The organism is Natrialba sp. SSL1 (genome assembly GCF_001861355.1).
GTDB lineage: Archaea > Halobacteriota > Halobacteria > Halobacteriales > Natrialbaceae > Natrialba.
This window is the reverse complement of record NZ_MASN01000004.1, coordinates 1-115343: the sequence shown is the minus strand read 5'-3', so window position 1 is coordinate 115343 and position 115343 is coordinate 1. Positions and strand designations below refer to the sequence as shown.

Annotated in this window: 91 protein-coding genes (1 of these 91 running past the window's edge); 47 read left to right on the top strand and 44 right to left on the bottom strand. The window is 61.5% G+C overall.

The features are described from left to right. The 4 genes in view from BBD46_RS02005 to BBD46_RS01990 are tightly spaced (at most 22 nt apart) and all read right to left on the bottom strand, a layout consistent with a single transcriptional unit that may run on beyond the window. Nucleotides 1-819 carry the 5' portion of an ABC transporter permease gene (locus BBD46_RS02005; RefSeq protein WP_071400093.1) on the bottom strand. Its footprint begins 3 nt before the window's first position, so only the first 819 of its 822 coding nucleotides appear in the window; the start codon lies at nt 817-819; its stop codon lies off the left edge, out of view. Then, nucleotides 816-1796: an ABC transporter permease gene (locus tag BBD46_RS02000; protein ID WP_071400092.1), complete on the bottom strand. Its 981-nt coding sequence runs from the start codon at nt 1794-1796 to the stop codon at nt 816-818. The genes BBD46_RS02005 and BBD46_RS02000 overlap by 4 nt, the downstream gene beginning before the upstream one ends. After that, nucleotides 1780-2856 carry an ABC transporter ATP-binding protein gene (locus BBD46_RS01995; protein ID WP_071400091.1) on the bottom strand — a complete coding sequence of 359 codons (1077 nt, stop codon included), beginning with the start codon at nt 2854-2856 and terminating at the stop codon, nt 1780-1782. The genes BBD46_RS02000 and BBD46_RS01995 overlap by 17 nt, the downstream gene beginning before the upstream one ends. Before the next feature lie 22 nt (nt 2857-2878). Further along, nucleotides 2879-3940 carry an extracellular solute-binding protein gene (locus BBD46_RS01990; protein WP_071400090.1) on the bottom strand — a complete coding sequence of 354 codons (1062 nt, stop codon included), beginning with the start codon at nt 3938-3940 and terminating at the stop codon, nt 2879-2881. Nucleotides 3941-4115: 175 nt separating this feature from the next. Here BBD46_RS01990 and BBD46_RS01985 point away from each other — a divergent pair, with 175 nt between their 5' ends. Continuing rightward, the gene (locus BBD46_RS01985; RefSeq protein WP_071400089.1) at nt 4116-5477 is read left to right on the top strand and encodes a glutamine synthetase family protein; all 1362 of its coding nucleotides are present in this window, start codon (nt 4116-4118) and stop codon (nt 5475-5477) included. A 24-nt stretch (nt 5478-5501) separates the two neighbouring features. Here the strand turns inward: BBD46_RS01985 and BBD46_RS01980 are convergent, their stop codons facing one another. Continuing rightward, a complete protein-coding gene (locus BBD46_RS01980; RefSeq protein ID WP_071400088.1) occupies nt 5502-6659 on the bottom strand; it encodes an NAD(P)/FAD-dependent oxidoreductase in 1158 nt (385 codons plus the stop codon). 213 nt (nt 6660-6872) lie between these two features. Between BBD46_RS01980 and BBD46_RS01975 the strand changes: the two genes are divergently transcribed. From BBD46_RS01975 to BBD46_RS01965, 4 genes are all read left to right on the top strand, one after another. Further along, on the top strand, nt 6873-7514 hold the full coding sequence (locus BBD46_RS01975) for a type 1 glutamine amidotransferase (RefSeq protein WP_071400087.1): 642 nt from the start codon (nt 6873-6875) through the stop codon (nt 7512-7514). Between the two features lie 145 nt (nt 7515-7659). Next, nucleotides 7660-9045 carry an aspartate aminotransferase family protein gene (locus tag BBD46_RS01970; protein ID WP_071400086.1) on the top strand — a complete coding sequence of 462 codons (1386 nt, stop codon included), beginning with the start codon at nt 7660-7662 and terminating at the stop codon, nt 9043-9045. An 89-nt stretch (nt 9046-9134) separates the two neighbouring features. After that, nucleotides 9135-9275 (top strand): hypothetical protein, encoded by a 141-nt coding sequence (locus BBD46_RS23030; protein WP_253184468.1) that lies wholly within the window; start codon nt 9135-9137, stop codon nt 9273-9275. Next, nucleotides 9272-10417 carry an NAD(P)/FAD-dependent oxidoreductase gene (locus tag BBD46_RS01965; protein WP_071400085.1) on the top strand — a complete coding sequence of 382 codons (1146 nt, stop codon included), beginning with the start codon at nt 9272-9274 and terminating at the stop codon, nt 10415-10417. Before BBD46_RS23030 ends, BBD46_RS01965 begins: the two co-directional genes overlap by 4 nt. 992 nt (nt 10418-11409) lie before the next feature. On the opposite strand, the gene BBD46_RS01960 is transcribed toward BBD46_RS01965, so the two are convergent. Then, entirely contained in the window at nt 11410-12228 is an 819-nt protein-coding gene (locus BBD46_RS01960; protein WP_071400084.1) for an IclR family transcriptional regulator, read from the bottom strand. Between the two features lie 233 nt (nt 12229-12461). On the opposite strand from BBD46_RS01960, the gene BBD46_RS01955 reads away from it, so the two are divergent. The 3 genes from BBD46_RS01955 (at nt 12462) to BBD46_RS01945 (ending at nt 15762) form a co-directional block, all read left to right on the top strand. Beyond that, nucleotides 12462-13766: a glycosyltransferase gene (locus BBD46_RS01955; RefSeq protein WP_071400083.1), complete on the top strand. Its 1305-nt coding sequence runs from the start codon at nt 12462-12464 to the stop codon at nt 13764-13766. Then, complete coding sequence (locus BBD46_RS01950) at nt 13759-14142, top strand: cupin domain-containing protein (RefSeq protein WP_071400082.1); 384 nt, start codon at nt 13759-13761, stop codon at nt 14140-14142. The genes BBD46_RS01955 and BBD46_RS01950 overlap by 8 nt, the downstream gene beginning before the upstream one ends. A gap of 108 nt (nt 14143-14250) precedes the next feature. Then, nucleotides 14251-15762, top strand: coding sequence for an aldehyde dehydrogenase family protein (locus BBD46_RS01945; protein ID WP_071400081.1), 1512 nt, complete (start codon nt 14251-14253; stop codon nt 15760-15762). Nucleotides 15763-15788: 26 nt separating this feature from the next. Here the strand turns inward: BBD46_RS01945 and BBD46_RS01940 are convergent, their stop codons facing one another. Then, the gene (locus BBD46_RS01940; RefSeq protein ID WP_071400080.1) at nt 15789-16781 is read right to left on the bottom strand and encodes an ROK family protein; all 993 of its coding nucleotides are present in this window, start codon (nt 16779-16781) and stop codon (nt 15789-15791) included. A 141-nt stretch (nt 16782-16922) separates the two neighbouring features. Between BBD46_RS01940 and BBD46_RS01935 the strand changes: the two genes are divergently transcribed. Then, complete coding sequence (locus tag BBD46_RS01935; protein WP_071400079.1) at nt 16923-18329, top strand: phosphoglucomutase; 1407 nt, start codon at nt 16923-16925, stop codon at nt 18327-18329. A 148-nt stretch (nt 18330-18477) separates the two neighbouring features. Next, nucleotides 18478-19980, top strand: a complete 1503-nt coding sequence (locus BBD46_RS01930; protein ID WP_071400078.1) for an aldehyde dehydrogenase family protein — start codon at nt 18478-18480, stop codon at nt 19978-19980. A 54-nt stretch (nt 19981-20034) separates the two neighbouring features. Here the strand turns inward: BBD46_RS01930 and hutH are convergent, their stop codons facing one another. From hutH to hutU, 4 genes are read right to left on the bottom strand one after another with little or no spacing between them, the layout of a single operon-like run. Next, nucleotides 20035-21645 carry a histidine ammonia-lyase gene (gene hutH, locus BBD46_RS01925; RefSeq protein WP_071400077.1) on the bottom strand — a complete coding sequence of 537 codons (1611 nt, stop codon included), beginning with the start codon at nt 21643-21645 and terminating at the stop codon, nt 20035-20037. Then, the gene (hutI, locus tag BBD46_RS01920; RefSeq protein ID WP_071400076.1) at nt 21642-22961 is read right to left on the bottom strand and encodes an imidazolonepropionase; all 1320 of its coding nucleotides are present in this window, start codon (nt 22959-22961) and stop codon (nt 21642-21644) included. Before hutI ends, hutH begins: the two co-directional genes overlap by 4 nt. After that, nucleotides 22958-23941, bottom strand: a complete 984-nt coding sequence (gene hutG / locus BBD46_RS01915; protein WP_071400075.1) for a formimidoylglutamase — start codon at nt 23939-23941, stop codon at nt 22958-22960. The genes hutI and hutG overlap by 4 nt, the downstream gene beginning before the upstream one ends. Continuing rightward, nucleotides 23941-25743 carry a urocanate hydratase gene (hutU, locus tag BBD46_RS01910; protein ID WP_071400074.1) on the bottom strand — a complete coding sequence of 601 codons (1803 nt, stop codon included), beginning with the start codon at nt 25741-25743 and terminating at the stop codon, nt 23941-23943. The genes hutG and hutU overlap by 1 nt, the downstream gene beginning before the upstream one ends. 85 nt (nt 25744-25828) lie before the next feature. On the opposite strand from hutU, the gene BBD46_RS01905 reads away from it, so the two are divergent. Beyond that, nucleotides 25829-26476, top strand: a complete 648-nt coding sequence (locus tag BBD46_RS01905) for a helix-turn-helix domain-containing protein (protein WP_071400073.1) — start codon at nt 25829-25831, stop codon at nt 26474-26476. A gap of 214 nt (nt 26477-26690) precedes the next feature. Here the strand turns inward: BBD46_RS01905 and BBD46_RS01900 are convergent, their stop codons facing one another. Continuing rightward, a complete protein-coding gene (locus tag BBD46_RS01900) occupies nt 26691-27959 on the bottom strand; it encodes a tyrosine-type recombinase/integrase (protein WP_071400072.1) in 1269 nt (422 codons plus the stop codon). Between the two features lie 376 nt (nt 27960-28335). Between BBD46_RS01900 and BBD46_RS01895 the strand changes: the two genes are divergently transcribed. Next, complete coding sequence (locus tag BBD46_RS01895) at nt 28336-29307, top strand: quinone oxidoreductase family protein (RefSeq protein ID WP_071400071.1); 972 nt, start codon at nt 28336-28338, stop codon at nt 29305-29307. A gap of 137 nt (nt 29308-29444) precedes the next feature. On the opposite strand, the gene BBD46_RS23025 is transcribed toward BBD46_RS01895, so the two are convergent. The 9 genes from BBD46_RS23025 to BBD46_RS01840 all read right to left on the bottom strand — a co-directional run bounded on the left by BBD46_RS23025 (nt 29445) and on the right by BBD46_RS01840 (nt 46628). Next, nucleotides 29445-33785: a putative baseplate assembly protein gene (locus tag BBD46_RS23025; protein WP_253184467.1), complete on the bottom strand. Its 4341-nt coding sequence runs from the start codon at nt 33783-33785 to the stop codon at nt 29445-29447. A gap of 273 nt (nt 33786-34058) precedes the next feature. Beyond that, the gene (locus BBD46_RS01880) at nt 34059-37670 is read right to left on the bottom strand and encodes a baseplate J/gp47 family protein (protein ID WP_071400070.1); all 3612 of its coding nucleotides are present in this window, start codon (nt 37668-37670) and stop codon (nt 34059-34061) included. Nucleotides 37671-37709: 39 nt separating this feature from the next. Continuing rightward, nucleotides 37710-38108 (bottom strand): GPW/gp25 family protein, encoded by a 399-nt coding sequence (locus tag BBD46_RS01875; RefSeq protein WP_071400069.1) that lies wholly within the window; start codon nt 38106-38108, stop codon nt 37710-37712. Nucleotides 38109-38111: 3 nt separating this feature from the next. After that, nucleotides 38112-38402: a PAAR domain-containing protein gene (locus tag BBD46_RS01870; RefSeq protein WP_006653060.1), complete on the bottom strand. Its 291-nt coding sequence runs from the start codon at nt 38400-38402 to the stop codon at nt 38112-38114. Between the two features lie 116 nt (nt 38403-38518). Continuing rightward, entirely contained in the window at nt 38519-39256 is a 738-nt protein-coding gene (locus BBD46_RS01865) for a phage baseplate assembly protein V (protein ID WP_071400068.1), read from the bottom strand. Further along, nucleotides 39253-40278, bottom strand: coding sequence for a phage late control D family protein (locus BBD46_RS01860; protein ID WP_071400067.1), 1026 nt, complete (start codon nt 40276-40278; stop codon nt 39253-39255). The genes BBD46_RS01865 and BBD46_RS01860 overlap by 4 nt, the downstream gene beginning before the upstream one ends. Nucleotides 40279-40303: 25 nt before the next feature. Continuing rightward, nucleotides 40304-40975: a LysM peptidoglycan-binding domain-containing protein gene (locus BBD46_RS01855; RefSeq protein WP_071400066.1), complete on the bottom strand. Its 672-nt coding sequence runs from the start codon at nt 40973-40975 to the stop codon at nt 40304-40306. After that, nucleotides 40976-41323, bottom strand: coding sequence for a hypothetical protein (locus BBD46_RS22025; protein WP_139173461.1), 348 nt, complete (start codon nt 41321-41323; stop codon nt 40976-40978). 4123 nt (nt 41324-45446) lie between these two features. Then, a complete protein-coding gene (locus BBD46_RS01840; RefSeq protein WP_071400063.1) occupies nt 45447-46628 on the bottom strand; it encodes a hypothetical protein in 1182 nt (393 codons plus the stop codon). A gap of 526 nt (nt 46629-47154) precedes the next feature. Between BBD46_RS01840 and BBD46_RS01835 the strand changes: the two genes are divergently transcribed. Further along, complete coding sequence (locus tag BBD46_RS01835) at nt 47155-47754, top strand: NAD(P)/FAD-dependent oxidoreductase (protein WP_071400062.1); 600 nt, start codon at nt 47155-47157, stop codon at nt 47752-47754. Between the two features lie 138 nt (nt 47755-47892). Continuing rightward, nucleotides 47893-48975: a zinc-dependent alcohol dehydrogenase family protein gene (locus BBD46_RS01830; RefSeq protein ID WP_071400161.1), complete on the top strand. Its 1083-nt coding sequence runs from the start codon at nt 47893-47895 to the stop codon at nt 48973-48975. Between the two features lie 55 nt (nt 48976-49030). Here the strand turns inward: BBD46_RS01830 and BBD46_RS01825 are convergent, their stop codons facing one another. Beyond that, the gene (locus tag BBD46_RS01825; RefSeq protein WP_084777641.1) at nt 49031-49483 is read right to left on the bottom strand and encodes a GAF domain-containing protein; all 453 of its coding nucleotides are present in this window, start codon (nt 49481-49483) and stop codon (nt 49031-49033) included. A 275-nt stretch (nt 49484-49758) separates the two neighbouring features. Between BBD46_RS01825 and BBD46_RS01820 the strand changes: the two genes are divergently transcribed. Together BBD46_RS01820 and BBD46_RS01815 are read left to right on the top strand one after the other, a co-directional pair. Further along, nucleotides 49759-51141, top strand: a complete 1383-nt coding sequence (locus BBD46_RS01820) for an aspartate aminotransferase family protein (RefSeq protein WP_071400061.1) — start codon at nt 49759-49761, stop codon at nt 51139-51141. Between the two features lie 22 nt (nt 51142-51163). Further along, nucleotides 51164-51565 carry a Rid family detoxifying hydrolase gene (locus BBD46_RS01815; RefSeq protein WP_071400060.1) on the top strand — a complete coding sequence of 134 codons (402 nt, stop codon included), beginning with the start codon at nt 51164-51166 and terminating at the stop codon, nt 51563-51565. Between the two features lie 64 nt (nt 51566-51629). Here the strand turns inward: BBD46_RS01815 and BBD46_RS01810 are convergent, their stop codons facing one another. The 3 genes from BBD46_RS01810 to BBD46_RS01800 all read right to left on the bottom strand — a co-directional run bounded on the left by BBD46_RS01810 (nt 51630) and on the right by BBD46_RS01800 (nt 53985). Continuing rightward, the gene (locus BBD46_RS01810) at nt 51630-52199 is read right to left on the bottom strand and encodes a pyridoxamine 5'-phosphate oxidase family protein (protein ID WP_071400059.1); all 570 of its coding nucleotides are present in this window, start codon (nt 52197-52199) and stop codon (nt 51630-51632) included. A 119-nt stretch (nt 52200-52318) separates the two neighbouring features. Beyond that, nucleotides 52319-53638 (bottom strand): MFS transporter, encoded by a 1320-nt coding sequence (locus BBD46_RS01805; RefSeq protein WP_071400058.1) that lies wholly within the window; start codon nt 53636-53638, stop codon nt 52319-52321. 125 nt (nt 53639-53763) lie between these two features. Further along, nucleotides 53764-53985 carry a DUF7130 family rubredoxin-like protein gene (locus BBD46_RS01800; RefSeq protein WP_071400057.1) on the bottom strand — a complete coding sequence of 74 codons (222 nt, stop codon included), beginning with the start codon at nt 53983-53985 and terminating at the stop codon, nt 53764-53766. Nucleotides 53986-54174: 189 nt separating this feature from the next. Between BBD46_RS01800 and BBD46_RS01795 the strand changes: the two genes are divergently transcribed. The 10 genes from BBD46_RS01795 to BBD46_RS01750 all read left to right on the top strand — a co-directional run bounded on the left by BBD46_RS01795 (nt 54175) and on the right by BBD46_RS01750 (nt 67255). Further along, on the top strand, nt 54175-55455 hold the full coding sequence (locus BBD46_RS01795) for an amidohydrolase (protein ID WP_071400056.1): 1281 nt from the start codon (nt 54175-54177) through the stop codon (nt 55453-55455). 72 nt (nt 55456-55527) lie between these two features. Beyond that, nucleotides 55528-56175 (top strand): hypothetical protein, encoded by a 648-nt coding sequence (locus BBD46_RS01790; protein WP_071400055.1) that lies wholly within the window; start codon nt 55528-55530, stop codon nt 56173-56175. 791 nt (nt 56176-56966) lie between these two features. Next, complete coding sequence (locus BBD46_RS01785; RefSeq protein ID WP_071400054.1) at nt 56967-58595, top strand: BCCT family transporter; 1629 nt, start codon at nt 56967-56969, stop codon at nt 58593-58595. Between the two features lie 145 nt (nt 58596-58740). Continuing rightward, complete coding sequence (locus tag BBD46_RS01780; RefSeq protein WP_071400053.1) at nt 58741-60102, top strand: aminotransferase class III-fold pyridoxal phosphate-dependent enzyme; 1362 nt, start codon at nt 58741-58743, stop codon at nt 60100-60102. A 545-nt stretch (nt 60103-60647) separates the two neighbouring features. Further along, nucleotides 60648-62549: a TAT-dependent nitrous-oxide reductase gene (gene nosZ / locus BBD46_RS01775; RefSeq protein WP_071400052.1), complete on the top strand. Its 1902-nt coding sequence runs from the start codon at nt 60648-60650 to the stop codon at nt 62547-62549. 32 nt (nt 62550-62581) lie between these two features. Further along, nucleotides 62582-63355, top strand: a complete 774-nt coding sequence (locus BBD46_RS01770) for a hypothetical protein (RefSeq protein ID WP_071400051.1) — start codon at nt 62582-62584, stop codon at nt 63353-63355. Next, entirely contained in the window at nt 63348-64754 is a 1407-nt protein-coding gene (gene nosD / locus BBD46_RS01765) for a nitrous oxide reductase family maturation protein NosD (protein ID WP_071400050.1), read from the top strand. The genes BBD46_RS01770 and nosD overlap by 8 nt, the downstream gene beginning before the upstream one ends. Further along, nucleotides 64735-65769: an ABC transporter ATP-binding protein gene (locus tag BBD46_RS01760; RefSeq protein WP_071400049.1), complete on the top strand. Its 1035-nt coding sequence runs from the start codon at nt 64735-64737 to the stop codon at nt 65767-65769. The genes nosD and BBD46_RS01760 overlap by 20 nt, the downstream gene beginning before the upstream one ends. After that, nucleotides 65769-66680 (top strand): ABC transporter permease, encoded by a 912-nt coding sequence (locus tag BBD46_RS01755; protein WP_071400048.1) that lies wholly within the window; start codon nt 65769-65771, stop codon nt 66678-66680. Before BBD46_RS01760 ends, BBD46_RS01755 begins: the two co-directional genes overlap by 1 nt. Continuing rightward, the gene (locus tag BBD46_RS01750; protein WP_071400047.1) at nt 66677-67255 is read left to right on the top strand and encodes a nitrous oxide reductase accessory protein NosL; all 579 of its coding nucleotides are present in this window, start codon (nt 66677-66679) and stop codon (nt 67253-67255) included. The genes BBD46_RS01755 and BBD46_RS01750 overlap by 4 nt, the downstream gene beginning before the upstream one ends. Before the next feature lie 36 nt (nt 67256-67291). On the opposite strand, the gene BBD46_RS01745 is transcribed toward BBD46_RS01750, so the two are convergent. From BBD46_RS01745 to BBD46_RS01735, 3 genes are all read right to left on the bottom strand, one after another. Continuing rightward, nucleotides 67292-67618 (bottom strand): CGCGG family rSAM-modified RiPP protein, encoded by a 327-nt coding sequence (locus tag BBD46_RS01745; RefSeq protein WP_071400046.1) that lies wholly within the window; start codon nt 67616-67618, stop codon nt 67292-67294. Between the two features lie 174 nt (nt 67619-67792). After that, nucleotides 67793-69169 (bottom strand): hypothetical protein, encoded by a 1377-nt coding sequence (locus tag BBD46_RS01740; protein WP_071400045.1) that lies wholly within the window; start codon nt 69167-69169, stop codon nt 67793-67795. A gap of 93 nt (nt 69170-69262) precedes the next feature. Next, nucleotides 69263-69871 carry a hypothetical protein gene (locus BBD46_RS01735; RefSeq protein ID WP_071400044.1) on the bottom strand — a complete coding sequence of 203 codons (609 nt, stop codon included), beginning with the start codon at nt 69869-69871 and terminating at the stop codon, nt 69263-69265. 91 nt (nt 69872-69962) lie between these two features. Between BBD46_RS01735 and BBD46_RS01730 the strand changes: the two genes are divergently transcribed. The 3 genes from BBD46_RS01730 to BBD46_RS01720 all read left to right on the top strand — a co-directional run bounded on the left by BBD46_RS01730 (nt 69963) and on the right by BBD46_RS01720 (nt 73542). After that, entirely contained in the window at nt 69963-70268 is a 306-nt protein-coding gene (locus BBD46_RS01730) for a cupin domain-containing protein (protein WP_071400159.1), read from the top strand. Nucleotides 70269-70689: 421 nt separating this feature from the next. Next, nucleotides 70690-71751: a copper-containing nitrite reductase gene (nirK, locus tag BBD46_RS01725; RefSeq protein WP_253184466.1), complete on the top strand. Its 1062-nt coding sequence runs from the start codon at nt 70690-70692 to the stop codon at nt 71749-71751. 525 nt (nt 71752-72276) lie between these two features. Beyond that, complete coding sequence (locus BBD46_RS01720; RefSeq protein ID WP_253184465.1) at nt 72277-73542, top strand: MFS transporter; 1266 nt, start codon at nt 72277-72279, stop codon at nt 73540-73542. 224 nt (nt 73543-73766) lie between these two features. On the opposite strand, the gene BBD46_RS01715 is transcribed toward BBD46_RS01720, so the two are convergent. Beyond that, on the bottom strand, nt 73767-75059 hold the full coding sequence (locus BBD46_RS01715) for a threonine ammonia-lyase (RefSeq protein WP_071400041.1): 1293 nt from the start codon (nt 75057-75059) through the stop codon (nt 73767-73769). After that, nucleotides 75056-76378, bottom strand: a complete 1323-nt coding sequence (locus BBD46_RS01710; RefSeq protein WP_071400040.1) for an amidohydrolase — start codon at nt 76376-76378, stop codon at nt 75056-75058. The genes BBD46_RS01715 and BBD46_RS01710 overlap by 4 nt, the downstream gene beginning before the upstream one ends. A 151-nt stretch (nt 76379-76529) precedes the next feature. Here BBD46_RS01710 and BBD46_RS01705 point away from each other — a divergent pair, with 151 nt between their 5' ends. After that, on the top strand, nt 76530-77501 hold the full coding sequence (locus tag BBD46_RS01705; protein WP_071400039.1) for an NAD(P)-dependent oxidoreductase: 972 nt from the start codon (nt 76530-76532) through the stop codon (nt 77499-77501). A 6-nt stretch (nt 77502-77507) separates the two neighbouring features. Beyond that, nucleotides 77508-80738 carry an FAD-binding and (Fe-S)-binding domain-containing protein gene (locus BBD46_RS01700; protein ID WP_071400038.1) on the top strand — a complete coding sequence of 1077 codons (3231 nt, stop codon included), beginning with the start codon at nt 77508-77510 and terminating at the stop codon, nt 80736-80738. Between the two features lie 128 nt (nt 80739-80866). Here the strand turns inward: BBD46_RS01700 and BBD46_RS01695 are convergent, their stop codons facing one another. The 5 genes from BBD46_RS01695 to BBD46_RS01675 all read right to left on the bottom strand — a co-directional run bounded on the left by BBD46_RS01695 (nt 80867) and on the right by BBD46_RS01675 (nt 88105). Continuing rightward, nucleotides 80867-82258 (bottom strand): ATP-binding protein, encoded by a 1392-nt coding sequence (locus BBD46_RS01695; RefSeq protein ID WP_071400037.1) that lies wholly within the window; start codon nt 82256-82258, stop codon nt 80867-80869. Between the two features lie 205 nt (nt 82259-82463). Beyond that, nucleotides 82464-83759 carry a glutamate dehydrogenase GdhB gene (gene gdhB / locus BBD46_RS01690; protein ID WP_071400036.1) on the bottom strand — a complete coding sequence of 432 codons (1296 nt, stop codon included), beginning with the start codon at nt 83757-83759 and terminating at the stop codon, nt 82464-82466. 6 nt (nt 83760-83765) lie between these two features. Then, nucleotides 83766-84944, bottom strand: a complete 1179-nt coding sequence (locus BBD46_RS01685) for a M24 family metallopeptidase (RefSeq protein ID WP_071400035.1) — start codon at nt 84942-84944, stop codon at nt 83766-83768. 128 nt (nt 84945-85072) lie between these two features. Continuing rightward, nucleotides 85073-87649 carry a heavy metal translocating P-type ATPase gene (locus BBD46_RS01680; protein ID WP_084777640.1) on the bottom strand — a complete coding sequence of 859 codons (2577 nt, stop codon included), beginning with the start codon at nt 87647-87649 and terminating at the stop codon, nt 85073-85075. A 231-nt stretch (nt 87650-87880) separates the two neighbouring features. Further along, nucleotides 87881-88105: a cytochrome-ba3 oxidase subunit gene (locus BBD46_RS01675; RefSeq protein ID WP_071400034.1), complete on the bottom strand. Its 225-nt coding sequence runs from the start codon at nt 88103-88105 to the stop codon at nt 87881-87883. Nucleotides 88106-88206: 101 nt separating this feature from the next. On the opposite strand from BBD46_RS01675, the gene BBD46_RS01670 reads away from it, so the two are divergent. From BBD46_RS01670 to BBD46_RS01650, 5 genes are all read left to right on the top strand, one after another. After that, a complete protein-coding gene (locus BBD46_RS01670) occupies nt 88207-88434 on the top strand; it encodes a hypothetical protein (protein WP_071400033.1) in 228 nt (75 codons plus the stop codon). Further along, on the top strand, nt 88431-89345 hold the full coding sequence (locus BBD46_RS01665; RefSeq protein ID WP_071400032.1) for a cytochrome c oxidase subunit II: 915 nt from the start codon (nt 88431-88433) through the stop codon (nt 89343-89345). The genes BBD46_RS01670 and BBD46_RS01665 overlap by 4 nt, the downstream gene beginning before the upstream one ends. Continuing rightward, a complete protein-coding gene (locus BBD46_RS01660) occupies nt 89342-91117 on the top strand; it encodes a b(o/a)3-type cytochrome-c oxidase subunit 1 (protein ID WP_071400031.1) in 1776 nt (591 codons plus the stop codon). Before BBD46_RS01665 ends, BBD46_RS01660 begins: the two co-directional genes overlap by 4 nt. Next, complete coding sequence (locus tag BBD46_RS01655; protein WP_071400030.1) at nt 91117-91326, top strand: CbaC protein; 210 nt, start codon at nt 91117-91119, stop codon at nt 91324-91326. Before BBD46_RS01660 ends, BBD46_RS01655 begins: the two co-directional genes overlap by 1 nt. Before the next feature lie 393 nt (nt 91327-91719). Further along, the gene (locus BBD46_RS01650) at nt 91720-92352 is read left to right on the top strand and encodes a class I SAM-dependent methyltransferase (RefSeq protein WP_071400029.1); all 633 of its coding nucleotides are present in this window, start codon (nt 91720-91722) and stop codon (nt 92350-92352) included. Between the two features lie 461 nt (nt 92353-92813). On the opposite strand, the gene BBD46_RS01645 is transcribed toward BBD46_RS01650, so the two are convergent. From BBD46_RS01645 to BBD46_RS01630, 4 genes are all read right to left on the bottom strand, one after another. Further along, the gene (locus BBD46_RS01645) at nt 92814-93689 is read right to left on the bottom strand and encodes an ABC transporter permease subunit (RefSeq protein WP_071400028.1); all 876 of its coding nucleotides are present in this window, start codon (nt 93687-93689) and stop codon (nt 92814-92816) included. Continuing rightward, nucleotides 93686-94663, bottom strand: coding sequence for an ABC transporter ATP-binding protein (locus tag BBD46_RS01640; protein WP_071400027.1), 978 nt, complete (start codon nt 94661-94663; stop codon nt 93686-93688). Before BBD46_RS01640 ends, BBD46_RS01645 begins: the two co-directional genes overlap by 4 nt. A gap of 383 nt (nt 94664-95046) precedes the next feature. Then, nucleotides 95047-95541 carry an Lrp/AsnC family transcriptional regulator gene (locus tag BBD46_RS01635; protein WP_071400026.1) on the bottom strand — a complete coding sequence of 165 codons (495 nt, stop codon included), beginning with the start codon at nt 95539-95541 and terminating at the stop codon, nt 95047-95049. Nucleotides 95542-95638: 97 nt separating this feature from the next. After that, nucleotides 95639-96985: an aspartate aminotransferase family protein gene (locus BBD46_RS01630; protein WP_071400025.1), complete on the bottom strand. Its 1347-nt coding sequence runs from the start codon at nt 96983-96985 to the stop codon at nt 95639-95641. 176 nt (nt 96986-97161) lie between these two features. Here BBD46_RS01630 and BBD46_RS01625 point away from each other — a divergent pair, with 176 nt between their 5' ends. The 6 genes from BBD46_RS01625 to BBD46_RS01600 all read left to right on the top strand — a co-directional run bounded on the left by BBD46_RS01625 (nt 97162) and on the right by BBD46_RS01600 (nt 103942). After that, a complete protein-coding gene (locus tag BBD46_RS01625) occupies nt 97162-98643 on the top strand; it encodes a CoA-acylating methylmalonate-semialdehyde dehydrogenase (protein WP_071400024.1) in 1482 nt (493 codons plus the stop codon). A gap of 1 nt (nt 98644) precedes the next feature. After that, nucleotides 98645-99952: an aspartate aminotransferase family protein gene (locus BBD46_RS01620; RefSeq protein ID WP_071400023.1), complete on the top strand. Its 1308-nt coding sequence runs from the start codon at nt 98645-98647 to the stop codon at nt 99950-99952. A 252-nt stretch (nt 99953-100204) separates the two neighbouring features. Continuing rightward, nucleotides 100205-101242, top strand: coding sequence for an ABC transporter substrate-binding protein (locus BBD46_RS01615; RefSeq protein ID WP_253184464.1), 1038 nt, complete (start codon nt 100205-100207; stop codon nt 101240-101242). Between the two features lie 26 nt (nt 101243-101268). Then, entirely contained in the window at nt 101269-102321 is a 1053-nt protein-coding gene (locus BBD46_RS01610) for an ABC transporter ATP-binding protein (RefSeq protein WP_071400021.1), read from the top strand. Further along, entirely contained in the window at nt 102318-103160 is an 843-nt protein-coding gene (locus BBD46_RS01605; RefSeq protein ID WP_071400020.1) for an ABC transporter permease, read from the top strand. The genes BBD46_RS01610 and BBD46_RS01605 overlap by 4 nt, the downstream gene beginning before the upstream one ends. After that, complete coding sequence (locus BBD46_RS01600) at nt 103157-103942, top strand: ABC transporter permease (RefSeq protein ID WP_071400019.1); 786 nt, start codon at nt 103157-103159, stop codon at nt 103940-103942. Before BBD46_RS01605 ends, BBD46_RS01600 begins: the two co-directional genes overlap by 4 nt. Nucleotides 103943-104132: 190 nt before the next feature. Here the strand turns inward: BBD46_RS01600 and BBD46_RS01595 are convergent, their stop codons facing one another. The 4 genes from BBD46_RS01595 to BBD46_RS01580 all read right to left on the bottom strand — a co-directional run bounded on the left by BBD46_RS01595 (nt 104133) and on the right by BBD46_RS01580 (nt 106995). Next, nucleotides 104133-104759 (bottom strand): RAD55 family ATPase, encoded by a 627-nt coding sequence (locus tag BBD46_RS01595; RefSeq protein ID WP_071400018.1) that lies wholly within the window; start codon nt 104757-104759, stop codon nt 104133-104135. Nucleotides 104760-104993: 234 nt separating this feature from the next. Beyond that, complete coding sequence (locus BBD46_RS01590) at nt 104994-105323, bottom strand: hypothetical protein (RefSeq protein ID WP_071400017.1); 330 nt, start codon at nt 105321-105323, stop codon at nt 104994-104996. Between the two features lie 337 nt (nt 105324-105660). After that, nucleotides 105661-106482: a hypothetical protein gene (locus BBD46_RS01585; protein WP_071400016.1), complete on the bottom strand. Its 822-nt coding sequence runs from the start codon at nt 106480-106482 to the stop codon at nt 105661-105663. Nucleotides 106483-106497: 15 nt separating this feature from the next. Beyond that, the gene (locus BBD46_RS01580; protein WP_071400157.1) at nt 106498-106995 is read right to left on the bottom strand and encodes a DUF7344 domain-containing protein; all 498 of its coding nucleotides are present in this window, start codon (nt 106993-106995) and stop codon (nt 106498-106500) included. Between the two features lie 481 nt (nt 106996-107476). On the opposite strand from BBD46_RS01580, the gene BBD46_RS01575 reads away from it, so the two are divergent. The 4 genes from BBD46_RS01575 (at nt 107477) to BBD46_RS01560 (ending at nt 112166) form a co-directional block, all read left to right on the top strand. Then, nucleotides 107477-107998, top strand: a complete 522-nt coding sequence (locus BBD46_RS01575; protein ID WP_071400015.1) for a hypothetical protein — start codon at nt 107477-107479, stop codon at nt 107996-107998. A gap of 152 nt (nt 107999-108150) precedes the next feature. Beyond that, nucleotides 108151-109392 carry a CARDB domain-containing protein gene (locus BBD46_RS01570; RefSeq protein ID WP_071400014.1) on the top strand — a complete coding sequence of 414 codons (1242 nt, stop codon included), beginning with the start codon at nt 108151-108153 and terminating at the stop codon, nt 109390-109392. A gap of 119 nt (nt 109393-109511) precedes the next feature. After that, a complete protein-coding gene (locus BBD46_RS01565; protein ID WP_071400013.1) occupies nt 109512-110666 on the top strand; it encodes a S26 family signal peptidase in 1155 nt (384 codons plus the stop codon). A gap of 165 nt (nt 110667-110831) precedes the next feature. Further along, nucleotides 110832-112166, top strand: coding sequence for a DUF5305 domain-containing protein (locus BBD46_RS01560; RefSeq protein WP_071400012.1), 1335 nt, complete (start codon nt 110832-110834; stop codon nt 112164-112166). Nucleotides 112167-112406: 240 nt separating this feature from the next. On the opposite strand, the gene BBD46_RS01555 is transcribed toward BBD46_RS01560, so the two are convergent. Next, entirely contained in the window at nt 112407-113036 is a 630-nt protein-coding gene (locus BBD46_RS01555; protein WP_071400011.1) for a HalX domain-containing protein, read from the bottom strand. A 289-nt stretch (nt 113037-113325) separates the two neighbouring features. Here BBD46_RS01555 and BBD46_RS01550 point away from each other — a divergent pair, with 289 nt between their 5' ends. Further along, nucleotides 113326-115176 (top strand): PAS domain-containing protein, encoded by a 1851-nt coding sequence (locus tag BBD46_RS01550; protein WP_071400010.1) that lies wholly within the window; start codon nt 113326-113328, stop codon nt 115174-115176. Nucleotides 115177-115343 lie beyond the last annotated feature (167 nt).

Genomic DNA, 115343 nt, shown 5'->3' with positions numbered 1-115343 from the left:
GAACCGCCGCAGCCGCGTCGCCATCGCCGCGATGACGATGCTGATGAGCAACACGACCACGCTGATCGCGTACACTTCTGGCTCGATGTCCGCTCGAACCATACCCCAGATACGGACCGGCAGCGGCACCGCACCGCCCCCGCTGACGAAGAACGAGATGAGGAACTCGTCGAACGAGAGCGTAAAGGAAAACAGCGCCGCCGCCACGATGTTCGGCATCAGTGCCGGCAGCGTCACCTCTCGGAACGTCGTCAGCGGATCCGCGCCGAGGTCCATCGCGGCCTCCTCGAGTGACCGGTCGAGATCGATGACGCCCGCGCCGACCACGAGCGTCGCGAACGGCAACGTGTAGAGCACGTGGCCGACGACGATCGGGAAGAAGCCACGGCCGATGCCGAGCTGCGTGAAGAAGACGAACAGCCCGATCCCGTAGATGATGATCGGCAGCGTAAGCGGGACGAAGATGAGGTAGGTCGCGATCGGTCCCTTTCGCTTCGGCCAGTCGAACCGTGAGAGGCCGAACGCTGCGACGACTGCTAACACCGTCGAGATGATCATCACGACGATACCGATCTGGATGCTCAGCCACAGCGACCCGATCAGGTCGCTTCGGGTTGCGAGGCTCGCGTACCACTCGGTCGTGAAGTCCCAGCGCAGCCCGTATCGGCCGGCGTCGAACGACATGAGGACGACGACGAGAATCGGGCCGTAGAGGAACAGGTAGGTGAGCAGCGTCGCGAGTTTCAACCCGCTCCCGGCCCCGTCGTTGGGGTCGGAGTCAGAGCCGACCCGATCGCGGATGGAGTCGGCGACGCTCATAGGCCACCTCCGCCGAGGCCGCGAGAGCCTTTCACGTCGATCCCCCATCGTGCAGCGATCCAGATGGTTCCGAGGACGACGACGACCAGAATGACCGCCAGTGCAGCACCGAAGTTCCAGTTAAACGCGGTGCCGAACTGTGTTTCGATCACCTGGGCGTACATTCGACCGCTGGTGCCGCCGAGCAGCGACGGCGTCACGTACGCTGCGGCAGTCTTGATGAAGACGAAGACGCCACCGGCGAGCGCACCGGGGAGCGTCAGCGGGAAGACGACTTCCCGGAACGCTTCCCAGCGCGAAGCACCGAGGTCGCGTGCTGCTTCGATCAGCGACGAGTCGAGCCCCTCCATGCTCGCGTACAGCGGCAGGATCGTGAACGGGACGAAGACGTAGACGAGCCCGATGATACTCCCAATGTAGTTGTTCAACAGCGGTAACGACGGTAAGCCTACCGTCGTGAGCGCACTGTTGATGAACCCGTTATTCGAGAGGATCGGGATCCACGCGTACGTCCGGATCAGGTAGGATGTCCAGAACGGGATGATCACGAGCATCACGAGCGCGATCTTCCAGCGCTCGGGCGCGTGCTGTCCCAGGTAGTAGGTGATCGGGTACGAGATCACGAGCGACAACACCGTCACGATGACGGCGATCCCGATCGACCGGCCCAACAGCCGCACGTAGGACAGCTCACTGAACTGCAGCGACGTAATCGCCGAGACGTCGATGAACCGACCGAAGTGCTCGAACGTCAGCCCCGACGCGAACGGATCCTCCACGAAGATGCTGTAGATCAACAGCAACGCGACCGGGACCGCGTAGAAGACGGTCAGCAGGAGCAAAACCGGGCCGAGGCTGATCGCGCCCTTGAACACCTCGCTGTCTGCCCACTCGAGTACCCGCTCGCGAAGCGTACCGGTTTCGGGCGTCGGTTGTGGGCGGACTGCGTCCGCGGCGACGTCATCCTGTGAGGACATTGGTGTTCTCCTGGTCCCAACTGATCGTACACTCGCTGCCTGGCGTCGGGAGGTTGACCGTGTCGATCACCTGCTGTTCGAGGACGAGTTCGGTGCCGTCGATGGTGACGTGTACCTTCGCGACGTTCCCCTGGTAGATGACGTCCTCGACTTCACCGCGGAGTGTGACGGCGGTTTCGGTTCCGTTCCCCGCCCCATCACCAAGCGCAATCTTCTCCGGACGGATCGAGACGGAGAGCGACTGGCCGTCTGCAGCAGCCGAAAGCGAGTCGATCGGGACGTCGACGCTGCCGCATTCGACGGCGGCACTGTTCCCGTTCTCGACGTAGGTGCCGTCGAGCAAGTTCGTGTCGCCGATGAAGTCGGCGACGAACCTGGTCCGTGGGCTCTCGTAGATTTCCGTCGGCGTGCCGCGTTGTTCGATTTCGCCCTCGTTGAGGATGATGATCTCGTCGCTCATCGTCAGCGCTTCTTCCTGATCGTGGGTGACGTAGACGAACGTGATACCGAGTTCCTCCTGCAGATTCTTCAGTTCGACTTGCATGTTCTTTCGCAGTTTCAGGTCGAGCGCACCGAGTGGTTCGTCGAGCAACAGCACCTCGGGTTCGGTGATCAGTGCTCGCGCCAGCGCGACGCGCTGTTGTTGCCCGCCAGAGAGTTCGTCGATGCCGCGGTCTTCGATCCCCGGCAACTCGATCAACTCGAGCATCTTCGCGACCCGGTCGGAGCGCTCGTCGGCAGGAACGTCGCGCATCTTCAGCCCGAAGCCGACGTTCTCGCCGACCGTCTTGTGGGGGAACAGCGCGTAGTTCTGAAAGACCATGCTCGTCGGCCGCAGATACGGCTCTTCCGTGGTGATGTCGTGATCGCCGAGACGCACGCGCCCCTCCGTCGGCGTCTCGAAGCCGGCGATCATCCGCAGCGTCGTCGTCTTGCCGCACCCAGAGGGGCCGAGCAAGGTCACAAACTTCCCCTCATCGACGGTGAAGCTGACATCCTCGACTGCGCGAACGCTGCCGAAATCCTTCGTCACGGAATCGACGTGTAGTGTTGAAGTCATACGTAGAATACCCTCTCAGCGATTAGACGGTGACGTCCGTCCAAATCTCGTCGTACGTCTGGATCTGGTCGTCGTCGTTGTACGCCGGGAACTCGGTGTTCTCGAGTGCCATCTCGAGGTTGTACTCGTCGAGTTCCTCGTCGGTGTAGTCGACCGCGTCAGAGACGACGATGTACTCCGGCCCCTCGAACCACGCCCGGGGGACTTCGGAGACCATGTAGTCGATGAACTGCTCGGCCTCTTCTTTGTTCTCCGAGCCGCGAGCGATACAGAACGAGTCGATCCAGCCGATAGTGCCCTCCTCCCAGAAGGCCAGCGAGACCGGTTCGTCCTCCGCCGCGAGGCGGTGGTAGGCACCGTCCCACGACGTTCCGATCGAAGCTTCTCCCTGCTGGAAGATCTGGATCGATTCCGCAGAGGACGTCCAGTAGGTGTTCACGAGGTCAACGTGTTCGTTCAGCGCGTCCTCGATCGCGTCCAGATCCTCGGGCTCGTCCGGATCTTGCCCGAGGTACTTCGCTGCGGTCCAGATCTGCGTTGCCGCGTCGTCGCGGCTCGTGATCTCACCGGCGTACTCGTCATCCCAGAGCACGTCGTAGCTGATCTCGTCGCCGAGGTCGCCGACTTCTTCGTGGTTGTACACTGCACCGTCGAACCCGAACGTCATCGGGACGGCGTACAGTTCGTCGTCGAACCAGAAGTCGTCGAGCTTCATCTCCTCGAAGATGTGCTCGTCCCAGGCGGGGACGTTGTCCAGGTTGATCGGATCGAGTAGGTCGTTCTGATATGCTCGCTCGAAGTCCGCACCTGGCGCGGACGGCGTCCAGACGTCGTACGTTCCCTCCGGGGCGGTTTCGATCTGGTTGATCGCGTCGGCGTTCGACTCGTAGGTCTCGGTGTTGACCGTAATTCCCGTATCCTCCTCGAACGGCTGAATCCAGCTGTCGTCGATGTACGCCCCCCAGCTGAAGTAGTTCACGACGTCGTCGTCGCCGCCGCCGAGACACCCAGCAACTGTTCCCAGTGCCGCAGCACCACCTGTTGCGGTAATGAACCGTCTGCGTGATTGCTTACCAATTGGCATGTCAACACATGGTGGTATGAAACAGGAGTATTAATAACTATGGGCAGGACTGAATTTGAATTGGGTGTTTTGGATAGCTATTGGATATAATTCAGGCAAAGAGAACGACAGCGGAGCCGTCGTTCCCCGGACGCACCCATACGCTTAAGGTATCTACCCCGTTTCAGTATTGACAATGGCTACCACGGAAGCGCGGCTCGAGTCGATGGTGCAGGATGACGATATCAACCACGTATTCGTCGAGTTCCCCGATCTGAACGGCCTGTCCCGGTCGAAGCAACTCGATGCCGACTACTTCCTCGACTCCTGGGAGGACGGATTTACGATGAATCTCGCCCTCCTCACACAGACGCCACGCAGCGACGTTGTAGAGGGATCGAAGTACGGCGACGAGATCGACTACGCGGACGCGCTCGTCCATCCGGACCCGCGAACCTGCCGGCGCGTTCCCTGGCGCGACGACGCAGTCCGCGTCATCTGTGACTTCGAGTTTCAGGACCAACCTGTCCCCGGCGCGCCGCGAACCGTTCTCAAATCCGTCATCGAACAGGTTTCCGCGGCCGGACTCGAGGCGGCCGTCGGCAGCGAACTCGAGTGCTTCCTTCTCGAATCGGGTGGCAACGAGGGGAACAGCAACAGCGGCACAGAGGGCCGGTCAGGAACCCGAACCGGGACGCAGTACGTTCCAGCAACGAGCGACAAGCACGAGAATCTCACGCGGGCGACGGAGGAGGTGTCTCCGTTCTACGACCGCGTCTACGACTGGGCCTCGGCGCTCGGACTGGATCTCACGACCGTGCATCACGAGTTCGGTGCCGGACAGATCGAGATTCTCTTCAAGCACGGCGACCCGCTCGGCCAGGCCGATCGAACCTTTCGGTTCAAGGAACTCGTCAAACACGCGGCGACGGCCTGCGACCAGCACGCGACGTTTATGGCGAAGCCGTTTACCGACCGGGCCGGCAGCGGCTACCATCTCCACGTGAGTCTCTTCGACGACGGCGAGAACGTTCTCGACGGTGTCGGCGGCGACCTCTCGGAGCAAGGCAGGCATTTCGTCGGCGGGCTCCTCGAACACGCCGATGCGCTCGCCGCGCTCGGCACGCCGAATCTCAACGGCTTCAAGCGCTACCAGCCGGGAACGTTCGCACCCTACTCGGCCTCCTGGGGCTATGGAAACCGGATGACAGCGATCCGCGTCCCCGGCCACGGAACGACCCGCGTCGAGAATCGCATCTCGAGTGCCGACGCGAACCCCTACCTGGTCGTCGCCGCGACGCTAGCCGCGGGACTGCACGGGCTGGAGGCCGAACTCGAGCCGCCCGAACCGTCGGAGGGAGATCCGTCCGGGTCGCGACCGACGCTGCCTCAGTCGCCGCGCGAAGCAATTGCCAGGTTAGAAGCCGACGAGGTGCTCACGGCGTCCCTGGGCGAAGACATCGTTTCCGAGTACGCCGCACAAAAGCGCCACGAGATCGAGCGGTTCTACAGCCAGACGACGGCGTGGGAGCGAGACGAGTACATCGAGGTACTGTAATCGGCCGATACTCGTCGATACGTTCTAGGGACCGGTTTCGGCCGCCGTCGGCGCAATATAGGGAAACTCCCACGACGGATTTGGGTCGAATCGATCGGCGCGGTACGGTTCAAGCGGGAACGGTGCGTCTTCCTCGGCGACGTGTGCACGAATCGCGCGGCCGACAGCCGGCCCTGCCATGATACCGAACCCGTGGAGTCCGGTCGCGACGACGAGTCCTACCGGCCCGTTCGTCGGGGAGTCGATAATCGGGAGGTGGTCCGGCGTTGCGGCATCCCCCGAGGGGCAGGTATCGTCGGTCGCGAGTCGCGCGTCGGTTAGCGCCGGGACCCGGTCCGGAATCGTCCCAGCGACGAGTCGTTTGAACCCCTCGACCGTCGACGACCGGATCGAGCCCGGCTCGGAAACGTAGTACGCTCCCCCGCCGACGTGGAGGTCCCCGTTGTGTTCGGGTCGCCAGTAGAGTCGTGACTCCTGGTCCCAGGCGATCGGATAGTCCTCGATCTCGGCAGTCGTCTCGAGGTTGGCCGTCTGGTAGCGGAACGGACGAACCGGGAGGTCCACACCGGCGAGGTCCGGCGTGCGCCAGCCCGCGGCGACGACGACCTGGTCGGCACGAATCTCGCCGTCGTCGGTGCGAACCCCGTGAACAGCTCCGCCGTCGACGACGAGTTCGGTCACCTCGGTGTTCGTCCGGATCTCCGCCCCCTCGCTCACCGCCTCGTCTGCCACCGTGGCCGCGTACGTATAGGGGTCGACCCAGCCGGCGTCCTCGAAGACGACCGCACCAGTGTGCACTGACATATCGAACATCTCCGGGTATCGGTCCGCGAGCGACGTGCCGTCGTGTGCCGTCACTGCAAAGCCGTCGTCTCGAAAGTCTGCGGCCTCCTCACGCAATCCCGGGAGTTCCGGTGTCGTCCGAAGCTGGACGAACGGTCGCTCGTGAAACGAGAACTGACCGGTGCCGTCGAACTCTCGGAAGAACTCGATCGAGTACCGGGCTGCCTCCCGCCGCTCCGCGTAGTCGGCTACCACGCTGACCAGCCCCGATGCGTGACCGGTTGCGCCGCTCGCGATGCCGTCGCGCTCGAGTACCGTCACGTCGTGATCCGGTGCCAGTTCACGGGCTGCGCCGAGTCCAGCGATACCGCCGCCGACGATGAGAATATCTCCTGTCATTGATTCGGTGCCGACCGGTGCAGCCGGCTCGTGCGATTGTGTGTCATGGACCTACATAAGCGCTCCTCTCATTTCGGTGAGTTCGCTTCGCGCGTCCGTCACGCTCACGCAGTTTACTACCCAGTTCACCATGCTCACAGCATACGCAGTTCACCATGCTCACGACACCGCTCCCCGTCAGAGTCATTACGGACCCCCACTATGTGTGGACCAATGATACTCGTCCTCGATCTGGAAGTGCAGCCCGACTACCGCTACCTCGCTCCCGAAATCGCCCGCCTCACACCGGGTGAGACGGAGTACCGCGTCTTCGTCGACGAGCCCGTTCAGCCAGATCTGGAGCCGTACGACGGCGTCATCCTGTCCGGCAGTACCGCGAGCGTCTACGACGACGAGCACGCCGACTGGATCGAACCAGCCGAAACCCTCATCCGGCGCTGTCGCGACGAGAACGTCCCATTGCTCGGCGTCTGCTTCGGCCACCAACTCATCCACCAGGCGCTCGGCGGCGTCGTCAAACAGGACGAACGCCGCGCGACGTTCGTCCAACTCGAGTCCACCGCTGGCGACGACCAGGCACTCGCCGACCTCGACCCCGTCGTCCCCGTTCTGCACGCCGACCTCGTCGTCGATCCGGCCGATGTACTCGAGTCCACCGCACAGACGGAGTACAACGCACACTTCTGTAGTCGGCATACCGAGGCACCAATCTGGACGGTCCAGTTCCACCCCGAGTTCACCGAGCGCGTCCGCGACGAGCCAAGCGATTGGGCCGACGGCGACCACTCGTTCGAGGACTCGAACGCGACGCGGGTACTCGAGAACTTCGGGCGGTACTGTCGCGGCGACGAGTAGGGCGATCGGAGCGCGCAGTTCGTCATCGGCTCGTCATTGAAACGAGCGTTTTTCTCGGACGGTGTCAGAACTGTGCTGAATACACCGAATCATCTCCGCTCATTTCCCCAAAAGTATTAATAAAATACTACCCCTCCTCTCTACAATGAGCCCTGGTGACAACAGGCATGACCACAGTCGACGACTTCGTGAGCAGACGCCACGGAGCGAGCAGTTACACGAGCGAGCGGCCGAAGTAACGCCGCTCGGCGTCGAATCGAACGTCAGATCGTTCGACCCGTATCCCTTCTACGTCGAGGAGACATCGGGCTCGACGGTGACGGACATCGACGACAACGAGTACCTCGATTTCCTGCTGGCACTCGGCCCGATTATCCTCGGACACAACCACCCGGACGTCACTGCGGCGGTGAAGGCCCAGGCCGAGCGAGCCGATCTGACGGCCACGCCCCAGCGGGTCGCGATCGAGTTCATGGAACGAATCGTCGAGATGACGCCGAGTATCGAACAGGTTCGACTCGCAAACAGCGGGACCGAAGCGACGATGCACGCGATCCGAACCGCGCGGTCGTACACGGGCAACGACCTCATCGCGAAGCCGGAGGGCGGTTACGCCGGGGCACACGACTACGCGCTGATGAGCGTCTACGCGGACGAGGACGCGCTCGGACCGAAGGAGCGCCCGAACACCGTTTCCTATGGGACTGGGATTCCTGACGTTGTCGAGGACACCGTCGTCGCGATTCCGTTCAACGACAAGGAGAACACCGAGGCAGTGTTGCGCGAGCATGCAAACGACCTCGCGGCGGTCATCATCGAACCGGTGATGTTCTCTGCGGGTTGTCTGAAACCCCAGGACGGCTACCACGAGTTCCTCCGCGAACTCACGGAAGAACTGGACATCGTCCTCATCTGGGACGAAGTGATGACCGGCTTCCGTCTCGGCCCGGCCAGCGCGCAGGGCCGGTTCGGCGTAACGCCGGATATGACGACGTTCGCGAAGGCGGCCGGCGGCGGCTACCAGGTCGGCGGTTTCGGCGGCAAACGCGAGATCATGGCTGAAATCGAACCGCCGAAAGACGAGGACGCCGAATCGTGGCACAGTTCGGCGTTCCACGGCGGGACGTACAACGGCCACCCCGTCTCGTGTGCGGCCGGACTCGCGACGCTCGACGTGCTGCAGAACGAGGATGTCTACGAGCACATCGACCGGATGGGTGAACGCCTGTTCGAGGGGCTACAGGAGGTCGCCGACGACGTCGGACTCCCGGTCAACGTCCAGTACGTCGGCTCGATGGGGCAGGTATACATGACCGACCACGAGATTCGCCACTACCGGGACACCTGGCACGCGAACAGCGAGCAGTACGCCGACTGGTGGCGCGAGGCCGCGGCCGGCGGCGCACTGTTTGGCAACCCGATGCAGAGCGAGCGCTTCTTTACGACCTACACGCACACCGAAGAACAAATCGACCGCGCGCTTTCGATCGCCGAAGACGCGTTCGACGCGGTAAATCACGAGTACGAATGACGGAATCGAATCGAACGCGACCCTCGAAACGGAGACCGGCATCGAACACGAGACCGAGACCGACACCGATAGTGACCGTGGCAGCAACGATGGGAACGAGCATGATCACGACCACGACGACCGAACCGATCAGAGCCGATCGCACGAGAACCGAGAGCGACGATTCTGACCGTCCTGCAGCCGAACCGAACGCCGAATCGAACCACTACAGTTCGGAGGTCCCACGATGACTGAGCGCGTCGCCATCGTCGGCGGCGGCGTCATCGGCTGTGCCGTCGCACGCGAACTCGCCCCCGACTACGACGTCGAGGTCTTCGAGAAGGGACGACTCGCGAGCGAAGCCTCTGCACTCGCGGCCGGCGAGATCACAATGCTCTCGAGTTACGAGGACGAGCCAGCGGTTGGCTGGCACGCCGTCGACTTCTTCCGGGAGTACGACGGCACCGGCGAGTTCTCCTATACGGAACTGCCGAGCATCGGGCTCGTCACGCCGGACCGCGAGGACGAAAAGCGCCGATACGCCTCGCGAGTCGCAGCTGATGACCTCCCCGTGCGTTATCTCGATCGTGAGGAGGCGAGCGAACAGTACCCTACGTTCGATTTCTCGGATCATGCGGGCGTCATCGAACACGGGGTCTCGGGCTTTGTCGACCCCTACACGTTCGCGATTACGTTGCACCACGACGCGCGCGACGACGGCGCGACCTTCCACACCGACACCGCCGTTCACGACCTCCTCGTCGAGGATAACGAGGTCGTCGGTCTCGAAACCGAAGACGGCCGCGTGGAGGCAGACCACGTCGTGTGTGCCGCCGGCTGGCGCACGCGCGAGTTCCTTCTCGAGTACACCCCGATTCCGGTTCGTCCCTACCGCACACAGTGTATCGTTCTTGAGCCAGAAACACCGCTTCCAGACGGCTTCCCGATGGGCTGGTACCCCGGCGAGCACGTCTACTTCCGGCCGGAGCACAACGGCGACTTCCTCATCGGCGGCTGGTCGTTCGCCGAGGAGAATCCGGAGAGTGCGAGCGGACAGGCAGACGCAGAGTTCCGAAATCACGTCGCCGAACTCGTCCCGACCTTCCTCGAGGGATTCGAGGAGGCGGGCTACGTCGACGGTTGGGCGGGTGTCGACGGTGCAACGCCCGACACGCGACCGATTCTCGACGCACCGGCGGACGCGCCTGATGGCCTCGTCGTCGCCACAGGGTTCAACGGCCGCGGCGTGATGACCGCACCGGTCGCCGCGACCGCCGTTCGCTCCTTGCTCACCGGCGAGGATACACCGTTCTCGCTCGACACCTTCGCGATCGACCGATTCGATACCCGAAGCGACGACTTCGAGTTCATCAGCATCAGCGCAGGCGACTGACCCAGCGATCGTATCCGCTCCCTCCCGCCTACCACCCACTCTCGGCCAATGTAATCTCGGCCAGATTGCGAATGTGTTCGTTCCGTTCGGCTGCTGACTGTCGACTTCCCGGTGAAGCGACCGTCACGGAACTCGAGTACCAGTCGGAATCAAATCGGCCGACCGGCCGGCGTCCCTCTGTCGTTCGGTTTGTGTTGTACGCCGATCTCTTCTGGGAGACAATTTCACACATGGTAAATACAGCATGATGACGTGACGTCGGCGAAGCTGTGTAGGAAAACCATGCGTGGTTGTGCGAGAGCTAGCTACAGCCTCATTCCGTGCGGTCACTGTCGGATCGTGTTTAACACTGGTATGGCTTTGTTTCACACAATGTGAAATGGGGGCGCACCAGAATGGTAATCGGTACCGCACCGATGGGGATTTACAGAGGTACTTCTGTAATCATTCAGTAAACCTCGATTGAGCGGTGAACTCTCTCGCGGCAAAATTATGTCGGATAGCAAGCGTCAGTTGTGTAGATGTACCAAAGATGCCCAGGATACTCAGTTAGAAGCGCTGTATCCCTCTATCACTATCTCTTCGTTCGTCGATACGATTGTTTCACATATCGTGAAACGGCTGCAGTAACCGAGCAACTGGACTGGGACGCTGCAAATATCGTAGCCACTGCAAGTCACTGCACACCTGATCGCACGACGAGCGCGCGGTTTGGAGCGAGCGCGGTTCGGAGCGAGCGCGGTTCGGAGCGAACGAAGTGAGTGAGAACCGCGACACAGCGAACGGGGAGCAACGTGACCCGTGAGCGAACGAAGTGAGTGAGAACCGCGACACAGCGAACGGGGCACAGCGTGACCCGTGAGTGGGCTGTGCGATCAGTGTGTAACTAGTTGCAGTTGTTACTAGAGGGGGCAGGCAGCGGCACATAGAAAACCGGCACCAGCAATGGGAAGCGTGGTGGCCCCTCAGGGAGCGAAACTCTCGAACCCGCTCTACGGTTGCGGGGTCGCTCGATAGTCGACCGACTCGAGTTGGGTCGCCAGATCGGCCTCGATGACGTCGACGGTTTCGAGCAGGTTGTCGACCATGTCGGCTTCGACGCCGTTTTCGTAGAAGTAGGTCGGCCAGCCGATACTGAGTGCACCGAAGGGGGTCCCGTCGGGGAGCATAACGGCGGCGCTAATGTTCGAAAAGCCCTCGAGCACCTCCTGGTGGATTTCGGCGTACCCCTGTTCGCGGATCGTTTCCAGTTGCGCCTCGAGCGTCTCCCGGTTGGTGACCGAGTAGGGCGTCTGTGCGGGCATCCCCCACTGGTCGAGGATTTCGTCGACGCGCTCGTCCGAGAATTCGGCCAGGAGCACCTTTCCCGAGGCGGTGTTGTGCATGTGGTAGTACTGGCCGACGCCGCTCCAGGTGCTCTTGTCGGGGTCTCCGTATCCGCGAGGCTCGTGAATAACGTCGGCGATGGAGATGATCCGGCCGTACTCCTCGACGAGGAACTCGACTTCCAGATTCGTCCGTTCGGCGAGGTCGTTGACGTGTTGTCTGGCCGTGTTGAAAAGCGGCGTTCGGTAGTACGCAGAGCGTCCGAAGTGCAGGAATTTGAGCCCAATTTCGTACGTACCGTCGTGTTCGACGAGCCACCCCTCATCACAGAGGGTTGCGAGATGATTGTGCGCCGTGCTACAGGCAATCCCGACACCATCTGCAACCTCCGATAACGTCGCCCGCTCACGAGCCTGCACGAACTCGATGATCCGGAACGATGTTTTGGTCGTTCGGACCGGACGTGGCGTGGTTGTCTCACCCATGGTATGTGATTACGGTACAGGTATAAAACGTTTCACCATAGGTGAAACCGCTGAACGCCGGCTGAGTGCCAGCGCTAGTCGAGTATCGAAGTCGGTTCCCGAATGAGAGTCACCGCAGCGCATGATTTATGGTCTCTGGGTCAGAGATACACAGTCATGGGTGAAATTACCATACAGAGCCGAGACACCATTGATCGCGCGACGGCCTGCGTTTCCGTCGAGGTGAGACCGTCATGAGCACTGGCAAGACGATCGCTTTCTTCCCGGAGGCGGCGTACGGGCCCGCGCTGAATTCGGTCGGCATCGCGCAGGAGTGTCGCGAACTCGGTCACGAGCCGGTTTTCCTTACCGACCCACCCATGGCGGAGGTGTTCGAAGACCACGGGTTCGAAACCTACGAGGTCAACATGGCGGATCCGTCGCTGACGGCCGAGGAAAAATCGAAGTACTGGGACGACTTCATCAACAAGCACATCCCGAACTTCGATAAGGAACCGTACGACCAGCTCGACAACTACATCACCGAATGCTGGGACGCGATCGTCGAAACCGCAACGTGGGCCCAGCAGGATCTGCCGGACGTACTGGAGGAGGTCGACCCGGATCTGATCTGTGTCGACAACGTGATTCTGTTTCCGGCTATCAAACAGTACGGCGTCCCCTGGGTCCGAATCGTCTCCTGTTCGGAAAACGAGATTCCGGACCCAAACATTCCGCCGTACCTGTCGGGTTGTCGTGCAGACGATGTCGAGAGTCACCACGAGTTCGAGCGCCGGTACGACGAACTGATCGCCCCGGTTCACGACGACTTCAACGACTTCCTCAGGGAACACGGCGAAGAGCCGTATCCGCACGGGCTGTTCTTCGAGACCTCGCCGTATCTTAACCTCATCAAGTACCCCGAACGGCTGCGCTGGGACCGCTGGAACGAACTCGACCCGGACCGGTTCCAGTACCTAAACGGCTGTATTCGAGATGAGGACGAAACCTACGAGGTCCCGCCGATCGGCGACGAGGACGATCCACTCGTCTACCTGAGCTACGGCAGCCTCGGCGCTGGCGATACGGACCTGATGAAGCGCCTCCTCGAGTTCTTCGGCAGTCAGCCCTACCGCTTCCTCGTGAACGTCGGCGAGTACATCGAGGAGTACGACGAGTCCCAGATTCCAGAGAACGTCGAAATCGATAGCTGGTTCCCACAGCAGTCGGTCATTTCGCAGGCTGACATCGTCATCCACCACGGCGGGAACAACACGTTCAACGAGTGTCTCTACTACGGCAAACCGGCGATCATTATGCCGTACGTCTGGGACGGGCAGGACAACGCCACCCGTCTCGACGAAACGAACCACGGCATCAAACTCCACCGCTCCGACTGGACACCCGAGGAATTTGCCGAGGCACTCGAGTCCTGCCTGACTGACGAGGAGATTCAGGCGAACGTCGCAGAGACATCGGCCGATATGCAGGAGCATAGCGGAACAGAAAAGGCGGCACGGCTGCTCGATGACGTACTGGAGGATCACGCGAATGTCTGAAACCCCATCCGATGCCGACGAATCCCCGTCCGTACGCGCGCTTGCGAATCCGACCGAAATCGATATCGACGACCTCGACGATTGGGGACCCGTCCCGGACATGATCGAGGGTGAGTCTCATACGGCAGGGACGGTCATCTACAAGGGCCCCGACGGCGAGTCCGAAAGCGGTATCTGGACCTGCACGCCCGGCTACTGGGAGTGTACGGTCGAGCGAGACGAGTTCTGCCACTTCCTCGAAGGCAGCGCGACGTACACACACGAGGACGGCACCGTAACCGAGATCGAGCCGGGGACGATCGCAACCTTCCCCGCCGGTTGGACCGGTACCTGCCGCGTTCACGAAACCGTGCGCAAGGTGTACATGTGCCGATGACCGACTGTCAGCCATGAGCGCTCCCACGAAACCACAGGACACGTCCGCACAACCACAGGACAACACCCCAGTTTGGGGAGAAACACCGCAAAACCGAGGTGGATCACAGTGACCGAATTCGACCCGTTCGGCCGTCACATCTTCGTCGACGGCACCTTCCGCGAGAGCGAGTCACTCGAGTCCATGGACGTAATCGACCCTGCAACCGAGGAGCCGGTGGGCTCCGTCGCGGTCTGTGATCCCGACGAAGTCGAGGGCGTCATCGAGGGAGCCGTCGAGGCGCAGTCCGCGTGGGGCGACGAACCCGCGGGGACACGTGCAGCAGCGCTCCACGAGGTCGCGGATTCTATCGAGGCGGACGACTTCGAACGCATCGCGACGCTGATGACGCGCGAACACGGCAAGCCCTACCCCGAATCGGAGGGCGAACTCGCGAACGTCGCGGGCATCTTCCGGTACTACGCCGAACTGGCGCGCGACGACCAGGGGAACGTCCCCGGCTCGACGCAGGCGGAGTCGTTCCAGTTCGACCGGGCGTTTCCCTACGGCGTCACCGTCCACATCGTCCCCTCGAACTTCCCCGTCTTATTGACGGCCTGGACGGTCGCCGCATCGCTCGCAGCCGGGAACGCCGTGATCGTCAAACCGTCCGAGCAGACGCCGCTCTCGACGCTCCAGTTCGTGGAGCACCTCCGGTCGCTTCCCGACGGGCTCGTCTCGTGTCTCACCGGCCGCGGCGAAACCGCACAGGCGATGATCCAGTCGGACGGGACGGACGCCGTCGCCTTCACCGGCGGTGTCGAAACCGGACAGAAGGTGAGCACAGCGGCCGGCGAACAGCTGATGCCCGCCGTCATCGAAGCCGGTGGCAACGACCCGCTCATCGTCACCGAGCACGCGCCGATGGCGGTCGCAATCGCCGGCTCGACCACTGCAGCGTTCCACCTCTCCGGGCAAGTCTGTACCTCCGCCGAGCGGTTCTACGTGCACGACGCCGTCCACGACGAGTTCGTCGACGGCCTCGTCGAGATGACCGAGGCGCTGCGCGTCGGCAACGGCTTCGAATCCAGCGAGATCGGCCCGCTCGTCAGCGAGGCCGCCCGCGACAACGTCGAGCGACTGGTGGAGGATGCACTCGAGAAGGGCGCGACACTCGAGTGCGGCGGGCAGGTGCCGCCAGATCAGGAGACGGGCTGGTTCTACGAGCCGACGGTGTTGACGGACGTGACGCCGGAGATGGCCGTCGTCCGCGAAGAGGTGTTCGGCCCGGTTGCGCCGGTCTGTCGCGTCGAGAGCTTCGACGACGCGCTCGCGGAGGCGAACGACTCCGAGTTCGGCCTCGGCGCGTCGGTCTTCACGACGGACCTCGAGGAGGCGATGCGAGCCTACGAGACGCTGGAGGCGGGCATGGTCTGGATCAATAATCCGATGATCGACAACGACGCGATTCCGTTCGGCGGCTGGAAGCACTCCGGTATCGGCCGCGAACTCGGCCGCCAGGGGCTGGACGCGTTCCGCCAGACGAAGATGGGTGTTATCGACTGGAACCCGCAGGTTCACGATTGGTGGTATCCCTACCCTGAAGAGTGGTTCTACGACACCGAGGAGAAGCGGTTCTGACGGGGTGAGTGACGGGCTGACGCCGATCAGTCCTCTATTTCGCCGACCTCGCCAGTTTCGCTCGCAGACGCAACCGCACAGCGAAGCGCACCCCGCAGAACCGCTTCCTCACCGAGATCGCTACACACGATTTCGGGCGTCTGCACGACGAGTTGTGAGCCAATGTGTTCGCGAATCGGCTCGAGGACCAGCGACGGATTGTTGAGCGCGACCGCACCGCCGACGCTGACGACAGCCGGCGCGTACGCGTTGATCACGTTCCCCATCCCGAGCACGTTCAGTTCGGCGAGCCGGTCGACGACGCGCGTCGCGAGCGGATCCGAGTCGGCGTGTTCGAAGATTTCTGCGGCGGTGAGGTCGTCGGACTCGAGTGGCAGTGCTGTCTCCGTTTCACTGACCTCGTCCGCCGCCAGCAACCGGGCGAGTGCGGGAACGTTGTTCCCCGAGCAGTAGGCTTCCCAGTGGCCGGCCGCGCCGCAGCCGCAGGGAAGGCGACCGGCGGCGTCGATCGTCATGTGGCCGACCTCGCCGGCGTTGCCGTCCGTTCCCAGGAGCGGGCTGCCGTCGCTGATCACGCCGGCTCCGATGCCGGAGGAAATCGTGAGGTAGACGAGCGAGTCGACATCGGGATGGCTGTGCTGGTGCTCGCCGATCGCACCCGCCAGTGTGTCGTTGTGCAGGACGACGGCGTCGGTCTCGAGTAGGCCCGCGAGCGGACCGACCAGCGGGATAGGGTCGAGCGATTCCTCGTCGGTTCCCAGATTTGACGAGAGACCCACGGTTCCCGCATCTCGGTCGATTGCACCCATCGAACCGATACCAGCGCCGGCGATCGTCGAGGGTTCGACAGATGCGTCTCGACACGCTTCGCGAACAACGTCGAGGACTGCTCGTGTGATCGCGTCGGCGGTCGGCCCCTGGGGCGTCCTGGCTCTGGCACGGCCGACGATCGTCCCAGTGTCGTTACCGACGACTGCGCGAACGTTCGTTGCACCGAGATCGACGCCGACGGCGTACATTACCGAGAATCAGCCACCGAGGCGACTTAACTGTGCGTGGTCGACTGCACGCGCCGCTTATTGGATCAGGCACGCCTCGACGAACGGGCGACTCGTCACGTGAGCCGAGCGTTTATCATCCTCGCCTCGGTACGGTATCCCATGAGTCGGATCAGCTTCGGGACCGGCGGCTGGCGCGCGACCCAGGACCACTTCACGGACGAGAACGTGCGCCGAGTCGGCCAGGGTATCGCGGCGTATCTCACCGAAAAGCAGGGTGTCACCCCCTCCGAAAACACCGTCGCCGTCGGCTACGATGCCAGAGCCACGTCGGCCGACGCTGCAGCGAGTCTCGCGGACGTCTTCTCGAGTGCCGGCTTCGACGTACTCCTCACCGACCGCGACCTGCCGACGCCCGTCGTCGCACACTCCGTCGTCGACCGCGACCTCGCCGGTGCGGCGATGGTCACGGCCTCGCACAACCCGCCGGAGTACAACGGCGTGAAGTTCGTTCCCGGCGACGCCAAATCCGCCATGCCGTCGATCACCGACGCGATCGAGAGTCACATCGCACCACCTGACCCGCTGCCAGAAACCCAGCACGGCACTGTCTCCCGCTACAATCCCGTCGAGGCTCACGCGACGCACGCCGTCGGACTCACCAACCGATACCTCGGCACGGACCTCTCCGACCTCACCGTCGTCTACGACGCCATCCACGGCAGCGGTCGGGGAATTACCGACGCGCTACTCGAGTCCGCCGGCGCGACGGTCATCCGCCATCGCTGTGATCGCGACCCGACCTTCGGCGGGAACGCACCCGAACCGGGTCCCGAGACGCTCGCCGACCTCCCGTCGATCATCGCCGAGCACGACGCCGACCTGGCCATCGCGAACGACGGCGACGCCGACCGGATCACAGTTTGCACGCCCGATCGGGGCGTGCTGAGCGGGAACCTCCTCTTTGCGGTGCTCTACGAAGCACTCCTTGCTGATGCCGAGGTAACGGGACCCGCCATCCGGACGGTTTCGACGACGTTCCTGATCGACCGGATCGCCAGCGAGTACGGTGCTGACGTCCACGAGGTGCCGGTCGGGTTCAAGTGGATCGCGGACGGAATGGCGACGTACAACGGCCTCTTCGGTGGCGAGGAGTCCGGCGGGTTCACCATCGACGGCCACATCGGGACGAAAGACGGCGTTCTCGTCGCGCTACTGGCCGCCGCAGCGGCCGCGACCGAATCGATCGACGACAGACTCGACCGTCTCTTCGCGACATACGGTGAAATCCACGCGGATAAGGTCAGCGTCGACTGTCCCGACAACCGGAAAGACGCCGTTATCGCGGGTCTCGAAGCGGCGCTTCCCGACACCGTCGCCGACCAACCCGTGGTCGACACCGTCACGCTCGACGGCTACAAGTTGCTCCTCGAGGACGGCTCCTGGATTCTCGTCCGCCCGAGCGGCACCGAGCCGAAGATGCGGGTGTACGCCGAGACGCCGGCCGGCGAGCAACTCGAGTCGCTGCTCGATGCCGGACAGGAACTCGTCGAAGCGCAACTCGTCTGATTCACTGTCGAATTCGAGTATAGTAGAAGAGTTTGTCTATTGGCCAATTAATAGCCTATAATAGAAATATAGTTCAAATTTAAGTGTCGGCGTTGAGTAGTTTGTGGTGTGAGACGAATGCGCGTTCGCTCACATTCACACACAATCCATGAACTCACTCATCGAGCGACACGAAACGGCAATCGACGACGCGACAGCCGAACTCACTCTCGACCACTGGATCGACGGTGCTCACGCCGAGCCAGCGTCGGGAGAACGGTTCGAAACGATCGATCCCGCGGCCACGGTGCCCATTACGACCGTCGCTAGCGGCACCGCAGCCGACATCGACGACGCAGTCGAGGCGGCCAGTGCCGCCGCCGACGGCGAGTGGGGCGACACGACCGCCCGCGAGCGGGCCGCGCTCATTTCCGACTGGATGGACGTCTGTCGCGAGCACGTGGACGAACTCGCCCGTCTCGAGTCCCTCGATGTCGGCAAGCCACTCGCGTTCGCTCGCGACGAAGTCGAGGAGGCACTCGAGTTCTTCGAGTACTACGCGTCCGTGGCACAGGCGGGCCACGGCGAGCAGATCCCGGTCGGCGCTGAGAACCACGTCTACACGCGAGAGGAGCCCTACGGCGTCGCGGGGCAGATTCTGCCCTGGAACTATCCGCTCTCGCTGGCCGGCTGGAAGGTCGGCGCTGCGCTGGCCGCGGGGAACACGGTCGTCGCAAAGCCCTCCGAGCAGGCACCGTGTACGATCACCCGTCTGGCACAGCTCTCTGCGGGAATCCTCCCAGACGGCGTATTCAACGTCGTCAACGGCTTCGGCGAGGACGCCGGCGCACCGCTAACCGAACACAGCGGTGTCGACAAGCTCTCGTTCACGGGCTCGGTCCCGGTCGGCCAACAGGTGATGAAGGCGGCAGCGGACGATATCACGCCGGTAACGCTCGAACTCGGTGGCAAATCTCCGTACGTCGTCTTCCCCGACGCGGATCTCGAGGCGGCCGCCGAGACCGCTGCGGCGGGCATCTACTACAACACCGGCCAGTCGTGTGATGCGTGTTCGCGAATCCTCGTCCACGAGGACGTCGCAGACGAGTTCACCGACCTGTTCCTGGATGCAGCCGAGTACTGGCAGCCCGGCGATCCGCTCGTCGACGGTACGACGATGGGTCCGCTCACGTTCGCCGACCAGTACGAGAAGGTCGACGACTACGTCGAGATCGGGCAGGAAGAGGGCGCAACTCTGCTCGCCGGTGGCGAACCACCAGCAGCCGAGGCACTCGAGTCCGGCTGGTTCTACGAGCCAACAGTCTTCGGTGACGTGGACAACGACAGTCGCCTGGCGCAGGAGGAAGTCTTCGGTCCGGTACAGTGTCTCATCACCTTCGAGAGCTACGAGGAAGCGATCGAGCTGGCGAACGACGTCCCTTACGGACTCGCCTCGGGCGTCGCGACGCAGGACGCCAGCCTCGCACACCGTGCGGCCGCCGATATCGAGGCGGGCAGTGTCTGGATCAACGAGTACCACGGCGGCGGCGTTGGCATCCCCTTTGGCGGCTACAAAAAGTCGGGTATCGGCCGAGAGTGTGCGCGCGAAACGCTCGGGGAGTACACGCAGACGAAGGCGATCAACGTGGCGCTGGACGAGCCGGAACTGTAGCGGCCAGCCACCCATACGCTTTTTCTGGACCGATTAGATTCTGTCGCCGAATCGTCACTGGGTGTCAGCACCGAGTTCGTCGACCGCGTCGTCTAGCACGCCGGTCTCGATCAGCGACGCGACCGCCTTCATGTCGGCGTCCGGTCGGCGGTCGCCGGTCAGCGGCGGGACGACCTCGCGGACCGTCTCGTAGGCGTCGCTCGTTCCAGCACCGAGCGATTCGTCGACGTACTCGGCCGCTTCGGCCGCACAGAGGAGTTCGGTGGCGACGACCTGGCGGGCACGGTCGAGCACCCGCCGCGCGTTGACTGCTGCCGTCGCGCTCATGCTGACGTGATCCTCCTGGCCACCCGAGACGGGCGTGTTGTCGGTCGCCGCACGGCCGACGCTTCGACACTCGTTGACCAGCGAGGCGGCGGTGTACTGGGCGATCATCAGCCCGGACTCGACGCCAGAGCGCTGGGCGAGGAACGGCGGCAGGTGTGATTCCTGCAGATTCGGGTTCACCAGCCGATCGGTTCGTCGCTCGGCGACGGCGGCGAGATCGGTCAGCGCTGCAACGAGGTAGTCGAGTCGGTGGGCGAGTGGCGCACCGTGGAAGTTCCCGCCGGAGACGACCGCAGCCCGGTCCGTCCCTGAGGCACGGTCGTCGAGCGCCGCCCGCGGGAAGACGAGCGGGTTGTCGGTGACGCTGTTGAGTTCGATTGCGACGGCTTCGCGGAGGTGAGCCACAGCGTCTCGAACCGCGCCGTGGATCTGTGGCAGACACCGAATCGAGTAGGCGTCCTGCACGCGGTCGCAGTTGCGGTGGGACTCGACGACATCCGAGTCAGCGGTTAGCCGTCGCACGGTGCGCGCGCTCTCCGCCTGGCCCGCGTGCGGTCGTACCTCGTGGAGGGGCTCGGCGCAAGCAGCCGTCGTCCCCATCGACACCTCCGTCGTGAGTGCGCCGGCGGCGTCTGCCGCGCGACAGAGCCGTTCGGCGTCGGCGACGAGCAGGGCCGCGAGTCCGAGCGTCAACTGGGTGCCGTTGATGAGTGCGAGTCCCTCCTTCGCTCTGAGCTCGACCGACTCGAGTCCCACTGCTGCGAGCGCGTCGTCACCGGGAAGGCGCTCGGACTCGGATGCAGCGGAACCGTCGTCAGACGCGCCGGCAGCCGTCGGGTCGACTGACACATCGGCCTCGCCCTCGCCGATCAGCACGAGTGCGAGGTGTGCAAGCGGGGCAAGATCGCCCGACGCGCCGAGGCTCCCGCGCGAGGGGACGACCGGATGGACCTGCTCGTTGAGCAGGGACGCGAGCAGCTCGACCACACGAAGGCGGATGCCGGAGTAGCCCGCGAGGAGCGCGTTGAGCCGCGTAACCATCATCGACCGGACCTCCTCGCGGGAGAGTTCGCGGCCGACGCCGGCGGCGTGGCTCCGGACGAGATTGGTCTGTAGTTCCGCGACCTCGGTTCGGGGGACCTGCGTGTCAACGAGTTCGCCGAAGCCGGTGTTCACGCCGTACACTGGGTCGCCGGCCTCGACGATATCCTCGACGCGCTCTCGAGAGGTCCGAACGCGCTCGCGGGCCTCACTTGCGATCTCGACAGTCTCTCCGTGACGGGCGACGGCGACGACCGCCTCGATCGTCAGCGAGTCGCCATTGAGGGTGACGGTCATCGGTCCACCTCCATCCCGGCGCGGGAGCGATAGGCCGGTTCGCCGCCGATTAGCGCCCGTTCGACGACCGACTCGTCGAACCGGTAGGGGATGTGGGCGTGCGACGGCGCGTCGAGGACGAGCACGTCGCCCGGTGCGCCCTCGCGAAGCGTGCCACAGCCGGTCGGCACGCGCTCGATTTCCGAGCGGGAGGCACCGAGCGCGAGTCCGCCGCCGTAGGTTCCTGCGCGGACGGCTTCTGCCGGTGAGAGCCCCATGCCGACGCAGGCGAGCGTCAGCGCGAACTCCATCCCCGGCGCGTAGCAGTTCGGGTTGAAATCCGTCGCCACGGCGACTTCGCTTCCGGCCGCGAGGAACTGACGCGGCTGTGCGTACTCGGTGCCGAGCGCGAAGGCGGTTCCCGGCAGCAGCGTCGGAGTGACGCCCGCGTCTGCGATAGCCGCCGCGTCCGACTCCGTCGCCTGCAGGAGGTGATCCGCGCTGACGGCGTTCAGCTCCGCCGCGAGCTGACTGCCGCCGAGGTGGGCGAACTCCTCCGCGTGGATCTTCGGTTCGAGTCCGTGCTCTCGTCCGGCCGTGAGCACGCGCCGGGAGTCCTCGACGGAGAAGACGTCTTCCTCGCAAAAGATATCGCAGAAGACCGCGTGCTCCGCCACCACTGGCAACTGATCCTCGATGACCCGGTCTACGTAGTCTGCAGTCGACTCGCCCTCCGGGACTGCGTGTGCGCCCATGAACGTCGGAATCACGCGCACTGGATGCATCTCTGCTGCCCGGTCGACGACCTCGAGTAGCCGCCGTTCCGTCTCCGTATCCAGCCCGTAGCCCGACTTCACCTCGACCGTCGTCGCGCCGAACGAGAGCATCGTATCGAGGCGATCGAGGAGTAACTCGAGTAGCTCTGCATCACTTGCATCCCGGCACGCCCGGACGGTGCGGAGGATGCCGCCGCCCTCCGCGAGAATCTCTTGGTACGGTTTCCCCCTGAGTTTGGCGGCGAACTCGTCGGAGCGGTCGCCGGCGAAGACGGCGTGTGTGTGGCTGTCGACGAAACCGGGGAGGACCGTCTTTCCGCTCGCGTCGATCGCCACAGCGGCGTTCTCCGCCGGGTATTCTGCGACAATCTCGTCAGTTGAACCCATGGCGACGACCTCGCCGTCTGCGATCACGACTGCGCCATCCTCGATCCGTTCGAGCACGTCGTCCGGGTCGGCCGGCGAGCCGTCAGCGCCGGGGTGGGAGCCCTCGGCTGTACCTGTAGCCGGCCCCACCACGAGTTCCGACGCGCCGTGGATGACGGCGTCGGCGGCGGTCATCGGTGTTCACCTCCGGATGCCTGCAACAGTCCCGCAAGCGCGTGTGCAACCGTTCTAGCTGCCGCAGTCACCGTTCGCTCGCCTTCGTCCAGCGGTGGCGCACACTCGACGATTTCGACGCCCGCGAGGCGGTCGTTGTCGTGGCTCGCAAACCGCCGAACGAGTTCGAACAGTTCACGGGAGGTCAACCCGCCGGGTGTCGGCGCACTCACCCCCGGCGCGTGGACCGCGTCGAGCACGTCGCAGTCGATACTGAGATAGACTGTATCGACATCGGCGACGGACTCGAGTACCCGGTGGACTGCGTCGTCGAGATCCGAGCCGATCGCCGCTGCTGTGACGATCTCGCCACCTTGCTCCTCGAGGAACGAGGCGTACGCCGTCGATGTCTCGAAGTGGCGCGCGCCGACGCAGGTGTAGGTGTCCAGCCCGGACTCGAGTAGCTCTCTGTACGGCGTCCCGCTGGTCGGGTCGTCGTGAACGTGGCGAACGTCGAGGTGGGCGTCGAAGTTGATGACGCCGACGGCGTCGCCCCGCTCCAGCAACGGGCGGACGTTGGGCACCGTCAGCGAGTTATCGCCGCCGAGGAAGATCGGGGTTGCACTCGAGTCGTGAACGGCGCGAGCGACGGGTTCGATTGCGGAGCGGATCGTTGTGAGGTCTGTGTCGTCAGTCCTGGCCGTTCCCCCTGCTGCTGAATCGAGAGAGACGTTGCCGTAGTCCCCAATCTGTAGCTCCGAGCACGGGCCGGCGTCGAAGTGGTGCGTTTTCGCGCCTGCGAGGGAGTCGCGGATCGCGTCCGGTCCCTCAATCGCTCCTGTGCGACCGATCACTGCCGCGTCGAACGGCTCTCCCACGAGTACCGCGTCACTGTCGTCCAGATCGTCCGTTGCGACTGGCTCGACGAGTTCGCCGAACGTCTCGTCCGTGGGGTCACTGGAGCGCGAGGCCCACTCGATGTTGGACGGTGTCGTTTGCATTATCGCTCCTCCTGTGTTTCTACGTCCGCCATCGGGACGTGAACGTTCGATTCGGCCGCCTCCTCGAGTGCCTCCTCGTATCCGGCGTCGGCGTGGCGGACGACGCCCATACCGGGGTCCGTCGTGAACACGCGGCGGGCTTTCTCGGCGGCGAGCGACGAGCCGTCGAGGACGACGTGATTGTTCGCGTGCAGCGAGTTGCCGATGCCGACGCCGCCGCCGTCGTGGACGCTGACGATATCGGCACCCGCCGACGCGTTGAGCAAGGCGTTGAGAATCGGCCAGTCCGCGACGGCGTCGGAGCCGTCTCGCATGGCTTCGGTCTCCCGGTTCGGACTCGCAACGCTACCCGCGTCGAGGTGGTCACGCGTGACGACGACCGGTGCGGAGATTTCACCGTCGGCCACGAGGTCGTTGATCCGCAGTGCAAACCGTGCTCGATCTGTCAGGTCGTCCGGATCGTCAGCGGACTGATAGCCGAGCCAGCAGACCCTGCTTGGCAGTCCCTGGAACGAAACTCGGTCCTGTGCGAGGTCGATCCAGCGGTGGAGATGCTCCTTCTCCGGGAACAATTCTTTGACGGCCTCGTCGGTGCGGTGGATATCCGACTCGTCACCGGAGAGAGCGACCCAGCGGAACGGACCCTTGCCGCGACAGAACAGCGGGCGGATGTACGCCGGAACGAAGCCGGGGAAGTCGAACGCGTCGTCCATGCCGCGGTGCTCTTGGACCTGCCCACGAATGTTGTTCCCGTACTCGAACGCGACCGCACCGCGCGCTTGCATCGCGAGAATGCCCTCGACGTGTCGTTCCATCGTATCGAGGCTTTCCTCGACGTACACTTCGGGGTCTTCCTCGCGTAGTGTATCAGATTCGGAAACAGTATAGTCAGCAGGGTAGTATCCTTCGAGTTCGTCGTGCGCACTCGTCTGATCCGTCACGATGTCCGGCACGAACTCCCGCTCGCGCAATTCGTCGAACATCGTTGCCGCGTTCATATGCAGCGCAATTGATAGGGGTTCGCCATCGGCCGCTGCAGCCTGGGCTAACTCGAGTGCCTCGTCGATATCGTCGGTCTTCTCCATGCAGTAGTCCGTCTCGAGGCGGCGGTCGATCCGGTCCTCGTCGACCTCGGCGGCGATACAGACGCCGTTGTTCATCGTCACGGCGAGCGGCTGGGCACCGCCCATTCCGCCGAGGCCGGCGGTGACGGTGATCGTTCCGCGAAGCCCCTCGCGGTCGGGGAAGTGCTGTCTGGCGGCCTCCGCGAGCGTCTCGAAGGTTCCCTGGATGATCCCCTGGGTACCGATGTACGCCCACGAGCCGGCGGTCATCTGCCCGTACATGATCAGTCCCTTCGACTCGAGTTCGTGGAAGTGGTCCCAGTCGTCCCACTTGCCGACGAGGTTCGAGTTCGCGATGAGAACGCGCGGTGCGCGTTCGTGCGTGGTGAACCGACCGACCGGTTTGCCGGACTGGACGAGGAGCGTCTCGTCGTCCTCGAGCGTTCGGAGCGACTCGAGGATGGCGTCGTAGGCGTCCCAGCTTCGGGCTGCCCGGCCGGTACCGCCGTAGACGACGAGATCTTCTGGTTTCTCGCCGACTTCGGGATCGAGGTTGTTGTTGAGCATCCGGAGTGCTGCCTCCTGCCGCCAGCCTTCGCACTCGATCTCCGTGCCTGTGGGTGCGCCCTGGTACTCCTGCCACTGTTCAGAAGGCGTGCCGATGTCGTGTGCAGCGTCGTCGGCCGTACCGTTGTCGGCCTCGCCGTCGTTCGTCGACTCCTGGGTGGGTGTGGTCATACCTGTCTAGTCACTCGCACCGACCGAGAGGATCGTGTTTCCATACGGCTATGGGTTTAAGTACTAGTGCGCGTCAACTGCTGGTATGTACGTGGGTGTGTTCCGGATCGACGGCGGCAGTCCGTACGCACAGTCGACGGCTCGAACGGACACCAGCATCGAGCTGTGGTGTAACGATCACTGCGACCTGCTCCACGTTACGGGCGACCAGCAGGCAGCCGTTGTCGACCACGTCAGCGACGAGGTCGGCGTCCGCGAACGAATCGAACAGGACGAGACGACGCAGACGATCATCACCGACGACTGTCTGAAACAGCACGGCGACGACTACATCGAATCGTACCTCGCAACGCACAGCTGTTTGCTCGTCCCGCCGCTTCGCTACGAGGACGGGATGAAGGTCGTCCGCGTGCTCGCCATTGACGGCGACAATCTGAGCGCGTTCTACCGCGATATTGCCGCCGATTATGCAGTTACCGTCGACTCGAAACACGAACTCGCAGCGGGACCGTTGGAAACGCCGGTGCTCTCGACCGATTCATCCGTTCCGAACCTCTCCGACCGACAGCGAGAAATATTCCTTCTCGCATACGAACGCGGCTACTACGAGATTCCAAGAGAAATAACAACCGCCGAACTCGCCGACAGCGTGGGTATCGGGCGACGGACCGTTGACCACCACCTCCGACGTGCCGAAGCAAAACTGGCGGCCGGTGTCGTTGAGCATCTCTGAGTTGGGAGTAGGGAGTACTGCACCCCACACAACTGATGCCGTCGGCCATTGTTGATGGCAAGGGTTTGCACGTCATCATTCCCATATCACGCGTTCGACGTAGACACCGACACAACGAATTTCCGATCGCCTTGGAGCAAATGGTATCGCACTATGTGGTTTACCGAGTGTGTTCAACAACAGACAGACACAGGCAAACACAGACATTGCTTAATCACTCGTCTACAAACACCGCTGCGAGCCGCTCGCGCATAAATTCACGACGATACTCCCGCCGTTCGGCCTCTGAGAGGTAGTTTTTCAACACAACAGACGCGTCAGCGCTTCCCTGATCGGCCGCGATTGCGTCCAGATTATCGAGTAAGTCGCTCATCGCTTCGTTGTACGTCGTATACCAGAAGCGACGGCCCATTTTTGACGTCGGTTGCTCACCACGGACGCGCACGCCAGCCCGATCTGCGAGGCGCTGAAACCGCGCCTGGACGGTTTCACCGGTAATGTGTTCACGATTTGCGTTCGGTGACGGGAATAGGTATCCTGACCAGCCGCGGTCGTGTGCTCCCAGCTTGTCGACTCGATCGGCCAGTTCCGGTACGCCGTAGATCAACGCGACCGTTCCCGGGCCGTTCTTTCGCTTCTCGAATGCGATGTGTGGCTCGTCGGACTCGAGTTCGAGCTGTGAGATGTGCAGGCTCGCGACCTCGTTTCGGCGCAGTCCCCACGCACAGAGGGCGAGAACGAGCAGTTCGTCGGCTCGGGAGTCCGCAGCGGCGTAGATTTTCCGGGTCTGTTCCGCTGAGAGCGTCGCGTTATCGGGTTCCTCGCGTGACCAGTTGTACTCCTCGTCGATCGACTCAACGGGGTTGAACGACGCCTTCGCCCGCCGTTCGAGGTGTTCGTAGAACTGGGAGACATCGCTGTGATAGCGTAGCTTCGAGGCGTCGGTACCGAGTTCGGCGTTCAACTCGTCGAACACTGCGAGCGCACGCCGAATTTCGTCACTCTCCGCGCTGGGATCAGCAACGCGCTCCAGAAGGTTTGCCTCCCCGTGTAATTCACGGTAGATTCGGCTGTAGGTCGCCAACCGCGACTGTTTCGTCCGTACGGTCGTCTCGGCGAGTTGGCGGCGACGCTCGAGCGTTCGCAGGTAGGACTCGAGTTCCGTGATCGTGGGTTCGTTGTCGATGTCCCACTGGGACTGGGACGAGCCACTGGTGGTCGTGTCTGTGTTTGTCTCCGTGTCCGCGTCCGGACCTGCGCCCTCGTAGCCCACAGTAGCCAAAAACTCCGAAAGCGTCAGCCCGTGGTGTTCGCGGAGCGCGTAGGCAATTCCCGAGTAGCCGGCGTCAGTTACGTCCTGGTAGGTTGGTCGTGTCGTGAGATCGACGCCGTTTCGTCGGAGGTCGGGCTTGATCTCGCGATGCCAGATTTCCTGTAGGTCGTCGAGGGATTGTCGAGACCAGTTGTAGTGTTCGCTGCTCATGCGTTACGATTTGCCCGGTTTCCGGTGTGAGAACCCAGTTTCGGAGTGGATGAGTGATTTGAAGCCGGCCGTTTTCATACGGCTCAGTAAATGTGACAGTCGTATAAAACTACTGCTTAGTCGGTTGTCGCAGGGTGGACAACCAAAATAAGCAACTCGACTGCCTACAAGGCCCACTATGTTGTGAATTGTATATCGCTATATGGAATTTGGAGTCGGCCGGCACCAGTGAGTGGGCCGTCAGCGGACGATTGGCGGCTTCAGAAGACGATCAGGTCAGGCATGGCGCGGTCATTCGAATCAGTCGGCGGACTACCCGTGCGAGAAGTTGACACGGACGGTGCCTTTAATCCGCTACTGCTGTAACAGAGGTGCCATGAAAGCAGTACAGTACCAGAACGGTGGTGGACCAGACGTTCTCAGCCTCGTCGACGTTGCGCGTCCCGAACCAGCCGACGGGGAAGTGCTCGTCGAGATGCGGGCGGCGAGCGTCAACCCAGTCGATGCAAAACTCCGGGAGCGCGGTGCCGGGCAACGACCCAAAACGACTGGGTCGGATCTCGCCGGCGTCGTCACCGCAGTTGGCGACGAGGTCGCTGGCTACGAGGTCGGTGACCGAGTGTTCGCGACCGGATTACACACCGATCGATTTTCGGGTGGGTCCTTCGCCGAGTTTGCGACAGTTCCGACCGACCTGCTTGCGCCACTCCCAGATGGTGTGCGCTTCGAAGCGGGTGCTGCTGTCGCACTCGTCGGCGTCACCGCGTGGCGGGCACTCGTCCACCACGCCGGGCTCGAGCCGGGTTCGACGGCCCTTATTCACGGCGGGAACGGCGGCGTCGGCCACATCGCAGTCGGACTCGCCGACGTTCTAGGAGCAACACCCGTCGCGACGGCCCGGGCCGAATATCACGAGATGGTCCGGGAATTGGGTGCCGAGACCGTCCTCGACTATACCCGTGATGACCTAACCGAGGCAGTCCATGAAGCCACTGCCGGTGCCGACGTGATTCTCGATCATCTCCCCGAGACGTACGCCGAACTGGATGTCGAGGTTGCAGCGGTCGGCGGTGACGTGGTGATCATTGCGGGAGAGTCTGTGGCGCTACCGAACGCCGCCGTCGCTCGATCGAAGGAGCTCAACGTTCAGCTGATGAGTATGTCCAACCTGGCAACGCACGCGACGCTGCCAGCTATCGGTCCGATCCTCGAGCGACTCGGGCGACTCCTCGAGACGAACCGGCTCGAAGTCCGCATCGACCGCACCGAGACACTCGAGAACGCCGCTGTGGCACATCGTGCCGTGATGGAGGAGAGTATCGCCGGCAAGATTGTCGTCGTTCCGTAGATACGACGGTTGAGTGGCCAGAGAACCGATTTCCATTGACACCAGTCGTTTACTTAATCTGTACCCATGGAGAGCTGGAAGCTCAACCGACACCCCGGTCGATCATAGAATCACTCCGGCCGTAATTCGACCTCGCCTTACATCGAATCCGGACCCGCGAGAACAGTATCCTCGCCGAGAACCGCCTCACCCATCGCGAACGTCCGCGTCTGGAGTGCGCTGTTGAGTCCGAGGAACGTCTGGTCGCCGAGGACGAATTCATCGTCGAGTGCAAGGACCCGCGCGTCGACATGTGCCGGTTTCTCCGTCTCGACGATTGTCTCGATCGCAGCGCGCTCGGCCTCTGAGTCGACGGGGCCACAAAAGAGCGCGAACGACCGCTCTCCGGCCAACATCGAGCCGTACTCCCGCTCGACGACAGCGCTGTCAGCCCGGTCGAAATCCGTCGCGTCGAAGAAAAAGAGCCGATGACCGGTTTCGAGGTCACCACCAGGGCGACTCGAGTACGTGTCGGAATCGGACACCCCGGTCGTCGCGGCCGACTCGTCCGCCGTAGCCGACCGGTCGTCGGTCGGTCGTGTGTGAGACGCAGGTTCGGAAACGCCGCCGCGTGGGTTCGCGTGCCGAAGGTAGAGCGCGAGCGTTTCGCGAAGTCCGGCTCTGGTACCCCGTTTCCGGTACAGTTCGGGCGCTCGTGCCAGGTACTCACGACGGGCGCTTTCGGGCCAGTCGCGGTACTCGTCTGCGGCGAGCCAGTCTTCGAGCCAGGCGAGCGAATCGCTCGGAACCCCATCAGGATCGAAGTAGCGCGGAAGCTGTTCGATCTCGGACTCGATATCGACGAACGAGGTCTCGAACGTCGAGAGATACCGTTCGAGAAACTGTGCCGATCGATCGTCATTCTGGTAGAGTTCCGGCAGGTATCGAAGGTAGGACTGGCGAGGACAGTAGGCAGTGACGGCATCGATTCGCGGCGCAGCGGTTGGCGTCCCGACGAGTTCGACGGCGACGTAGAGGTACCGGCCGTTCGCGTCGCGCAGAAGGATGTCCTCGGGGTCGATTTCGTCGACGAGCGTCCACGCCGTCTCGGCGTGCGTGGTGAGTGCTCGACGTGCCGTTTCCTGCCAGGACCGAACGGTGGTCGTCTCGAGTTCTTCGTCTCTGTCCGCGAGGTGGGCGGCGGGTGTGCTCGCGAGTTCCCACACCGAATCGACGCCGATGGATCGCAGGGTCGAGCGGGCCGTTTCCGCAAGTGCATCGAGTTCGGGCTGGATTGTGTGATCGCCGTTGTCACTGTGCTGGCCGTCTGTACTGGTTTCGCTGTCTTCGCCGGTGGTGCTCTCTTCGCCGTTTTTTCTGTTGTCGCCCGCCTCGCGGTCGAACGGGAGAACAGTTGGCTCGTTCGTCGCGGCGTATCGAAGCCGGACCTGCGTGCTCGCAGACGAGCGTGCGAGATCGAGCGCGAGACGATGCCAGGAGATATCGTCGACGCCGGCATCGTACCGGTGAAACGCCACCCCAACGTGGCGATCACGGTGTGGGTGCGCTGCCACGGTCTGTCGTTCCTGGAGGGCACAGCAGACGCGTTGCTCACCGACCAGCGCATAGAAGACGCGCCGATCGCTGTGGCTGAGCGGCCGACTGATGAGTCGTCGACAGCGTTCCTCGAGTTCGTGGCGCTGTTCGAACTCGCCTGCGGTCTCGTCCCACTCGAAAAGCCCGTGCGTGGATCCCCGTTCGCCGTGGACCGTGCCTGCGAGGACGAGCGAGCCACGTGGTGCGGCGATTGCAGTCGGAACGAATCGGGTGCCGTCGATCTCGAACGCGTCCGTAGACAGTGGGTAGTGGTCAGTTCGAACCTCGCGTTCGCCCCGGAACAGTCGGATAGTCGGCTCGTCGTCGACCGCATCGAGGACGTACAGCAGGTCGTCGGCGACTGCGATATCGACCGGTGAGCGGACCCACCAGTCGACCGTGAGTTCCTCGGTCGTCCCAAGACAGGCGATGCGTTCGTCGCCGTCGAGGACGTAGATCGTGCCGTTATCGAAGGTGAGTTCGACCGGTGCTGCAATCGGCGACTGGAGCGCCCCGGTCTCGTTTCGAAGCCGCGGTGAGACCGTGACGATTCGCTCGTCGTCCGCTCCCGCGACGAAGACGCGGCTCTCGCTGGCACAGATCGCCCGTGGCTCCTCAAGCGACAGGTCGGCGCTATCGAGCAACCGCTGGCGCGAGTCAGTTCGCGGATTGTACTGCGAGAGACGCCCGGCGGCATCGAGCGTGTAGAGCATTCCGGCTGGATCGACGGCGAGGTCGACGACGGACTCACCGAGTGTCGACTCCTGTATCGACGCCGTTCGTGCGAGGGTCAGTCCCCCGTCTGCAACGTCCGTCTGATCGGTGATCCACTCGGTCCAGTCGGCTTCACTGACCGTCGTCGCGTACGAGAACGTCATGCGTCGTACCCCCCCATCGTCAGCCGACCGAAGGTCGACACTGATCGTCTCGACGGTGAACAGCGATGTCTCGTCGATCGAGATCACCCGTCCATCGAGCGCCGTTCCGCCGTAGGCGGTCATCGAGACGTCCGAAATCTGGTCGATTGCATCGACTGATTCGATCACCTCGATGAGTTCCCCGCTCTCGAGTGTGCGTCCGAACGGCCACCCCGACCCGTCGTACCCGTACAGCGGATGCAGATACGATTCGACCGCCTCGGTGATCGCCGCCTCGTATCCGCCACCGGTGTATCGCGGACGGGTTCGGCCAGTCACGTCCAACTCGAGTCGGACGTACTGTGGACCGGTCACCCGTACGCGGTCGGTTAGCAGCGTCCGCTCGCGGAGATGCCGATAAATCGCCTCGAGAAAGCCCTCACTCGGTTCCGGACTCGGGACGTCGACAGGTGCGTAGGGGACAACGACGACGGTCGTACCCCCGCTCTCGACGACGACGTTCGTCCGTCCGATTCTGAGGCCCGGCGTGCGCGACACGAGCGCCTTGTAGTCGTCCGCCGTCACTGCCCGGTGTGGACGGCGTCGGTCGCGTCTGGCCCGTCGCAGTGCGTCCGCGACGCTCTCGCGGTCGGTTCCGCCCGTCGCCGAGCCGAGGGGTGAGACGTCGATATCGGTTACGGAGACGTCATCGGCCGGGCCAGGGCCGTCGACCGTACTCGAGTCGGTGAGCCGCCAGACTGCGCTGTCGGAAACGTTGCCTGCGGTGCCACCCCCGGCGACGTAGTCGGCGGTAATCGTCGCATCGGGGTCGGGAACGCGCCCGGAAATGCCGTCGCCGAACGTAATGTGGCCGTGCGTGCGGTCGAGGACGTAGTGTGGGTCATCCGGTCCTGAGGCGACGAAGTCTGGTACTTCGACGAACTGCTCGCCGTCGACGCGAACGGCTGCCGACAGAACGGGAGTGTGGTCGACGGCGTACGTCTGGCCGTCGAGGATCGGTTCGGTGTCCGTACTCCGTCTCCCCGTCGCGATAGCGCCGCCAGCAGTGCTCGCGCCGGCACCAATCGGCGAAAGCTGTTCGTCGGTGACCGAGACGCTGTGGCTGGCTGTGACGACGTTCGTCCTGATCGCATCGAGCTGTGGCGGGAACTCGTAGTCGGGTGTGTCGACGCGACAGCGGAGCCAGACCGATCCGTCCTCGAGTTCGATCGGCGGTGTCTCAAGACGACCATCACCGGGCGATCGGGGCTGATCGCGACCGTCGGGAGTCGTCTCGCCAGCGACGAGTTCGAGGTAGCCGTCCCGATACAGCGCGTTTGTTTCGTCAACGGTGACCGAGAGGGGCTGCCAGTGTTCTGTGTCCGGGGTGTGATACTCCCAGGTCAGTTCGACGGACGGCGAGAACGTGGGTCGGTCCGCAGCGCTGGGAGTCGGGTCGGGTAGGTTGTCGTCGTGGTACGCGACTGCGAGCGTGAGGCGGTCGGCGTTCGCGAACGGATCGCGGTCGAATCCGAGGTAGATACAGGCGTCCTGATCGACGGTATCGCCGAAGGGACGATAGAACATACCGTCGGTCCGGTTGGCCTTCCGATGATCGGTCGTCCCCGTCTCATCGACCGTCATCACGCGGTCGATGCTGGCAGCCGTCAGCGTCAGTTCGTGATCGGTCTCGAACTGAAAGACGCTCTCCGTTCCATCCGTAACCGCCATCGAGGTCCCTGCCGGAAGTCGCGTACCGGCTACATCATCTGGCGGATCGAGCCGTATCCGGGCCGTCGCCGGCGTCGGCGGTCGGCGTTCGTAGCCGAGTAACCGCAGGTACGCTTCCCGATGCTCGTCAGTGATCTGGTCTAGCTGATAGGTGTGTGTCTCGGTGAGCCAGGCGAGGACCTCGAGAATCGTAATCCCCGGATCGTGCGGGTTGAAATCGGTCCACTCACTCGAGTACGCCGGAATGAGTGTGGTCGCCTGTTCGAGCAGTTCGTCGTACGATTGGTCGTCGAGTTCCGGTATGTCCAGTCCCATGCGTCGTATTCGTGTTCGCGATTGTGTTTGTGGTCGTGCTCGAGTTCGTGTCCGTGTCCGCGTCTCTCACTCACCGTCTCTCGGTCGTGTGCTGTACGCGCGATAGTCGCTTCCCTTGCCGTCCTTGCTGTCCTCGCTGTCCTCGCTGTCCTCGCTGTGCTTGCCGCCCTCGGCGTCTCTGTCGTCCTCCCCGGTACCACCCAGATCCTCGATGCCGGCATGGTCGGCTCATTGCGCCGTCCCCCGCTGCAGACCGCCGGCTAGCAGCCATCCTCAGAACTCCCTCCTCGAATCTCGCCCCGAGAGCGATGGACTCGAGTCCGACGTCGACTCTGCGGCCACACTACCAGCCGCATCCGACTCACCCACGGTCACCGACACCTGGTGTGAACCGCTACAGACGAGCGTGTCGCGGGGCAATGGCTGGCTGCTGTACGCCGCCAACTCGGACAACAGCCGTCGGTCGGCACCCGTTTCGACGAGCACGCGACACTCGAGTACGGCTGCCACGTTGTCGATCTCGGCAATGACCGAACTGAGCTGTGTAACAGTCGGAAGCGTGCCAAACGCCCAGCCGTCCCCGTCGGCACCCGACAGCGGGTGAAGGAACGCCTCGAGTCGACGCTGAACCGTTTCTTTGAGCACCGAGACGCTCGTGACCGCTGTTGCCTCCAGCGTCACATCGACCGAGAGGTCGGCATAGTTCGGGCCGCGAACGACGATCCCCGTGTCGTCTGCGGCGACGAGCGACGCCGGCGCGCGTTCGGTCAATGTTTCACGAACGCGGTCTTTGAGCGCGAGGGACGGCACTGGTTTCTCTCGCTCGGTGTGTGGGACGATGAGAACGGGAACCTGTGTGGTGGAACTGCCGGCTGTGGACGTAAGCGCGGGATCGCACGTCACCCGTGCGAGTTCTGGGAATTCGGCAGCAGCGACCCGTTCGTAGTCGCTCGCGGTCACTGCCTTGCCGCGGTGTTTGAGGCTGTTCGTCGACCGCGAGACCAGCGTGTCCGTCGATTCGACATCGGCACCACCGTCCGCCGGGAGCGGGTTCGAGACCGATTCGACGAGCGCGATCGAACTCTTCAGATCGGTAATCGTCTCGGCGTCGACGTTCCCGTCGCTACCGCCGCCGGTCGTGTACGTCGCCCGAATATTGTCCTGGCCGGCCGGCGGAATCGCACCGTGGTCGCCGTCACCGAAGGAAACGAGACCGAGCGTGCGGTTGACGACGTAGTGTCTGTCCGCTGGCGACGAATCGAGAAAGTCCGCAACTGCGTGCCAGCGCACCCAGAAGGCGGTTGGCTCACCGCGGGCGTCGTACTCCGTCGTGACCGCATCGGGTCGCTCCGCTGTGAGGCGGCGGCGTTCACTCGCCGACAGCGTCGACAGTTCGTCGACCCAGACCTCGATATCGATCACGGGTGCGTGTGAACAGCGAACCGACTGCTCGTGTGACCCATCGCTCGAGCCGAGCAGTTCCTCCTCGATGGTGACGGTGTTGTACGCCCACTGCGTGTTCGGATACAGTCCCTCGAGAACCGGCGGCGTACTGGTTCGGTCGGTGGGAACACCCGCACCCGCCGGTGGTCCATCGTCAGCATGTGCCGCTGTACTCGAGTTACTCGAGTCACCTCCACTCACGTCAGCAAACCCCGGTAGAGACGTGGGAGCAGAGTCAGTCCCATTGTCAGCGTCGAACGGAACGGGTGCATCCGAGGCCATGCCACCCGCCTGCGTCTCGAACTCGTCTTTCGTCACCCGCGCTCGTATCCAGTGGCGTTCGTGTCCGAACAACTCGACCGCACTCGTCGAGCCGGGAACGGTCACTGTCACGATGCCACGCTCAGTCATGCCACCTGTCCGGTCGCGGACGTCGAGTTTCGACCACGAATAGCGAGCAGACGCATGATCGTCGCCGGCACGCCGAACGCCGTCACAGTACTCCCACTCGATCCCCGGATCGAACGACCGTGGATACGTCGCATCCTCGACCGTGACGAACAGCGACAGCGGACCGTTCTCGAGTACGTCGTCGAAGCCGAGGTACAGCGTCTGCTGGTCGTCTGGCACGTCGACGAACGGCACGATCGAGTCCGATCGGTTCGAGAGGTCGGGGCTGAAAGTCGCGTTATTGTATCGGAAGACCGTTTCAGCGGGCTGGTCTCCGCGGTCGTACTGGACGGATACGTCGCCGAAGACTGGCGGGTCGGGTTCGTCCGTGATCGTTCGGCTTCCATCGCGTGTCACGTCGAACGACGGCTGGCCGTAGTTCCCGCTGACCAGTCGTGACCGGATCCAGACGTTATCGTGGCCGGAGACTGTTGTCGACGCGATATCCTCGGGGAGCTCGAATCGGACGGTTCCGGGCGCGGTGAGCGCTGCAGTCCCGTCTTCGACGCCGTCGAGACGCGTCCAGCCGTCGCCGTTCCAGTACTCCCAGGAGAGGCGGGGCGGGCCACCGAGCACGCCGATCCCCGCGGCCGCCGACTGCTCGGAGCCGCCGAGCGCATCCGACGGAGTCGATCCGGCCGCCATACCATCGGTGTCCGTCCCTGTATCCGAGGCGTCCGAGCTCCTAGACGCATCATCGCCAACCCCGGTACCATCGCCATTGCGATCTCCGGTTCCGTTGGGGTTCTCAGACGGCCCACCCCCACCGTCATCGCTATCGGCAGTGCCACTGTTACTGCCATTGCTACTCCCACCGCCACTGCCACTGCCACTGCCACTGCGATCACCATCGGCAGCCACACCCCCAACCGGGACAAACTCGAGATCGACCACGCCGCCCGGCTTCGTGAACGCCTCCTCGCAAGCCACGTAGAACGTCGCCGGTGGCTGTGGAATCCGTCCGAACGGCTTGATCGAGCCGTCGGCCGGAGACAGCGGCACGTCGTTCGACAGCAACATATCCGGTTCCATCCCGCCATCCTCACCGCTACTCGCCGCGTGCAACGAGACAGACTCGAGCGCCGCCGACACGACAGCCGTCTCATCGGCGAGTCGACAGCGAACCCAGCGACTGTCACACTCGTTGACCGCACACTCGAGTGTCTGTCCGGGAAGCCGGAACGTCCGTTCGGCGGCGGTGTCGTCAGTGGTCGCATCCTCGCGTCGTGAGAGGTCGGACTCGAGTTGTTCCTGGAGCGCTTCGACGCCGGCGTCCTCGCCGAGGTGAACTCCGTCACCGACTTGTTCGAGCCGGTGCCAGCCCGCAGTTCCGGTCGCGTCCTCGCCGTAGTACTCCCAGACGGTGGCATCGAAGAACTCCTCTGCGGTGGGTGAGGTTGCGGTCGCGGCGGCGTCTAACTGTATGGAAATCGACAGCGAGGAGCCGGCTGCGAGCGTGAGGACGGTTTCGTGGCCCAGATAGAGGACGTGTGACTGGCGGTTGTCGCCGACGAACAGCGTCTTCGATTCGGTCTCGAGGACATCGCTGTGGTCGACGATCCGGTCGGTCGGTGGGTCGACGCCGACGACGGTAGTGAGTCTTGCTGGCGTCGCCTCGAATCCGGCGTCCTGTGGGAGTTCGAACAACTGTGAGTCGTCGGGGCCTGCAGCCGCGACGGCCTGTGTTCCGCCCGGAATCGGGACGTTACGATCGAGATCAGTCGAGACGCTAACCGTCAGCGGCGTGCGGGCTGCCTGCGGTGGTCGACGGTCGAAATCGAGCGCGTCGAGGAACGCGAGGCGGTGTTTCTCGGGGACCTCGTTCAGCCGGTTCCAGACGCCGGATTCGAACGTCGAGAAGAGACGAAGCAGCGTTCGACCGACGTCATCAGAGTGGGGATCCCACTCGTCGGTGTAGGCATCTGCGCGGTCAAGCAGGGTTTCAAAGAGGTCCGCCTGCTCCCGGTCGTCGATCGTCGGCCCCTCACGCATAGATATCCACCCCGCCGCGACGGAACGGCGCTCGCGCCATCAGCCATCACCCTCCGTGATGTGAAACGGGTACACCATGTTCGAGAGGCTGTTCGTCGACCGAACGTGATACTCGATTTCGATCAGGATTCGGTTCGGGTCATCCGTGGCAGTTCGTGCGTCGACGTCGACGATATCGATCCGGGGCTCCCAGCGAACGAGTGCCTCGCGGACGCTGCTCTCGATCAGGTTCAGCGTCGCCGGCGAGGCCGCCGAGTAGACGTGATCGTGGATCTCACAGCCGAACTCCGGGCGCATGATCCGCTCGCCCTTTGCCGTCCCGAGGATGATCCTGATCGCCTCCTGAATGTCGTCGCCGGCACTCGAGAGTTCGATATCGCCGCGGTGGTCCGATGTGACCGGATGCTGCCAGCCGGTGCCGAGGAATTCGTCCGCCATAGCTCACCCGATGTGAACGCTTGGACAACCCGCCACGATCGTGTTTGGCGGGCCGTTCTCGATGATTGTATCGCCCATTCTCGCCGCCGGCATCTTGTTGATCAGAACGCTGGTGCTACCGACCGCCACGGTTCCGCCGACGTGTGGGACTGGGCCCGAAGAGAGCGGACAGGTATGCACGTCTGCGAGTGCACGCCAGGCCGGGCGCTTGCCGATCAGAACGTTCGGGCTCGCTGTACCGGTCAACGGCGTGCCGTGTGCGGTCGCATCGCCGAGTCGTGCTGCTGGTTTCATGGATACGTTGTCAATGGTGCGTCAGTGGTACGTCAGTGGTGTGTCCGTTGTGTGAGAGTGGTGCGCCGATTCCGCGGTCGTGTGGATACGGTGTGCTCGTCAGTCGGTACAACTGCTCAATTAAGCTGGATAATCGCACCTCGAATCGTCAACGGTCCTGTCGCGTCGATCCCCATCAGCCCGCTGCTCGAGATGTCAAGACGCGCCTTACTCGAGAGATCGATCGTATTCTTGCTCGCAATTTCGACGGACGTGCCGCCGTCGATGTCGACCGTCTTCGAGCCGTCGATCCGGACCGTCGGCGCGGCCAACTCGAGTTCGTCGTCGGCGGTGATCGAGACGGTGCCCGACGAACTGTCGAGGGTCAGTTCGTTTTTCCCGCTGTCGTCGCGAATCGCGATTGTTTCGGTGTTCTTCGAGTCGTCGACGACGATTTCGTGGCCACCGCTGGTCTGGATGGTGATACTGCCGTCCTCGTCGTCGTCGAACGCGATCGTGTGTTCGGACCGAGAGCGGATCTCACGAACGTCGTTGTCCCCGTCGTTCTGCTGGGGTGGCTGCTGTTTGCCGTTCCAGAGCGAGCCGACGACGTAGGGGTTGTGAATATCGCCGTTCTCGAAGGCGACGAGCACCTCGTCGTCGACTTCGGGCAGGAAGTAGGCGCCGTATTCGTCGCCGGCCATCGGCGTCGCGACACGCGCCCAGTAGCTCTCGTCGTCGGCGTCACGCCAGGGGAACTGAAGTTTGACGCGGCCGAGGTCCTTCGGGTCTTCGTTGTCGGTGACGATACCGACGACGACACCCTGAATGCCGCCGTCGGCGGTTTCACCGTCGAAGACGCTCGGTCGACTCACGACGGCACCTCCACGGCTTCGAACGTGGTTCGATACCCCGAGGCACCCATTCTGTGGGTTGCCTTCGTGAGATGGTACGTCCCCGAAAAGCGGGTTCCGAGTTCGGCGAATCGAACCGTCTCTCCCGCACGCAGGTCAGGGATGCCGTCGGTTTCGCCGTGGGCCTGGACGATCCCGTCCGAAAACTGGTTGTACTTCGTCTCTGCGATCCGTTCGGCTTCGTCGCGTGACATAGCTGGGACTCTGAAAACCTCCTTGTGTTTCGCGTTGGAACTGCCCGCAGTCGTGATGATTTCCTCCTTCTTTCCGATGCCCCACGACCGAACCTCGACTTCGTGGGTCTGACTCTGTTGCGTGATCTCGCCGAAAAAGTCGTGCAGTGCCTCCCCGTACCAGAGTTCGTCGATTGGATCATCGGTCACCGCTGACGAGCGCGGGACGAACCTGACAGTATCCCGTTCGGCGTAGAACTCGAACCCGTACGTCGAGGCGAGGTCGTGGACGAACCGGTAGTCGCTACAGTCGTTCTGGATGAGTTTCTCGCGTTTGATGTCTGCACCCTCGACGACGACCGACGAGAACGGATACGACGAGAGTACGTCCTCGACAGCCGACCCAATCGTCGTCTCCGACCAGGAATCCGACCGGGTTCCCTGCATCAGTTCCCAGAGCAGCCCGTAACCAGCAACCTGCACCGACGGGCCGCGGTCGACGGTAAACTCGCTGGTGATCGACTGGATCTTCCCGGCCAACAGTGGTGTGAGCTGTCCGTCGTCGCCGTACCCCATCGAGATCTCGACGTCGGTTCCGATCTCGAAGTCGTCCCACGAGAGCCCGGCAAACTCGTCCAGTTCCTCGTCGAACGGATAGTTCAGCGCAAACGAAAACCGGTCTGCGCCCTCGAACGTCGTCTCGACCACGAGATCGGCGATTCGACCGCCCGGCTCCTGGAACGTCTGTTCACCGATCTGAACCGTAAACCGCGGCGAGTACCGCGGATGGTTATCCAGTTCGGGACTCATCGGAACACCTCATCGGGTTTTGCGCTCATAGCGGCGGTAACTCGAGTGTCTCGCCCGGCGTGATCGCACGCGGGTTGTCGATATCGTTCTGGTCTGCGATCGTCCGCCAGTGGGCGGAATCGCCGTACTCCTCCGCGGCGATGAGCCAGAGGGTATCGCCCTCGGTCACCGTCCAGGCCTTGGTCTTGTCCGTCGATTCGGGCGAAACCTCGGACTTGTGGTAATCTGCCGTCTTGAACTCGGTGAAGACGATCGAGACACGGGCACGAATGGGAACGCCGCTTGGCAGAAACTTGGTGAACTGCTTGTTTGCGCTCCGAACGAGGGCCGTAAAGTCGATACCGTCACCCCAGATGAATCGACAGACCGGCGGCGCGTGGAGTTCGCCGTCGACCGCCAGCAGCATGTCGATATACTTCGTGTACTGCTCGCGGACATCGACCGCTGTAGCGTCCACGTCGTCCGACTCGAGTGCATCGGTGGTATCGAAGAACAGTTCGGTCGAGAGCGTCTCGGCGTTGCCGTCGACGAACTGCATGATCGAGGCCCCCGAACCAGTCGCTTTCATCTCACCGTAGTTGACGCTCTTTTCGAGCGTGTAGGAGTTCGGATTGAACTTGCACTCGATGGTTTCGCCCTGGTGCTTGCCGTTGACGATCATGATCTGTGCCTTCTCAAGCTTGCCGCCGGTTGCCATCTACAGTCCCCTCCGTTCGCGTTCGATCCGTTGTTTGCGGTCGAGTCGTCGGTAGAGCCGTTCGACGATTCGGTCCACGTCGGCATCGAACTGGACGGACTCCTCACCCCAGGGAACGTCGGCGAGATCGCGCCGGGCGTGGTCGGTGTCGCGGGTGTCGCGGCCGTGGCTGTGGGGACGGTTGTGGGCGTGACCGTGACCCTGATCATGTCCGGAACGATGACCATGCCCAGACCCAGAATCGTGTCCGCGATCGCCTCTGTCAGCAGCGTGGTTCCGTGTCGAACCGGTCGCATGAACCGACGAGCCGGGTTCTGGACGCCGGTTGCGTCCGCCAACACCGCTCACACCACTGTCCGGTCCGGACGGGAGTGACGCTGCCGGAGACGACGGCCGACTTCTCGACCCGTGTGCGTGTCGTGAGTGGTCCTCGTGGGATCCATCCCGTGCGGACGCCCGTGGGGGAGACTGCGAATCGACGCCCCCCGTCCGTGGAGAACGAGTCGATGTTCTCTCCGTGCTACCACGCGTTCGACCACTTGCTCGTGATCGGTCGGTTCCGATGTACTGAGGTGTGCCTGACCGGGTGGGTGTATGCGAGTGCCCGTTGGCACTGTGACCCTCATCGGTGCTGCCAGCGGTAGCTGTATCACGCCGTGGTGTTGCTCCCGAACGACCGTCGTGGCCTGCTACACCAGACGTCGCCGCGTCGGCAGCGGTCCCAGGCGTCGCAACACGATAGACGAGTGCCGGCCGACTGCTACTCGAGTTCATTGATTTGTTCTCTGATGTGCTGGTAGTTCGTTTTTCTCCATTTGTTTTATATTTAATCATTCTACCGCTACCACTCCGGGGACGGGTCTCCGATGTCGATGACTCAGTGGTTGGTGGATCTGGGTCGACAAGTCTCGTCGGTGCAGACGACGCCGGTTGCGTCGGAGGTGTCTCTCTCGTCATCAACGGAGGCAGACGTTGTGACGAACGAGACGCAAGTCTCGAGTCAGTGTTCACCTCTCCGGAGTCGACCGATTCGACTGACTCACCAGGTACAGTTGCTACGTCTAACTCGTCTATCTCGGAAGAGGGAGGGAAAGTGGGTGGGAGAGAGGGGACAGCCATCCGCTCGGGCGAGGAGCGAGGGGACACAGAATCGGTCGACCGACCGGGAGTTGACGAGCGTCGAACGAAGGGTGTACGGAGAGAAGTCTGCCGGCCAGCATCGAATCGATTCTCGGAAGCCTGTCGGTTGCTGGGGTCGTCACCACGCTGCTGGTGGGCAACTACTGTCTCCTGTGGTCGATGGGTAGTTGTTGTGTCAGGCTGACCTGCAGCACTACTGGAGCCCGATCGGGTGTCCTCGGACTGGCCAGGTTCTGAGACCTGCTGCCGACGTGAATCCAACCTGTGACTCCCTGCTGTCGCGGCTGGGCGGGTGGCGCTGTCGTCCGACCGTGTAGCGTGCTGGGGAGACCCAACAGTCGTCCGTGACTCGCGATCAGTACGACTACCGTGGTCAGTCCGGTGAGCGGTCGACGACATCCGCACCGGTGTCAGCTGCTGTCGGTGGCGTACCGATGGCAGCCGAGCCGCCATCGAATCCACAGTGGCCGTTTCAGCAGCGAACTGCTGCGAGTCTGTACCCGACCCAGCACGTTGCACTCGAGTCGGTGGAGGTGACGTGCGCTCACGGGGTCGAGTCTGTTCGGATCGGACTCGGGTTGGGTCGGCCGTGCGGGCAGTGCCAGAGAGTGGGGTGTTCGGCGTGTGAATGTGAGTCTGAGCGTGAGTGTAAGTCTGTGTATGAGTTGAATCGAAATCCAACGGTTGCGTTAGAGGTGAGGTCAGCGTCGGAGCCAGAGTTGGATTTGGGGCTGAGGTTGGATTGGGGGTTGGAGTCGTGGTCTGGGTTGAAGTAGAAGCCAACGAACCGGGTGGAGAAGCGCTGTCGCTATGGTGGTCGAATTCGTGACTGCCAGTGTGGGTCGGTTCGGAGACAGGCACCGACGCCGGATCTGCGTAGGCAGTCGGACTCGTCCCCCCAGCGATCGGACGGGCTACTGTTGACGCACTCGAGTGGACCGAGCGACGACTGTCGGTTGCTGGCGTTACAGCGGTCGCGCCAGGAGCAGGTGTTGGTGGTCTCGCATCCGGTGTGGGTGATCGGGCCTGTGTCGGCGTCTGCCCCTCTGAGTCGGCCGGTTCTCTGGACTGCACCGCCCGTGTGACGCGTCTGGGTTGTTCTGAATCCAGTGTGAAAGACTGCGAGACCGGGTGCGGCGGACGGGACGGGGGAGACGAGCGAGGCGAGCGAGGCGAGTACGATGAACGAGAGTGATGAGACGAACGAGGTATACGAGACGAAGCAAGCTGGCTGATCGACCCCGCCGTCGTACTCCCACGGCGAACGAACGCGAGGACGGTGCTCCCAGCGTCTGGACTGTGTCCTCCGGCTGGGCCGCCTGCGTTCTGTATCTCGCCGTGTGTGCCTCGTGTGCCGACGATGGCGGCCGTGTCAGCGACACCTTCGTCATCACTCCTCGTGTTCGAACTCGAACGATCCCGGCGGGGCACCGACGGGCTCGACGCTGCAGAGCGCTGTTGACTGCGGACCGATTCGGTGGACTGGGTACGTACCGACAGTGGTCCCGTCTGGGGAACCGAAGTGATGGCCGGACGTGCGCTCCACCCACCCTGTCTTTCCACACTATCGTGCGATGGCAGATCGCCAGCGGAGGCCGGAGCGCGAGTCGAACCGCCTGCAGCTATCTGTTCCGGATCGGTACCGGCCTGAACAGAGTGGGTGGTGTCATCGACGGATTCCGGCCCCGAAAGACTGCGTTGACCGCCCTGATGCCAATTCTCACCACGGAAACGGAACTGCTGCTGGGACCGGGTACCCGAAACAGGAGTACGAAGCGCACCTCCAGTTGGGACTGTGAGCCCTCGGCGAGACGAGGGCAGCACAAGCGAGTCTGACTCGCCAACGGCAGCACTCGAGTCCACCACCGATTGATATTGGTGGCGGATGGCTGCGCTCGCGCTGTATGTTCGTCCCGTCGTTCGGGGGTGGATCGTGCCGACAGCGGCTGTAGGCACAGTTGCGGTTTCATCGTTGCCCGCTGTTGGCTCGATACCGCCACGGTCGGGCGATCCAGCAGTCACGGAGCGGCGAGGTGGCCGTACGTGGTCGTCCGCCGGAGAGCCATCTGTCGGACGCCGCCACGAGTATGATCGAACAGCGCGCCGCCCTGTCGGCAGATCGACGTGATGCTGCCCTGTTACCGACCGAACGAGCGAAAGCTGTGCCATCGAGCCAGAACTGCTAGACGGACGGTCGAAAGGATGACCGACCCGCTCGCCTGTCGACACCGAGTGCCCGTCCGGTACAGACTGGTCATCTACTCGAGTCGACCGTCCGGCGGAGGCGCTGGGACGGTCGGTCGACGAGCGCGTGTGTGTGAAACGAGCGGACCCGAGTAGTCGGTGTGTCTCCGATCGAGGTCGATACTGGGTGTCTTCCGACCGGACTCGAGCGGTGTCGACCCGTGTGTGTGCCGGAATCGGAGCGACATGAGCGTCGGAGGAGGTCTCATCACCGTCGTCATTGTGGATCGGGGAAGAGCTGGGAAGCGGTGTCTGACGACCGGCAAAGTCTCTCCCTGTGGCTGGCACACGCGTGCGCGTTGGCGCAGTCGCATTGTGTGAAGGGGCGCTGCCGACCGGTGATATCGACGCACCTCGCCCGGTCGAAGCGCTGGTGGAAGCCGCCGGTAGCTCGCCTGGAACAGCGTCTTCAGGGACTGTCCACCGGAAGTGAGGTGTGCGCTCGTATGGACCGGGAGCATCCGGTGTCGTGCCAGCAACCCCGGAAGGCGAGACGACTGTCTCACGAGTTGTAGATGCGGCGGCAGCGTCGTGCTCGGGGATAAACGACGGGGGGCCTGTCGGCGACGTCGTCTCCCGCTCGAGCCCTGTCGCCTCACCGAGGGGTGAGCGTCCGCGGTCAGAGTGGTCGTGAGGGACACGATGATGACGATGGGCGGCGGAGTGGCGAAAGACGAGACCGATTCCACCGTGACGAGCGAGAATCCGATGTGCAAACCGATCGCCGAGCCGTGCTGGATCCAGCGTCCCAATCGGTCGCTGCCGACGGTCGAGGCCGTCGATCCCCAGTCTGTGCAGTCTGTGGGGCGACTCTCGATCGGTTCCGACTCGAGTTGCTGTCGGCTCCCGTACCGTCTGGTTCGCTCGCATCTCGTGGGGAGCCCTGTTGTCGGCTCTCCCGGTGATATCGCGTACCGTCGGTTCAATCGTCGGTAGTGACGGGTCAGTCATTGAGAGCAAGCCTCCGCATCTGGGTCCACCGTCCGGATTGGACGCCGGAAGACAACCGTTTCATTTGGGATTTATTACACAAGTGTATATGCTGTGGTATCTTAATTATTGCCTCTATTGTCGAATACAATCATCGTTACTCACGTGGCGCTGTGCCAGCGACGGGGGGTTCCGCCTCGGAGTTCCCCGCTGCTGGGTCGGTTTCCCTCTCAACCGAGTTCGTCGCTGTATCGGACATCGGTTCGGAGCGACCCGTCGTCGGTTCGCCCTCGTCTGTTGGAGCGGTAGCCGACCACTGGAGCGAATAGATCGTTCCCGTTTTCGTCAGGAGCGTCGGCGTTTCACCTCCTCGTTTGAGGCTGTAGCCAAGCGGCAACGCAACGGAATCGTCGTTCGGTTCGGTCGAGAACGATTCGGGAATCTCGAACGAGCAGACGGCACCCGGTTTGAGTGTAATGTTGACACCGAGTCGATACAGGTCGAACTCGGTATCACGGATGCGAGACTCCGAGAGATCGATCGCTGAAGCAGAATCGTTCCTGATGGCGAGTTCGCGCGTCGACCGAGAGTCGGGTGTTCTGAGCGCAACGATGGTGAGTTCGGTTCGTGCGCTCGTTGCGGCGGCGTACCGGTTGTAGACGACAATCGTCGTTCCGACCCAGAGTACGAGTGCAGCCGTCACCGTTACTGCCAGCGGAACGTGGCCGCTGTACCAGGTCCCACCGTACCAGAGGCCGACACCGCCTGCAACACCGACCGAAAAGCCAACGATGACGGAGAGCGTTCGACTCTCCAACCCTTTCGTATGTGCATAGCCCGTCCGGACCGACGAAAACGAGGAGTCAGCGGTTGTACTCCGTCGGTCCTGAAGCAGTAACAGACCGGCCGCAAGTGGCCAGGTGACGAGAAAGGTAAGAACGACGGCAGTAGCCGTGAGTTCCGTTACGAGCGTCAGCGAACTGAGCGCCAGCGCGGCGACGACGGCACAGAGACAGCCGACGATCACCGACTGGGCCCAGGTCGAGTACTGCCGCCAGTGGGCGTCGATCGACGCGCGATTTGCTCGGTAGAGAAGCAGGCAGACACAGGCGAGCACACTGCAGGCGAACGAGACGAGAAAGAGCACCGTCTCGGAACCGAGCGATTGTGAGACGACCGGCGGTGATGCCGACGGAACCCACGTCGTGAGTCCCGTGAGACGTCCAATACCGATCGCAATCAATCCGAACGCGACCCCACAGCCAACAACGAGCAAGACCGGATACAGCCGCTTTCGGATCCCGTCACCGATGAATGATCGGAGCGATTGCAGCGGCATCACTGTCATCGCACCTCCTGCCGCCGGTACGATGAGCCGATGGTACAATGGCAGTCAGCCGACAGCTCGGGACAGTCGCCGGGTGTCGTGATCGGAGCCGACCACCGGCATCCGTGCTGACGACGGACTTGAGCCCACCGCCGGCGTGACCGGCACTCGCTCCCCTCGTAGACGTTCATACGAATTGTTTGTTATCCCAACTTTCTCGAGCAATTATAAAGGCTCTGGTCGAAATGGGTTAGAGAGGTGGTGTAGTCATATTTACGACAGTGGAAATGGATACTACGGCGTGGCTAGCAGGTCGACTACCGACAGCAAACGGTGCACTCGAATGTCACACGACACCGCGCTACGTTACACGAACGAAATCACACCGCTACGCGACACGACACGATACCACATCGCAACGTTACACAAACAATACCACACAGCAAGCACACACCGGGAGGCAGGTGACACCGCTGTCACGAGGTAACTCGAGTGTCGCTTGTGAGTATTTACCCGTCGAACGATAACGAATAGCTGTATGAGCGAATCAGACGCAACCGTCGCTGTCGTCGGCGGCGGCCCCGCCGGACTCAGTGCAGCCCTCTTCACACAAAAGAACGGTCTCGACACCGTTCTCTTTGATACGGACGAGACGTGGATGCACAAGGCACACCTGTTCAACTACCTGGGAATCGGCTCGCAGGACGGCTCGGCGTTCATGGAGACCGCTCGCGAGCAGGTCGATAGCTTCGGTGTCGACCGAAATCAGGGCGAGGCAGTCACCAGCGTCACCGAGACGGACGACGGCTTCGACATCGAAACGGAAGCCGACGACGGCACGTACGCGGTCGAATACGTCATCCTCGCGACGGGAGCCAACCGCGACCTCGCGGAGAGCCTCGGCTGCGAGTTCGAGGAGGATGTCGTCGACGTCGGCGTCACGATGGAGACGAGCGTCGAGAACGCCTACGCAACGGGCGCGATGGTCCGCGTCGATGAGTGGCAGGCTGTCATCTCCGCGGGCGACGGTGCCGCGGCCGCGCTGAACATCCTCTCGAAGACGAAGGGCGAGAACTACCACGACTTCGACGTTCCTGCGGACGCGACGAACGTATTCGAATCAGTGGTTGCCGAGTAACGCGACTCGCGACACCTGGGACATACGTCTCGGCTTCGGCCCGGCTTCGGATCTATTATTTCTGCACGATACTCTGGCGAGCCACTGCCACGTTCCGAGTCCGGATACGTTAACTCACCGCAACGCGACCTCATGCGTATGCGCGCTGCAGTACTCGAGTCCTACGGCGAACCGCTCTCGATCGAGGAGGTCGACCCGCCGACGCCCGACCCACACGGCGTCGTCGTCGACGTGGAAGCCTGTGGCCTCTGTCGAAGCGACTGGCACGCCTGGCAGGGCCACGGCGAGTGGGCCGACGACCAGGTGCCGATCGGTCAGATTCTCGGTCACGAACCCGCGGGCCGGGTCGCACAGGTCGGCGACCGCGTCGACGAACTCGCCGTCGGCGATCGCGTAGCCGTGCCGTTCAATCTGGGAGACGGAACCTGCTACTACTGTCGCAACGGCCACGGAAACGTCTGCGAGGACGGCTACGCGCTCGGTTTCGAATCGAGCGTCCCCGGCGCGTTCGCCGAGCAGATTCACGTCCCTCACGCGGACTTCAACGCCGTCACGCTCCCCGGCGGCGTCTCCGCGGAAGCCGTCGCCGCGCTGGGCTGTCGATACGTCACGGCCTTTCACGCCCTGGCCCACCGGGCCGACATCGCAGCCGGCGACTGGATCGCCGTCCACGGCTGCGGCGGCCTCGGACTCGCCGCCGTCCAGATCGCCGCCGCACTCGGCGCTCGCGTGCTCGCCGTCGATATTCGGACGGCACCACTCGAGTTGGCGAGCGAGCTCGGTGCGGAGGTGACGATCGATGCGACAGAACTCGAAAACGAGACACGAGAGAACGACGGCGTCCCCGCCGCAATCAAGGCCCGTACCGACGGCGGCGCACACGTTTCGGTCGACGCCCTCGGCCGTGCCGAAACGTGCCGGAACAGCGTCGATTGCCTGCGGATTCGCGGCACGCACGTTCAGATCGGACTCACCACCGAGGCCGAACGGGGCGAGGTCGCACTTCCGATCGACGAAATCGCTCGCTGGGACGTGACCGTCGTCGGCTCTCGCGGCATGCCGCCCTCGCGCTACGACGAACTCCTGCGGCTCATCGACGCGGGCACGCTCGCTCCCGAGCGACTCGTCACGAATCGCGTCGCACTCGCGGACGTCTCCGATCGACTCGCCGCGATGAGTGAGTACGAGACGCGGGGAATCGAGGTTGTAACCGAGTTTTGACGACTGTGTGAGCCGCCTGCGACCAGGTATCGAGGTGTCGGGTCGTCCGTGACCACTACAACTGCCGCGTAAGTTCGGTTCCTCGTTCCAGTAGTCGCTCGCGTTCGCGGTCGGTGAACTCGTACTGTTCGGGTTTGGCGACGCCGATGGTCCCCTCGAGCGTCCTCTCCGGGCCGAGGAGCGGCGCGGCGAGCGAGCCTTCCATGCCCGTTTTGCGAGCACCGGCCTCGGCGACCCCGGAGTCGTCCGTCTGGAGATTACAGACGTCGACCGGTTCCATGCGCTCGGCTGCGAGTCCGGCCATGCCCTTCCCGATCGGAATCGAACCGATGCGCTCGAGGACTGGGTCGGGAATGCCGACCGCGGCGACGAGTTCTAGGGTGTCGTCCTCGAGTCGGTGCAGCGTTCCGGACGTGCAGTCGAACTCGTCGATGATCTCCTGGAGTTGGTCTCTCATCTTATCGGCGGATTGCAGTTCTGCAGACGGCTGCTGGTGGCTGTCGTCCATCGTAATCGGGAATGACTCCCGACGGAGCAGCGCTTAAATCTGTGGACAGTTGCAGCCGGTGTGGAAGGTAAACGAGACCATACAGCCGAAAGTCCCTGTAGTCACAGTCGAACGCGGCAGTCTACGGACTGATCCGCAGCTCGATCCGATCAGTCGTAAGGAGCGCTCCGGTCGAACGACCGGCCCGAACCAGCCGAAGTGTATTCAATTTCTGTATACAGTAAACATGAATACTGTGGACAAGTTATTAATATCTGTTTCACCTGGGATGCGGTATGGCAGCAGGACCACCGATCGACGAGATTCACTTCGACGACGCGCCGGACGTCGGCTCCGTCCCCGGTCCGGCGACGAAATCGCTCCTCGAGAGACAACAAGAGATCGACAGCAGCGCGGTCGCGTATCCGAACGACATCCCCATCGCGTTCGAGGAAGGAAAGGGCGCGACCGTCCGCGACGCCGACGGCAACACCTACATCGACATGTTCGCCGGCATCGGCGTGTTGAACGTCGGCCACTCGAACCCCTACGTCCTCGAGGCCGTCCACGACCAGACCGACAAGTTCGTCCACACCGTCGACTTCCCGACCGACGCCCGACTCGAGTTGATCGAAAAGCTCGACGAGATCGCACCGAGCGGATTGCGGGGGAACAACCGGGTCGTCTTCGGCGGTCCGACGGGCAGCGACGCCATCGAGGCGTCGATCAAGCTCTCGAAGTACAACTCTGACGGCGACGGGCTCATCGCCTTCCGCGGCTCCTATCACGGCGCGACGACCGGCGCGATGAGCGTCACTTCGAACACGAAGCTGAAGAAGCACTACGCGCCGCTGCTCTCGGACGTCGTCCACGCGCCGTATCCGCACCCGTTCCGACAGGAGAAGACGCCCGAGGAGGCCGTGGACCACGCACTCGAGGAGGTCCAGCAAATCGTCGAGGATCCCTACGGCGGTCTCGCGAACCCGGCCGGGATCATCGTCGAACCGATCCAGGGCGAGGGTGGTATCGTAACACCGCCAGCGGGCTTCCTGCAGGGGCTTCGTGACATCGCGGACGACAACGACGTGACGCTGGTCTTCGACGAGATTCAGAGCGGCCTCGGCCGCACCGGCCAGTGGTGGGCCAGCGACTGGGAGGACGTAACGCCGGACGCGATGACCTCCGCGAAGGCGCTCGGCGGCGTCGGCTTCCCGCTTTCGGCAACGATGTACAAGGAAGAACTCGACACCTGGGGATCGGGTGATCACGCCGGCACCTACCGCGGCCACGTCGTCGGTATGCGCGCAGGAACGCGGGCCATCGAGTACATTCAGGAACACGACCTGCTCGCGCACGCACGCGACCTCGGCGAGTACATCCGGGACCGTCTCCACGAAGCCGCAGATGAGACGGACCAACTCGCAGATGTCCGCGGCAAGGGGCTGTTCATCGGCGCAGAATTCGTCGACGAGAACGGCGAACCAGACAGCGACGTCGTCGACGCGATCCAGCAGTACTGCTTCGAACACGGCGTCCTCGTCTGGACAGCCGGTCGTCACGGCAACGTGCTTCGCTTGCTCCCACCGCTCGTCCTCACGCACGATCTCGCCGAGACGGCCCTCGACGTGATCGCCGATGCGGTCGAACACGCGACCGCAGATGCGGCCCAGACAGCCTGAACGCAGAATGTAGCTTTCAACGATGAGTAACCCAACACCCATCGAAACCGACGACGCACCGAGCAGTGACAACCCCTACTCGCAGGGCGTCCAGGCCGGCGACACCCTCTACGTCTCCGGCTACGGCCCCGTCGACCCCGAAAGCGGAGCCGTCGTCGACGGCGATATTCAGGCCCAGACCAGACGGGTACTCGAGAACATCGCGGCAGTCGTCGACGAAGCCGGCGGCGACGGACTCGACGACGTGGTGAAGGTGACGGTCTATCTGACCGATCTCGAGGACTACGAGCGGGTCAACGAGGCCTACGGTGAGCAGTTCGGTGAGGATCCACCAGCGCGTGTCTGCGTAGAGGTGTCGCGTCTTCCGGAGGACGTGCGTGTCGAACTCGACGCGACCGCGTATCTTGGGCACCACGACGACTGACTCGATTGCGGGCTACTCGAGTCGTCTGTCTTTTTCTCGTACAATCGAGACACAGTGAGGTCGCTTACTCTGCATTTACCAGCGGTTCGCTCAGTTGAAGCGCCTGTCGAATGAAGAAATCCTTCTCGTCTGGGTCGTCACACTCGAGTGCGTTCTCGAGGTGATCAAACCCTCGTTCTGTCAGCGTCTGTGACGGGTGCTCGACCACCGGCACCGGACCGAATGCCCGACCGGTGAGTTCGGTCGGTCGCAGGCGATAGAACTGAAACGAGAGCGACGAAACCGGTATGTCAGGACTGACGTTCACCGTTGGGACCATTGCGTTCTCTGCGATAACAGACATGGCGTGTGTGGCTTCATCTGCTGGAACAGGTTCGATGTCGCCACGGGCAACAACACTCTGTGCTGGCTCCTCGTCGTAAACAGTGAGTGTCGCCGTCCCAGTCTGGTCAGCGAAGGCCTGCTTCGAACTGTCTGCAGCGGAAACGAATTGAAAGTATAGAGTCTCCCCATCGTATCCAAATGACTGTGGAGTCGCATAGGCGTCTGAGCCGTTAGCAACCGACAACACGCCGGTCCCGTGTTCACGGAGGAACGTCTCTATCTCCTGGTCTGTCAGCGTTTCAGTTGTCATGTCTTATCGAGGTGGCTAGAGGGATGAGAAAGCAGGAGGGGTTCACCACTCGGTGAGAAACCCACTAGAAAAGGACAATAGAGGCAGAAAGGATGACAGCGTCAACAAAACGGAGTCGACTACGCGTACGCGTCGAACTCCTTGCCGTAGAGCAAGAAGTAAGCGACACCGACCAGCCCGATGATCGAAGCGACGGTAAATGACACTTCTGGCGTGACGAACTCCCAGAGGAAGCCACCGAGCACACCGCTCGGGATGACGAGCGCGCCACGTACGAGATAGTACGACCCGGTAACGCGGCCGCCTGCGTCCTGTTCGGCGGGGCCGACGATCAGCGCCTTGTGAGCCGGGAGGCCGGCAAATCGGAGCCCGGAGAAGGCAAAGAGGGCGATCAGAATCCAGGCGTTGTCCTGCGGTGCAAAGATGAGCATCACCGGGAAGATTGCGTAGACGAAGAACCCGAGTGCGACGACCGGCTTGAGTCCGGTGTACTCGGCTATTTTGGCGACCGGTGCCATCGTGAGCAGCGCGACGAACATCTCGATACTGAGAAGGACGCCGAAGAACGCGGCCGGCGAGAGATCGATTGCGCCAATCACGGGGAGCGTGAGCGAGAGACCGATCCCCATATCGAGTGTGATCACGAGAATAAAGAACGCGTACACCATGCCGTTGGCGAACCGGACCAGTGCGTCCGAGATGAGTAGCGGACGCAGTTCGTCCGGGAGTGTTCGCAGGTCGTCGACGACCTGGCCGACGCCCTGGAACTCCTTGCCGAGCGTGTCCTGGTCGGTCTCGTAGAGAAGGTGCTGGATGATCGTGCCAAGCAGCGCGAAGATAATCCCGATGACGAGCACCCAGAGGAAGCCCGGCATGAGTTCGTCGACCACGAGCACGGCGACGATCAGCGGCGCGATCAGGAACGCTGTCCGCCGGAACGTTTCCGTGCTGGCGAACCCGCGCGCCAACTGGCTGGGTTCCGTCGCCTGCTTGACGATGGCGTAGTGGCCACCGATTCCGAAGGATTTCCAGCACTGGGCCAGCAGGAGGCCGACGAAGACCCAGACCCACGGCTCGACGGCGACGGCACCGATCTCAATGGTGGGAACGTACGCGGCAGCGAGCCAGACCACAAACCCAAACGTCGAGAGAAAGCCGAACACCGTGAGGGCGTATCGCGAGCCGACGCGGTCAGAGACGACCCCGCCGTAGTAGGGGTACACTGCCCCGATGACGTTTCCGAGGGTTGCGAAAAGACCAACGACGAAGCCGCCTGCACCCAGATAGACGAGGTAGTCCGGAATGAACCGATTCGTCATCTGGAACCCCAGACTGAACGCGAACATCGCCAGCGAGAGCACCAGCACGTCTCGACGAAGCGAAAAGAATTGCCGGAAGGCGTCGAGGGGGCCGGCGACCTCGGCTTGCTGTTGGGCCATACGTGAGCGTGAACTGATGGATACTAAGAGATTGGTGTTCGCAGTCACACTGGCCGCTCTGCAGAGCGAGGACCAGTGTTCGTATTCAAGAAGCGGCGATGTCAGCCATCAGAATTGGCCCGTCGTTAGTCCTCTTCCCAGTAGTACAGGTCTTCTTTCGGTGCACTGCAGTTCGGGCACTCCTCCGGCAGGCCATCCTCGAGTTGTCCCATCTCGCCGCAGTCTCCGCAGCGCCACATGCTGTAACTCGCCTCGGACGAGTCGTGTGGCTCACCGATCGGAATTTCGGTTTCTTCCATCTTGTCGACGCCGCTTCTGGTCCGTAGCTGGTCGTTGTCAGGAGTCATTACAGCCGCAGCTACACCCTTGTCATGGGAAAACATAGCGGATAGAATCAGACGCGTCCGTCACTGTATTTTGAAGGAGTGTTCTGTCGACAGGTGCGACACCACAGCTGCAGTCGAAATGAATCGTGTAGAAGCCGTACGCGATTTTCGACCACAATTAAGTGATCACTGTTCGTAGACGCCACCACGATGGCTACCGATGTGCACACCCGAGTCGTCGATTTGCGACGAGCGTTCCATCGCCACCCGGAACCCGGCTGGCGCGAGTTCAAAACGACCGCCCGCGTCGTCTCCGAACTCGAGTCCCTCGGCGTCGACGAAATCGTAGTCGGCCGGGACGCGCTCGCTACTGAGGAGCGAATGGCCGTTCCGTCCGAGGCGGAACTCGAGCCGTGGCTCGATCGAGCGCGCGATGCGGGTGTGCGCGAGGACGTACTCGAGAAGACTGCCGGCGGCTACACCGGCGCGATCGCGGTCCTCGAACAGGGGGAGGGGCCGACGGTCGGCCTGCGCGTCGACCTCGACGCGATTTCGATGACGGAGTCGTCAGCCGAGGACCACCGTCCGGCAGCGGAGGCGTTCCGTTCCGAGCACGAGGGCTACATGCACGCCTGCGGACACGACGCGCACGTTGCGATGGCGCTGGGGACGATTCAGGCGGTGAAAGCGAGCGACTTCAGCGGGACGTTCAAGGTGTTCTTCCAGCCTGCCGAGGAAATTTCGGGCGGTGGGAAGGCGATGGCCGAGAGCGGCTATCTTGATGACGTGGACTACCTGTTCGCACCGCACATCGGCCTGGATCATCCGACCGGCGAAATCGTCGCCGGCATTGAGAAGCCGCTAGCGATGGCCCACCTGACGGCCACCTTCGAGGGGGCGAGCGCCCACGCCGGAAAGGCACCGAACGAGGGCGGAAACACGATGCAGGCCGCCGCGACGGCGATTCAGAACGCCTACGCGATCCCCCGCCACAGCGAGGGGATGACTAGGGTGAACGTCGGCTACATCGAGGGCGGAACGGCGAGTAACGTCATCGCGGAGGAGCTCACGATCGAGGCCGAAGTGCGCGGCGAGACGACGGGGCTGATGGAGTACATGCGAACGGAACTCGAGCGCGTTCTCTACGCGGCGGCGGAGATGCACGACTGCGACGTGACCCCGCGCGTCATCAGCGAGTCGCCGCGGGCGGACAGCGACCCGGCGCTGCGAGAACTCGTCAGTGCCGTTGCGCGGCGAACGCAGGGCGTCGACCAGGTAATCGGAACCGCCGAGTTCGGCGTTAGCGAGGACGTGACCTACCTGATGGAGCGCGTGCAGGCCGACGGCGGCCTCGCGTCCTACGTGCTCATCGGAACGGACCACCCGACGAATCACCACACGCCGACGTTCGATATCGACGAAACGAGTCTCGAGATCGGCGTGACTGTGCTCGCCGAAGCGATTCAGGAGTGTGCACGCCAGCTGCCCTGACCCCACCTGTCTTCTGGCAGTCATGTTGGCCGGATCAGAAGGATTAATTCGCGGGCTCTCCGTGTATCCCCTATGAGCCAGGACGACGTGCCGGAGTCCTTACAGACGGCGGCGGATTCGGATCGGCCCCGCGGTATTCTCACCCCCTCCGACCGCGATTTCCTTCTCGGTCGAAAGACGGACTACACCGACCACTCGAAAAAACAGAAGCGAAACCGGATTCGGCGGCGCGTTCGGAACGCCATCCTCGATTTCAGCATTCTCTTCGAGTACATGGAAGAACGGGACCGGGAAACGGTGTTCGACCCCGACAACGAAGATCGCGATGCCTACACGCAGGGCATTACGGACATGCTTGCGTTCCTCCACCTCGGAACGATGGGCTATCACACCCCCTTCAAGGACATGCTTTCGGAAGGCGTCGGCAAAGCTGAACAGCGCCTCGCCGGCTCGAACTACCGCATGGTCAACGTCGAGTTCAACGTCGACCCGGTCGGCCAGATCGACGTCGACGAAGTCATCGAAAAACTCGACAATGAGGAGTTCGCCGAGCTTACCGACGAGGAACTGCGCGCGTTCGTCCGCCTGCTAACCATGTCCGACGACTTCTCCCCCGACGCCGCCCGCGAGAACATCAAGGACCGGCTCGACGAGTACTCGAGTAACGTCGAAGAGAGCGCACAGGAGCGCGAGCGCAAACTCGAGGAGTTGACGAACTGAGCGAATACGGATCGGTGGAGCGTGTTACCGGTAATCGCTCGGACGGGCCAGCGATCGCCAGTAACGAACGGACAACGGGCCGTATGATCGCTGTCGGTTCACACCGGCACGGTCGTTGGCGAGTCGTTGGTCGCTCGAAAACGCGTCTCCCAGACTATAGTAGCCACTGCAAGTCACTGCACGCCTGATCGAACAACTCACTCACGTCGTTCGCTCACGGGTCACGTTGTTCCCCGTTCGCTGTTCCGCGGTTCTCACTCACTTCGTTCACTCGCGGGTCACGCTGTTCCCCGCTCGTTATCCGCGGTTCTCACTCACTTCGTTCGCTCCGAACCGCGCTCGCTCCGAACCGCGCTGGCTCCGAACCGCGCTGGCTCCGAACAGCGCTCGTTCCAAACCACCCTTCGTCGCACGATTAGGTATGCGTCGACTTGCAGTGGCGACTCTCGACCGCGATGGCGACCGGGTACTCGAGTAGTCCCCGGTACCGCTGTGAGCAGTGTCGTTCCGAAAACGGGTTTGAGTGGATAGATCGGGTGGGACGAGGGGAAATGGCTGCCGTGTGTTGAAAAATGGGGGTAAAAGTGGCTGTTCGGCATATTTTCTTCAGTGTAGTCACTCCGACAGTTGATGTTCTGGATAAACGTAATCTGTGTATGTTGGTTACGAAAAGGAAATATTTATGCATGATACCAGCAATCACACTGGTATGCCATCTCTCAGCATGGCTCACGATACCGGGGGTTGGTTACGAACAGCGGCGGCAGATCGCTCGAAAGGAGGTGGTGGCGATGAGCGGAAGTGAGGGGAATGCGGTAGAGCGGTTCGTAAACGAACTCGACACGGTCGTCTTCGCGTTCGGTGCGTTGCTCACGCTGAGTGTAATCGCGGCGTTCTTTATCAATCGAGACGCAGTCGCGGACGGGATCGAACTCGTTCACGGTGAAATGCTCAGCTACATGAGTTGGGCATTGCTGGTGATCGTGTTCCTGATCGTCATCTTCCTCCTGTTCCTGATCGTTGGGCCGTGGGGGAAGATCAAACTCGGCGACGAGGATCCGGAGTACAGCTTCCTGTCGTTTTTCGCGATGTTGTACTCGGCCGGCTTCGCCGCAGGTGTCGTGTTCTGGGGGCCAACTGAGGGGCTGTTCTACTACGACGATCCGAACCCGCTGTTCGGCGTCGAAGGTGGCACGAGCGAGGCGATTCCGCTCGCCGTCCAGCAGACGCTGTTCCACTGGGCGCTGCCACAACTCGCGGTGTTTACCATTATGGGCATCGCGATCGGATACTTCGCATACAACTACGATAACGTCCCGCTCCGCGTTTCGTCGGCGCTCACACCCATCCTGGGGAAGGAAAACCTCGACGGACCGGCGGCGAAGGTGATCGACATCCTCGCAGTCTTCGCGACGATCGGCGGGGTCGCGACCTCGCTCGGCTTCATCGGCAGCCAGTTCGTCACCGGCCTGGACTACCAGTGGGGGATCAGTTTCGGCGACCTCGGCATCATCGCCATCGTCACGACGATGACGATCCTGTTTACGATTTCGATGGTATTGGGGGTCAACAAGGGGATTCGGCGACTGTCGAACTTCAACATGGGGTTGTTCGTCCTCCTCATGCTCGCGACGTTCATCCTCGGGCCGACGATGTTCCTGCTGTTGCTCGGTTCGCAGGCCATCGGCGGCATGATCAGTAACTTCGTCTCGATGAGCCTCTACACCGGTGCTGCCGAGGGTGGGACCGGCTGGGTCGAGGCCTGGACCGTCTTCTACTGGGCGTGGGCGCTGTCGTGGTCGCCGTTCGCGGGCCTGTTCATCGCCCGCATCTCGAAGGGGCGAACGGTGCGTGAGGTCGCCTTTACCGGCATCGTCGCGACCTCTGCAGCCACGATTCCGTGGTTCACGTTCGTCGGCGGTACCGCCGTTCTCTTCGAACACCAGGGTACTGCCGACTTCAGCGGAGCGTTCGAGGTCGGACCGGAGGTCTCCGGCTTCATTCTCTTCGACGCCTTCCCCTTCGGGTCGGTGCTCATGATCGCGTTCATGATCCTCGTCACGACGTTCTTCATCACGTCGGCGGACTCCTCGACGCTCGCCGTCTCGATGATGACCACCGGTGGTCAGGAGCGTCCGTCGACCATCAACCGGATCTTCTGGGGGATCGTCCTCGGAATGACCGCAGCGATCCTGATGATCCTCGGCGGCGGAGAAGGTGCCGGCGCACTGCAGGACGCGGTTGTCATCACCGGTGCACCGTTCGCAATCGTCTGTTTCCTCGCCATGCTCTCGCTGATCAAGAACTTCAGCGGGACCAGAGGACGGGTGTTGCTACAGGAGAAGACGGTGCTGTTTGGCTCCACCAGCGACACGTCCGGCGACGAGCCATCACCGGCCGCCGAACCGGGCGACGACTAACGCGCACCCACCTCCGTTTCGCTCGCCATCGAAAGCGCCACCAATTTTGTGCCACTGGCACTGACTGCGAAACGATACCCCACTCACCCGGAGTGTTCCGCGATCCATAACAAGTTTTAATTTATGCTATACACACAATCTGTGTATGGACAGAGATAGCGCGGAACCGACCGTGGACACATATCCCGGCCCGAACGCTCAAAAGTGGGTCGAGTTCCACGGAACGAACGCGGCACCCAGCGAATACTCCCACGAGTTCGTCTGGGATATCACCCGCGAGGCCGACGGTCCCTTCGTTACCGACGTCGACGGCAACGTCTTGCTCGATTTTACCTGCCACATCGGCGCGGCCCCGCTCGGCTACAACAACGAGAAGCTCACCGAGAAGCTCCGCGAATTCGACCTCGTCGAACCGATGAAGATCGCCGGCCAGGACATGTACTTCGGTGCCGGCCCGACACCCGAGGAGTCAGACGTCCCCGGCTCGAGTCACCTCATGGACAAACTGACCGACCTCTCGAGTCAGTACGACATGGACACCGTCTTTCTCTCGAACTCCGGGGCCGAGGCCATGGAGAACGCCATGAAGATCACCCACGACTACCGCGCACCCGCAAAGTACGGCGTCGCGTTCGAAGGGAGCTTCCACGGGCGAACGTTCGGCACGCTCTCGATTACGAAGTCGAAGGAGGTCTACACCCGTCACTACCCCCAACTCAGCGGTATCGAGACGATTCCGTTCTGTGCCGACCGCGGCTGCAACCCCGACAGCTGTGACTGTGGGTTCTTCGCGGGCGAGACCTCACAGCTTCGTCGCATGCTGGCACCCGAAGGCGGCCGAATCGACCCCGACGAAATCGCGTTTCTGACCCTCGAACCGATCCAGGGCGTCGGCGGCTACCGCTTCCCCAGTGAGGCGTTCATGCAGGAGGTCGCGGACGTCACCGACGAGTACGACATTCCGCTCGTCGTCGACGAAATCCAGGCCGGCATCGGCCGTACCGGCGAGATCTGGGCCTCGGACCACTACCCGATCGAACCCGACGTGATCGCCAGCGCAAAGGCGCTTCGGGTGGGGGCGACCATCTCCCGCTCGGACGTCTTCCCGAGCGAGAAGAACCGCCTCGGCTCCACCTTCGGCGGCGGCGATCTCCTCGGCTCGATGATGGGCACGTTCACCCTCGAGGCCATCGAGGAACACGACCTGCTCGACAACGCCACCCGCCGCGGCGAACAGGCCAAGGAACTACTTCGAGACGACGCACCCGACTACGTCGACGATATTCGTGGGAAGGGCCTGATGCTCGCCGTCGAGTTCGACACTGCCGAGCGCCGAAACGCCGTCGTGAAAGAAGCGCTCGAGCGCGGCCTGCTCACCCTCGGCTGTGGCAAGAAGACGATTCGGCTGCTTCCGCCGCTGGACTCGAGTACCCGCGAGATCGAACTCGGGATCGGACTGTTCTGTGAGGCGATCGATGCGGTCGGTCCGAACGCGAAGGCGGCGTAGCACTCGAGCGCGTGGAATTCGGAGACTCGGATACTCGAGTATTCGAGTACAGTACTCGCACGAGACACGCTATTCGGTGGACCAACGTAGGGACCCAGTCACGGACGATTGTGCGTCCGGTCGTTCTTTTTTGCTGGCGCCAAGAGATCCATGCGGACCAGCCAACGTATCGTAAAGTAGGTGACAGCGCTGGCAAGAGAGTCGCTGCGAGTTGCAGCCCCTCCCGCGCGTCGATGAGTGCCCAAACACGACACTACAACCAGCGATGAGAAACGAAATACTGGCAGTCAGTCCGCGCCGATAGGAAGGCATCTGGTAGAACGGAGGTCAACTGACACCATCCCTAGAGCCGAATTGCTGCTAGAAACCTAGTGGTTCATCGTGGATACCGTTTTGGCCGAACGTGTTCCCCGCCTTTACTGTTGATCGAGAATCTGGAATAGCCCTAACATCGCACTTGCTCGAGTGCTATCTGTAACGAGACGGTGCTGGGGACAGAGCAGTACCTGAACTGAACGAACGACGGTGTGGACAACACCAGAACAATGACAGATACACACGCATCCGACTCCAACGGCCGATCAAGCGAGACTACTGCAGTAGACGATCGGGATCCTCTCTTTGCACGGATCCCACGACGCGATTTCATGAAAGCAGGGGCCGCAGCCGGTGCGATGAGTTCACTGGCGGGTTGTACAGGTCTGCTCGAGGGCGACGAGATGCCGTCAGCGGCCGATGTCGACACTTCGGTCCCACCCGGTGAGCTCGACGACTACTATGCGTTCCTTTCGGGGGGACACTCCGGTGATATCCGCGTCTACGGTGTGCCGTCGATGCGCCAAATCATGCGCATTCCGGTGTTCAACGTCGAAAGCGCACGCGGCTACGGATTCGACGATGAAACGCACGAGATGTTGCAGGATGCGGGCGGCTACACGTGGGGAGACACCCATCACCCTCGAGTGAGCCAGACGGACAACGAGTACGACGGCGAATGGCTGTTCGTCAACGACAAGGCTAACGGCCGGATGGCTCGGGTCGATCTCGAGTACTTCGAAACGGACGCGATTATCGATCTGCCGAACCAGCAGGGGACCCACGGTGCGTGCGCGCTGATGCCCGATACGCGATTGATCTTTGGTGTTGGCGAACTGCGCGTACCGATCCCCAACGACGGTCGCGACCTTGAAGATCCGAGCGAGTACGGATCGACCCTTTCGGCGATGTCAGCTGACCCGTTCGACCACGAGTGGGACGTGCGGGTCGATTGCAACCTCGATAACGGCGATTCCGGAAAGAATGGAGAGTGGTTCTTCACGACCAGTTACAACAGCGAAGAGGGCGTCACAGAAGCGGAAATGACTGCGGCCGACACGGACTACGTCGTTGCGTTCAACATTCCACGCATCGAGGAGGCGGTTGACGCCGGCGAGTACGAAACGATCAACGGTGTCCCTGTCGTCGACGGTACCGAGGACAGCCCACTCAATACCGGCAGTGAGCCGCTGGTTCGGTACATCGATGTGCCGACGAACCCCCACGGGGTGAGTGTCACACCAGACGGACGGTACGCGATCGCGTCCGGGAAACTCGACCCGACGTGTACGATCATCGATATCGATCAACTCAACGAGGTTGACGACCCCAACGACGCGATCGCTGGGCGGGTCAACGTCGGAAACGGGCCGCTGCACACCGCCTACGACGGTCGTGGGCACGCCTACACGACACTGTTCGTCGACTCCGAGGTCGTCAAGTGGGATATCGACGCAGCCGTCGAAGCCGAGATGGGGTCCGCAGACCCAGTTATCCAGAAACACGAGGTCCACTACAGTCCCGGCCATCTGATCGCCGCTGAATCCTACACGGGTGACCCACAGGGAGACTGGCTGATCGTCCTCAACAAACTCTCGAAGGACCGATTCCTTCCTGTGGGGCCAGTATTCCCCGAGAACGACCAACTGTTCTACATCGGTGACGACGACGCCGGGATGGAACTCGTCAAAGATACACCCGCCTATCCTGAGCCACACGACGCATCGATCGTCCGAGCGGACAGGCTCGACCCCGCGTCAGTGTATGACCCCGACGACCTCGCGTTGGACTTCATTTCGACGGATGACGAGGACAACTTCATCGAGCGTGATGGAGATCGAGTCCACGTCGAGATGCACAGCCAGCGCAACTACTTCAGCTTCGAAGATATCGCCGTTCAGGAGGGTGACGAGGTCACGATCAGGACCACCAACATCGAACAAACGGAGGACATGCTCCACTCGGTCGCGATTCCGGAGTACGACATCAACGTCAAAATCGCACCACAGGAAACGCGTGAGGTAACGTTCACGGCCGACAAGCCCGGCGTCTACTGGATCTACTGTGCGTTCTTCTGTAGCGCACTCCACCTCGAGATGCGCTCGCGGCTGCTCGTCGAACCGGCTGACTAACCTCCCCACCCTATTTCGCACTCATATCCGCCATGTCAAAACGCAGTACCCTAACTGAACTCCGCCGCGCGCTCCCGCTCGCAGCGGCGGCGCTGTTGCTCGTTGCAATCGCGCTGCCGATGTGGCGGATCACGCTGGAGGCGCCCCAGTATCCCGACGGATTGTTCGTCGAACTGTACGCCTATCCGCGCCTCGAGGGAGACGTTGGAGAAACACAATCCCTCAACCAGTACGTCGGCTTCTACTATCCGGATCCGGTGTACCTCGAGCCGAACTACGACGTCCATCCAAATGCGATTTCGGTTCCCGAATGGTCACTGGGCCCACTTGCGTTCCTTGGTGTTGCCGCAACCGGTGTGTTCGTCGCATTCGCGCCGACGGTCCGCAAGCTAAAACTCGGTTTAGCCTGCCAACTCGCCAGCACGCTTGCGGTGTTCGTCACGATGTTCGCAGTAATCCAGTACCGGCTCTACCAGACCGGTCACTCGCTCGATCCGAACGCGCCACTCCGAGGTGTCGACGGATTCACGCCACCGCTTCTCGGGAGCTACGAAATCGCCAACATCAGCGGACTCGCCTGGTTCGGTCCCGGCGGGTATCTCACGCTCGTCGCGCTCGCCCTGTTGGTGGTTGCGTTCCAGTTGCGCGACTCGAGTGCAACGCTCGCGGACGCCCCCGAACTCGGACGGGCACTCCCTCGCCGGCTCGCTGCGCGTATTCGATCCGGGCGCAACTCGAGTGCGGAGTCGGAGCAACAGACTGTGGGGTCGCTGTCGACAGCGGACGAGGTGAGCCGCGATGGCTGACCGTGAAGCCTGGCTCCTCGTGGGGGCTGTCGTCGTACTCGTCGGGCTTGGTGCAGCAGTCGTTGCAGCCGACGACGCCGGGAGTGACATCGATGCGACGATCGAGGGCTGGACACCCGATGTCGACGATCCGCGCGAGGGAGATGCGCCTGAAGAGCCAGGTATCGCGACGCTCGACCAACAGGAGTACGGCTCCGTTCAGGAGGCAGTTGACTCGGCCGAAGCGGGCGATACAGTCGTTCTCGAAGGGCAGTTCGAGGAGCAGATAACAGTCGAAACGTCGGATCTCACACTCGAGGCGGCCGATACCGCCGACAGTGAACGCGACACTGCAGGAGCCCTGATCGATGGTGGCGGTGAGGGGACCGTCCTCGAGGTGACGGCGGCGAACGTAACGGTCGACGGCGTCTGGATCCGAGAAACGGGGCCAGATCGAAGCGCTGAGGACGCGGGAATCTATGTTAACGGCTCCGGTGTGACGCTGTCGGACGTGCGGATCACCAAGGCGACGTTCGGTGTGTGGATCAGTGAGGCGACGGACGTTACCGTCGAGAATGCCACCATCGCAGGGCGCGAAGCGGTTGGCGAATCACAGCGTGGCAACGGCATCCACCTCGACCGCGCAAACGGTGCACAGCTACAGGACAACGAGATCACCGTCGTTCGCGATGGGATCTACTTCTCGTGGTCCGAGGGTGTCACCGCGACGGGCAACACGATGTGGGACCTTCGGTACGGTGTCCACTACATGTACTCCAACGACAATCATCTCGAGGGGAACGTCGCGTTCGACAACGACGTTGGCTTCGCGCTGATGGTCTCGGAGAATCTGACGATCACCAACAACGTCGCGGTGAACAACGACGGGCCGAGCGGGCAAGGCATTCTCGTGAAGGATGTCGACGACACCACGATCCGCGACAATGCCGTGGTTGCAAACAGGAACGGACTCTACGTCTACAACGCCCACGGGAACAATCTCACCGGCAACCTGATCCTCGAGAACGAGATCGGGGTCCAGTTCACGGCTGGGAGTTCCGACGAGTTAGTCGTCGAAAACAGCTTTATCGGAAACGACCAGCCAGCACACGCTCCGACAACTGCACAGATAGCCTGGAACGATACTGAACGGGGCAACTACTGGTCCGATGCACGTCCAGTCGACCTCGATAACGACGGGACCAGCGACACACGCTACCAGCCTGCAGGTGCCGTTGAGGCGGTTATTTACGATCACCCGCAGGCGGCGATTTTCGCCGAGAGTCCGGCGTTCGACGCCGTTCGGATGGCGGAGAGTTCGTTCCCCGTCATCGAATCGCCCGGTGTCGTCGACCACCGACCGCTCACCGAACCACCGGCCGACGACTGGAGACAATACTATGAGAATCACAATAACTGACGTCCACAAGCGCTACAGCGACGTCGTTGCCCTCGACGGACCGTCGTTCGACATTCCGTCCGGGTCGACGTTCGGCGTCCTCGGGACGAACGGTGCGGGAAAGACGACGCTCTTCGGGCTCCTCGTGGGGCACGATACACCGGATTCGGGTCGCATCGAAGTCGGCGGTGTCGACGTCGAACAAGCGGGCCATCGCGTTCGAGAGCGTGTCGCGTTCTTGCCCGAACACGCTGGCTTTCCGCCGGCGATGACCGGGCGCGAGGTCCTCTCGGTCCACGCTCGTATCCGCGGGATCACAGGCCGTGAACGGTCCATTGCCGAGGCGCTGGAGACGGTCGGACTCACAGACGCAGCCGACCGGACAGTCTCCAGCTACTCGAACGGCATGGGGCGGCGTCTCGGACTCGCGTCTGCACTGTTGGGTGAGCCACCGGTGCTCGTCCTCGACGAGCCAACGGCGGGCCTCGACCCGCGTGGCGTCGCGACCTTCCACCAAATCATCGAGCGAATCGATCGGGAGACCAATACGACCGTCGTCCTCTCTTCGCACGTGTTAGCGGAGGTAGAACGGCTCTGTGACTCCGTCGCCATTCTCGAGGACGGCGTCCTCCGTGCGGCCGGCTCCGTCGACGAGCTACGCACGGCCGGCGGCGAGCATGTGACCGTCACCGTCCGCCCGTCGACGGGTCAAGAACGGACGCAGCTCCGAGAGGCTGCTCGCCAGTACGGCGACGTGACGGAGACAGACGGGGAACTCACGGTTACCTGCGAACGTGGTGCTGCCTTCGAGTTCTGCGGTGGACTCGAGTCCGACTCGGTCGACCACTTCGAGGTTCATGAACCCGGTCTCGATGCGGCGTTCCACGAGGCCCTCGCGACGGGTGACGCGGGCACTGGTGCCAACTCCGATACGGGCACCGACCCCGACTCCAACGCCGACACCGACAACGACTCCGGTACCAGCACCGACTCCGACGAGACAGCAACAGTCGACACACCGGAGGTGAGTGCATAATGTCCGACCACCAGCAAACGCCGACAGACGAGACGACGGCGAGAGCCGACGGTGGCTGCGCAACGACCGCCGATGTCGACCTGTCCCAACCGACCGAATCTGGCTCCTGGTACCGACAGCTGTTGGTCGTCGCCGAGACGGAATACCGTCTCGCAGTCCGCGGACGATGGGCCGTCGCACTAACTGCCATTTTCGCCGCGTTTGCACTCGGGTTGACGACGTTCAGCGGTTCATCGGTGAGTCCCGAAGGGTTCGAGCGAACTGTCGCGAGCCTCGCTGTCCTCGCGGTCTATCTCGTTCCGCTGGTCGCGCTTGCGTTCAGCTATGACGCCATCGTTGGCCGCGAGGAAAGTGGCTGGCTCCAGACACTGTTCGCCCTTCCGGTCGACCGTTCCTGGCTCGTCATCGGCACAGCGCTCGGACGGGCGGTCGTGCTCGCAAGCGCAACGATCATCGGGTTCGGGATTGCCGGCGGATTCCTCATCCTCGAGTACGGCCTCTCCGGGTTCGACGCCTACGTGACGTTCCTGCTCGCAACTGTCGGGCTCGGACTGATCTTTCTCGCAATAGGCGTCCTCATATCGACAGTTGTTCACGAGAAGACACACGCGCTCGGAATCGCCCTGCTCATCTGGGCGTGGTTCGTTCTCGTGCACGACCTACTCGGACTCGGACTCGTCGCAGCGTTTGGCCTCTCGGACACTGCCGTCTCTGCGATGTTGCTCGCGAACCCGACCGGCATCTTTCGTGCGCTCGTCCTCGGCACGTTAGGAGCCGCCAGCGATGCCGGCTTCGCCACGGTACTGGCGGAGGCCGGCCTCTCGACGGGGCTCCTCCTTGGAGCGGTACTGCTCTGGATCTCCCTCCCACTCGCACTTGCAGCCCTCGCAATCCGGAGGCGGCGGCTATGAACCACGCTAGTTGCGCCGCCGACCGGCGGTGGTCACGCCGCCATCTCCTCGCTATGACTGGCACGGTGGTTGCAACCGGTCTTGGCGGCTGTCTCGACGAGGACGACACCGACGTCAAGCCAGCAACACCGATCGCTCTCGACGATGGTGAGACGTGTGACGCTTGCGGCATGGTGATTGCAGACCACTACGGGCCCGCCGGGCAGCTGTTTTATGCGGTTGACGACGCCGATGCAGACGGTTCGGCACAGTTCGACAGCCTGACAGAACTCCTCGCGTATCACGACCACCACAGCGACCAAGGGTGGGAGCTTCGTGCTGTCTTCGTCACTGACTACTCGAGTGTGGAGTATCAACTCGAGGACCGAAACGAGACAACCCATATTTCGAGCCACGTTGCAGAAGAGACCTTCGTCGATGCGACGGGTCTCTACTACGTCGTCGGGAGCGACGTCATGGGTGCGATGGGTGAGGAAGTGTTCCCGTTCTCCGATCGAGACGATGCGACGGCGTTCGCTGACAAGTACAACGGCGAAGTCCAAGACTGGGAGACGCTCTCACCGACAGAACAGTGAAGCGGTAACTGAAATCCGTCCCTGTTCGATGCACTACTATTGGACATGGTCGCGCACGACGTGGCCACCGCACCCACACTGGTCGACGTGCTCCCACTCGAGTTCGGCTGTATCGAATGCCGCCGCAAGTTCGTCGTAGAGGTACTCGGAGGGATGACCGTGCGCTTCGTAGGTGACCAGGTTCACGTGATAGCCGGACGCCGTGCGTTCGATGGCATCGATCGCCTGATCGACGACTAGCTCACGGTCGTCGGCGTGTTCGGGGTGTTCGAGGAGAGCCGACCACGACTGCTCGTGGAGATGGTCTGTGACCGGTGTGGCCCCTTCACGAGCACGGTCGTCTGCTGTTGGAGTGTTTGCCATACGTATTACTCGGCCTGGAATCCCTGTATATTGTATTCCGGATTGTATGCCGGTGGGAACGTAGATATGTATCATAAAACGAGTTTGATGTGATCGGTTTTTGTGGATTCACTGACCGATTCCGTAGCTTGCAGCGGCACAGCGGTACAGAGATGCGGTGGTGACACACGCGAATTACGACCGTGACTGAGAAGATTCGGCTCCGGTTCGGGATCGTTCGCCGTCCTTTGCAACAGTGAACCGGTCGAAGAGGATTCCCAAGAGAGGCTGAGGGCTGTGGCGGCGAACGACGAGTACCATGTTCGCCGTGAAGACCACGAGCCCACTGATTACGGCACCACCACCCGCGAGAGAGACTGTCGTCGGAAGGGAAACGACATCTGTCACAACGATGAGAGCGAGACCGACGGTAAGCAGCGTACAGTCGATTGCCGCCAGCCTGTCGTCGTAGAGGTCGTCGATCATCGGGACGTCCTCGAGGCCGAGGAGGTCGCTGTACCGGTGAACCCAGATGATAAAGGGAATGATGTGATACAGTGTCCCGAGAATAACGAATCCGATCAGGCCAAACACCAGGAGGTGAACTGAGCCAGGCGCACCGAAGAACGTCGCCGGATCGAGCGGGTCCCGAACCCAGTAGACCGCAGACCAGAGCGGCCAGAGTACCATCGTCGCTGCGACGACCACGTACCGACTCAACATCGGCGTCCAGGGAACCTGCGCCTCGTACAGTCGCCGAGCGAGAAGGACACCGAACCCGAGAACGCTCGCGAGGATCAGGATCCCGCCGATGCGGGCAACCGTTCCGAGTTCGAACAGCCGACCGCCGGCCAGTGCGACCACGCCGATCGGAAACCCAATCTCCTCGAGGGACCGAATCGAGTAGTCGACACCGTGGAGATCTGACTGGGTGAACATCGTCGCCAGCTGGTACAGTGCCCCGAAAATCGTCGTCAGGACGGCACCGTAGATCGCAAGGGTCCCGTGGGCCAGCCGAACACTCCCGTGGGAGACAGGCAAGTCACGGAAGACGGGAGAGACGAAACCGATCGCTAGCGTCACGCCGAACGTAGTCAACAGCACGAAGAAACCGAGCGCGATTGCAAAGTGGCGCTCCGTGATATCCCACGGACGAGCAGAGACGAGCGTTCGGCCGATATTGTAGACGAAGACCCAGAACCCGAGCAGCATACTCACTCCACCCACGGGGAGCCACTGGTGTGCACCCACCAGCAGGGCAGTAGCGAACACCACCAATCCGACGACGACGATCCATAGCTGTGCCTTCGCGAGCCGTCTCGAGTACACCTCGACAGCGGACCAGACCGGAACGAACTGCGTCATCGCACCCATGATCGTGACACACACCCAGCCGACGAGCAGCAGGTGAGCGTGTGCAAGCGAGAGATTTCCTGAAACGCCGTCGATCGCTCCTAGTACACCGACGATGGCACCGGAGAGGAGGAATCCGAGTCCGACGAGAAAGTGGCGAAGCGGTACTGTCAGTGGCGGACTTTGATCGGCGTCAATGGTTCCCGGAATCGCGCCCATGGTCAGAGGGTTGGCACCCCAGGTATGTCCCGATAGCTCCGAATATCTTCACCCGAAAACGGATCCTCGAGAGGGAGAACGATGTCAGCGATGTCAAAATGGCGCATCCGGACTCCCACGGCTCGGCCGCTCGTTTTGCATCGTCCGTTCCATGGGATTCGAGCCAACGTCTCCCTCGGGTTCGTGCTCGACAGACCCGGTTTCGAGGTACTCCTTCTCGAGTTCCTCGAGTTGCTCGTTGATCGAGTCGCTCTGGTGGTGCATCGGTGCGGTCCGAACGCGAACGAGGTCGTAGTCGTGCTTCTCGGAGAGCCCGTTCCACGCCCGGAACGAGCCGATCGTGAGCGTGTGGGATTGGGGACAGAACGGCGTCGTCGGCGAGAATTCGGCACGGAGCACGGACGAGTCGTCCGCCTCTTCTGCATACCGGTACCCCGCATCGAGGTGACGCGTATCGAGATTGAGGCGTGCCAGGTTGTAGTTGAACGTCATATCGTAGACTTTGCGCTGTTCGAAGAGATCACGGGTACGCGTGTGAAACGCGACGTGTTCGTCGTCCGTCAGGACGCGATGGTCCCTGAGGAACGGCCCCGGTTCCGGGACGTGGTTCGAGACAAACTGGTCGTACGCATCGAACAGTCCGCCATCGTCGTTGTCGTTGTCGTTGTTGTTGCCGCCGAACGGTAATGGGAACGGTACCATGGGGAGGGATACGGGTCGAGTGGGGCTATCGTTGGTCCCGGAGATGTTCGACCGGGACTACTCACGGATTCGGCTACAAGATGAGACACGCATGCCAACAATTCGACCTCTCACGGAACTGGAGTCGACCCCACACGCGAACGTCTTCCCTACCGAGGAGCCGAAAACGATTCGGCTGGAGCTTGGGACAGACGAAGCAGTAGCGCCGCACTCCCACCCTGGCCGGGATATCGTCTTCCACCTACTCGAGGGCGAGATCGAACTGGAACTCGACGGCGACACGTACGAGGTCACCGCAGGTGACGTCGCTCGCTTCGACGGCGACCAGGACATCGCCCCCCGTGCTGTCGAACCGAGTACGGCACTCATCGTGCTGGCACAGCAGGAATCGGCGTAATTCCTTCTCGAGTAGCCGAACCCCCGTCTGCTTGCGAGCCGACGGCCCGCTCGCATGGCCCGCAAGATTTGTGATCCCACACTACTCCTCCACGGTGCTCACGCTGTTCGCTCACGGGTCACGTTGTTCCCGTTCGCTGTTCCGCGGTTCTCGCTCACTTCGTTCGCTCACGGGTCACGTTGTTCCCCGTTCGTTATTCCGCGGTTCTCACTCACTTCGTTCGTTCCGAACCGCGCTCGCTCCGAACCGCACTCGTGACGACTATCGTTGTCAGTTCGTATAAAAACCCCCCGCGGTACCGTGGGTGGATTAAAACTCATTCCTGATACCCGAGAGTGATTTACCACATATATATTCCTTGTACACCTTATACTATCTGTGAACGATGATGACCCAACCAACCAACCTTCACCGACGACGCATGCTGCAAGTACTGGGCGCAACTGGCATCGCTGCAGTTGCAGGTTGCATAGCCGACGAAAACCCCGCTGAAGTTGACAGTGAGTCGCCTGACAACGATCCCGAGGGGCTTCCCGCCGCCGAGCCGGTCGATGTAGAGTCCGTCGCAGCAGACCCGGCGAACATTCCGCCACCGGTCGACTGGGACGAGCCACGCGACCACGACATCACCGTCGAGTGTACGGAACACGTCGCCGAAATCGAACCGGGCGTCACCTTCCACTTCATGACGTTCGACGGGCAGGTTCCCGGACCGATGATCCGCGTTCGCGAGGGAGACACGATCAACCTCACGTTCCGCGTCCCTGAGGAGTCAAACATGCACGCGCACAACATCGACTTCCACGCGGTGTACGGACCCGGTGGCGGAGCCGAACACACGACGCTCGCTCCCGGCGACGAGGAAGCAACCATCTCCGCAAAGATGGACTACGCAGGTGCCCACATCTACCACTGTGCCGTCCCGGACATGGACTACCACATCAGTGCAGGGATGTTCGGCGGTATCCTCGTCGAGCCCAAAGACGGGCTTCCCGAGGTCGACCGCGAACTCTACCTCGGCCAGCACGAACTCTACACCGACGGCGACACCGGTGAAGACGGACACCACTCGTACGACTACGACGCTGGGGCCGCAGAAGATCCAACGTACGTCATCTTCAACGGGGAAGCGTACGGAATCACCGAGGACGGAACGCAAGGGCCGATGCACGCCGAAGTCGGCGAGACGGTTCGCCTGTACTTCGCCAACGGCGGGCCGAACCTTCACAGCGCCGTTCACCCAATCGGGAACGTCTTCAGCCGGCTCTACCGTGATGGCGACCTCCTGAGCGAACCCGCGCGGAACGTCGAAACGACGCCCGTCGCTCCCGGGACGGTCACGGTCGGTGAAATGGAGCTGAAAGTCCCCGGTCCCGTGAAGGTCGTCGATCACGCGCTCTCGCGGGCCGGACGAAAGGGAGCTCTCGCAGTCATCGACGTCGAAGGCGATGACAACCCCGAGATCTACAACCCCGACGCGTGATCTCGGCACATCATTTTCTTCGGCTTTCTTCGGTCAGTACAACTGCTGCCCAGTAGCTCCGGGAGGCCTCCGGCCGTTCTGTGCTACCAGTAGCGGATGGCTCTCCAGTCAGAGCGCCGTTCCTCGTTTATCGCCCACCAGAGTCTGCCCGCTGCTGTCCGCCACGGAATGCTTTCGGGCAGATCGATCCCACCAGCACCCATCCGAGAGGACCGCTACGACTCAATCTGGGAGTACTCGAGTAGACGACAGCTGACAGCGGACGCGACCTGTTCCACCCGTGTTTCGATTCGATCAGCTGTCGGCGATACTCCGGGGACGCTGTAACGTCCTGTATCGAGCCGATTCGTGCCCTCACGAGCAGTCATCGGGAGTGACGAACGATTTTCGATCGTTCGAATCTCGGTCGGGTCAGTCTCTATTGTCTCCTCGAACGACGAGTGGGCAGTTCGTTACCGTCGTTTTTAGTAGGGGCACTGCCTACGACAGGCCACTGTGTCGGCGCTGCTTAGACGACTTCGAGACGTGAGACGACCGCGAGCAGTTGGATCGGTCACCGTCGGTCATGGGGTCAACGAATTCTTCTCGATCGTCATCCCACCGATTATCCCGCTGTTAGTCGCGGACTTCGGGATCACCTACGGACAGGCTGGCGTCCTCGTGACGATCTTCTTCGTGATGTACGCGCTGTTCCAGCTCCCGGCGGGGATGCTCGCCGATGTCATCGGCAAGGAACGGCTCCTGATTGCGGGACTGTTCGGCATGGCTGGCGGCGTGCTGGTAGCGAGCCTGGCGACCAGCTACGAAACCCTCCTCGTCGCACAGGCGATTGCCGGCATCAGCGGGAGCGCGTTCCACCCGACCGGCATGGCACTCGTCAGCGACTACGAAACAGAGCAAACGGAAGGAAAAGCGATGGGCGTCTTCGGCTTCGGCGGCGCACTTGGGACGATGTCCGCGCCCGTCATCGTCGGTGGCGTCGCCGCAGTCGCCGACTGGCGACTCGCCCTCGCGACCGGCGTCGCAATCGGCGTGCTGGTCACGTGTCTCGTCGTCTACCTCTTCGTTACAGCCGAGGAACCTGACACAGACGAAGCTGGCGGGGCCGATGAGGTCGACGACGAAACGGAGTCGACGCCACGGACTGACGGCGGCCGGAGCGAGTCGACACACTCAGTTCGAGCGGCGGTCAGGAACGCGATCGACCTGCCAATCACGCCCAGCATCGTCGTGCTCTTTTTCGTCACGGTCGTGCTCTCGATGCAACATCGAGCGATCCAGACCTACACGACGTCCTACGTCGCCGCGGAAACCGGCGCATCGGTCGCCGCAGGCAACGTGACGTTCTTCGCACTACTGGTTGGCGGCAGCCTGGCGTCGCTGTACGCAGGAGACCTCGCCGACCGCTTCGACCGAATTACGCTCGGTATCGCCGCGTCGCTGGCCACTGCCGCGCTCGTGGCTGCCACGCTCGCGACGACTCTGCTCGAGGGACTCCCGATCGAACTTCTCACTGCGATTCTGGCAGTCTGGTTCGCCGTTATCGGTGCTGGGATGTACGCCAGCTATCCCGTCAAAAACGCGATGGTCTCCCAGCAGGCCGAGGCAACCTCGAGTGGGAGCCTCTTTGGCGTCATCCAGACCGGGTCGGCGATCGGCAGCGCAAGTGGCCCAACAGTGTTCGGCGTTCTCTCGACACGCTGGGGCGTCGTCGCGGCCTTCCCGGCGATCGCGGCAGTGAGCGTCGTCCTCGCGCTATCGTTCGGTCTGCTGTGGTTCGTTACTGACTGAGCGCTGTCTCGGTTGATCAGCGATCGCGAACCACCAATACGATTCAGACAGTCGATCACCACTGAATTGCTAGCTCGAGCGCCATCTGGATCTGCATCCGGAGTCCTGAAAGCGTGTTTCCGCTTCAGGTCAGGCTAACGAGTTAGGCTAACTGGATAGTCCAGTGTGGTAAGCAACTGACCCGTGATCGAGATCCGACTCGAGTACCAACACACACCACCCACTTACTGTGAGGACGAAACGACACGAACAGTATCGAGTTCGTCCAGCGCACCGAGAACCGCTGATAGATGATCCGGTCCGCTGCCCTCGAGTCCGACCGTCACGGGAACTCGGTTCGGGTGGTCGACGGCATCCGTTCCGAGCCCCGACCCGCGGCGGGCACGCTCGAGTACGTCCAGTTCTGCACCCTCGGCTTCGACAGTTTCGACCACGTCGCTGACCGCAGTCGGCCAGCCGTCGACGGCCAGTCTCGCTTCAGCGTAGCGACCCAGTTCGTGCAGTCCGGTGCGAGTCAGTTCGGCGTGGTCGGTGAGGTTGACGTTCCCGCCAGAAATCACGACGACGACGTGCTCGTCTGTCACGTCGACTGCATTCGAGAGCGCAGCCGCGAGCGGGGCAGCACCGGCTCCCTCGACGACAGTCTTTGCGCGCTCGGCCAGCAGCGTCACGGCAGTCGCGATTTCCCGGTCGCTGACGCTCACTACGTCGTCGACCACTTCGCGGACGTTGGCCGCCGTCGTCTCGAGGAGCCTGGTATCTGCGATCCCCTCGGCGACGGTGTCGACATCCGCCAGTTCGTGGATCGGCTCGCCCTGGGCGGACTCGAGTGTCGGCTTCGCGTGGGCGGCCCCCTCGGGCTGGACGCCGATCACTCGCGTCGTCGGATCGTGGGCCTTGAGCACCGTTCCGATACCGGAGATCAGCCCACCGCCGCCGATTGCGACGAAGACGGTGTCGAAGTCGGGGAACTGCTCGCGGAGTTCGAGGCCGATCGTTCCCTGGCCGGCGATGATGTCCTCGTCGTCGAAGGGGTGGACGAACGTCTCGTCGGTTTCGTCGGCGCGCTCGCGTGCGAACTCGTACGATCGTTCGTAGATGTCGCCCTCGACGAGGACCTCGGCACCGTAGCCGCGGGTGGCCTCGATTTTCGCGGCGGGAGTGACCGCGGGGACGACGATCGTCGTGTCGATGTCGAGTAGCTGTCCCGCTAGCGCGACGCCCTGGGCGTGGTTTCCTGCGCTTGCGGAGATGACGCCCGCCTCCCGCTGGCTGGCATCGAGCTGAGCCATCGTGTTGTACGCGCCGCGGATCTTGAACGAGCCCGTTCGCTGGACGTTCTCGAGTTTGAGCCCGACGGAGGCCGCCCCGCTTCGTTCGGCGAACGTCCGAGAGGTATCGAGCGGCGTTCGGTGGACGACGTCGCCGATACGTTCGCGGGCATCCTCGACATCGCCAGGAGTGACGAGATCGATACTGTCGGTATCGATGCCGTCGCCCTCGGTATCGCCAGTCATGCACCCCCCTCCGCGGTAACGGAATCCGTGTTCGCGTGCGGAACCGGGTGCTGGCGTTCGAGTTCGAGAATCGTCTCGGTGAGGACGTCGACGCCGTGTTCGAGGCTCGCTTCGTCCACGTCGAACGTCGGCGTGTGGTGGCTGTCAGGGTGGTCGGTTCCGATCACGAGGTAGGTCGCGAGGCCGCCGTCGTTCTGGACGCGCTCCATCAAGAACGTGGCGTCCTCGCTCGCACCGAAATCGGCAGCGGGGAGCACGTGCTCAGTGCCGGGAACGTCCGCTGCGACCTCGCTGACGAGGGCTTGCAGTTCTGGATCGCTGTCCGCCCGCGGCGACTCGCTGACGATGTCGACGTCGGCCTCGCAGCCGTGCATCGTCGCAGCCGATTTGATGGTTCGCGCGAGCCGATCCTTCATGTACTCCATCAGTTCGGTCGTCTCGCCGCGCGCTTCGGCTTCCATGTGTGCCCGTTCGGCGATGACGTTACTCGCCGTGCCCGACTCCGCGCGACCGATGTTTACCCGCGTCATCCCGTCGCTGTGCCGGGGGATTCCGTAGGTGTTCTCGATCGCTGTCCCCATCGCGTGCATGGCGTTCGCCCCTTCGTTCGGTGCCTTCCCTGCGTGGGCGGAAGTGCCTCGAATCGTCGCGTCGACGTGGCACATCGCCAGCGGCTTCTCGATGCCGGCGACGATCTCGCCGGAGGGATGATCGAGACCAACGTGAGCGGCGAGCAGATAGTCCAGATCCGCTGCAAACTCGCTTTTGGCCATCGGACAGCCGCCGCCGCTGGTCTCCTCTGCGGGCTGGAAGAAGACGACCAGCCGTCCCCCAAAGTCGCTTTCTTTGATCGCCTCGAGAACGGCGAGCCCCCACGTCATGTGCACGTCGTGGCCGCAGGCGTGCATCGCCCCCTCGACCTCCGAGCGAAATCCCTCGGCGGCCGGCACGTGCCCTGTATCGGTTGATTCCTCGATGAACAGCGCGTCGATGTCCACCCGGAGTCCAACTGCCGGGCCGTCGCCGCACTCGAGTACAGCGACAGCGCCAGTGTTGCCGCCGGTCATCCGTTCGAGGAGCGCTGAGTCCGCGCCGCGTTCGCGTGCACGGTCGATCCACGGCTCCAGGTCGGTGTCCGGGACGGCCATTCGGTCGGCGGGGTCGTAGGCGTCGGGACCGACGGCCAGCTCGTCGACGCCGATCGCGCGGAGTTCCTCGACGACGCGCGCGGTGGTGTAGAACTCGCGCCAGGCCGGCTCTGGGTAACGGTGGAGGTTCCGTCGAAGCGTCACGAGGCGGTCTCGTATCGGCTCGTTCATGCCAGAGACTGACTCACTCCATCGACTTAACTATACACAATCTATGTTAACGACGAATACACAAAAGGAATAAGAGAGACGATACCAACCATAGAGTAAGAGCGAGACGGGAGACCGATGCCTCCCGTGTCACACCATACAGGGACCACACATGAGCACGAACCCAGATATTGTCGTTCTCCGAGAGGGAACGGAAGGCCTGTCGATGGAATCGTACGCCGAAACCCTGCGCGAGCGCCTGTCCGACTACAGCGTTGCGCTCGCACGGACGCCACAAGAGGAGCGTGAGCTCGTTCCGCAGGCACAGATTGTAACCGGCATCACGATCGAAGAGGACCTCCTCGAGCGGGCGGAACGCCTCGAACTCTTCGCGTGTACGTTCGCCGGAACCGATCACGTACCGATGGACGCGCTGGCCGAGCACGGCGTCGCCGTGACGAACGCGGGCGGCATCCACGCGCCAGGGATCGCCGAGCAGTCGATCGCGAACATGCTCGTCTTCGCGCGGAACCTCCACGAGGGCTGGCGGCGAAAACAAAACAACGAGTGGCGCCACTTCCAGTCCCACGAGTTCACCGACAGCACCGTCACGGTCGTCGGGCTCGGCTCGATCGGCCAGGAGGTCGTCAAGCGACTCGAGGGCTTCGGGGTCGAGACGATCGGCATCCGGTATACGCCGTCGAAGGGCGGTCCAACCGACGAGGTCCTCGGTTTCGACGACGAAGAGATCCACGATGCGTTCGCCCGCAGCGACTACGTCGTGCTCGCCTGTCCGCTGAACGATTTGACACGCAATCTCGTCGGCGCGGACGAACTCGCGACGCTGTCGCCGAACGCGGTCGTTGTCAACGCCGCCCGCGGCGGGATCATCGACACTGATGCACTCGTCGGCGCACTGCAATCGAACGCGATTCGCGGCGCTGCCCTCGACGTGACCGAGCCGGAGCCGCTGCCGAACGATCACGAGCTCTGGGACCTCGAGAACTGCCTCATCACGCCCCACACGGGCGGTCACACGCCGAAACACTGGGACAGGTTAGCTGATATCGTCGCGCACAACGTGCACGCACTCGAGGAGAACGGTGGGCTCCAGAACGTCGTCCTCCATCCGGAGTCGAGCTAACTGGCGATGGCGACCGACGATACGCAGTCGACGACCGACCACAGCCCGCAGACGTCGACGCCGAACGAGCGACGGCTTGGGAGAGCTGGTGAGGGTGAGAGTGTAGGCGAGACCGAGAGCGGAAGCGCAGGTCAGACAGCAGCACCCGATCCCGCAGCGGATGACCGCGCCGCATACGAGTACGTCGGCGGAGATGTCGACCGGCCCGACCTCGTCGCCGCGCTACAGACTCGTATCGAGGGCGAAGTCCGGTTCGACGAGTACACGCGACAGCTGTACGCGACCGATGCCAGCGCCTACGAGATCATTCCGGTTGGCGTCGTCCTCCCGCGGACGACGGCCGATGTGGCAAACGTCGTCTCCTACTGCACCGAACACGGGATTCCCGTGCTCCCTCGCGGCGGCGGCACCAGCCTCGCGGGCCAGGCGGTCAACGAGGCCGTCGTTCTCGATTTCACGGCACACATGGGCGAGGTGCTCTCGGTCTCGCCGGACGAGCAGCGGGCGACCGTTCAGGCGGGGACCGTTCTCGCAGACCTCAACGACGAACTCGTACCCCACGAGCTGAAATTCGCGCCGGACCCCGCGGCTGGCAATCGGAGCACGATCGGCGGCGCGATCGGCAACAACTCCACCGGTGCGCACTCGCTGCAGTACGGCAAGACGGACGCGTACGTCGAGGCCTGCGAGGTTGTCCTTGCCGACGGCACCGTCGAGCGCTTCGGGGAGGTGACGGTCGCCGAACTCCGCGAGCAAGCAGCGCCGGATGGGACCCTGCTCGAACAGATCTACGAGGCGCTGCGGCGGGTCATCGACGAGGAAGCCGACGCGATTCAGGACGCCTTCCCGCAACTGAAGCGCAACGTTTCGGGGTACAACCTCGATCGGCTGGTCGCGGAGGCCTACGGCGAGCCGGACGCGTTCGACGAGTCTACCGGCGACGGACTCGAGATCGACGCCGACGCCGAACCCGATCCGGACGCGGTCGTCAACCTCGCTCGCGTGTTCGCCGGCAGCGAGGGGACGCTCGGTATCGTAACGGAAGCCGCCGTCTCGCTCGAACCCGTTCCCGAGACGACCGCCGTGGCGTTGCTGACGTACCGCGACCTGCTCGACGCGATGGCCGACGTCGACACGATCGTCACGAACCACGATCCGGCCGCGATCGAAGCCATCGACGACGTGCTGATCGACCTCGCCGAACGAACGGAGGAGTTCGCACCGGTCGCCGAGCGACTTCCCGCCGGAACGGAGACGGCGCTGCTCGTCGAGTTTTACGCCGAAAGCGACGACGACGGGCGCGAGAAGGTCGCTGACCTGATCGCTGATCGCCTGCCGGATGAGACGGTACCGGATCCCACCGGCGACGACGGCGAGACAGTATCCTCAGACCCCGTCCGCGCGTTCGACGTCCTCGAAGCTCACGACCCCGAGGGAATCGCCGAACTCTGGAAGCTCCGCAAGAGCGCCGCCCCGATCCTCCTCTCGCGAACCTCGGATGCAAAGCACATCTCGTTCATCGAGGACACCGCCGTCCCGACCGAGAACCTCGCGGACTACGTGGCCGACTTTCAGGAGGTACTCGAGTCCCACGACACATTTGCGAGTTTCTACGCGCACGCGGGCCCGGGCTGTATGCACATGCGCCCGCTGGTCGATACGAAATCCGAGGCCGGACTCGCGGAGTTCGAGGCAATCTCGGACGCCGTCACTGACCTCGTCGTCGAGTACGGCGGTAGCGTCTCCGGCGAGCACGGCGACGGACGGGCACGAACGCAGTGGAACCACAAACTCTACGGCGACGACGTCTGGGAACTCTTCCGAGAACTCAAGACCGCGTTCGACCCGGATTGGCTCCTGAACCCCGGAAACGTCTGTGGCGACCACAGCATGACCGAGCACCTGCGCTTCGATCCGGAGTACGACTTCGAGGCCGGCTTCGACCCCGCGCTGGAGTGGGACAACGAGAACGGCTTCCAGGGCATGGTCGAACTCTGTCACGGCTGTGGCGGCTGTCGCGGCGACCAGGAGACGACCGGTGGCGTGATGTGCCCGACCTACCGCGCTGCCGAAGAAGAGAGCCTCACGACCCGCGGACGGGCGAACATGCTCCGGGCCGCGATGAGCGGCGACCTCGAGACGGACGCGACTGACGAGGAGTTCCTGGCAGAAATCATGGACCTCTGTATCGGCTGCAAGGGCTGTGCCCGGGACTGTCCGAGCGAGGTCGATATGGCGAAGCTCAAAGCCGAAGTCGAGCACGCGGCCCACCAGCGCCACGGCGCGAGCCTGCGCGACCGACTGTTCGCAAACGTCGACCGCCTCAACGCCGTCGGCTCGCTGTTCGCGCCGCTCTCGAACTGGGCGACTGCGCTCCCCGGCTCCGGCTACCTCGCGGAGAAGACGGTCGGCATCGCCCGCGAACGTGACCTGCCGACGTTCGCGAGTCAGCCCTTCGAGGACTGGTTCGAAACGCGCGGCCCGCGCATTTCGCGCGACGAAGCGAACCGCAAGGTCCTGCTCGTCCCCGACGCGTACACCAACTACAACCACCCGCGGGCCGGGAAGGCAGCCGTGCAGGTTCTCGAGACCGCCGGCGTCCACGTCCAGGTTCCCGACGACGTCACGTCGACCGGACGACCCGCCCATTCGAAGGGCTTCCTCGACGTCTCCCGCGAGCGGGCGCGGACCAACGTCGACGCGCTCGCACCCGCAATCGAGAACGGCTGGGAGGTCGTCCTCGTCGAGCCCTCCGACGCGGTCATGCTCCAGTCGGACTACCTGGACCTCCTCTCGGGACCCGACGTGGAACTGGTCGCATCGAATACGTACGGGGTACTTGAGTACCTCGACCGATTCGACCTCGCAGACGGCTTACCGACGGGCGAGGCCGGCGAACCGGCCGAAACGCTGACCTACCACGGCCACTGTCACCAGAAGGCGACGAAGAAGGACGGTCACGCAGCGGCGGTACTCGAGTCGGTTGGCTACGAAGTCGACGCGCTCGATTCGGGTTGTTGTGGGATGGCGGGCTCGTTCGGCTACGAGGCCGAACACTACTCGCTCAGCCGACGGATCGGCGAGATTCTGGTCGACCAGGTGAACGCCAGCGACGGCGAGCGCGTCGTCGCACCGGGGGCGTCGTGTCAGTCTCAGCTTGCGAGTTACGACGGCTGTGACGAGCCAGTGCATCCGATCGAAGCGGTTGCGTCGGCACTGGCGGGCGAGCCAAACTGAACGTAGTGTCGGATTCGGTCAGCGCGTGATCAGAGAGGCACGTTCGGAACGCCGTGTCGGGCCGTCACTGACGACCGAAATGCTGCGTCGGGGCCGTCACTGACGACTAAAATGCTGTGTCGGGTTCGTCACGACTGCAACGCTGTGACGATCTCCTCGAGATCGAACAACCGAAGATCAGTTCGATTTTCCGCCGCGTCTTCGACCGAAGGGGTGAAACCGCTTCGAGAGAACAGGGCGTATTCCTGCGTTGGTGTGCCACCGTCGGCCGGAGTCCATCGAAGCTCGTCGGCGTGCGTCTGGAGCGTCGAGAACGCGTCGTAGTCGAGCGGTGCCCGCTGGAACTTGCACTCACCGACGAGCAGGGCATCGTCGGTCGTGAGCCCCACGACATCGACCTCGTGCTCTCTGTACCACCACTGACCGACGTCTGTAATCGTGTGCTGTGGGTACAGCGTTCGAAGGGCTGCACAGCACAACCCCTCGAACGACTCGCTGACGAAATCCGCGAGTTTCGGCTCGATGAGCGTCTCGTACGCGTCGTCGCCGAAGTCCTCGTACCGGTCACCGTTGCCGTAGACGAAGTGAAACCAGAACCGAAAGAACGGGTCACGGATGCGGTACCGACTCCGCTTCGTTCGTTCTTTTTGCTCGGTAACGGGGACGTGTTGGTCGATCAATCGGAGCCGAGAGAGTCGGTTCAGGTACGTCGATAACTGATTGTAGTCGATCCCGGTCGTTCCGGCGATCTCGTTTCGGCTCGTGCGTCCGCCGGCGATGGCCTCCAGAATCGAAAAGTATCGCGTGGGTTCCGTGAGTTCCATCCGGAGCACGTAATCGGGTTCGTCGTGCAGCGTGCCGTGTCGCGAGAGGATCGTCCGCTGGATGTTGGCTCCGAGGGTGGCCTCTGGATCCACCTCTTCGAGATAGTACGGTACACCACCGAAAACCCCCCAGGTGAACACCTGCTCCTCGGGCGTCTGCGCCGCTGGGAAGAACTCCATGGCAGCGTCGAACGGTAACTGTCTGATGTCCAGTTTCAACGACGAGCGGCCGTACAGCGGACTGTTCCCCAGTAATGCAGCCTCTTCCATCATGCTGATCGACGAGCCGACGAGAACGAACGTCGCACTGGAGTCGTCGAGTTCGTGATCGAACATCGCCTGCAAAACGGAGGGAAGGCTCTCGTCTTGTTCGACCAGGTACGGAAACTCGTCGAGCGCGACGATCGCATCCTGGTCAGCGAGATAGCCGAGGACAGCGTCCCACTCCTGTCGGATTCGCGTGAGACCGGGGTAGACATCCGACGCGACGTCGACGAACTGCTGGAGCTGTAGTGCACTCGTTTTTTGTTTCGCCTGAAAGACGACCGCCTCGTCGTATCCGTCGAGAGACTGTTTGACGAGGGCCGTTTTCCCCAGTCGACGCCGTCCAAAGACCACCGCCAACTCCGCCTCGTCCGACTCGTAGAGGGCAGAAAGGCGCGAGAGTTCCGCCGTTCGATTCACGAATTCGGGCACGGATCAACCGACAGCGCCGACAAATATAATACTTCGCATAATCATACTCTGGAGTATCGTATTCTGAATTATCTTTCTGGCGTGCAGTCACCATCGCGACGAGAGGGATGAAGCTACCCGCTCTATCACAATGTGACCGCGAAACGCTCGAAAATCCGAAAACTCAAAACCCGAAAACGACGGGAACGTAAACCCTCGGCGGACGTTACGGCCAGAGTCCGCGCTTCGACTTCGCCTCTGCAATCCGTGAGAGTGCAACGACGTACGCTGCGTCGCGCCAGCTCAGGTCCTTCGCCTCGACCTCCGAACGAACGTCCTCCCAGGCGTCGAGCATCTTCTTCTCGAGTTCCTCGTTCACCTCTTCGAGGCTCCACTTGCGGCGGTTGATGTCCTGGAGCCACTCGAAGTAGGAGACGGTGACACCGCCCGCGTTCGCGAGGAAGTCGGGGATAACCGGGATGTCTCGCTCCTCGAGGATCGAGTCGGCGGCGAACGTCGTCGGGCCGTTCGCACCCTCGACGACGATATCAGCCTCGATGTCGCCGGCGTTGTCGGCGGTGATGACGTTTCCGACTGCGGCAGGGATGAGCACGTCCACGTCGAGTTCGAGGATTTCCTCGTTCGAGAGCGTCTCCGGGGCGTCCTGCTCGAGGACCGCCTCGGGCTCTTCCTCGTGGGTCGGAATCGAGTCGATGTCGAGACCGTCGGGGTCGTAGATCGCCCCGTTGACGTCGCTGACGGCGACGACGCTCGCGCCCCATTCGTCGAGGAGGCGGGCGGCGTTCGCACCGACGCTACCGAAGCCCTGCACGGCGACGGTGGTGTTCTCGAGGTCGCGGTCGTAGTAGTCGACGGCCTCGCGGGTGGCGATCGCCGTCGAGCGACCAGGTGCCTCTTCGCGGCCGTAGGAGCCGCCGATGACCGGCGGCTTCCCGGTGACGACGCCCGGAATCGTCTCGCCCTGTTGCATCGAGTAGGCGTCCATGAACCAGGCCATCGTCTGGGCGTCCGTCCCCATGTCAGGGGCCGGAACGTCCGTCGTCGGCCCGATCACGTAGCGCAGTTCCTCCGCGAAGCGGCGGGTGAGCCGTTCGGTCTCCTCCTCGCTGAGTTCCTTCGGGTTGACGGAGATTCCGCCCTTCCCGCCGCCGAACGGGAGGTCCATCACGGCGCACTTCCAGGTCATCCACATCGAGAGGCCGACACACTCGTCGGCGTTCACTTCCGGATGGTAGCGCAGGCCGCCCTTGTACGGCCCGCGAACGTCGTCGTGCTGGGCGCGATAGCCCGTGAAGACGTCGACAGTTCCGTCATCACGCTCGAGTGGTACCGAAACCTGCTCGACGCGAGTGGGGTGTTTCAGTCGTTCGACGACGCCGTCGTCGACGTCGACGTGTGCTGCGGCGCGCTCGAGTTGCCGGCGTGCCGTGACGAGTGCCGAGTCGAGTTCCTCCCCCGAACCCGACTCTGCTGCGTCCTGATTTGGTGGTGTCGTAGTCATCGGTCGTTATGCGGTGAACAGTTTCCGCGGGAAGTCCGCAAGTGTTTCGACTCCGTCGCCCGTCACCCGAAACGTCTCGCTGGTCTCCATTCCGATGTCTTCCGTCCAGATACCGGGGATCATGTGGAACGTCATGTTCTCCTCGAGTACCGTCTCGTCGCCGGGGCGGATACTCGCGGTGTGTTCGCCCCAGTCCGGCGGGTAGCCAAGCCCCACCGAGTAGCCGATTCGGTCTTCCTTCTCGATATCGTACTTCGCAATCGTCTCGCGCCAGGCTTTCTCGACTGCCTCGCAAGTGACGCCCGGTTCGGCGACATCGAGGGCGGCCTCGATGCCTTCGTTGACGATCTTCGCAGTCCGCTCGAGTTCGGCTGGCGGCTCGCCGACGAACGTCGTCCGAGCGAGCGGCGAGTGATACCGGTGGCGACAGCCCGAGAGTTCGATAATGACCGGATCACCCTCCTCGAACGGGCGGTCCGTCCAGGTCAGATGTGGCGTTCCCGTGTGGTCACCAGACGGCATCAGCGGGACGATAGAGGGATAGTCGCCGCCAAATTCGTCAGTTCCAGAAATCAGGGCGTCGTAAATCGCCGCTGCGGCCTCGTACTCCGGCACCCCCGCCTCGATCGCGTCGAGGCCGGCCTGCATCGCGGTTTCAGAAATTTGGGCTGCCTCGCGCATGTACTCGAGTTCCTGGTCGGATTTTTTGACTCGGACCCAGCCGACGAGGAGGGTCGTGTCCTCGAAGTCGGCGTCGGGGAGGGTCTGCTGGAGGCGCGTGTAGGATTTCGCGGTGAAGTAGGCGGCGTCCATCTCGAGACCGATACGGCCGTCGGCAACGTCGAGGTCCTCGAGAACGCCTGCGACGTAGTCCATCGGGTGGAGGTCGTACGGCGAGTGGACGTGGTCGTCGCTGTAGGCGCGGATGCCCTCCTCGGAGAGAGCAGTCGTCGCACGGGCACCGTCGGCGTCCATCTGGCGGCCGACCCAGACGGGTTCGTCGCGGTCGGTCGTAACGACGACGGCCTGGTGGACGTAGAACGACCAGCCGTCGTAGCCGGTGAGATAGTTCATGTTGGCCGGATCCGTGACGACGATGGCGTCGAGGTTTTCCTCGCGCAATCGCGTTTTCGTCCGGTCGAGCCGGCGTTCGTATTCGGCGTCGTCGAAGATATCTCGGGACATGGTACCAAACCCTACGAGGAGTGACGACCGCCCGGACGTAAAAACTTTCGTGTATGGTGAATACGGATACTGTTTATAGAATTGCGCTCAGGGCTGCCCTGATGTGGTCACTGTAAGAAGAAGAGCGATCAGAGCGAGCGCGCCGAATTGATCACGACGAGTGCGCTACTGGCAGCCATCGCCAGCGCAGCAAAGAGTGGGTTCAACAGACCCGTCAAAGCGAGTGGAATAGCAATCGCGTTGTAGACGAACGCCCAGCCGAGATTCTGTCGGATTCGGCGATGTGTCCCCGCAGCCAGATCGAACGTTTCGGGAACGGCGGAGAGGTCGTTGCTGACGATCACTGCATCCGCCGCGTCAGTCGCGATCTTCGTCGCGCTTCCCATCGCAATGCCGATATCTGCAGCGGCGAGCGCCGGTGCGTCGTTGCTCCCGTCGCCGACCATCGCAACCGTTCCTCGCGATTGGAGGCGGCGAATCGTCTCGGCCTTGGCCGCCGGTGGTACGCCGGCGAACACCTCGTCGACGCCGGCAACGTCGCGGAATCGGTCAGCCGCACCGCCGTCGTCCCCGGTCAGGACGATGACCTCACGACCGTCCGCGAGCGAATTGACTGCCGCTCGCCACTCCTCACGCGGCGCGTCACCGACGACGAGTACGCCCTGTACGCGACCGTCCCATCCGACTGCGACCGGAACGTCTCCTGCTGTCCGTGCCTCCTCGACGACCCCCTCGAGGCTCGAGGGGAGTTCGTGGCCGCGGTCGCGAAGATACGCAAGGTGTCCGACAGTGACGCGCTCGCCGTCGACGAGCCCGCTCACACCCCGCTGGTCGCGCTCGAACTCCGCAACCGCCGCTCTCGCGTGGTCGTCCGAGTCCCCTGCTGGCGCGTCCGAGACGATTGCCTCCGCGATAGGATGCTCGGAGAGCGCTTCGACCGCGGCCGCCCGGCGATGGAGTGTACTCGAGTCGACCTCGGTTGCGGTGTGCACCGACGCGACCGTCATCGAGCCGGTGGTGAGCGTGCCGGTCTTGTCGAGGACGACGACGTCGACATCGGGTGCGTCCTCGAAAATCGTCTCCGCAGCGACGACGATGCCGCGTTTTGCGGCGGATTGGACACCCGATGCGATTGCGAGCGGGGTCGCAAGCCCCAGCGCGCAGGGACAGGAGACGATGACGACAGTCAGGCCGACGAGTAGCGCCGACGAGAGCGAGGACCCAGTTGCGAGCAACACGCCAGTTGCACCGGCCGCCAGAACGAGGACGAGCGGGACGAAAACCGTCGCTAGCTTGTCGGCGAGGCGCTGGACGCCGGGCCGGGCGCTCTGGATCGACCACAGCAGCGAGACGAGTCGGTCGAGCGTACTCGTCGCGTCGGCACCGACCTCGAGGACGACCGGCGCGTCGGTAACGACTGTTCCGCCCTGTACCTCGTCGCCCGGTTCCTTCTGGACGGGGAGCGACTCACCCGTGACCAGCGACTCGTCGACAGCGGCCGTTCCCTCTTGCAACTGGCCGTCAAGCGGGACACGCTCTCCGGGACGGACCAGAAGGTGGTCGCCTGGCTCGACGGACTCGAGTGCAACCGTCTCGCCGTCCACCCGTCGAGCCTCGTCGACCTGCTGTTCGGTGAGGTCAGAGAGCAGGCCCGCGGCGCGGCGTTTGATCCGCTCCTCGTAGTACGTCCCGGCGGTGACGGCGAGGATGACGGCGACGGTAACGTCGAAGTAGAGATCCGTCCGACCGAGTGTCATGGCGAGCGTGCTGTAGCCGTAGGAGCCGACCGCAGCGGTCGTGACGAGCAGGTCCATGTTCGGATGGCCCGCTCTGAGACTCACGAGCGCTCCTCGCAGGATCGGATACCCCGTATAGAAGAGGACAAACGTGGTCATTAGCCAGATGTTGACCGCGAGATAGTAGCCGTCGTAGCCGCCGAAGTCGACGACCGGGTCGTAGCCGAAGTAGGTCGGGTAGAGGAAGACGGCGTACCACACCATCACCATCATCCCGAAGAGCCCGCCGCCGATCAGGAATTTGACGAGTGCCTGATCGCCCGTATCCGACTCGTCGTCGGCCGTGCCGCGTTCGCGAGCGGCGTAGCCGTACCCCGAAATCAGCTCGGGTAGCTCGCTCGACTCGACCGTCTCCGGGTCGTACGCGAGCCGAACCGTCTCGGTCGCGTAGCTGGCTTCGGCCGCAAGGACGCCGTCGTTCGATTCGGCAACCGACTCGAGGAACACCTCACACGTCGAGCAGTGCATCCCTTCGACGGCCAGGAATGCGTCGTCGACCTCGGTCTCGACCGCAGCCTCGGCCGCTGATGATGGCGGTGACGGTGACTCCGCATCAATCACCTGAGCGGCGTCTCGTTCGGTAGCTGGCCCGCCAGCGCCGGCACTGTCAGCAATCCGCTCCCGAACGGCTGCTGGGTCGATCTGTGACTCGTGTTCGTCGGTTTCGACCGCCGAGAGCGTCCGCGAAACCTCGAGACAGCCCTGACAGCAGAACTGTCCCGCGACATCGCTAGCAGTGACCGGGCTGGACGGAAGCGCCAGCGAGCAGAGGGTACAGCCGTCCGGCTGCTCGTCGCCAGAAGAGTTGTTAGCGTCGGGTGGTACTCGCGTAGACGAGGGCTGAAAATCGCTGTCAGCGCGCGTCGAATCCGAAATTGACGAATTGGAGTCGGTGAGTGGGTCGGTCATAGCGGCGGAGAGCGACTCATCGTTGGCTGGTTGTGCGCAGGGTCCGGAGAGTGGCTGTGGGTACTGCGAGCAACCGATCGAACGGTAACGGTGGAGTGGGAAGCAGTCATCGGCAGTGACAGAGCGGTTGTGTACGCGGATGCAGTCTCTGTGCCCGGGATGGTGAGAGGATGGTGAGAGAGTCGTACTCGGGGAGCGTCGACACCGTGTGTTCTTCTGTGCGACGCCCGACTACGGTGCAGTGCCGCTCGAGTCGTGCTCATGGTCGTTCTCGTGGCCGTGACCCCCCTCAACGGGACTGAACGCGAGATAGAGGCACGCGAGGATGAGGACGACGTTCACGGTGGAGACGATACCTGCCATGACGGAGCCGCTGACACCGTACCACGCCAACGGGAGGAGAGCCAGTAATCCAACCGGTAACGCGACCCGCGGAGACACGTCCTCGAATTCCATGTAGTGAACTGAACTGTAGGGATACTTAATAACTACACCCCGTTCCAACGAAGCGGTAAACCCCGTCTACCGCTAAGTGACACCTGTCCTAAGCCGGCCGTATGAGTCAGACGGCCGAACACGAAGCGAGCAACGAAACATCGGAGCACGTCCGGGAGATCGGACACGACGAGTTCGATCCGATCGGGACGCTCACGCTGATCGGGATCTATTTCCTGATCCTGGTGTTCCTGTGGTTCTTCATGTACTTCGTCGAGTTCCTCGGGAACGATCCCACGGTCGTCAGTGGGACCCTGGTATTCCTGGCGACTGGAGCGCGATCAGCATGAACATACACACCTACGAAAAACTGTGGCTGGTCGCAGCGATGGTGTTGATCGTCGGTTTCATTGCAACGATCACGTACGGCTCGGTTGGGCTGGGGATCACGATGGTCGGCGACCAGCAAGACACGGTCGAGCCGACCGAACTCGACGACGAGCGATTCAGTGATCCGCGTGTCGCACAGGTCGGCGAGAACGAGTACGAAGCCTACGTTACGGCGCAGATGTTCAGTTTCCAACCGGATCCGATCGAGGTCCCCGAAGACAGTGAGGTGACGTTCTACGTTACGAGCCGAGACGTCATTCACAGCTTCAGCCTCGTCGGAACCAACGTCAACACGATGGTTATTCCCGGCGAGGTCGCCGAAATGACCGTCGAGTTCGACGAGCCAGACGAGTACGGCGTCGTCTGTAACGAGTACTGTGGCCCCAATCACCACAATATGGAGGGGATGGTTTACGTCGTTCCAGAAGACGAGTTCGACCTGACGGAACTCGACGCTGAGGCACCCGGCGAAGTTGAAACCGGAGACGATATCGACGTCACCGCAACGGTCGAGAACCGCCTCCTCGATCCGATCGAAACGACAGTCACGCTCGAGATCGGGAACGAAACGGTCAGCGAAGACGTGACGATCGACGGTGGAGAGACGGACGAGACGACGTTCACCGTCGACTCGGCGCAGTTAGGCGAGGGCGACCACGAGTGGACGGTAACGGTCGACGACCACACTGACAGCTGGACCGTGACTGTGGCCGACGAACTCGAGGACGACGATGCAGATGACGATGCAGACGAGGAATCCAACGAGAACACAGATGCGGGCGATGACGCCGACGATGGCGAGAACGGTACCGAAGACGAAACCGACACAGATGAGACCGAAAGCGATGCCAGCGGAGGTGACGGCGAATGACGAACACCTACATTGAGTCGTTCCCGGCGGAGGCAAAGGTCGTCCGCGCAGCGTTCTACAGTTCCTTCCTCGCGCTCGCAATCGGCGGGCTGTTCGGAATTATCCAGACGCTGCACCGAACCGGCTACTACCGGTTTATGGACTCCGCAGACTACTACACGGTCCTCACCGCACACGGTGTCCTTCTGGCGATTACGTTCACGATTTTCTTCCTCGTGGGGGTGTTCACCTGGGCGACAACGACGAGTCTGGATCGGCCCGTCGAGGACATTCGATTCACCTGGGCCTGGTACGGACTCATGGTAGTCGGGACGGTCCTCACTGCGATTCCGATCTTCGCCGGCTTCACGGACTCGGAGATGAGTGCGTCGGTGCTCTTTACGTTCTACGCACCACTGCAGGGCCACCCGCTGTTTTACTTCGGGTTGGTGCTGTTCGTCGTCGGAACCTGGCTCGCCGGCGTCGACTGGTTCCGTTCGTGGTGGGCCTGGAAACAGGAGCACCCGGACAAACGAATCCCGCTCCCGACGTTTATGGTGCTGACGACGACGCTGATGTGGTACATCGCCACGCTCGGCGTCGCCGCAGCAATCTTGCTCTTCCTGCTGCCGTGGTCGCTCGGCCTCGTCGAGTCGGTGAACCCACTGCTCACCAGAACGCTGTTCTGGTTCTTCGGCCACCCGGTCGTCTACTTCTGGCTCATGCCGGCGTACATGATGTGGTACGTTATGTTGCCGAAGATTTCCGGCGGCAAGCTGTTCAGCGACCCGCTGGCACGCGTTGTGTTCGTCCTGTTCCTGATCCTCTCGGTGCCGACCGGAATCCACCACCAGTATCTCGATCCCGGAATCGCCGAGGGCTTCAAGTTCATCGCGATGACGAACACGATGTTCTTACTGCTTCCCAGCCTGCTCACCGCCTTTACCGTCGTCGCCAGCATGGAACACGGTGCACGCCAGCGCGGCGGCACCGGCTATCTCGGCTGGCTCAAAGCCCTTCCGTGGCGTGACCCGGTCTTCGCCGGCATGGCCCTCGCCGGGCTGATGTTCGCCGCAGCCGGCTTCTCGGGCATGATCAACGCCGGAATGAACATCAACTACCTCGTGCACAACACCTTCTGGGTCGTCGGCCACTTCCACCTCACCGTCGGCACTGCAGTCGCGCTGACGTTCATGGCCGTCACCTACTGGTTCCTCCCCCAGGTAACCGGCAAGGCGCTGTGGAACCGGTCGGTTGCACTCGGGCAGGTCGTCCTCTGGTTCGTCGGCATGACGTTCATGTCGAACGCCATGCACCGCGGCGGCCTGCTCGGCATCCCGCGCCGGACCGCCGAACCCCAGTACGACGGCTTCGAGTTCGAGGCCGCCGTCGGTAGCGTCGGTGAACTCGACGCCCAGATCGCACTCGGCGGTGCCCTGCTAACGCTCTCGCTCGTGTTGTTCTTCGCCAACGTCGTCGGTACCGCTCTCAACAGCCGTAGCGATGACCTCCCCGCGAACGAGTACGCCGACACGCTCTCGGGACCATCGGATGCCCCACTGGTCCTCGACAACCTGAAACTCTGGACGGCCATCGCCATCGTCCTCGTGATCTTCGCCTACAGCTTCCCACTGCTGTCGATCATCGAACGCGGTGGCCTGTTCGGCCCCGAACTCACCGAACTCCCCGTACACATCGGACTTGGGCTCGAGTACCTGTGGGCAACCACCATCTCGACGGTAACGACCGCCAGTGAGACCGTCGTCGCTCTCGGCGCGGAGGTGAACTGGTAGTGCGGATCTCGAAGGGCGCGTTACTCATCGTCATCGCGTTCATCGCCCCACTCATCGTCGAACTTCGGACAGTGTTGGCGTGGGTCAACGTCGAGCTCACCGTACTCGAGTCCGTCGTCCTCGGCATCGGACTGATCGGGGTAATTCTGGTCTGGGCACTGTGGCCACAGTCACAGAGCAACGGGACCGAGTCCGCAGAAACAAAGTAGCGACAGTGCTCGAGAGTGGCAAGGTGTATCGCTGTACTCGAGTGAGAGAGTCATAGAACAGTTCGCATACCCTCTCTGTGACTACCCGACGAACAATAAGTACAGGCCAAGCAGTTCCTGATGTGGCTATCGATTTCTCTGAACTCTGTTAAAAATTGCCTGCTGAATATAGAGCGTGTAGTCAGCAGTTGGTCACCGTTGATTTCAACCAGTACGAACGAGCAGTGTTTCAGCAGTGGGAGGTGTAAAACAACTCTGACTAATACTAACAGAATCCTTTGAGTGCCGAGGGAATCGATTTGCTGTCTCAGAGCGTTGCATATGAAAGAGAAGCCATGACACACGTATGCACACGGTCAAAACACTCTTATTCACCCTTATTACACATCGGATATGGTTGATAAAGAAGTAGTGTTACAGGGATACGAGGATATTGCGGATGTGTATGCCGAGGAGAGATCACCGAGCGATGAGGAGCAGAAGGCCCTGGCCTCGTTTCTCAAGAAGATTTCGACTGAGTCACGGGTGCTGGACGCTGGCTGTGGAGGGGGAGAACCAGTGCTCCAGCACCTGAGCAGCCAGTCACAACAGGCAATCGGGCTTGACTTTTCTGCACAACAGTTGGAGAAGGCTCAGTCGAATGCTCCGGAAGCAAGATTGCTGCGTGGCGATATGACTCGATTACCGCTACCCGACAGCACAGTTGATGCTGTGCTCGCCTACCACTCGCTGATCCACGTCCCGGCTGGGGAACACCAGGCAGTCATTGACGAGTTTGCACGGGTGCTTCGTCCAGGTGGTCATCTACTCCTGTCGGAAGGCCCCGGCGAGTGGCAGGGAACGAATCCGGATTGGTTAGACGCTAATACCGAGATGCAGTGGTACATTGCCGGTGCTGAGGCGACTCGAGTGCAACTGGAGAACGCAGAGTTTCAGATCGAAACCGAGTACGGCGCTCCGAATACACTTGCTGAGGACGAGGAGGCAAGCTGGATTGTCTTCGATGCAACACTTGATCACACGTAGTACCAGTACATCGTCAGTGTTCGACTGTCAAGGTCACTGATATACTGGTTCTGCAGGACGATTTCGAACTGTTCTGTCTCTTGACCGATCACAGAGACCACGAATTGACCGAGCCCTCGTGCAAGATCCGCGTTTTCAGTTCAGCACGTCTCGCCAAATACATCAATTAGCTGGTGGAAATCGCGTGCAACATCCAGAAGATGGATTTATCGCCAGTCTCCGTGCGAGCGAAGCGAGCGCGGTTCCCGGACAGCGAGGCCGGAGGATGAGACGTTCGCCTTTTTCATCGGAGTTTTTGCGCGAGCGGTTCACCGGCGGCGAACCCGACGCGAAAAAAAGTTCGCGCTTTGTATTCAGCAGGATTTCGGAAACCTATCACTGGGTCTGGATTTCAACAGAGCCAATAGAGACCAACCTGAACCAGCCCACGGCGTGGTTCGGTTACAACGGGTCCGAATTACCTAGAGATCAGTCCGTTGGAAACGATAGTAGCCGATGAGAACAGGGATCAGAGCCCATATCAGCATGGCAATCCCGCCGAACCATTCTTGCAAGTAGAAGGGGGCCTCGCCGGAAACTCGCTCTGCAGGAGCCATTCCCTGCGCTTCGAACGGCTCAAGACCATACTGGAACATGAACGGGAAGACATCTCCTTCAACAACCTCGCTCGAAATCGTCGCATAAGCCTGGAGCGGGTTGAACTGTTGAACAAATAGATACCAGGTCTCAGCCTCAACTGGCGGTGTCTCATCATGGATCACGTAATAGGGCCCAGCAGTAACGAGTTCCCAAAGACCAACGAACAACAGATACGTCCCAATAGCAATTGCCATCGACCGCCCACGGGAAGACACACCTGCCGAGACACCAACCGCCAGCGCCACGAATGTCAAACCAAACAAGAGGCTAATTGCCCCGAAAGCGAGCCAGTCACTGATCGGTAGTGACCCGAACAAGACGATGCTCAGTACCAATGCGACGAGAAAAGAGAGCACAACAGCAACCGAAATAACACCAATTCGACCGAGCAGTTTTCCGAAGACGACATCGCCTCGGTTTGGTGGCAGCCCGAGGAGGAGTTTGAGACTGCCTGATTGCCGTTCGCCGACAACAGCCATATATCCGACAATGAGTGCCGCAACTGGCAGAAGCACACTAAGGGGTAATGCGACGAAGCCAAGCATCTCACTAGCAGATGTATCATCGGTCACTGCCCAGACAGCGACATAGCCGATAGTGGTCAGTGCAACCAGGAGCCCGATAATCGACCAAAGTAGTCTTGATCGGCTGGCATCGGCGAAATCCTTGCGAGCGACCGCGCCAACGTGGCTACTCATTGAGAGACCTCCGAGGGGACTTCGGCGTATTGGGGTTGGGTTTCAATTCCTGCACCAACTGTCCCGTCCTCGGCGACTAACGCCGCAAACAACGACTCGAGCGATGTCTCATCAATTCTGACGTCTGTAATCGTTACACCAAGAGCATCGAGCTCAGTAATTACGGTCGCCTTCGAACGCGGATCCGTCACTGATGCCTCAAGCTGACGGCCAGTAGCCGTAACATCAGTCACGCCAGTTATTGCGTCGACTGTCTCAGCAGCAGCCTTCGGTGGATCGGAGACTGTGATCGTCATTGTCGCGCCATCGCCAAGTGACTCTCGAAGCCCTTCGAGAGTATCGAGCGCGATCAACTCTCCTTGATTGAGAATCCCAATCCGGTCACAGACCGCTTCGACATGCTCGAGAATATGGCTTGAAAAGAAGACGGTAGTTCCACGCTCCGATTCTGCCTGCACCAGTTCTTGCATCTCGCGGATACCTGTTGGATCGAGTCCGGTTGATGGTTCGTCCATAATGAGTAGTTCTGGATCGCCGACCAGCGCCATACCGGTTGCCAGTCGTTGACGCATTCCTTTCGAGTAGCCGCCAGCAGGGCGATCAGCATCCGCTTGGTCAAGGCCGACTCGTGCTAACAACTCGTCAGGATCATCATCGGCGTCTTTGGTCCGAATTGCGAACTCGAGATGTTTCCGCCCGGTGAGTCGTTCATAGATATCATATCCTTCGGGGAGAATGCCGACACGTTTGCTGATTTGGTCTGTTTCTGTCTGCGTATCGTAGCCCAGAACCGTTGCTGAACCAGAAGTTGGTCTGACGAAATCAAGTAACATGTTAATCGTTGTCGATTTACCCGCACCGTTCGGTCCTAAGAAGCCGAACACCTCTCCCTGTTCGATAGCGATACTCAGTTCAGAGACGGCTGTTACGTCTCCATACTGCTTTGTCAGATCGGTTATTTCGATTGCATTCATGGTTGGGAACAGATAACGGAAGTAGTCGTAATCGACACGATACTAAAGTAAATATTTTTACCAAAATCCTAATTGGGAGATACCAGGCAACCGGCGTCCACAGCGAGTTCGGAACCGACATGGAACCCGTGTCGATCGAAGGGGGAAAAGCAGATCAAGTACGTACTTCACCTGTACTGGCCGGTCATCTCCCTTCGCAGAGTCGAGCGCGAGCGGAATTAAAGCCTGTTGCGTCCACGGCGGACTAAACACAGACGCCCCGCGTCACCCGACGCGGGGTACTTCACGACACCCCTGTACTCGAGTAGTTGAGACAGAGAGGGTGGCCGGATCACCGACACAGGACCGTCATCGCTGTCTCGAATCCGAACGGTCGAAGACACTCACTCGACGACCTGATCGACCATCTCGTCGGACATATTATCGATGAGTTGGCCACCAGTCTCGAGTTCTTGAATTACGAATCGCGAGGACGTCTCGTTGACGCCGTCGATCTCGACGATGTCGTCGATCAGCGCGTGCATCTGGTCGTGGTTTTGTACCCGCGAAATGACGATGAAGTCGACGTCGCCCATCATGTAGTAGACGTGGTTGACACCGTCGATCTCGGTGAGCGACTCGCCGACGTCTTCGGCGTAGCCGCTCTCGTGGGAGACGGTTACCTCCGTAAACAGAAGCATGTTGAGGTCGAGCGCATGCGGGTCCACGTCCGCCGAGATGGTTGTGATTACGTCGCTCTGCTTCAAATTCGTCACGCGGTAGTGAATCGCAGACTTCGAGAGCCCAAGTTCGTCGGAGAGCTCCTCGAGATTCTTGTCGTCAGACTTCTCGAGACGCTTCAAAATCTCGATGTCCGTTTCGTCGAGGTCAACGTCCATTTTTCTACTCTTTGGTGAGGTTGTAGTTAAATGTCATTACTTGCGACGGGTGGTGTGTCCCGACGACAATACCCACCCGCAATCCACGGTCGATGGGTTACCCGTCCATGGCTGCGTCAGACACCTCGAGCGCGTTATCGAGGACCGAGACCGCCTCATCGATATCGTCCTCGGTGATCGTCAGCGGCGGCGCGATGATCAGCGTGTTGATCATGTTCGCGACGTAGACGCCGCCGTCGGACGCGGCGGCCGCGACCTCGTCGACGACAGTCGACCCCTTCGAAATTTTGTCGTCACGGGTGCCGAACGGAACACGCTCGTCCGGATCACGTGTGAGTTCGATGCCACGGAAGAGCCCGACGCCGCGAGTGTCGCCGACGCTCGGGTGCGCTTCGGCGAGCTCCTCGAGTCGGTCGCCGAGATAGGAACCGACCTCGTTCGCGTGCTCGATGAGGTTCTCCTCCTGGTACGTCTCGATTGCGGCGAGTCCGGCCGCGCAGGCGACCGGATGGCCGGCGTACGTGTGACCGTGACAGAACAGTTCGTCCTCGAAGTGGTCCGCGATTTCGGGCGTCACGATCGTCGCGCCGAGCGGCGCGTACGCGCCGGAGAGCCCCTTGGCCATCGTCATGATGTCCGGCTGGACATCAAAGACGTCACAGCCGAACCACTCGCCGGTGCGGCCGAAGCCGGCCATCACTTCGTCGCAGATGAGCAGCGCGTCGTGCTCGTGGGCGATTTCCTTGAGTCGCGGCAGGTACTCCTCCGGCGGGACGAGGATTCCGTTCGAGCCGACGATCGGCTCGACGAGGATCGCCGCAACGGAGTCACCCTCGAGCATCAACATCTCGTCGATGTACTCGAGACTCTCCATCGGGTCGAGCGTCGAGCCGTAGGCGTAGGGGTCGGGTGCTTTGATCGTTCCGGGGATGCCAGGTTCGCCGGCGAGTCGCCGTGGGTCGCCCGTGACGCTGATCGAGCCGGCGGTCGCGCCGTGGTAGGAACGATAGCGCGAGATAATCTTCTGTTTGCCCGTGTACATCCGCGCGATCTTGATCGCGGCTTCGACGGCCTCGGTGCCGCTGGTCGAGAAGAACGTCTTCGAGAGGTTCCCTGGCGTTACCTCGGCGAGCTTCTCGCCGAGTTTCGCGCGCGCTTCGGTCGCGAAGCCGGGCGCGAAGTATGCACCCTCGTGGGCCTGCTCCGCGATCGCGTCGGCAACGCCGTCTGCGGAGTGGCCGAGGTTCGAGCACATGAGTTGGCCCGAAAAGTCGATCCACTCGTTGCCGTGTGCATCCTGGAAGCGGACGCCGTCGCCGCCGACGACTTCCGTCGGATCGACCTCGCTCTGGTAGGACCACGTGCCGAAGACGTACTCCTTGTCGAGACGTTCGACGTCGGTTCGGTCGTCGCCTGCAGTCGTTGCAGTATCGTCGCCTGTCATTCTTTCGCAAGGGTACGAAAGCAGCAGACATTAATCTTTCCCGTCAGAGAAACATTCGAGCTATAATTCCTGATTAGAACCCATATTGAAGAACTCTATTCGAGTGGTGAACCACTATTTGGAAATATTTCCCCATTCTCCGAAGCATTTATTTCGGCCCTTGCGGTATGTCCTCTATGGTCGAACTCGACTCGTTAGGAGAGGCAGATACGGTTCGAAACTACGTCGGCGGTGAGTGGGTAACGCCCGAAAGCGGCGAGGAACTGGTAACGACGGACCCGGCAACCGGTGAGGAGCTGGGACGAGTTCCGTTCAGTTCGACGGACGACGTGGACGACGCCGTTCGAACAGCAAACGACGCGTTCGAAGACTGGTCAGGCCGTCCCGTCGAGGAGCGAATTCAGCCGCTGTTCGAACTGAAGACCCTCCTCGAGGAGAACATCGAGGAACTCGCGGAGATTCTCGTCCAGGACCACGGGAAAACGCGAGCAGAAGCGCGCGGCGAACTCCGTCGCGGCATCGAGAACGTCGAGGTCGCCTGTGGGATTCCGTCGATGATGCAGAGCGGCACGCTGCTGAACGCCGCGCCCGAAATCGACGAGAGTGCAGTCAGAAAACCACTCGGCACGTTCGCCGCGATTACGCCGTTCAACTTCCCCGGTATGATTCCGCTGTGGTTCCTTCCCTACGCGGTCGCGACCGGAAACAGTTTCATTCTCAAGCCGAGCGAGCAGGATCCGCTCGTCACCCAGAAGCTCTTCGAACTCATCGACGAGGCCGGCTTCCCGGACGGCGTCGTCCAGCTCGTCAACGGCGGCAAGGACACCGTCAACGCGCTGATCGACCACGACGGAATCGAGGGTATCTCGTTCGTCGGCTCCACGCCGATCGCGAAGCTCGTCTACGAGCGGGCGGCCGCGAACGGCAAGCGCGTCCAGGCCCAGGGTGGCGCGAAGAACCACATCGTCGTGACCGAAACGGCTGATCTCGAGTTCGCCGCCGAGAAGACGGTCTCCTCGGCCTGCGCCTGTGCCGGCGAGCGCTGTCTCGCGAACGACGTCGTGCTCGTCGAAGAGTCGGTGTACGACGAGTTCGCCGACCTGGTCGTCGCGGAAGCCGAGGCACAGACGGTCGGCTACGGACTGGACGACGGAACGGATATCGGCTCGCTCATCAGCGAAGAGCACGAGACGACGGTTCGCAACTACATCCAGACCGGGATCGAGGAAGGGGCAACGGTGCTCCACGACGGGCGAGACGTCAGCGTCGACGGCTACGACGAGGGGAACTTCGTCGGCCCAACCGTCTTCGGGGATGTCACCGAGGACATGGTCATCTCCCAGGAGGAAATCTTCGGCCCGGTGCTCGCACTCGACGCCGTCGAGTCGGTCGACGCCGCAATCGAGCGCATGAACGCGAGCCAGTTCGGAAACGCCGCGAGCCTGTTCACCGGCAGCGGCGCAGACGCCCAGAAGTTCCGCCATCAGGCCGAAATCGGGAACATCGGCGTCAACGTCGGCACGTCGGCCCCGATGGCCTTCTTCCACTTCGGCGGCTGGAAGGACTCGTTCTTCGGCGACCTGCACGCCCAGGGCGAGGACATGATCCAGTTCTACACGGACAAGGCGATCTACATCGAACGCTGGCCCGACGCCTAATATGACGACGCCTGCTGAGGAAACGGCGCTGTCCGACGAACTCGAACAGTCGTACGTCGAGTCGACGCCGCGCTCCCGGGAGCTCGCCGAGCGAGCGCGAGACGTGATGCCCGGCGGCGATACGCGCTCGGTGACGTACTACCGGCCGTACCCGTCGTACGTCGAATCCGCACACGGCGCGCAACTCGAGACGGTCGACGGAGAGACGCTCCTCGACGTGCTCAACAACTACACCCAGAGCGTGCTCGGTCACGCGCCAGAGCCGGTCGTCGACGATGTCTGCACCAGGTTCCGAGCGGGGAACGGCGTTGCAGCACCGACGGAGCCAGCGGTCGAACTCGCGGAGTTGCTCGTCGACCGCGTCCCGTCGGTCGAGCAGGTTCGGTTCTGTAATTCGGGCACCGAAGCGACGATGAACGCAATTCGCGCTGCGATGGCCTGGACCCAAAACGAACGCGTCTGTAAGATCACCGGCGGCTACCACGGAACACACGATGTCGTCGAAGTCGGCGTCGCAGACGAGGGACGAGAACACACAGGGATTCCACGGACCGCCGAACAACGAGTCCAGACGGTCTCGTACAACGACACTGACCAACTGAAAGCGACGTTCGAAGCCGTCGGGGACGAACTCGCGTGTCTCATCCTCGAACCGATCCTCGGCGTCGGCGGCATGATCCCGGCGACCGACGAGTTCCTGCAAACGGCACGGGACCTCACCGCCGAAACCGACACGCCGCTCGTCTTCGACGAGGTAATGTCGTTCCGACTCGCCCCCGGCGGCGCACAGCAGCGCCGTGGGATCGAGCCGGATCTGACCGCGTTCGGGAAACTGATCGGCGGCGGGCTCCCGGTCGGTGCCGTCGGCGGCCGCGCCGACCTGATGGCGCAGTTCCACCCCGAAACGGGCTCCGTCGATCACTCCGGGACGTTCAACGCGAATCCGGCAACGATGGCCGGCGGTGTCGCAACCCTTCGAGAGCTGAACGCGGACGCCATCGAGACGCTGAACCAGCAGGGGGCCGACCTTCGCACACGGCTCCAGGAGATCGGTGACGATGCCGACCAGCCGATCACGATCACGGGAGAAGGATCACTGTTTCAGATCCACTTCACCGACGACCAGGTCCACGACCTCGCGTCGTCGGCGGCTGGCGACCCAGCGGCAGCACAGCTCTTCCACGAACTGCGCCGCGAAGGCGTCTTCATCGCACCGCGCGGAATGGGGAACCTCTCGACGCCGATGACCGAGTCGGATCTCGACCAGATTGCGACGGCGTTCGACCGGGCACTCGAGTCGATTGCCTGACAAAGGCTCAAAAAAGCAACGAGCGACTGTGGCCAAGGCCGATAGAGTGAAGGACAGTTGTTTGGGCGATGTTTTGCTGATACTTGTTCGCGCTTTCAGCCACGAAAGAATCGAGAGATGTGAGGTTGGCCGCTTTAGCCTCCAGAGTGTAGTATATTAGCTATTACCAGTAGTGAGACAGTAGTAAAGAATATGTGGTAGCAAATAACATAGGAAAATATGCGGGAAGATAGCACAAACACTGGACGGTGTGTGAATCGTAGGTCATTCCTTGCAACGACAGGAGTTGCAACCACAATCGGTCTTGCGGGCTGTCTCGGTGGTGACGATGACTACATTCGGTATCTCGGCTGGGGTGGCAACACGCAAGACTCAGCGGCGGAGATATTCGAGCAGTGGAGCGAGGAATCAGGGGTCGAGGTACGACACGAGTCTGCCGGCGGTGACGTCGAGTTTATTTCGTACTTGCAGCAAAACGAGGGCGAGGTCGATCTGTTCCTGCCGTCATCGTACGGTATTCACCTTGCCAGACAGGAAGATTTGCTGGCAGATGTCGACTACGGGGAAGTGCCAAACTACGAAGAGAACATGATGGAGGACTGGCAAGATATGCCTTACATAGATGGAGATGCGTTCTTCAGAGACGCACTCACGCAGGGGTACTCCGTCAACACTGAGGACGTTGACCAAGAGATGGCAACTTGGGATGATATCAAAGATGATCAGTTCGACGAGTCACTCGCCCTGCGAGACGACGCTGCGAGTCGGTTTACGAACGCAGCACTCTCGATTGGAGAAGATGTCAACCAGATCCCAGACGATGACGGGTTATTCGACGATGTTGTCGCAGAAATAGAGGAGCAACACGAAAACGCGTTCAGCCTCTGGGGTGCTGGTGCTGAGGCGATGCAGTACCTTCGTGAAGAAAACGCAATGGTATCTGAGGCATGGGGCGGTCGGACCCGGGCACTGCAACAGGACGGCTACGAACACATCGAGTACGTTATTCCTGACGAAGGGGCCGCAACCATCACTGAGGACTACGCGATTCCGGCAGCGAGCGAAAAGAAAGAGACCGTCTACGAACTCCTGGACTTCGCGTACGAACGGGACAACCTCGTCGATATTTCCGATATGCTCGGCTATCCGGTTCCCGTCGTCGATACGCCCGATGTGATTACCGATCTTCCGGATTACGTGAGTGATCCTGACGATCTGGCATGGGTTGACTGGTCCGTTGTGGATCCAGTGATTGACGATTGGCAGGAGACGTTCGACGAAATCAAGTAACACGTTCACCTCCTATTGGATTAATAATGCTAGAGATAACCAACCTCACGAAGTACTATGGCGACCACCTCGCAGTCGAGGATCTCTCGTTTTCGATTGAAGAAGGCGATTTTGCCACACTCCTCGGGCCGAGTGGCTGTGGGAAGAGTACCACGCTTCGCACTATCGCCGGTCTCATCGAACCAACTGAAGGGACGATTACACTCCGTGGCGAGGACGTGACGAACTTGCCACCTGACCAGCGCAACATTGGGATGGTGTTCCAGAGTAGCGCACTGTTCCCCCACATGACTGTCAAGGAGAACCTCGCCTACGGACTGAAAATGCACGGATTGGACGATGAGGTTGACACCCGTGTATCGGAGTATCTGGATCTTGTCGAGATGTCCGGCTACGAAGATCACAAGACGACGGAACTGAGCGGCGGGCAGCAGCGACGTGTGTCGATCGCACGTGCACTCGCATACGAACCGGACATTCTGCTACTCGACGAGCCGCTGACGGGATTAGACCGCGTTCTTCGAGAGCAGATAAGGAACGAAATTAAACAGATTCAGCGGGAGATCAACGTGACGACGTTGTTCGTCACCCACGACCAGCAAGAGGCGCTCTCGCTTTCGAATCAGATCATTGTCCTCAACAACGGCCAAAAGGAACAGGAGGGAACACCTGAATCCCTCTACGAGCATCCCAAAAACCGCTTCGTCGCCGAGTTCGTCGGAAAGTCGTCACGATTTACGGGTCAACCGGACGATACAAAGCCGTCGGTCATCCAGAACGGATCGCTCACGTTTGCCGTCGATCCCGAATCCATACCGGATACGAGTCCAAATACAGACGGAGCAGACGTCACACTCTACGTTCGACCGGAAGACGTTGTCATCGATACGAGTAGTACCTTCCAGAACGAGTTCGACGCGACCGTCTCCCACATCGCAGATGTCGGCAGCCACAGCGAGATCGAACTAGAACTTGAGGACGGAACGCCAGTACTCGTCGAAGCCGAGCGCTTCCCCGACCTCTCGGTCGGTGAACAAACGACTGTTGGGTTCGATCCGGAGGACGTAATCGTTCTATGATATTCAGAAATCTTCCCGTCCCGACGTCAGTCCGTGAACGAGTCACACCACGACACCTCGTCGCGTTTGGACTGGGATGGCTTGCACTCTTTTTCGTGCTTCCGATTCTTGTACTCGTCTGGCAGAGTCTCGGGATTGGCACGGGTGAGCCGTTGTCTGCATATCAACAGGCACTCTCGGGACTCTATCTCTGGACGATCGTTCGATCGTTCTACTACGGGATCGCAACGACAATCGTGACGCTCGCGCTCGCGTACGCCTTCTCGTACTTCGTCGTATTTTGGACGAGTATGAAGAACCTCTTTCTCATCCTCGTTGTCCTACCGTTGTGGATCGCCTATATTATCCGCTATCTCGGTATTCAGCTGTTTTTCTCACCAACCGGGCCGTTCGTCGATCTCTTCGGGACCGATTTCGGCTTCCTCTTCTCAACGAGAGGCGTCATCCTCGGGATGACGATCGCATACCTGCCGTTTGCTATTCTCCCAATCTACAACTCGATGAACGCAATAGATCGGGATCATATCCACGCCTCACGGGTTCTGGGTGCAGGGTCGTTGCGAACCGTCTACTCAGTCGTGTTTCCGTTGAGTCTCTCGGGTATCGTCGCAGCGGGCCTAATTGTCTTTATCCTCTCATCCGGATCGTTCCTGGCACCCGCCGTACTCGGTAGCTCCGAGAACTTCATGATCGCAAATATGATCGAACGGTCCTATACGGAACTGTTCAACATCGAACTTGCAGCAGCGCTATCGGTGATCTATACGATCATCTTGCTCGCGTTGATCGCGGTGTTCAACTCGTACGTCAATCTCGGCGAGGTGTTCGAGAACATATGAAGCTCTACAAAGTCGCCGAGCAGTTCGCCGCATGGCTCGTCGCGGTCATCGTACTCTCGCTGCTGTTGGTGCCGATCGTGATGATCGTCCTCACCTCGCTGACACCAGAAAGCTTCCCGACGATTCCCGACGGGGATGTCACCCTGTACTGGTACAGCGAAATGCTGTCGAACACAGAACTCATGCAGGCACTCGTGACGAGCTTCCTCGTCGCAACGTGTGCTGCGATCCTCTCTGGTATCGTTGGCACGGTAGCAGCGATCGGCTTCGTTCGAAGCGAGATATCCTACCGCGAGGAACTTGCAACGCTGATGCTCCTTCCGCTGATGATCTCGCCAGTCATTACCGGACTCGCCATCATCCAATTTTCATCGCAAGCAGACCTGCCGAGTGGCTACCCAACCCTGATCATCGGACATAGCATCCTGACGCTTCCGTACGTGTTCCTGATCGTTCGATCGAGATTAGTGACGTTTGATGACGACCTTCGTGAAGCGTCGCGTGTACTGGGGGCAAACGGCCTCGAGACGTCACTCAATATCACGCTCCCGGTAATCTCCCCAACAGTCATCTCAGCGATGGTTATCTCGTTCGTCGTCTCCTTCGGCGAGTTCACCGCGACACAGTTCCTGATCGCACCTGACGCAACGACAGTCCCTGTCATCATCTACACGATGCTTCGAGCGGGCCTGAGTCCGGAAATAAGTGCCCTCTCGACGCTCCTCATCGCAATCATGGTACTCGGAGCGCTCATCAGCGGTGCCGTGACACGGTCGACCTGACCGTGTCCAGCCGGTTCATTACGACTTCTGAAACGCCTGACGAGGGTAGGTGTCAGCGTCGTAGACTGTGGCAGTGGCTCAAGCAGGATTTTGGTGTCTTCCTCCGCAAGTGTCAGCAACAGGTTCGCGAGTGTCGTGTCGACCACGGACGATGGGAAGAGAACAACCAAGCGGCGTCGACGGGACGGCCCTACAGTGCGAGCCCGCTGGTCGTGACGGCCGTCTCGGTGTCGTCTTCTGCGGAGACTTCGACAACACCATCGAACAGTTGTTTGAGAGTATTGACCGTCTGCTCGTCGTGTGCCGCGGAATCGATGAGATAGATGCCGAGTCCGTCAGCGCTCTGAATCCGACCAGTGAAGACGTGCAAGAACCGAAACACGGTCTCGAGGTCCGAGTACATCAACAGCGTCGAAATTGAGTGTAACATGACCCGGTTTTCAGTGAGTCCTCGGTTCTGGTAGAACTCCTGTAAGAACTCTGAAACCGTAATCCCGATGCCCGTCATATCGACAGGTGAGGAAACGTACGAGACCTGTGAGTCGTCTTCAGGCACGCTGGCCTGTTGCTGGCTCGAAACGCAGTCAACAATGCCGACCGGCGGGTCCGATGTCTGGATTCGGTCGCGAAATCCGGACCGCATGGTGTCGGCATTGTCTTTCGTCGTTACGATGATCGATCCATCCCCCCGGTCGGCCCCCTGTGCGAGAACGTCAAGCGCGAGTCGTCGCTTCCCGGTGAGTGGCGGTCCCGTCACGAGGATGTTTGTCCCGGGAGCGATTGTCGCGTTCGTCTGGACGTCCGCGAAATCATACATAATGATGCGTACCTCCGATGATTTCGACTGTCGTCACCGATCGCAATGCAGTTGTGCGAAAGTCAGTCGTACCGTTGTGGGACGCAAATATAATCTTTGTGAAGACCTTCGAATTGTCAGACACAGCGTCCTCAGCGGACGTTGACGGTATTTACCGTTCGCTATAGTTGTATTTGAACGCGACGGGATTGGAGAGCTAACGCGGTTTCTCTTAGAAGAGAAGAACGTTACTGGCTAGTCGAACGACGTCACACTGAGCGTTACCTCCTCGCTGAGCGACGATGGCGTCTCCTCGGTCGGAACGATGAGGTCGTAGACCGTCGTCTCGCCGGGTGCCAGCTGATAGTGTGGATTTGCGAGCTCTCCGTCAGCGATATTCGAATCTGCGACGGTCCCTTCGAAATGATCGTCGCCCAGTGACGCTTGCGGCTCAGTTTGTGGCTCAAACCAAAGTTCGATCTCGTCCCCCAACTCCTGTGACACGCCACCGAGTTGGACCGTCTCCGAACCCTGGTTACTGAGTGCAATCATCCCCTCGAACGTCGTCTCCGCATCGAGGTTCAACCCATCGGACTCGAGTGCCTCGTCCGTAAGCGCGATTTCCGCGGTATCGCTGTCGGTTGCGTCGTTGTCGCGGATCTCGATCGCGAGCAGGGTACTCGAGTTGCCCGTTGTTTCAATGCTTACCTGTCTCCTCGTCTACTACAACCCATTTTGTGTTGAGTGGTGTGAAAGTCCTTATATCGAGCATTACCAGAAGCCAGCCCTGGACCGAACGGCTTCAGGAGCGCCTTGAACCGATTTGGAACGATCCTGGTGTGGAAACAAAATACATGGGTGGGTGTCTAATCTGAAGGGGGGTGGTATTCAGACCGTCTGCGGCAGCGTCTACTTGAGTTGATTATGTACCGATCACTTCGCCATCGGCCGTGATACTTGAACCGCCCGACGTATCAGGGGTTTCGTCGAAAATGACGTCCTCACCGGCGTGCACGCCACCATTGATGTCAGCACCGGCCTTGAAGTGGATAGTGCCACCTGCCTCGATGCTTGCACCACCAGTGATGTCGACATCGCCTTCAAACATGATGTCGCCGTCCGCGCTAATATCGCCCCGAAGTTCGGTCGACTCTTCAAAGGTGAGATCGCCACCTGCATCGATACTTCCACCGCCACCGATATCGACATCGTCCTCAAACGAACCATCGTCGTCAATCTCGATGTCGTCGTTCGAGTCAACCTCATCCTCGTACGTTTCTTCCTCACCGTCATCACCGCACTCGAGTGAAACGCCGTGCTCCGTCGTGCGGTCGGCGACGATGTGAACGTCACCACTGGCCTCGAGTATCACGGAAATGGGAGCGTCTGTCTCTGTATCGGATTCGTCACAGGCAACGCTAACTGCGTAGACGTTGTCGTCGGTCTGCTCAGTGGTCACGTCAAGCCCGGCCGTCTCGACGCCTCCAAGAGAGACCGACTCGACGGTGACATCGTCAACCTGGTTCGTTGTATCCGTTACCTGAAAGAGGTCTGCATCGCTCTCGGGAGTGACTGTAGTCTGTTCAGAGGTGTCCGTAATTTCGAGCAGTCCCTCGTCGTCGCCGGCCGTCTGGACCATCACACCGCGGTCTGCGCTGATCGTGGCGAATCCGAACGCCGGACCGGCGAGCAACACCGTCCCGATGAGGACGAGGGCAACGCCGAGTAGTGTGATCGTGCGCATGAGTTGTCTCCCAGTTTACGGCGGGCGTTCGACATCGCCGAGACGCATCCGGCGATTCTGTACGACGTGAACGGCAGCAGAGCCGACGAACAGCGCGACCACGAGCGTCGACCAGCCGAGTGCTGACACGGTTTCCGTCGGAAGCAAGCCGAGCCAGAGGCCGGCCATTACAACCGTCGCGATAGCCGAGAGACCACTGTAGTACAGCCCCCACGGAACCGAATCGCCAGGAACGATATCGAGGTAAATCTCGAGCGTGCTGGCCTCCTCCGTGAGTTCGATTGTGCGGTCGTCGAATCGCACCATCCCTGCTCGTTCAAGCGTTGGCAGGTGCGTCTGCTGAAGCGAGGTGTAGATCCGCTTTCGCTCTGCCGAGGTGAGCGCCTCGATCTCCGTATCCAGTTCCCAGGCGGCAACCTGCTCTGCGAGTTCACCGAGTTCGACCGGGCGCTCCTCCTGTTTGCAGTAGTGGATCACGTAGCGACGCCGGTGATTACTCAGCAGATCGAAGATCGTGCCCTGATCGAGCGACTGGTCGTGCGTCGCTGCGTCCCCCTGGCCAGAAGTGTCTGCAGTGCTTGTCTGCTGGTTGTTTGTCGATGCCGACGCCGATGCCGGTACCGATTCACCAGACCCGTCCGGTCGGTGTCCGTTGTCAGTATCAGTCGCCTGTCCGGAACCAGCAGCTGTCGACTGACTCGAGTGAGTCTGCTCCGTACTCGAGTCGGAGACGTGTTCAACAGTGGATCCGGATTGGGGAGACATAAGAACGGACAGGTTGCCTATATCTTGTGAGCGGCAACACATAACCTTTACCGAATATCACCATCTAACGGGATCGAGCGGGCTTCAGAGTGTGCTTGAACGACGGTATTGCCCGGTCAGAAGAAGTTCTGGCTGCTGAATACAAAGTAGGTGGAGTCATAGAGTATGAGGTACGAACTGCGCGACGACAGTCGGTTGCAGGGTCGATCGTGCAGGAAAGGGACACATCATGAAAGTTAATCGACGAACCACACTGATTGGGCTGGGTACGATTGTTGCGGGCGGCGGCGCAGCACTTGGAACGGGAGCGTTTGACACGGTCGAAGCGGACCGATCTGTCGACATCGAAACCACGGGAGACGGTGGTGCGCTGTTGGGGCTCGAGATTCTAAGTGACACGCTCGCCGGTGACGGAGAGGCGGACGAGGATGTCATCGAGTTCGATCTCGATAACCTCAACGCTGACGCAACCACGACGTTCGAAGACGCATTGGAGATTACAAACAACGGAACGGAGCCGGTAACGGTCACGATTGAAGACGAAAGTGAAGAGAATCTTATTGGAGATGTGGACAAAGCAATGTCGTTCACTCGCGACTCGTCTGATTCCGCTATCGACCTCGGTACGGAGGACGACGAGGACGAGCACCAAGCCACGCTGGCTGTCGAATTCGATCTGACCGGAGATACCGGAGAAGACGATATTCCAGACTCCATAACGATTGTAGCGACGACTGCAGAGGACAACTGATAACCCGTCGGATCTACCCTCGGGATAGCGGGCAGCGACGTGTCTACCGATTTGTTCGAACGCAGTAGCGAGCGGACCAATCGAGATTGGTCCTGACTGCCGTCTAGTACGCCACACCAACCGAAATCGGCCACACCACACTCGAACCGGAAATGAACGGCAAACTCCTCCTCGTCTGTCTACTCGCACTCTGCATCACAGTGCCGACGGTGGCCGTTTCGGTGGCAGGCGAACCAGCAGCCGGTCCCCAAACTGAATCCCTCGCTGATGGCTCACTCTCACTCGAGTCGACCAGTCCCTACGCGACGGTCACCGACGACACCGACGGGGCAGAGACAGGCGAACTCGAGTTGGAGCTCACACAGCTCAACGACGAGGCGGTGACGATGGTCGACGAGCTGTTTGCAATCACCGCACACGATGACTCCATCGAGGAAGTCGTCCTCGAGAGCGACGCGCTGACGTTCTACGAGAGTGCCACCCGGACACCGATTACGACGTCGAATCCGGTGGTACTCGAGTCGGGCGAGTCGGTGTCCGTCGGCGTGCTTGCCGATACGTCGGGCCCTGCAGACGAGTACGATGCGGAGGCGTTTACGATCGCTGTCGAAACGGCCGACGACGAGACGGAGCCACGATCGGGAGCCGACCTCACACTAACGGATGTGACGGTTTCGGATGACGGCACAGCGGGAGCGACAGGGACAGAGACGAAGCTCCAACCGGGCACACCGCTTCTCGTGACCGCGGTGTACGAAAATGTGGGAGCTGCCACTGGAAGCAAGCAATCGACACTGCACATCAACGGAACGATCGTCGAAACCAGCTCTGTGACCGCTGCTCCCGGAGAGACAACCACCGTTCAGTTCGAGTGGTACCCCCACGCATCAGGGCCACTCGAGATCGGCGTCGGCGACGAGGACGAACTGCTGTACACCCAGCCGGTGACCGTCGGCGAAGACAGCGATTCCGCACCCGAACTGACCGTCGTCGAAACGGTACTCGAGTCGGACGCAGTCGACCCCGGCGAAGAAACAACCGTCCGCGCGACGGTTTCGAACACCGGGACCGAGACGGGGACGTTCACGCCCGGGCTCGCGGTCGGCGGACTTGTCGTAGACGACCGGGCCGTCTCACTCGAGCCCGGCGAGCGGACGACGGTAGAACTCACGTTCAGCATGACTGAACGCGGGACGTACGAACTGGCAGTTGCGGGCGAGCCTGCCGGGACTGTAACGGTTGGCAAGGGCGACGGCAGCCTGCTCACACCGCTCTCTGTTACCGAATTCGCCGCACCGACGGTCGCCGCAGCGGTCCCGCCGACGGCGCTGACGCTGGTTCTCGTCTGGTACGGTGGTGCCGGAAAGATTACGTCGATTCGGTCGCATCGATGAACAGTATCGAGTACACAACGGTCGGTGAGCAGTACGAGCAGATGATCTCGATGACCAGGAGAGCACTCAGGACCTGCTGCATCTGCAGGCGGTCACGACCAACGATAGACCACTGACCAATGCGAGCACTGCTGCAACGAGCACTCGGCCTCGTGCTGGCGCTCGTTGTCATTTCGTTGTTGCTCGGCCAACTGCTCGGCCAGCCAATCTTGCTTGGCTACGTCGCAACCGGAAGCATGGAGCCGACGATGAACGCGGGCGACGGCTTCATCGCCGTCCCAAGCGCCGTCTCCGGTGCGCCAGCGGAGGGCGACGTCGTCGTCTTCGATGCAGTCGAACTTCACGGAGGAGAACTCACTACGCATCGCGTGCTCGAGGAAACCGATGACGGCTACGTTACGGCCGGTGATGCGAACCCCTTCACGGACCAGGACGCCGCCGAGCCACCGGTTAGCGACGAGCAGATCGTCGCCCACGCGCTGCAGGTAAACGGTGACGTCGTTACGATCCCGTATCTCGGCTCAGTCATCATGGGGGTGCAGTCGGTCGTCGAAACCGCAGTCGGAACCCTCACAGCGACGGTCGGCGTCACAGCCGCGTTCGATGCCGACAACACCGGTGCGCTGCTCGTCGGTGTCGGAACCGCACTCCTCGGATTTGGCGTCCTACTCGAGACAGTCGGGCCAGGACAACGAGACACGCGACGGTCGCGAAGTCGTCCGAACATGCTCGGTATCTGGACGACGATCGGACTGGTCTTGCTCGTCTTCGTCACGTTCGCAACGGCGTCGATGGTAATCCCCTCGGGGACGATTGCGTTCGGTGTCGGAAGTGCAACGACGCCCGGTGACAACCCACAGGTCGCTGCACCCGGAGAGTCCGTCGAGATTGAACACGAAACCGAAAATTCGGGTTACCTCCCGGTCGTTGTCACACGGGATGTGAGCCACGAGACGGTGTCTGCAACCCCAGAGAGGCAAACGGTCTCGCCTCGGAGTTCGGAAACAGCAACGTTCACTGCGATCGCCCCGGACGAAACTGGCGAGTATACCCGCCACGTGGAGGAACACCGGTATCTGTTGGTGTTACCGCCGACACTGCTGGTCTGGCTGCATAGCCTCCACCCGCTCGTCGCGATCGCGGCGGTCAACGGCATGATCGTTGCTGTGACCGTTACCATCATGGTCGCCCTCTTTGGGACGACGGATCTGCGACTCCGAAACCCAGGCGCGAACGTCTCCATGCTCACACGCCTTCGGCGGAAATTCCGGTAGCGACCGTCATCTATCGCTGTATTGAACCAGTATCATTATGAGTGTCGACTTGTAGATATGCATACGAATTTCACGTCACTGTGCACGTGACAGGGGTCCCCGGTACGAGGGACAAACGGGACACAGTCGTGCGGCGAAACGGCAACAGAAAAGGGGGATGCTACGATGATCGACAATCCGCGGTTCGACCTCGTTGCTGCCAGACACGGACAGCGACTCGTAGTGGCGCTTCTCGTCGTCGGCATCGCCCTTCTCGTGCTCACCGGGTGGGTACTCGCAACGCCGTCGACGACCACGGTAACACAGGAAGTCGGTGAAGAACACATCGACACCGATGTCACGACCAACGCCACCGTCGTACAGGATGGGCTCTGGGAACGTGGAACGACACTCGAGTCGAGTCCGGTCTACACGTACAACGATACGCCCGAGTTGACAATTACGGCAGCGACGACGGCTACCGATTCCGGCGAACCACTCGAAGAGGTAACCGTTACACACGAACTGGCGCTGGTCTACGAGGCTGAGCGGGACGGGGAAGTCTTCTGGAGCGACCGCGAGGTACTGCACAACGAGACCACAGCCGCCGAGGATGGACAGGTACGTACGGCGACGACCGTCGACGTTCGGGAGATTCGCGAGCGGACACTCGAGTTGGAAGAGACGCTCGACGGTGTCGGTGACGTGTCGGTCTCGATCAGTGCGGAGACGGTGTACGAAACGGGGTCAAACAGCGGCACAGACGACGATGCGGTGCCACTGGCACTTACCGGAAGTGCGTACTGGCTCGATGGGAGCCACGAAATCTCGGAGACGACACCCGAGACGGCACCGGTCGAGGTACAGGAATCGCCGAATACAGCGGCCGTTGGTGTGGGTGCACTCCTTGCCGCACTCTCACTGGGCGGGGCTGCGCTCGTGGCGTCACGCTCGGGCGTGGACGTCTCAGACGCTCGCCAACGGATTCACGAACGACGCTACGACGAGTGGATCTCGACGGGATCGATACCGATGTGGATCGGTGAACATCACCTCGAACTCGATACACTCGAAGACGTCGTTGACGTCGCGATCGATACGAACGAACGCGTGGTCCACGATACACAGCGCGATCTGTTTGCGGTCGTCAACGACGATGTCGTCTACTACTACAGCGATCGCGGTGGCTGGGGTGAAACGGCATGGCCAACAGTTGAGATCAACCACGACGACGAGGCTGGCTCAGGGGGAGTCGACCACCAGCAAGCACACGCACAGTCCGGTCATAGCTCACCCGGAATCCCGGGCCCGGACCCGGGCCCGGACGACGCGCCTGCAGCGTCGCACGGACACGAGGAAGCACCGGACAGTGTGCGTGGACAGGAAAGCGAGGAGCAACGCAGCCAAGCGGAGACTGACACAGCAGGGACACCAGCGTCTGATAGCGAGCGTGATTCCACACCACTCTCGAAATCGGATCTTCCGGACCCAGACGACGATGACGCCTGGGAACAAATCTGAGTTCCTGAGTGCCCGAGCGCCCGAGTGCCCGAGTGCCGACAGGCACCGTTCTGGTGGGGCGAACGGGTTATCCGCGCCAGAATCAGCAATTTCGAGGCGGAGCCCCCGGCCTCAAGAGGGAAGCCCAACGCTACGCCAACGGACCGCCAGCAGGGTCGTACCAGTAGCAGGTTCGTTTGGAAGGCACACCGGTATCAACACAGTAGCAAGTCAAAATCAAGATTGAGATCACGGTCAGCGTCAATCCGATCCAGGTGACCGAGACCCAACGCCATCCGAACCGGCGTCGAGATCGCGAAAGACATCCGCAAAGTCCGTATGGCTCTCGAGGCGGGAGATCGTTCGGTCGGTTTCTGCGGCGACGTCGTCGATTCGCGCGATCAACTCCTGATACGCCGTACTTTCGTTGAGTTCGTGCTCAGCCTTCTCCTTTTCGAGGAGTGCCCGCTTCGAGACGAGCGAGTAGTACTCGCGGACAGACGACTCGTAGGCAGCTCGCTCGAGGACGTCCTCAACGCTGGCGAGGAGTTCATCCCTGGAGACTGGCTTGACGAGGTAGTCGTCGAACCCCATCTCGATGATATCGAAATCGGGATCGACGGCTGTCACCATCATTACTCGGGTATCGTACCCCTGTGATCGGATCGTCGCGAGCACATCATCGCCCGACTGTTCCGGCATTCGCCGATCCAGCAGGACGAGGTCGACCGATTCACTAACCTTCTCGAGTGCTTCTTCCCCGCTATAGGCAGTGCTAACAGACCACTTCGACGCCAACCAGCCTTCGAAGAGATCCGCAAGTCGTGGCTCGTCGTCGACGACGAGCACCTCAGATACCTCACCCGGCGGAGAGCCATTTCGTTCCGTCATTGGTCATGCGCCTGGCAAGTGAATGGCAGCACTAGGTTATAAATCTCATGACCGATTTGACGATCCAGGAACGTATCGCGGCAACATTTGGTCGTGGTATAAGTTACACTGCCGCAATCGACGCGACTACAACATTCCAATAAAATATTCTTTCTGACAACAACGCAGCTCTTGGCCGATCTATTTTCAGTAACAAATGATACATATTGGCCGCATAATATATAATAGATTCGTCTAAACACAGTGGTAGTATCCACTTCGCAAACTCGGGCTATTCACCTCGCAAGCAATGACTAGCATCCCCTCTGCACTCCATGATCTCGCCGAAACTGCAACCGTGTTGCAGGTCGGGGCTGGCCGCCCGCTGACGTCGTATCCTACCGTTCGTACCGTTGCAGACGTCTTTCTTACCGTCCAACAGGAATCGAATCACTCCGACGCACTCGACCGTCTCGAAACGACATCAGTCGACTGCGTCGTTACCAATCACAATCCACCAACTCTGGACGCACTCGAGTTGCTCACGACGATACGGGACGGCTATCCAGCGCTCCCAGTGATCATGTTTCCGGAAGACGGGAGCGAAGCACTCGCAAGTGAGGCAATCGCCGCTGGTGTGACCGGATACATCCCACAATCGAGTACCGACGCCGGCCACCAGCTCGTCGAACAAATTGCAGCGACGACGACATCATATGAGCACCAACAGCTGCGCCACCAGCTAGACCAGAATCCGGCCGTACTACTCGAACGAATCTCGGATGGCATCATCGTTCTCGATGAGACGTGGGCAGTCACGTACGCAAACGAAGGCGCACAGGAGTTCTTCCAGCGACCATCGTCCGAACTGACCGGCCAGCGACTACAGAACCTCGTACCAGAAGTCGTCGAAACAACGTTTTACGACCACTACCGTGACGTGATGGCCAACGGCGGCTCAAAACGAATCGAAGAGTACTACGAGCCGCTCGATCGCTGGTACGCCGAATACATTTATCCGACAGGAAACGGGCTCACGATTATATTCGAGAACATTACAGCCCAAAAAGAGCGCCAACTCGAACTTGAAGAGACGACAGCACAACTACACGGACTCCTCGACAGCATCGAAGCAGCAATCTGGATTCGAGATGCCGACAGCCAGTTCGTCCTCCTCAACCAGGAGTACCGAACCCGATACGGAATCGACCCTACCGAACCCATCGCCGGCAAACCGCCAGAAGCGCTGTTCCCCGACGACGTTGCAACAGAAATCCGTAGCCACGATCAACATGTACTCGAGCAGGAATCCTCACAGACGTTCGAAGAAAAACGCCTCTCGAGCGCTGGCTATCGAACGTATCTCACCAGAATTACCCCGCTGTTCGACGACGACGGAACCCCGTATGCGACCTGTGGTGTCTCCTCTGAAATCACGGAGCAAAAACGAACAGAGCAACACTTAGACGTCCTCAATCGCATCCTCCGCCACAATCTGCGCAACGATATGCAGATTATCCACGGCTATGCAACGGAACTGGTGGCAACGCTCGAGGAGTCAGAACAGGCGGTTGCCGAACAGATTCAACAGCAATCAACCGAACTAACCGACCTCGCACACGATGCAGGAGCCGTCAACCGACTGCTTTCACAACCGCTTGATATGCAATCGGTCTCGCTTCAAAGCGTCCTCACGGCTGTTGTCACCGAACTACGGGCAACCTATCCAGAGGCGATTCTCCGGCTCGACGTGCCACCATCCGCAACCGTCGTTGCCGACAGACAACTCCTCACACTCGTCTGCAAGCACGCCCTCGAAAACAGTATCGAACACACTGAGGCCGACCCACCACAAGTACACGTGACAACGACACCCTCCGACGGGTCGCGTCTCGAACTGCGTATCACTGACAACGGCCCCGGAATCCCCACCCGTGACCGAACGGCGGTACTCGAGGAAACCATCTCGACGACCACTCACAGCAGTGGCCTTGGCTTGTGGATCATGAAGTGGGGAATCACTAGACTCGGCGGTACCCTTACGATCGATCACTGCGGCGAGCAGGAACAAGACCAAGAACAAAACCAAGAGCACAAACAGGGCACTCGAGTCAGTTTGGAACTGCGAACTGACATTGACAGCGATTATCTGGAGACGTAAGAGGTTTCGCGGGGAGGAGCTACAGTTGTTTTGCTAGAGAACTACCGCTGAACAGTTACAATTATGCAACACGCCCCGCAGAGCGATGACTCTACGGGGCGTGAGTATGAGTTGAAGTATGAGTGAGGGCGGCGAATCGGCTCTCCCAGAGGGTCTCCCACTCCAGT

Excerpts from the sequence above, each read along its gene's own strand:
- BBD46_RS01880 (WP_071400070.1), bottom strand. The coding sequence starts at position 37,670 with ATGCGTGAGGGGCCGACGATCGACGACCGGGAGCAGGCGGACCTCTTT.
- BBD46_RS01665 (WP_071400032.1), top strand. The coding sequence starts at position 88,431 with ATGAACATACACACCTACGAAAAACTGTGGCTGGTCGCAGCGATGGTG.
- BBD46_RS01770 (WP_071400051.1), top strand. The coding sequence starts at position 62,582 with ATGTCAAAACGCAGTACCCTAACTGAACTCCGCCGCGCGCTCCCGCTC.
- BBD46_RS01835 (WP_071400062.1), top strand. The coding sequence starts at position 47,155 with ATGAGCGAATCAGACGCAACCGTCGCTGTCGTCGGCGGCGGCCCCGCC.
- gdhB (WP_071400036.1), bottom strand. The coding sequence starts at position 83,759 with ATGACTACGACACCACCAAATCAGGACGCAGCAGAGTCGGGTTCGGGG.
- BBD46_RS01975 (WP_071400087.1), top strand. The coding sequence starts at position 6,873 with ATGATACTCGTCCTCGATCTGGAAGTGCAGCCCGACTACCGCTACCTC.
- BBD46_RS01560 (WP_071400012.1), top strand. The coding sequence starts at position 110,832 with ATGATCGACAATCCGCGGTTCGACCTCGTTGCTGCCAGACACGGACAG.
- BBD46_RS01620 (WP_071400023.1), top strand. The coding sequence starts at position 98,645 with ATGACGACGCCTGCTGAGGAAACGGCGCTGTCCGACGAACTCGAACAG.
- BBD46_RS01815 (WP_071400060.1), top strand. The coding sequence starts at position 51,164 with ATGAGTAACCCAACACCCATCGAAACCGACGACGCACCGAGCAGTGAC.
- BBD46_RS01840 (WP_071400063.1), bottom strand. The coding sequence starts at position 46,628 with ATGCCGCTGCAATCGCTCCGATCATTCATCGGTGACGGGATCCGAAAG.
- hutH (WP_071400077.1), bottom strand. The coding sequence starts at position 21,645 with ATGACCGTCACCCTCAATGGCGACTCGCTGACGATCGAGGCGGTCGTC.
- BBD46_RS01605 (WP_071400020.1), top strand. The coding sequence starts at position 102,318 with ATGATATTCAGAAATCTTCCCGTCCCGACGTCAGTCCGTGAACGAGTC.
- BBD46_RS01810 (WP_071400059.1), bottom strand. The coding sequence starts at position 52,199 with ATGACAACTGAAACGCTGACAGACCAGGAGATAGAGACGTTCCTCCGT.
- BBD46_RS01555 (WP_071400011.1), bottom strand. The coding sequence starts at position 113,036 with ATGACGGAACGAAATGGCTCTCCGCCGGGTGAGGTATCTGAGGTGCTC.
- BBD46_RS01995 (WP_071400091.1), bottom strand. The coding sequence starts at position 2,856 with ATGACTTCAACACTACACGTCGATTCCGTGACGAAGGATTTCGGCAGC.
- BBD46_RS01585 (WP_071400016.1), bottom strand. The coding sequence starts at position 106,482 with ATGCGCACGATCACACTACTCGGCGTTGCCCTCGTCCTCATCGGGACG.
- BBD46_RS01625 (WP_071400024.1), top strand. The coding sequence starts at position 97,162 with ATGGTCGAACTCGACTCGTTAGGAGAGGCAGATACGGTTCGAAACTAC.
- BBD46_RS01550 (WP_071400010.1), top strand. The coding sequence starts at position 113,326 with ATGACTAGCATCCCCTCTGCACTCCATGATCTCGCCGAAACTGCAACC.
- BBD46_RS01755 (WP_071400048.1), top strand. The coding sequence starts at position 65,769 with ATGTCCGACCACCAGCAAACGCCGACAGACGAGACGACGGCGAGAGCC.
- BBD46_RS01930 (WP_071400078.1), top strand. The coding sequence starts at position 18,478 with ATGAACTCACTCATCGAGCGACACGAAACGGCAATCGACGACGCGACA.
- BBD46_RS01750 (WP_071400047.1), top strand. The coding sequence starts at position 66,677 with ATGAACCACGCTAGTTGCGCCGCCGACCGGCGGTGGTCACGCCGCCAT.
- BBD46_RS01640 (WP_071400027.1), bottom strand. The coding sequence starts at position 94,663 with ATGAATGCAATCGAAATAACCGATCTGACAAAGCAGTATGGAGACGTA.
- BBD46_RS02000 (WP_071400092.1), bottom strand. The coding sequence starts at position 1,796 with ATGTCCTCACAGGATGACGTCGCCGCGGACGCAGTCCGCCCACAACCG.
- hutI (WP_071400076.1), bottom strand. The coding sequence starts at position 22,961 with ATGACCGCCGCCGACGCCGTCATCCACGGCGCGTCGGAACTCGTGGTG.
- BBD46_RS01955 (WP_071400083.1), top strand. The coding sequence starts at position 12,462 with ATGAGCACTGGCAAGACGATCGCTTTCTTCCCGGAGGCGGCGTACGGG.
- BBD46_RS01600 (WP_071400019.1), top strand. The coding sequence starts at position 103,157 with ATGAAGCTCTACAAAGTCGCCGAGCAGTTCGCCGCATGGCTCGTCGCG.
- BBD46_RS23030 (WP_253184468.1), top strand. The coding sequence starts at position 9,135 with ATGGGAACGAGCATGATCACGACCACGACGACCGAACCGATCAGAGCC.
- BBD46_RS01805 (WP_071400058.1), bottom strand. The coding sequence starts at position 53,638 with ATGGCCCAACAGCAAGCCGAGGTCGCCGGCCCCCTCGACGCCTTCCGG.
- BBD46_RS01670 (WP_071400033.1), top strand. The coding sequence starts at position 88,207 with ATGAGTCAGACGGCCGAACACGAAGCGAGCAACGAAACATCGGAGCAC.
- BBD46_RS01635 (WP_071400026.1), bottom strand. The coding sequence starts at position 95,541 with ATGGACGTTGACCTCGACGAAACGGACATCGAGATTTTGAAGCGTCTC.
- BBD46_RS01740 (WP_071400045.1), bottom strand. The coding sequence starts at position 69,169 with ATGGGCGCGATTCCGGGAACCATTGACGCCGATCAAAGTCCGCCACTG.
- BBD46_RS01855 (WP_071400066.1), bottom strand. The coding sequence starts at position 40,975 with ATGGCAACCGGCGGCAAGCTTGAGAAGGCACAGATCATGATCGTCAAC.
- BBD46_RS01830 (WP_071400161.1), top strand. The coding sequence starts at position 47,893 with ATGCGCGCTGCAGTACTCGAGTCCTACGGCGAACCGCTCTCGATCGAG.
- BBD46_RS01940 (WP_071400080.1), bottom strand. The coding sequence starts at position 16,781 with ATGTACGCCGTCGGCGTCGATCTCGGTGCAACGAACGTTCGCGCAGTC.
- BBD46_RS01730 (WP_071400159.1), top strand. The coding sequence starts at position 69,963 with ATGCCAACAATTCGACCTCTCACGGAACTGGAGTCGACCCCACACGCG.
- BBD46_RS01820 (WP_071400061.1), top strand. The coding sequence starts at position 49,759 with ATGGCAGCAGGACCACCGATCGACGAGATTCACTTCGACGACGCGCCG.
- BBD46_RS01745 (WP_071400046.1), bottom strand. The coding sequence starts at position 67,618 with ATGGCAAACACTCCAACAGCAGACGACCGTGCTCGTGAAGGGGCCACA.
- BBD46_RS01905 (WP_071400073.1), top strand. The coding sequence starts at position 25,829 with ATGTACGTGGGTGTGTTCCGGATCGACGGCGGCAGTCCGTACGCACAG.
- BBD46_RS01565 (WP_071400013.1), top strand. The coding sequence starts at position 109,512 with ATGCGAGCACTGCTGCAACGAGCACTCGGCCTCGTGCTGGCGCTCGTT.
- BBD46_RS01760 (WP_071400049.1), top strand. The coding sequence starts at position 64,735 with ATGAGAATCACAATAACTGACGTCCACAAGCGCTACAGCGACGTCGTT.
- hutG (WP_071400075.1), bottom strand. The coding sequence starts at position 23,941 with ATGCAAACGACACCGTCCAACATCGAGTGGGCCTCGCGCTCCAGTGAC.
- BBD46_RS01935 (WP_071400079.1), top strand. The coding sequence starts at position 16,923 with ATGAGTCGGATCAGCTTCGGGACCGGCGGCTGGCGCGCGACCCAGGAC.
- BBD46_RS01970 (WP_071400086.1), top strand. The coding sequence starts at position 7,660 with ATGAGCCCTGGTGACAACAGGCATGACCACAGTCGACGACTTCGTGAG.
- BBD46_RS01675 (WP_071400034.1), bottom strand. The coding sequence starts at position 88,105 with ATGGAATTCGAGGACGTGTCTCCGCGGGTCGCGTTACCGGTTGGATTA.
- BBD46_RS01950 (WP_071400082.1), top strand. The coding sequence starts at position 13,759 with ATGTCTGAAACCCCATCCGATGCCGACGAATCCCCGTCCGTACGCGCG.
- BBD46_RS01715 (WP_071400041.1), bottom strand. The coding sequence starts at position 75,059 with ATGACTGGCGATACCGAGGGCGACGGCATCGATACCGACAGTATCGAT.
- BBD46_RS01780 (WP_071400053.1), top strand. The coding sequence starts at position 58,741 with ATGGACAGAGATAGCGCGGAACCGACCGTGGACACATATCCCGGCCCG.
- BBD46_RS01960 (WP_071400084.1), bottom strand. The coding sequence starts at position 12,228 with ATGGGTGAGACAACCACGCCACGTCCGGTCCGAACGACCAAAACATCG.
- BBD46_RS01825 (WP_084777641.1), bottom strand. The coding sequence starts at position 49,483 with ATGGACGACAGCCACCAGCAGCCGTCTGCAGAACTGCAATCCGCCGAT.
- BBD46_RS01685 (WP_071400035.1), bottom strand. The coding sequence starts at position 84,944 with ATGTCCCGAGATATCTTCGACGACGCCGAATACGAACGCCGGCTCGAC.
- BBD46_RS01900 (WP_071400072.1), bottom strand. The coding sequence starts at position 27,959 with ATGAGCAGCGAACACTACAACTGGTCTCGACAATCCCTCGACGACCTA.
- BBD46_RS01895 (WP_071400071.1), top strand. The coding sequence starts at position 28,336 with ATGAAAGCAGTACAGTACCAGAACGGTGGTGGACCAGACGTTCTCAGC.
- BBD46_RS01660 (WP_071400031.1), top strand. The coding sequence starts at position 89,342 with ATGACGAACACCTACATTGAGTCGTTCCCGGCGGAGGCAAAGGTCGTC.
- BBD46_RS01595 (WP_071400018.1), bottom strand. The coding sequence starts at position 104,759 with ATGTATGATTTCGCGGACGTCCAGACGAACGCGACAATCGCTCCCGGG.
- BBD46_RS01800 (WP_071400057.1), bottom strand. The coding sequence starts at position 53,985 with ATGACTCCTGACAACGACCAGCTACGGACCAGAAGCGGCGTCGACAAG.
- BBD46_RS01705 (WP_071400039.1), top strand. The coding sequence starts at position 76,530 with ATGAGCACGAACCCAGATATTGTCGTTCTCCGAGAGGGAACGGAAGGC.
- BBD46_RS01875 (WP_071400069.1), bottom strand. The coding sequence starts at position 38,108 with ATGGCGGACGAATTCCTCGGCACCGGCTGGCAGCATCCGGTCACATCG.
- BBD46_RS01965 (WP_071400085.1), top strand. The coding sequence starts at position 9,272 with ATGACTGAGCGCGTCGCCATCGTCGGCGGCGGCGTCATCGGCTGTGCC.
- BBD46_RS01735 (WP_071400044.1), bottom strand. The coding sequence starts at position 69,871 with ATGGTACCGTTCCCATTACCGTTCGGCGGCAACAACAACGACAACGAC.
- BBD46_RS23025 (WP_253184467.1), bottom strand. The coding sequence starts at position 33,785 with ATGGGACTGGACATACCGGAACTCGACGACCAATCGTACGACGAACTG.
- BBD46_RS01630 (WP_071400025.1), bottom strand. The coding sequence starts at position 96,985 with ATGACAGGCGACGATACTGCAACGACTGCAGGCGACGACCGAACCGAC.
- BBD46_RS01985 (WP_071400089.1), top strand. The coding sequence starts at position 4,116 with ATGGCTACCACGGAAGCGCGGCTCGAGTCGATGGTGCAGGATGACGAT.
- BBD46_RS01990 (WP_071400090.1), bottom strand. The coding sequence starts at position 3,940 with ATGCCAATTGGTAAGCAATCACGCAGACGGTTCATTACCGCAACAGGT.
- BBD46_RS01610 (WP_071400021.1), top strand. The coding sequence starts at position 101,269 with ATGCTAGAGATAACCAACCTCACGAAGTACTATGGCGACCACCTCGCA.
- BBD46_RS01870 (WP_006653060.1), bottom strand. The coding sequence starts at position 38,402 with ATGAAACCAGCAGCACGACTCGGCGATGCGACCGCACACGGCACGCCG.
- BBD46_RS01645 (WP_071400028.1), bottom strand. The coding sequence starts at position 93,689 with ATGAGTAGCCACGTTGGCGCGGTCGCTCGCAAGGATTTCGCCGATGCC.
- BBD46_RS01680 (WP_084777640.1), bottom strand. The coding sequence starts at position 87,649 with ATGACCGACCCACTCACCGACTCCAATTCGTCAATTTCGGATTCGACG.
- BBD46_RS01785 (WP_071400054.1), top strand. The coding sequence starts at position 56,967 with ATGAGCGGAAGTGAGGGGAATGCGGTAGAGCGGTTCGTAAACGAACTC.
- BBD46_RS01575 (WP_071400015.1), top strand. The coding sequence starts at position 107,477 with ATGAAAGTTAATCGACGAACCACACTGATTGGGCTGGGTACGATTGTT.
- hutU (WP_071400074.1), bottom strand. The coding sequence starts at position 25,743 with ATGACCACACCCACCCAGGAGTCGACGAACGACGGCGAGGCCGACAAC.
- BBD46_RS01700 (WP_071400038.1), top strand. The coding sequence starts at position 77,508 with ATGGCGACCGACGATACGCAGTCGACGACCGACCACAGCCCGCAGACG.
- nirK (WP_253184466.1), top strand. The coding sequence starts at position 70,690 with ATGCTGCAAGTACTGGGCGCAACTGGCATCGCTGCAGTTGCAGGTTGC.
- BBD46_RS01790 (WP_071400055.1), top strand. The coding sequence starts at position 55,528 with ATGAGCCAGGACGACGTGCCGGAGTCCTTACAGACGGCGGCGGATTCG.
- BBD46_RS01710 (WP_071400040.1), bottom strand. The coding sequence starts at position 76,378 with ATGAACGAGCCGATACGAGACCGCCTCGTGACGCTTCGACGGAACCTC.
- BBD46_RS01650 (WP_071400029.1), top strand. The coding sequence starts at position 91,720 with ATGGTTGATAAAGAAGTAGTGTTACAGGGATACGAGGATATTGCGGAT.
- BBD46_RS01980 (WP_071400088.1), bottom strand. The coding sequence starts at position 6,659 with ATGACAGGAGATATTCTCATCGTCGGCGGCGGTATCGCTGGACTCGGC.
- BBD46_RS01860 (WP_071400067.1), bottom strand. The coding sequence starts at position 40,278 with ATGAGTCCCGAACTGGATAACCATCCGCGGTACTCGCCGCGGTTTACG.
- BBD46_RS01795 (WP_071400056.1), top strand. The coding sequence starts at position 54,175 with ATGGCTACCGATGTGCACACCCGAGTCGTCGATTTGCGACGAGCGTTC.
- nosZ (WP_071400052.1), top strand. The coding sequence starts at position 60,648 with ATGACAGATACACACGCATCCGACTCCAACGGCCGATCAAGCGAGACT.
- BBD46_RS01570 (WP_071400014.1), top strand. The coding sequence starts at position 108,151 with ATGAACGGCAAACTCCTCCTCGTCTGTCTACTCGCACTCTGCATCACA.
- nosD (WP_071400050.1), top strand. The coding sequence starts at position 63,348 with ATGGCTGACCGTGAAGCCTGGCTCCTCGTGGGGGCTGTCGTCGTACTC.